At 64.7% G+C, this 97558-nt stretch carries 105 protein-coding genes, 1 tRNA gene, 3 pseudogenes and 1 riboswitch; of the genes and pseudogenes, 91 read left to right on the forward strand and 18 right to left on the reverse strand.

Translation table 11 applies throughout. The features are described from left to right. The 32 genes and pseudogenes from tuf to dsbD all read left to right on the forward strand — a co-directional run. Positions 1-298 (forward strand): annotated as a pseudogene (tuf, locus tag BFD71_RS31505) (elongation factor Tu); the annotation flags it as partial. Positions 299-435: 137 nt separating this feature from the next. Further along, positions 436-747, forward strand: coding sequence for a 30S ribosomal protein S10 (rpsJ, locus tag BFD71_RS31510; RefSeq protein WP_017777154.1), 312 nt, complete (start codon positions 436-438; stop codon positions 745-747). A 200-nt stretch (positions 748-947) separates the two neighbouring features. Continuing rightward, positions 948-1607 carry a 50S ribosomal protein L3 gene (rplC, locus tag BFD71_RS31515; protein ID WP_052406167.1) on the forward strand — a complete coding sequence of 220 codons (660 nt, stop codon included), beginning with the start codon at positions 948-950 and terminating at the stop codon, positions 1605-1607. Continuing rightward, positions 1607-2227 carry a 50S ribosomal protein L4 gene (gene rplD / locus BFD71_RS31520; RefSeq protein ID WP_028206512.1) on the forward strand — a complete coding sequence of 207 codons (621 nt, stop codon included), beginning with the start codon at positions 1607-1609 and terminating at the stop codon, positions 2225-2227. The genes rplC and rplD overlap by 1 nt, the downstream gene beginning before the upstream one ends. Next, positions 2224-2538, forward strand: coding sequence for a 50S ribosomal protein L23 (gene rplW / locus BFD71_RS31525; RefSeq protein ID WP_028206513.1), 315 nt, complete (start codon positions 2224-2226; stop codon positions 2536-2538). Before rplD ends, rplW begins: the two co-directional genes overlap by 4 nt. Before the next feature lie 2 nt (positions 2539-2540). Next, positions 2541-3368, forward strand: a complete 828-nt coding sequence (rplB, locus tag BFD71_RS31530) for a 50S ribosomal protein L2 (protein WP_069268211.1) — start codon at positions 2541-2543, stop codon at positions 3366-3368. 10 nt (positions 3369-3378) lie between these two features. After that, positions 3379-3654 (forward strand): 30S ribosomal protein S19, encoded by a 276-nt coding sequence (gene rpsS, locus BFD71_RS31535; RefSeq protein ID WP_027797286.1) that lies wholly within the window; start codon positions 3379-3381, stop codon positions 3652-3654. Between the two features lie 12 nt (positions 3655-3666). After that, positions 3667-3996 carry a 50S ribosomal protein L22 gene (gene rplV, locus BFD71_RS31540; protein WP_004199272.1) on the forward strand — a complete coding sequence of 110 codons (330 nt, stop codon included), beginning with the start codon at positions 3667-3669 and terminating at the stop codon, positions 3994-3996. Between the two features lie 11 nt (positions 3997-4007). Next, complete coding sequence (gene rpsC, locus BFD71_RS31545) at positions 4008-4799, forward strand: 30S ribosomal protein S3 (RefSeq protein WP_027797287.1); 792 nt, start codon at positions 4008-4010, stop codon at positions 4797-4799. A 2-nt stretch (positions 4800-4801) separates the two neighbouring features. Continuing rightward, positions 4802-5218 (forward strand): 50S ribosomal protein L16, encoded by a 417-nt coding sequence (gene rplP / locus BFD71_RS31550; protein WP_027797288.1) that lies wholly within the window; start codon positions 4802-4804, stop codon positions 5216-5218. A 10-nt stretch (positions 5219-5228) separates the two neighbouring features. Next, positions 5229-5423 carry a 50S ribosomal protein L29 gene (gene rpmC, locus BFD71_RS31555; RefSeq protein ID WP_028206515.1) on the forward strand — a complete coding sequence of 65 codons (195 nt, stop codon included), beginning with the start codon at positions 5229-5231 and terminating at the stop codon, positions 5421-5423. After that, a complete protein-coding gene (gene rpsQ / locus BFD71_RS31560; protein WP_028206516.1) occupies positions 5420-5692 on the forward strand; it encodes a 30S ribosomal protein S17 in 273 nt (90 codons plus the stop codon). The genes rpmC and rpsQ overlap by 4 nt, the downstream gene beginning before the upstream one ends. Before the next feature lie 346 nt (positions 5693-6038). Further along, entirely contained in the window at positions 6039-6407 is a 369-nt protein-coding gene (gene rplN / locus BFD71_RS31565) for a 50S ribosomal protein L14 (protein ID WP_028206517.1), read from the forward strand. Positions 6408-6416: 9 nt separating this feature from the next. Continuing rightward, entirely contained in the window at positions 6417-6725 is a 309-nt protein-coding gene (gene rplX, locus BFD71_RS31570) for a 50S ribosomal protein L24 (protein ID WP_069268212.1), read from the forward strand. Between the two features lie 16 nt (positions 6726-6741). Further along, positions 6742-7281: a 50S ribosomal protein L5 gene (gene rplE, locus BFD71_RS31575; protein WP_069268213.1), complete on the forward strand. Its 540-nt coding sequence runs from the start codon at positions 6742-6744 to the stop codon at positions 7279-7281. Positions 7282-7288: 7 nt separating this feature from the next. Next, positions 7289-7594, forward strand: a complete 306-nt coding sequence (rpsN, locus tag BFD71_RS31580) for a 30S ribosomal protein S14 (protein WP_069268214.1) — start codon at positions 7289-7291, stop codon at positions 7592-7594. 14 nt (positions 7595-7608) lie between these two features. Next, on the forward strand, positions 7609-8004 hold the full coding sequence (gene rpsH, locus BFD71_RS31585) for a 30S ribosomal protein S8 (RefSeq protein WP_069268215.1): 396 nt from the start codon (positions 7609-7611) through the stop codon (positions 8002-8004). Positions 8005-8022: 18 nt separating this feature from the next. Beyond that, positions 8023-8553, forward strand: coding sequence for a 50S ribosomal protein L6 (rplF, locus tag BFD71_RS31590; protein ID WP_069268216.1), 531 nt, complete (start codon positions 8023-8025; stop codon positions 8551-8553). Positions 8554-8565: 12 nt separating this feature from the next. Continuing rightward, entirely contained in the window at positions 8566-8931 is a 366-nt protein-coding gene (gene rplR / locus BFD71_RS31595; protein WP_027819343.1) for a 50S ribosomal protein L18, read from the forward strand. Between the two features lie 14 nt (positions 8932-8945). Continuing rightward, positions 8946-9464 (forward strand): 30S ribosomal protein S5, encoded by a 519-nt coding sequence (rpsE, locus tag BFD71_RS31600; protein ID WP_028206522.1) that lies wholly within the window; start codon positions 8946-8948, stop codon positions 9462-9464. Positions 9465-9475: 11 nt separating this feature from the next. Further along, complete coding sequence (gene rpmD, locus BFD71_RS31605) at positions 9476-9658, forward strand: 50S ribosomal protein L30 (protein ID WP_010106952.1); 183 nt, start codon at positions 9476-9478, stop codon at positions 9656-9658. 30 nt (positions 9659-9688) lie between these two features. Then, a complete protein-coding gene (gene rplO, locus BFD71_RS31610; protein ID WP_028206523.1) occupies positions 9689-10123 on the forward strand; it encodes a 50S ribosomal protein L15 in 435 nt (144 codons plus the stop codon). A 59-nt stretch (positions 10124-10182) separates the two neighbouring features. Further along, positions 10183-11529, forward strand: coding sequence for a preprotein translocase subunit SecY (secY, locus tag BFD71_RS31615; protein ID WP_028206524.1), 1347 nt, complete (start codon positions 10183-10185; stop codon positions 11527-11529). 8 nt (positions 11530-11537) lie between these two features. Then, complete coding sequence (gene infA, locus BFD71_RS31620) at positions 11538-11756, forward strand: translation initiation factor IF-1 (protein ID WP_004521905.1); 219 nt, start codon at positions 11538-11540, stop codon at positions 11754-11756. A gap of 21 nt (positions 11757-11777) precedes the next feature. Further along, positions 11778-11894: a 50S ribosomal protein L36 gene (gene rpmJ, locus BFD71_RS31625; RefSeq protein WP_027819338.1), complete on the forward strand. Its 117-nt coding sequence runs from the start codon at positions 11778-11780 to the stop codon at positions 11892-11894. Between the two features lie 35 nt (positions 11895-11929). After that, the gene (rpsM, locus tag BFD71_RS31630; RefSeq protein ID WP_028213337.1) at positions 11930-12295 is read left to right on the forward strand and encodes a 30S ribosomal protein S13; all 366 of its coding nucleotides are present in this window, start codon (positions 11930-11932) and stop codon (positions 12293-12295) included. A gap of 28 nt (positions 12296-12323) precedes the next feature. Next, complete coding sequence (gene rpsK, locus BFD71_RS31635; protein WP_006052224.1) at positions 12324-12728, forward strand: 30S ribosomal protein S11; 405 nt, start codon at positions 12324-12326, stop codon at positions 12726-12728. A gap of 156 nt (positions 12729-12884) precedes the next feature. Next, on the forward strand, positions 12885-13508 hold the full coding sequence (gene rpsD / locus BFD71_RS31640) for a 30S ribosomal protein S4 (protein WP_069268217.1): 624 nt from the start codon (positions 12885-12887) through the stop codon (positions 13506-13508). Between the two features lie 124 nt (positions 13509-13632). Beyond that, positions 13633-14610 (forward strand): DNA-directed RNA polymerase subunit alpha, encoded by a 978-nt coding sequence (locus BFD71_RS31645; protein ID WP_069268218.1) that lies wholly within the window; start codon positions 13633-13635, stop codon positions 14608-14610. Between the two features lie 128 nt (positions 14611-14738). Then, positions 14739-15131, forward strand: a complete 393-nt coding sequence (gene rplQ, locus BFD71_RS31650; RefSeq protein ID WP_027797304.1) for a 50S ribosomal protein L17 — start codon at positions 14739-14741, stop codon at positions 15129-15131. A 248-nt stretch (positions 15132-15379) separates the two neighbouring features. After that, positions 15380-15691, forward strand: coding sequence for a divalent-cation tolerance protein CutA (gene cutA, locus BFD71_RS31655; protein ID WP_176732981.1), 312 nt, complete (start codon positions 15380-15382; stop codon positions 15689-15691). Then, entirely contained in the window at positions 15684-17651 is a 1968-nt protein-coding gene (dsbD, locus tag BFD71_RS31660) for a protein-disulfide reductase DsbD (RefSeq protein WP_069268219.1), read from the forward strand. The genes cutA and dsbD overlap by 8 nt, the downstream gene beginning before the upstream one ends. Before the next feature lie 95 nt (positions 17652-17746). Here the strand turns inward: dsbD and hemB are convergent, their stop codons facing one another. Next, entirely contained in the window at positions 17747-18745 is a 999-nt protein-coding gene (hemB, locus tag BFD71_RS31665; protein ID WP_069268220.1) for a porphobilinogen synthase, read from the reverse strand. A gap of 397 nt (positions 18746-19142) precedes the next feature. Further along, positions 19143-19802 carry a ribosome biogenesis GTP-binding protein YihA/YsxC gene (gene yihA, locus BFD71_RS31670; RefSeq protein WP_069268221.1) on the reverse strand — a complete coding sequence of 220 codons (660 nt, stop codon included), beginning with the start codon at positions 19800-19802 and terminating at the stop codon, positions 19143-19145. Positions 19803-20040: 238 nt separating this feature from the next. On the opposite strand from yihA, the gene BFD71_RS31675 reads away from it, so the two are divergent. The 5 genes from BFD71_RS31675 to msrQ all read left to right on the forward strand — a co-directional run bounded on the left by BFD71_RS31675 (position 20041) and on the right by msrQ (position 26354). After that, a complete protein-coding gene (locus BFD71_RS31675) occupies positions 20041-20715 on the forward strand; it encodes a c-type cytochrome (protein ID WP_069268222.1) in 675 nt (224 codons plus the stop codon). 164 nt (positions 20716-20879) lie between these two features. Further along, a complete protein-coding gene (locus BFD71_RS31680) occupies positions 20880-23117 on the forward strand; it encodes a cytochrome c biogenesis protein ResB (RefSeq protein WP_069268223.1) in 2238 nt (745 codons plus the stop codon). A 46-nt stretch (positions 23118-23163) separates the two neighbouring features. Continuing rightward, positions 23164-24408: a c-type cytochrome biogenesis protein CcsB gene (gene ccsB / locus BFD71_RS31685; RefSeq protein WP_069268224.1), complete on the forward strand. Its 1245-nt coding sequence runs from the start codon at positions 23164-23166 to the stop codon at positions 24406-24408. Positions 24409-24614: 206 nt separating this feature from the next. Beyond that, the gene (gene msrP / locus BFD71_RS31690; RefSeq protein WP_069268225.1) at positions 24615-25616 is read left to right on the forward strand and encodes a protein-methionine-sulfoxide reductase catalytic subunit MsrP; all 1002 of its coding nucleotides are present in this window, start codon (positions 24615-24617) and stop codon (positions 25614-25616) included. Positions 25617-25628: 12 nt separating this feature from the next. Then, the gene (msrQ, locus tag BFD71_RS31695; RefSeq protein WP_083245570.1) at positions 25629-26354 is read left to right on the forward strand and encodes a protein-methionine-sulfoxide reductase heme-binding subunit MsrQ; all 726 of its coding nucleotides are present in this window, start codon (positions 25629-25631) and stop codon (positions 26352-26354) included. 76 nt (positions 26355-26430) lie between these two features. Here msrQ and lysA read toward each other — a convergent pair whose 3' ends face one another. Together lysA and lptM are read right to left on the reverse strand one after the other, a co-directional pair. Beyond that, positions 26431-27702, reverse strand: coding sequence for a diaminopimelate decarboxylase (gene lysA / locus BFD71_RS31700; RefSeq protein ID WP_069268226.1), 1272 nt, complete (start codon positions 27700-27702; stop codon positions 26431-26433). A gap of 10 nt (positions 27703-27712) precedes the next feature. Continuing rightward, the gene (gene lptM / locus BFD71_RS31705; RefSeq protein ID WP_069268227.1) at positions 27713-28060 is read right to left on the reverse strand and encodes an LPS translocon maturation chaperone LptM; all 348 of its coding nucleotides are present in this window, start codon (positions 28058-28060) and stop codon (positions 27713-27715) included. Positions 28061-28095: 35 nt separating this feature from the next. Here lptM and cyaY point away from each other — a divergent pair, with 35 nt between their 5' ends. Then, positions 28096-28413: an iron donor protein CyaY gene (gene cyaY / locus BFD71_RS31710; RefSeq protein ID WP_069268228.1), complete on the forward strand. Its 318-nt coding sequence runs from the start codon at positions 28096-28098 to the stop codon at positions 28411-28413. 121 nt (positions 28414-28534) lie between these two features. Here cyaY and BFD71_RS31715 read toward each other — a convergent pair whose 3' ends face one another. Continuing rightward, positions 28535-30970, reverse strand: coding sequence for a penicillin-binding protein 1A (locus tag BFD71_RS31715; protein ID WP_069268229.1), 2436 nt, complete (start codon positions 30968-30970; stop codon positions 28535-28537). 288 nt (positions 30971-31258) lie between these two features. Between BFD71_RS31715 and pilM the strand changes: the two genes are divergently transcribed. From pilM to ugpQ, 8 genes are all read left to right on the forward strand, one after another. After that, positions 31259-32239, forward strand: coding sequence for a type IV pilus biogenesis protein PilM (pilM, locus tag BFD71_RS31720; RefSeq protein WP_069268230.1), 981 nt, complete (start codon positions 31259-31261; stop codon positions 32237-32239). Next, positions 32236-32925, forward strand: a complete 690-nt coding sequence (locus BFD71_RS31725) for a hypothetical protein (protein WP_069268231.1) — start codon at positions 32236-32238, stop codon at positions 32923-32925. The genes pilM and BFD71_RS31725 overlap by 4 nt, the downstream gene beginning before the upstream one ends. After that, complete coding sequence (locus BFD71_RS31730) at positions 32922-33794, forward strand: hypothetical protein (protein WP_069268232.1); 873 nt, start codon at positions 32922-32924, stop codon at positions 33792-33794. The genes BFD71_RS31725 and BFD71_RS31730 overlap by 4 nt, the downstream gene beginning before the upstream one ends. After that, complete coding sequence (locus BFD71_RS31735) at positions 33791-35401, forward strand: type IV pilus secretin PilQ (protein ID WP_083245571.1); 1611 nt, start codon at positions 33791-33793, stop codon at positions 35399-35401. The genes BFD71_RS31730 and BFD71_RS31735 overlap by 4 nt, the downstream gene beginning before the upstream one ends. 131 nt (positions 35402-35532) lie before the next feature. Beyond that, positions 35533-36087: a shikimate kinase AroK gene (aroK, locus tag BFD71_RS31740; RefSeq protein WP_069268233.1), complete on the forward strand. Its 555-nt coding sequence runs from the start codon at positions 35533-35535 to the stop codon at positions 36085-36087. A 75-nt stretch (positions 36088-36162) separates the two neighbouring features. After that, the gene (gene aroB / locus BFD71_RS31745; protein ID WP_069268234.1) at positions 36163-37245 is read left to right on the forward strand and encodes a 3-dehydroquinate synthase; all 1083 of its coding nucleotides are present in this window, start codon (positions 36163-36165) and stop codon (positions 37243-37245) included. 34 nt (positions 37246-37279) lie between these two features. Further along, complete coding sequence (locus BFD71_RS31750) at positions 37280-38506, forward strand: deoxyguanosinetriphosphate triphosphohydrolase (RefSeq protein WP_069268235.1); 1227 nt, start codon at positions 37280-37282, stop codon at positions 38504-38506. Positions 38507-38557: 51 nt separating this feature from the next. Continuing rightward, entirely contained in the window at positions 38558-39313 is a 756-nt protein-coding gene (gene ugpQ / locus BFD71_RS31755; RefSeq protein WP_083245575.1) for a glycerophosphodiester phosphodiesterase, read from the forward strand. A gap of 36 nt (positions 39314-39349) precedes the next feature. On the opposite strand, the gene BFD71_RS31760 is transcribed toward ugpQ, so the two are convergent. Then, positions 39350-39724 (reverse strand): DUF883 family protein, encoded by a 375-nt coding sequence (locus BFD71_RS31760; RefSeq protein WP_069268237.1) that lies wholly within the window; start codon positions 39722-39724, stop codon positions 39350-39352. A 374-nt stretch (positions 39725-40098) separates the two neighbouring features. Further along, positions 40099-40818, reverse strand: a complete 720-nt coding sequence (locus BFD71_RS31765; RefSeq protein ID WP_069268238.1) for an OmpW/AlkL family protein — start codon at positions 40816-40818, stop codon at positions 40099-40101. A 189-nt stretch (positions 40819-41007) separates the two neighbouring features. On the opposite strand from BFD71_RS31765, the pseudogene BFD71_RS31770 reads away from it, so the two are divergent. The 4 genes and pseudogenes from BFD71_RS31770 to thpR all read left to right on the forward strand — a co-directional run. After that, positions 41008-41697 (forward strand): annotated as a pseudogene (locus BFD71_RS31770) (transposase); the annotation flags it as partial. 650 nt (positions 41698-42347) lie between these two features. Next, a complete protein-coding gene (locus BFD71_RS31775; RefSeq protein ID WP_069268239.1) occupies positions 42348-47048 on the forward strand; it encodes a glutamate synthase-related protein in 4701 nt (1566 codons plus the stop codon). A 104-nt stretch (positions 47049-47152) separates the two neighbouring features. After that, positions 47153-48619, forward strand: coding sequence for a glutamate synthase subunit beta (locus BFD71_RS31780; protein WP_069268240.1), 1467 nt, complete (start codon positions 47153-47155; stop codon positions 48617-48619). A gap of 157 nt (positions 48620-48776) precedes the next feature. Beyond that, positions 48777-49337, forward strand: coding sequence for an RNA 2',3'-cyclic phosphodiesterase (thpR, locus tag BFD71_RS31785; protein ID WP_069268241.1), 561 nt, complete (start codon positions 48777-48779; stop codon positions 49335-49337). A gap of 33 nt (positions 49338-49370) precedes the next feature. On the opposite strand, the gene BFD71_RS39510 is transcribed toward thpR, so the two are convergent. The 4 genes and pseudogenes from BFD71_RS39510 to BFD71_RS31800 form a co-directional block, all read right to left on the reverse strand. Beyond that, positions 49371-50735 carry a D-amino acid dehydrogenase gene (locus tag BFD71_RS39510; RefSeq protein WP_083245576.1) on the reverse strand — a complete coding sequence of 455 codons (1365 nt, stop codon included), beginning with the start codon at positions 50733-50735 and terminating at the stop codon, positions 49371-49373. 78 nt (positions 50736-50813) lie between these two features. Further along, a pseudogene (locus BFD71_RS31790) lies at positions 50814-52076 on the reverse strand (MFS transporter); the annotation flags it as partial. A 290-nt stretch (positions 52077-52366) separates the two neighbouring features. Next, on the reverse strand, positions 52367-53134 hold the full coding sequence (locus BFD71_RS31795) for an SDR family NAD(P)-dependent oxidoreductase (RefSeq protein WP_069268242.1): 768 nt from the start codon (positions 53132-53134) through the stop codon (positions 52367-52369). Beyond that, the gene (locus BFD71_RS31800; protein WP_069268243.1) at positions 53131-54888 is read right to left on the reverse strand and encodes an ABC transporter ATP-binding protein/permease; all 1758 of its coding nucleotides are present in this window, start codon (positions 54886-54888) and stop codon (positions 53131-53133) included. Before BFD71_RS31800 ends, BFD71_RS31795 begins: the two co-directional genes overlap by 4 nt. Positions 54889-55187: 299 nt before the next feature. Continuing rightward, a riboswitch (TPP riboswitch) is annotated at positions 55188-55302 on the forward strand. A 264-nt stretch (positions 55303-55566) separates the two neighbouring features. Here BFD71_RS31800 and BFD71_RS31805 point away from each other — a divergent pair. The 28 genes from BFD71_RS31805 to tatC all read left to right on the forward strand — a co-directional run bounded on the left by BFD71_RS31805 (position 55567) and on the right by tatC (position 77455). After that, positions 55567-56715, forward strand: a complete 1149-nt coding sequence (locus BFD71_RS31805) for an FAD-dependent oxidoreductase (protein ID WP_069268244.1) — start codon at positions 55567-55569, stop codon at positions 56713-56715. Positions 56716-56757: 42 nt separating this feature from the next. After that, positions 56758-56955 carry a sulfur carrier protein ThiS gene (thiS, locus tag BFD71_RS31810; RefSeq protein ID WP_069268245.1) on the forward strand — a complete coding sequence of 66 codons (198 nt, stop codon included), beginning with the start codon at positions 56758-56760 and terminating at the stop codon, positions 56953-56955. Positions 56956-57035: 80 nt separating this feature from the next. After that, a complete protein-coding gene (locus BFD71_RS31815; RefSeq protein ID WP_069268246.1) occupies positions 57036-57851 on the forward strand; it encodes a thiazole synthase in 816 nt (271 codons plus the stop codon). Further along, a complete protein-coding gene (gene thiE, locus BFD71_RS39515) occupies positions 57848-58960 on the forward strand; it encodes a thiamine phosphate synthase (RefSeq protein ID WP_083245572.1) in 1113 nt (370 codons plus the stop codon). Before BFD71_RS31815 ends, thiE begins: the two co-directional genes overlap by 4 nt. Before the next feature lie 170 nt (positions 58961-59130). Beyond that, positions 59131-59952 (forward strand): ABC transporter ATP-binding protein, encoded by an 822-nt coding sequence (locus BFD71_RS31825; protein ID WP_028206560.1) that lies wholly within the window; start codon positions 59131-59133, stop codon positions 59950-59952. Next, positions 59949-60725, forward strand: coding sequence for a lipid asymmetry maintenance ABC transporter permease subunit MlaE (gene mlaE, locus BFD71_RS31830; protein ID WP_028206561.1), 777 nt, complete (start codon positions 59949-59951; stop codon positions 60723-60725). Before BFD71_RS31825 ends, mlaE begins: the two co-directional genes overlap by 4 nt. Positions 60726-60798: 73 nt before the next feature. Beyond that, a complete protein-coding gene (gene mlaD / locus BFD71_RS31835) occupies positions 60799-61362 on the forward strand; it encodes an outer membrane lipid asymmetry maintenance protein MlaD (protein ID WP_069268281.1) in 564 nt (187 codons plus the stop codon). A 14-nt stretch (positions 61363-61376) separates the two neighbouring features. Further along, on the forward strand, positions 61377-62387 hold the full coding sequence (locus BFD71_RS31840) for an MlaA family lipoprotein (protein WP_069268247.1): 1011 nt from the start codon (positions 61377-61379) through the stop codon (positions 62385-62387). 177 nt (positions 62388-62564) lie between these two features. Next, on the forward strand, positions 62565-63197 hold the full coding sequence (locus tag BFD71_RS31845; RefSeq protein WP_069268248.1) for an MlaC/ttg2D family ABC transporter substrate-binding protein: 633 nt from the start codon (positions 62565-62567) through the stop codon (positions 63195-63197). Beyond that, entirely contained in the window at positions 63194-63466 is a 273-nt protein-coding gene (locus BFD71_RS31850; protein ID WP_069268249.1) for an STAS domain-containing protein, read from the forward strand. Before BFD71_RS31845 ends, BFD71_RS31850 begins: the two co-directional genes overlap by 4 nt. Before the next feature lie 277 nt (positions 63467-63743). Next, a complete protein-coding gene (locus tag BFD71_RS31855) occupies positions 63744-64670 on the forward strand; it encodes an ABC transporter ATP-binding protein (RefSeq protein WP_069268250.1) in 927 nt (308 codons plus the stop codon). Beyond that, on the forward strand, positions 64667-65422 hold the full coding sequence (locus BFD71_RS31860; protein ID WP_069268251.1) for an ABC transporter permease: 756 nt from the start codon (positions 64667-64669) through the stop codon (positions 65420-65422). Before BFD71_RS31855 ends, BFD71_RS31860 begins: the two co-directional genes overlap by 4 nt. Before the next feature lie 15 nt (positions 65423-65437). Further along, positions 65438-65677 carry a BolA family protein gene (locus tag BFD71_RS31865; protein WP_028206568.1) on the forward strand — a complete coding sequence of 80 codons (240 nt, stop codon included), beginning with the start codon at positions 65438-65440 and terminating at the stop codon, positions 65675-65677. 108 nt (positions 65678-65785) lie between these two features. Beyond that, complete coding sequence (gene murA / locus BFD71_RS31870; RefSeq protein ID WP_069268252.1) at positions 65786-67048, forward strand: UDP-N-acetylglucosamine 1-carboxyvinyltransferase; 1263 nt, start codon at positions 65786-65788, stop codon at positions 67046-67048. After that, positions 67045-67743: an ATP phosphoribosyltransferase gene (hisG, locus tag BFD71_RS31875; RefSeq protein WP_069268253.1), complete on the forward strand. Its 699-nt coding sequence runs from the start codon at positions 67045-67047 to the stop codon at positions 67741-67743. Before murA ends, hisG begins: the two co-directional genes overlap by 4 nt. A gap of 98 nt (positions 67744-67841) precedes the next feature. After that, a complete protein-coding gene (hisD, locus tag BFD71_RS31880; RefSeq protein ID WP_069268254.1) occupies positions 67842-69161 on the forward strand; it encodes a histidinol dehydrogenase in 1320 nt (439 codons plus the stop codon). 209 nt (positions 69162-69370) lie between these two features. Then, a complete protein-coding gene (gene hisC / locus BFD71_RS31885) occupies positions 69371-70447 on the forward strand; it encodes a histidinol-phosphate transaminase (RefSeq protein ID WP_069268255.1) in 1077 nt (358 codons plus the stop codon). Positions 70448-70501: 54 nt separating this feature from the next. Continuing rightward, the gene (gene hisB / locus BFD71_RS31890; protein WP_028218451.1) at positions 70502-71089 is read left to right on the forward strand and encodes an imidazoleglycerol-phosphate dehydratase HisB; all 588 of its coding nucleotides are present in this window, start codon (positions 70502-70504) and stop codon (positions 71087-71089) included. 257 nt (positions 71090-71346) lie between these two features. Further along, positions 71347-71988: an imidazole glycerol phosphate synthase subunit HisH gene (gene hisH, locus BFD71_RS31895; RefSeq protein ID WP_069268256.1), complete on the forward strand. Its 642-nt coding sequence runs from the start codon at positions 71347-71349 to the stop codon at positions 71986-71988. Positions 71989-72162: 174 nt separating this feature from the next. Further along, positions 72163-72915: a 1-(5-phosphoribosyl)-5-[(5-phosphoribosylamino)methylideneamino]imidazole-4-carboxamide isomerase gene (gene hisA / locus BFD71_RS31900; RefSeq protein WP_069268257.1), complete on the forward strand. Its 753-nt coding sequence runs from the start codon at positions 72163-72165 to the stop codon at positions 72913-72915. A 222-nt stretch (positions 72916-73137) separates the two neighbouring features. Beyond that, entirely contained in the window at positions 73138-73911 is a 774-nt protein-coding gene (hisF, locus tag BFD71_RS31905; RefSeq protein ID WP_069268282.1) for an imidazole glycerol phosphate synthase subunit HisF, read from the forward strand. A gap of 4 nt (positions 73912-73915) precedes the next feature. Continuing rightward, positions 73916-74353, forward strand: a complete 438-nt coding sequence (gene hisI / locus BFD71_RS31910; protein WP_069268258.1) for a phosphoribosyl-AMP cyclohydrolase — start codon at positions 73916-73918, stop codon at positions 74351-74353. Further along, positions 74350-74718, forward strand: a complete 369-nt coding sequence (locus tag BFD71_RS31915; protein ID WP_069268259.1) for a phosphoribosyl-ATP diphosphatase — start codon at positions 74350-74352, stop codon at positions 74716-74718. Before hisI ends, BFD71_RS31915 begins: the two co-directional genes overlap by 4 nt. 44 nt (positions 74719-74762) lie before the next feature. Further along, positions 74763-75155, forward strand: a complete 393-nt coding sequence (locus BFD71_RS31920) for a DUF4870 family protein (protein ID WP_069268283.1) — start codon at positions 74763-74765, stop codon at positions 75153-75155. Positions 75156-75197: 42 nt separating this feature from the next. Continuing rightward, positions 75198-75566, forward strand: coding sequence for a histidine triad nucleotide-binding protein (locus BFD71_RS31925; protein ID WP_069268260.1), 369 nt, complete (start codon positions 75198-75200; stop codon positions 75564-75566). A gap of 160 nt (positions 75567-75726) precedes the next feature. Further along, a complete protein-coding gene (gene tatA, locus BFD71_RS31930) occupies positions 75727-75969 on the forward strand; it encodes a Sec-independent protein translocase subunit TatA (RefSeq protein WP_069268261.1) in 243 nt (80 codons plus the stop codon). 97 nt (positions 75970-76066) lie between these two features. Next, positions 76067-76627 (forward strand): Sec-independent protein translocase protein TatB, encoded by a 561-nt coding sequence (gene tatB, locus BFD71_RS31935; RefSeq protein ID WP_069268262.1) that lies wholly within the window; start codon positions 76067-76069, stop codon positions 76625-76627. A gap of 45 nt (positions 76628-76672) precedes the next feature. After that, positions 76673-77455, forward strand: a complete 783-nt coding sequence (tatC, locus tag BFD71_RS31940) for a twin-arginine translocase subunit TatC (RefSeq protein ID WP_069268263.1) — start codon at positions 76673-76675, stop codon at positions 77453-77455. Positions 77456-77583: 128 nt separating this feature from the next. Here the strand turns inward: tatC and BFD71_RS31945 are convergent, their stop codons facing one another. Then, on the reverse strand, positions 77584-78798 hold the full coding sequence (locus BFD71_RS31945) for a Do family serine endopeptidase (protein ID WP_069268264.1): 1215 nt from the start codon (positions 78796-78798) through the stop codon (positions 77584-77586). 19 nt (positions 78799-78817) lie between these two features. Here BFD71_RS31945 and BFD71_RS31950 point away from each other — a divergent pair, with 19 nt between their 5' ends. From BFD71_RS31950 to BFD71_RS31980, 7 genes are all read left to right on the forward strand, one after another. Beyond that, a complete protein-coding gene (locus tag BFD71_RS31950) occupies positions 78818-79564 on the forward strand; it encodes a Nif3-like dinuclear metal center hexameric protein (protein WP_069268265.1) in 747 nt (248 codons plus the stop codon). A gap of 237 nt (positions 79565-79801) precedes the next feature. Next, a complete protein-coding gene (gene petA / locus BFD71_RS31955; protein WP_069268266.1) occupies positions 79802-80422 on the forward strand; it encodes a ubiquinol-cytochrome c reductase iron-sulfur subunit in 621 nt (206 codons plus the stop codon). Beyond that, on the forward strand, positions 80422-81822 hold the full coding sequence (locus BFD71_RS31960; protein ID WP_069268267.1) for a cytochrome b: 1401 nt from the start codon (positions 80422-80424) through the stop codon (positions 81820-81822). The genes petA and BFD71_RS31960 overlap by 1 nt, the downstream gene beginning before the upstream one ends. Positions 81823-81840: 18 nt before the next feature. Beyond that, positions 81841-82641 (forward strand): cytochrome c1, encoded by an 801-nt coding sequence (locus BFD71_RS31965; protein WP_083245573.1) that lies wholly within the window; start codon positions 81841-81843, stop codon positions 82639-82641. Positions 82642-82755: 114 nt separating this feature from the next. Then, positions 82756-83367, forward strand: coding sequence for a glutathione S-transferase N-terminal domain-containing protein (locus BFD71_RS31970; RefSeq protein WP_027797364.1), 612 nt, complete (start codon positions 82756-82758; stop codon positions 83365-83367). A 79-nt stretch (positions 83368-83446) separates the two neighbouring features. Next, positions 83447-83953, forward strand: a complete 507-nt coding sequence (locus BFD71_RS31975) for a ClpXP protease specificity-enhancing factor (protein ID WP_069268268.1) — start codon at positions 83447-83449, stop codon at positions 83951-83953. Positions 83954-83971: 18 nt separating this feature from the next. Then, a tRNA-Thr gene (locus BFD71_RS31980) sits at positions 83972-84047 on the forward strand. An 85-nt stretch (positions 84048-84132) separates the two neighbouring features. On the opposite strand, the gene BFD71_RS31985 is transcribed toward BFD71_RS31980, so the two are convergent. Beyond that, the gene (locus BFD71_RS31985) at positions 84133-85083 is read right to left on the reverse strand and encodes a cation diffusion facilitator family transporter (protein WP_069268269.1); all 951 of its coding nucleotides are present in this window, start codon (positions 85081-85083) and stop codon (positions 84133-84135) included. A gap of 69 nt (positions 85084-85152) precedes the next feature. Beyond that, a complete protein-coding gene (locus BFD71_RS31990) occupies positions 85153-87933 on the reverse strand; it encodes a type IIG restriction enzyme/methyltransferase (RefSeq protein WP_069268270.1) in 2781 nt (926 codons plus the stop codon). Between the two features lie 244 nt (positions 87934-88177). Between BFD71_RS31990 and BFD71_RS31995 the strand changes: the two genes are divergently transcribed. After that, positions 88178-89326 (forward strand): methyltransferase, encoded by a 1149-nt coding sequence (locus tag BFD71_RS31995; RefSeq protein ID WP_069268271.1) that lies wholly within the window; start codon positions 88178-88180, stop codon positions 89324-89326. A 123-nt stretch (positions 89327-89449) separates the two neighbouring features. Here the strand turns inward: BFD71_RS31995 and BFD71_RS32000 are convergent, their stop codons facing one another. Next, on the reverse strand, positions 89450-89770 hold the full coding sequence (locus BFD71_RS32000) for a hypothetical protein (protein ID WP_028206633.1): 321 nt from the start codon (positions 89768-89770) through the stop codon (positions 89450-89452). 377 nt (positions 89771-90147) lie between these two features. Between BFD71_RS32000 and BFD71_RS32005 the strand changes: the two genes are divergently transcribed. Then, a complete protein-coding gene (locus tag BFD71_RS32005; RefSeq protein ID WP_069268272.1) occupies positions 90148-90999 on the forward strand; it encodes a class I SAM-dependent methyltransferase in 852 nt (283 codons plus the stop codon). A 19-nt stretch (positions 91000-91018) separates the two neighbouring features. On the opposite strand, the gene BFD71_RS32010 is transcribed toward BFD71_RS32005, so the two are convergent. Next, positions 91019-91588 carry a DUF1415 domain-containing protein gene (locus BFD71_RS32010; protein WP_069268273.1) on the reverse strand — a complete coding sequence of 190 codons (570 nt, stop codon included), beginning with the start codon at positions 91586-91588 and terminating at the stop codon, positions 91019-91021. 19 nt (positions 91589-91607) lie between these two features. Then, positions 91608-92249 carry a TetR/AcrR family transcriptional regulator gene (locus BFD71_RS32015; RefSeq protein WP_069268274.1) on the reverse strand — a complete coding sequence of 214 codons (642 nt, stop codon included), beginning with the start codon at positions 92247-92249 and terminating at the stop codon, positions 91608-91610. 175 nt (positions 92250-92424) lie between these two features. On the opposite strand from BFD71_RS32015, the gene BFD71_RS32020 reads away from it, so the two are divergent. From BFD71_RS32020 to BFD71_RS32030, 3 genes are all read left to right on the forward strand, one after another. Continuing rightward, positions 92425-93708: an MFS transporter gene (locus BFD71_RS32020; RefSeq protein WP_069268275.1), complete on the forward strand. Its 1284-nt coding sequence runs from the start codon at positions 92425-92427 to the stop codon at positions 93706-93708. 157 nt (positions 93709-93865) lie between these two features. After that, positions 93866-94468 (forward strand): nitroreductase family protein, encoded by a 603-nt coding sequence (locus tag BFD71_RS32025; RefSeq protein ID WP_069268276.1) that lies wholly within the window; start codon positions 93866-93868, stop codon positions 94466-94468. Between the two features lie 190 nt (positions 94469-94658). Beyond that, complete coding sequence (locus BFD71_RS32030) at positions 94659-95918, forward strand: Hsp70 family protein (protein WP_069268277.1); 1260 nt, start codon at positions 94659-94661, stop codon at positions 95916-95918. A 157-nt stretch (positions 95919-96075) separates the two neighbouring features. On the opposite strand, the gene BFD71_RS32035 is transcribed toward BFD71_RS32030, so the two are convergent. Beyond that, positions 96076-96279 carry a cold-shock protein gene (locus BFD71_RS32035; RefSeq protein ID WP_027797379.1) on the reverse strand — a complete coding sequence of 68 codons (204 nt, stop codon included), beginning with the start codon at positions 96277-96279 and terminating at the stop codon, positions 96076-96078. Positions 96280-96712: 433 nt separating this feature from the next. On the opposite strand from BFD71_RS32035, the gene BFD71_RS32040 reads away from it, so the two are divergent. Then, a partial coding sequence (locus BFD71_RS32040) for an APC family permease (RefSeq protein ID WP_141710868.1) occupies positions 96713-97558 on the forward strand: 846 nt, incomplete at its 3' end.

Consider the following 97558-nt stretch of genomic DNA (forward strand, 5'->3'; position numbering starts at 1 on the left):
GGGTTCGATCACGCCGCACACGCACTTCACGGCTGAAGTGTACGTGCTGAGCAAGGACGAAGGCGGCCGTCACACGCCGTTCTTCAACAACTACCGTCCGCAGTTCTACTTCCGTACGACGGACGTGACGGGCTCGATCGAGCTGCCGAAGGACAAGGAAATGGTCATGCCGGGCGACAACGTGTCGATCACGGTGAAGCTGATCGCTCCGATCGCGATGGAAGAAGGTCTGCGCTTCGCAATCCGCGAAGGTGGCCGTACCGTCGGCGCCGGCGTGGTTGCAAAGATCATCGAGTAAATCGGGTAGAATACCCGGCTTGCTGTAGAAGTTGATGTACCCAGGGACCACCTCGCGGCGCCTTGCCGCGGGGTGGTCCTGCGCTCTTTATATCGTCTGGCGGCGCAAGTCCGCCTCGCTCTTTTCAAGGAATCATCATGCAGAACCAAAAAATCCGTATCCGCCTGAAGGCTTTCGACTACCGCCTGATCGACCAGTCGGCTGCTGAAATCGTCGACACGGCGAAGCGTACGGGTGCAATCGTTCGTGGCCCGGTGCCGCTGCCCACGCGCATCCAGCGTTTCGACATCCTGCGCTCGCCGCACGTCAACAAGACGTCGCGCGATCAGCTCGAAATCCGCACGCACCTGCGCCTGATGGACATCGTCGACCCGACGGACAAGACCGTTGACGCGCTGATGAAGCTGGACCTCCCGGCTGGCGTGGACGTCGAAATCAAGCTGCAGTAAGAGCCTCCAGCGCCGCCAGAATCTTCGGGTGGCGCTAAGTCTTTGATTGCTTGCGGAAAACGAAAAAGGACGTTATACTTGACGTCTTTTCGCGCGTTTGCGCAAAAAATCGGTGTGTCCCCTTCGAGCCTTTACCTCGAAAACATGCCGGTACTTTGTAAATTAGCCCCGACCAATCGCAGTCGGGAATGGAGAAAACGATGAGCCTTGGACTCGTAGGTCGCAAGGTTGGCATGACCCGTATCTTCACGGCCGAAGGGGATTCGATTCCCGTGACCGTGCTGGACGTGTCCGACAACCGCGTGACGCAGATCAAGACTGTTGAAACCGACGGCTACACGGCCGTGCAGGTTGCTTTCGGTACTCGCCGCGCATCGCGCGTGACGAAGCCGCTCGCAGGTCATCTCGCCAAAGCTGGCGTTCAAGCCGGTGAAATCCTCAAGGAATTCCAGATCGACGCCGCTAAGGCCGCCGAACTGTCCGCTGGCGCCGTGATCGGTGTGGAACTCTTCGAAGAAGGCCAGAAGATCGACGTGCAAGGCACCTCGATCGGTAAGGGCTACGCCGGTACCATCAAGCGTTACAACTTCGCTTCGGGTCGTGCTTCGCACGGTAACTCGCGCTCGCACAATGTGCCGGGCTCGATCGGTATGGCGCAGGATCCGGGTCGCGTGTTCCCGGGTAAGCGCATGACCGGTCACATGGGTGACGAAACCGTGACGGTGCAAAACCTCGAAATCGCCCGTATCGACGCAGAGCGCAAGCTGCTGCTGGTCAAGGGTGCCGTGCCGGGTGCAAAGGGCGGCAAGGTTTTCGTGACGCCCGCCGTCAAGGCGCGCGCCAAGAAAGGAGCGCAATAATGGAACTGAAGCTCCTGAACGCTAATGGTCAGGAAGGCGCAGCTGTTAACGCGTCGGACGTCGTGTTCGGCCGTGACTACAACGAAGCGCTGATCCACCAGATCGTTATCGCCTACCAGGCGAACGCGCGCAGCGGCAACCGCGCGCAGAAGGACCGCGAACAGGTCAAGCACACCACCAAGAAGCCGTGGCGTCAGAAGGGTACGGGCCGCGCTCGTGCCGGTATGTCGTCGAGCCCGCTGTGGCGTGGCGGTGGTCGCATCTTCCCGAATTCGCCGGAAGAAAACTTCTCGCACAAGGTCAACAAGAAGATGCATCGCGCAGGTCTCTGCTCGATCTTCTCGCAGCTGGCCCGCGAAGGCCGCATCTCGGTCGTCGAAGAGCTCTCGCTCGAAGCGCCGAAGACGAAGCTGCTGGCCGAAAAGTTCAAGGCCATGGGTCTCGAATCCGTGCTGGTCATCACCGACACGGTCGACGAGAACCTGTATCTCGCGTCGCGCAACCTGCCCCACGTGGCAGTCGTTGAGCCGCGTTTTGCCGACCCGCTCTCGCTGATCTACTTCAAGAAGATCCTGATCACGAAGGCAGCGGTCGCCCAGATCGAGGAGTTGCTGTCATGAGCGAGATTCGCAAGAACGATCATCGTTTGATGCAGGTCCTGCTCGCACCGGTGATCTCCGAAAAGGCGACGCTGGTTGCGGAGAAGAACGAACAAGTCGTCTTCGAAGTCGCGCCGGACGCGAACAAGCAGGAAGTCAAGGCTGCTGTCGAGCTGCTGTTCAAGGTGGAAGTCGAGTCCGTCAACGTGCTGGTCCAGAAGGGCAAAGCCAAGCGCTTTGGCCGCTTCAACGGCAAGCGCAAGGACGTGAAGAAGGCGTATGTCTGCCTGAAGCCCGGCCAGGAAATCAACTTTGAAGCGGAGGCCAAGTAATCATGGCAATCGTGAAAGTTAAGCCGACCTCGCCGGGTCGCCGCGCGATGGTCAAGATCGTCAACAAGGACCTCCATAAGGGCGCGCCGTTCGCGGCACTGCTCGAAAAGAAGTCCTCGACGGCTGGCCGTAACAACAACGGTCGCATCACGACGCGTCACCAGGGTGGCGGTCACAAGCAGCACTACCGTGTGATCGATTTCCGTCGTACGAAGGATGGCATCCCCGCGAAGGTGGAGCGTCTCGAGTATGACCCGAACCGTAGCGCGAACATTGCGCTGGTTCTTTACGCAGACGGCGAGCGCCGCTACATCATCGCGCCGAAGGGCGTGACGGTTGGCACGCAGCTGATGTCGGGTTCGGAAGCGCCGATCCGTGCAGGCAACACGCTGCCGATCCGCAACATTCCGGTCGGTACGACGATCCACTGCATCGAAATGCTGCCGGGCAAGGGCGCGCAAATGGCGCGTTCGGCTGGCACGTCGGCAATGCTGCTGGCACGTGAAGGCGTCTACGCGCAGGTTCGTCTGCGTTCGGGCGAAATCCGTCGCGTGCACGTTGAATGCCGCGCAACGATCGGTGAAGTCGGCAACGAAGAGCACAGCCTCCGTCAAATCGGTAAGGCTGGCGCGAACCGCTGGCGCGGTATCCGCCCGACGGTCCGTGGCGTTGCAATGAACCCGGTCGACCACCCGCACGGTGGTGGCGAAGGCAAGACTGCGGCTGGTCGCGACCCGGTGAGCCCGTGGGGCACGCCGACGAAGGGCTATCGCACCCGCAGCAACAAGCGCACGACGAGCATGATCGTCCAGCGCCGTCACAAGCGTTAAGGAGTAGGCAATGGCACGTTCTATTAAGAAAGGTCCGTTCTGCGACGCCCATTTGCTGAAGAAGGTTGAGGCGGCTGCAGCTACGCGCGACAAGAAACCGATCAAGACCTGGTCGCGTCGTTCGACGATCCTGCCGGACTTCATCGGTCTGACGATTGCCGTGCACAACGGCCGTCAACACGTTCCGGTGTATGTCACGGAAAACATGGTCGGCCACAAGCTTGGCGAGTTCGCATTGACCCGTACGTTCAAGGGTCACGCGGCCGACAAGAAGGCCAAGAAATAAGGGGCAATCAAGATGGAAGTGAAGGCAATTCATCGCGGTGCCCGCATCTCGGCGCAGAAGACGCGCCTTGTGGCTGACCAGATCCGCGGTCTGCCGGTCGACAAGGCACTGAACGTTCTGACGTTCTCGCCGAAGAAAGCGGCTGGCATCGTGAAAAAGGTTGTGCTCTCGGCGATCGCAAACGCGGAACACAACGAAGGTGCTGACATCGACGAGCTCAAGATCAAGAGCATTTACGTCGACAAGGCAGCTTCGCTGAAGCGTTTCACCGCGCGCGCCAAGGGCCGCGGCAACCGCATCGAGAAGCAATCCTGTCACATCACTGTGACGGTCGGGAATTAAGGAGCCATACGATGGGACAGAAAATTCATCCGACTGGCTTCCGTTTGGCCGTCAGCCGCAATTGGGCTTCGCGTTGGTACGCGAACAACAACAATTTCGCGGCGATGTTGAAGGAAGACATCGGTGTTCGTGAATACCTGAAGAAGAAGCTGAAGAACGCTTCGGTGGGCCGTGTTGTGATCGAGCGTCCGGCAAAGAACGCTCGTATCACGATTTACAGCTCGCGTCCGGGTGTGGTGATCGGCAAGAAGGGCGAGGACATCGAACTCCTCAAGGCCGAACTCCAGAAGCGCATGGGCGTTCCGGTTCACGTGAACATCGAAGAAATCCGCAAGCCGGAAACCGATGCTCAACTGATCGCCGATTCGATCACGCAGCAGCTCGAGCGCCGCATCATGTTCCGTCGCGCAATGAAGCGCGCGATGCAGAACGCGATGCGTCTGGGTGCCCAGGGCATCAAGATCATGAGCGCCGGCCGTCTGAACGGTATCGAAATCGCACGTACCGAGTGGTACCGCGAAGGTCGAGTGCCGCTTCACACGCTGCGTGCTGACATCGACTACGCAACCTCGGAAGCGAAGACGACGTACGGCATCATCGGCGTGAAGGTTTGGGTCTACAAGGGCGACACGCTCGGCCGCAACGACGCACCGGTGGTGGAAGAAGTCGCCGAAGAAAAGCGTCCGCGCCGCAACGCGCGTCCGGGCGATCGTCGTCCGCGCCGTGATGGCGAAGGCGCACCGGGTGCCCGTCGTGGCGCACCGCGCCGTGGCGCCGGCGGTGACGGCAAGAGTGGAGAATAACGATGCTGCAACCGAAACGCAGGAAGTATCGCAAAGAGCAGAAGGGTCGTAACACCGGCGTCGCAACGCGCGGCAACGCAGTTTCGTTCGGTGAATACGGTCTGAAGGCTATCGGTCGTGGTCGCCTGACCGCGCGTCAGATTGAAGCAGCGCGTCGTGCAATGACGCGTCACATCAAGCGTGGCGGCCGCATCTGGATCCGTATCTTCCCGGACAAGCCGATCTCGCAAAAGCCGGCGGAAGTGCGTATGGGTAACGGTAAGGGTAACCCTGAGTACTACGTCGCCGAGATTCAGCCGGGCAAGATGCTGTATGAAATGGATGGTGTGTCCGAAGAACTGGCCCGTGAAGCCTTCCGTCTGGCTGCAGCCAAGCTGCCGCTGAAGACGGTCTTCATGGTTCGCCAGCTCGGCGCCTAAGGAGTGATCGATGAAGGCATCTGAACTTCTTCAGAAAGACAAGGCCGCGCTCGACAAAGAGCTGTCGGACCTCTTGAAGGCGCAATTCGGCCTGCGCATGCAACTCGCGACCCAGCAGCTCACCAACACGAGCCAGCTGAAGAAGGTTCGTCGCGACATCGCACGTGTGCGGACCGTCCTGACTCAGAAGGCGAACCAGAAATGAACGAAAGCGTGAAAACCTCGCTTAAGCGGACGCTGGTCGGCAAAGTCGTCAGCAACAAGATGGACAAGACGGTCACCGTCCTGGTCGAGCGCCGCGTCAAGCACCCGATCTACGGCAAGTACGTTGTGCAGTCGAAGAAGTACCACGCGCACGACGAAGCGAACACGTACAACGAGGGTGACCTCGTTGAAATCCAGGAGACCCGTCCTCTCTCGAAGACGAAGGCCTGGACCGTGTCGAAGCTGATCGAAGCAGCACGCGTCATCTAAAAGTGACGCAACACCCCGGGGAGCCATTTCCCGGGGTGTAGAAGTAATTGAAATCGCTGAAGATTTCGCTTGCTAGACCAAGATTATCGAGTTATAGTCTTGGTCTTCCCTACTTATTGGTTTGCTGTTGGCAAAGCAGCAGGCGGATGTAGGTGGGGAAGCAGATTCGGGCGCCAGTCCGGGTTAGCAAGATTCACCGGAATGCGATGGCCGGTTTCGTTTGCCGTCGCTGCTGTTCTTACCCAAGCAGCTGAGCGGTCGTTCTAGTGGCGGCGCGGCTGACGGGACCAAGACTGACCGGATGTGCCATGGTGGCGCGACCGGATTAAGTTGGGAAAGATAAACCATGATCCAGACCGAAACTCGGCTTGAAGTAGCCGACAACACGGGTGCACGCGAAGTTCTGTGCATCAAGGTGCTCGGCGGCTCGAAGCGTCGTTATGCCAGCATTGGCGACATCATCAAGGTGAGCGTCAAGGAAGCAACGCCGCGCGGGCGCGTGAAAAAGGGCGAAATCTACAACGCTGTTGTGGTTCGCACTGCGAAGGGCGTGCGCCGTCAAGACGGCTCGCTGATCAAGTTCGATGGCAACGCCGCCGTGCTTTTGAATACCAAGCTTGAGCCGATCGGCACCCGTATCTTCGGGCCGGTTACGCGTGAGCTGCGTAGCGAACGATTCATGAAGATCGTTTCGCTGGCGCCGGAAGTGCTGTAAGGAGCCGCGATGAACAAGATTCGCAAGGGTGACGAAGTTATCGTCGTTACCGGCAAAGACAAGGGCAAGCGCGGCGTCGTGCTGGCCATCGGCGAAGAGCGCGTCACTGTCGAAGGCATCAACATCGCGAAGAAGCATGTGAAGCCGAACCCCATGAAGGGTACGACGGGTGGCGTGGAAGCCAAGGCAATGCCGCTGGCTATCTCGAACGTCGCACTGGTCGACGCGAACGGTAAGCCGTCGCGCGTGGGCATCAAGGTCGAAGGGGACAAGAAGGTTCGTTTCCTGAAGACGACCGGTGCTGTTCTGAGCGCCTGACGCTGCGGAGTAAAAAATGGCACGTTTGCAAGAATTTTATAAAGAGAAGGTCGTTCCTGGCCTGATCGAGAAGTTCGGTTACAAGTCGGTCATGGAAGTGCCGCGCCTCACCAAGATCACCCTGAACATGGGTGTTGGTGAAGCCGTCGCTGACAAGAAGGTCCTTGAGCACGCCGTTGGCGACCTCACGAAGATCGCCGGCCAGAAGCCCGTCATCACGAAGTCGCGCAAGGCAATCGCCGGCTTCAAGATTCGCGAAGGCTACCCGATCGGCACGATGGTTACGCTGCGTGGCAATGCCATGTACGAATTCCTGGATCGTTTCGTGACGGTTGCGCTGCCCCGCGTGCGCGACTTCCGTGGCGTGTCGGGCAAGGCATTCGACGGCCGTGGTAACTACAACATCGGTGTGAAAGAGCAGATCATTTTCCCCGAAATCGACTACGACAAGATCGACGCGCTGCGTGGGCTGAACATCAGCATCACGACGACCGCGAAGACCGACGAAGAAGCAAAGGCACTGCTCGCCGGCTTCAAGTTCCCGTTCAGAAACTGAGGTTACCGTGGCTAAACTGGCACTGATCGAACGTGAAAAGAAGCGCGCTCGTCTGGCAGCGAAATTCGCGCCGAAGCGCGCAGCGCTGAAGGCGATCATCGACGACCAAAGCAAGTCGGAAGAAGAGCGCTATTCGGCTCGCCTGGAACTGCAACAACTGCCCCGCAACTCGAACCCGACTCGCAAGCGTAACCGCTGCGCACTCACGGGTCGTCCGCGTGGCACGTTCCGCAAATTCGGTCTCGCACGTAACAAGATTCGTGAAATCGCGTTCCGTGGTGAGATCCCTGGCATCACCAAGGCGAGCTGGTAATAGGAGAAACATAAATGAGCATGAGTGATCCTATCGCCGATATGCTGACTCGCATCCGCAATGCGCAGATGGTCGAGAAGGTTTCGGTTGCTATGCCCTCGTCGAAAGTGAAGATTGCGATTGCGCAGGTTCTGAAGGACGAAGGTTATATCGACGACTTCGCGGTGAAGACCGAAGGTGCGAAGTCGGAATTGAACATCGCGTTGAAGTACTACGCTGGCCGTCCCGTTATTGAGCGCATCGAACGCGTCTCGAAGCCGGGTCTGCGCGTGTACCGCGGCCGCAACGAAATCCCCCAGGTCATGAACGGCCTTGGTGTGGCGATCGTTTCGACGCCGAAGGGTGTGATGACGGACCGCAAGGCGCGCGCTACTGGCGTCGGCGGCGAAGTTATCTGCTACGTCGCTTAAGGCCTAAGGAGAAGAAACATGTCTCGAGTAGGTAAGAGCCCGATCGCGCTGCAAGGCGCAGAAGCGACGCTCAGCGACGAGAAGATTACCGTCAAGGGCCCGCTGGGTACGATTTCGCAAGCTGCGAACCGCCTCGTGAAGGTGGTGAACGACAACGGTACGCTCAAGTTCGAGCCGACCGACGAAAGCCGCGAAGCCAATGCGATGTCGGGCACGATGCGCGCGATTGTCGCGAACATGGTGCAAGGCGTGACGAAGGGTTTCGAGCGCAAGCTGACGCTGGTTGGCGTTGGTTATCGTGCTCAAGCGCAAGGCGACAAGCTGAACCTGTCGCTGGGTTTCTCGCACCCGGTGGTGCACCAGATGCCGCAAGGCGTGAAGGCTGAAACCCCGTCGCAAACGGAAATCGTGATCAAGGGGATCGACAAGCAACAAGTTGGCCAGGTCGCTGCGGAAGTCCGCGGCTACCGCCCGCCGGAGCCCTATAAGGGCAAGGGTGTGCGCTACGCCAACGAGGTTGTGATCCTCAAAGAAACGAAGAAGAAGTAAGGGTGCGCAATCATGGATAAGACTCAATCTCGCCTGCGCCGCGCTCGTCAGACGCGTCTCAAGATCGCTGAGCTGCAGGTCGCGCGTCTGGCCGTGCATCGCACGAACACGCACATCTATGCGCAAGTGTTCTCGCCCTGCGGCACCAAGGTGCTGGCCAGCGCGTCGACGCTTGAAGCTGAAGTGCGTGCGCAACTGGCTGACCAGTCGGGCAAGGGCGGCAACGTCGCTGCAGCCTCGCTGATCGGCAAGCGTATTGCAGAAAAGGCTAAGGCCGCCGGCATCGAATCCGTCGCCTTTGACCGCTCGGGTTTCCGCTATCACGGCCGCGTCAAGGCGCTGGCTGATGCTGCGCGCGAAGCCGGGCTCAAGTTCTAAGGAAGGAATTCGTCATGGCAAAGATGCAAGCGAAAGTTCAGGCTGACGAACGCGACGACGGCCTCCGCGAAAAAATGATTTCGGTCAATCGCGTGACCAAGGTTGTGAAGGGCGGCCGTATTCTCGGCTTCGCCGCTCTGACCGTGGTTGGCGATGGTGATGGCCGCGTCGGTATGGGCAAGGGCAAGTCGAAGGAAGTGCCCGTCGCTGTCCAGAAGGCGATGGAACAAGCTCGCCGCAACATGTTCAAGGTGCCCCTGAAGAACGGCACCCTGCAACACGAAGTGCACGGCAAGCATGGCGCATCGGTCGTCCTCCTCGCTCCGGCGAAGGCAGGTACGGGCGTGATCGCCGGCGGCCCGATGCGCGCAGTGTTCGACGTGATGGGCGTGCAGAACGTCGTGGCCAAGAGCCACGGTTCGACGAACCCGTACAACCTCGTTCGCGCCACGCTGGACGGTCTGCGCAAGCAGTCGACCCCGGCTGACATCGCGGCGAAGCGCGGCAAGTCCGTCGAAGACATTCTGGGCTAAGGGTGGGTACCATGTCTGAAAAAACTGTCAAGGTTCAGCTCGTCAAGAGCCTGATTGGGACCCGCGAAACGCACCGTGCCACTGTGCGCGGTCTCGGCCTGCGCCGCCTGAACTCGGTCTCCGAGCTGCAGGACACGCCGGCTGTGCGCGGCATGATCAACAAGGTCTCGTACCTCGTTAAGGTCATCGGCTAAGCGGTCGACCAAAGACTCCAGGAGTTGAAAATGGAATTGAATAACCTGAAGCCGGCAGAAGGCGCGAAGCACGCAAAGCGTCGCGTCGGCCGCGGCATCGGCTCCGGCCTCGGCAAGACCGCTGGCCGTGGTCACAAGGGTCAGAAATCGCGTTCGGGCGGCTTCCACAAGGTCGGCTTCGAAGGCGGTCAGATGCCTCTGCAGCGTCGTCTGCCCAAGCGTGGCTTCACCTCGCTGACGAAGGAATTCGTTGGTGAAGTGCGCCTCGCCGACATCGAGAAGCTGCCGGTCGACGAAATCGATCTGTTGGCTCTCAAGCAGGCAGGCCTCGTGGGCGAACTGACCAGGAGCGCGAAGATCATCGCTACCGGCGAGATCAAGCGTAAGGTCGTCGTGAAGGGTCTGGGTGCGACGAAGAATGCGCGTGCTGCGATTGAAGCAGCAGGCGGTTCTTTTGCCGAGTGATTGTGAGTGGTGCGTGCGGGCTTGCCCGCCGTCACTAGCATCTGCATCGGAGAAGCTACTTGGCTAACAGCCCGAGTCTCGCAAAAACCGGTCGCAGCGCTCCGAAGTTCGGCGACCTGCGCCGGCGTGCAGTGTTCCTGCTGCTGGCGTTGGTCGTTTATCGTATCGGCGCGCATATTCCGGTTCCGGGTATCGATCCGGACCAACTGGCGAAGCTCTTTCAGAGCCAGTCGGGCGGCATCCTTGGCATGTTCAACATGTTCTCGGGTGGCGCACTGTCTCGGTTCACGATCTTCGCGCTGGGTGTGATGCCGTATATTTCGGCGTCGATCATCCTGCAGCTGATGGCGATCGTCTCGCCGCAGCTGGAAGCGCTGAAGAAGGAAGGGCAGGCTGGACAACGCAAGATCACGCAGTACACGCGGATCTTCACGGTGGTGCTGGCGACGTTTCAGGCGTTCGGCATCGCGGTCGCGCTGGAAAACCAGCCTGGCCTCGTGATCGATCCGGGCATGGTGTTCCGCTTGACGACGGTCGTGACGCTCGTAACGGGCACGATGTTCCTGATGTGGCTTGGTGAGCAGATCACGGAACGCGGGCTTGGCAACGGTATCTCGATCATCATCTTCGGCGGGATCGCGGCAGGCTTCCCGAATGCGCTCGGTGGGCTTTTCGAACTGGTTCGCACCGGCTCGATGAGCATCATCTCGGCGATCATCGTGGTCGTTCTGATCGCAGCCGTGACTTACCTGGTGGTGTTCATCGAACGCGGCCAGCGCAAGATCCTCGTGAACTATGCGAAGCGCCAGGTCGGTAACAAGATTTACGGCGGGCAGTCGTCCCACCTGCCGCTCAAGCTGAACATGTCGGGTGTGATTCCGCCGATCTTCGCGTCGTCGATCATCCTGTTCCCGGCAACCATCCTGAACTGGTTCAGTTCGGGTTCGCGAACCGGCTGGTTTGCGGACACGCTGCACAACGTGGCCGAAGCCCTCAAGCCTGGCCAGCCCGTGTACGTGTTGCTGTACGCGTTGGCGATCGTGTTCTTCTGCTTCTTCTACACCGCACTGGTGTTCAACAGCAGGGAAACGGCCGACAACCTGAAAAAGAGTGGCGCGTTCGTACCTGGCATCCGTCCGGGCGATCAGACGGCACGCTATATCGACCGCATCCTCACGCGTCTGACGCTGGCCGGTGCGATCTATATCGTGTTTGTTTGCCTGCTGCCGGAGTTTCTGGTGCTGCGCTGGAATGTGCCGTTTTATTTTGGTGGAACGTCGCTGCTGATCATTGTCGTCGTCACAATGGACTTCATGGCGCAGGTGCAGTCGTACGTGATGTCGCAACAATATGAATCGCTGCTCAAGAAGGCTAACTTCAAGGGCGGCGGCGTCCCGATGCGTTAAAAGGACCTATGGCCAAAGACGATGTAATCCAGATGCAAGGCGAGGTTATCGAAAACCTCCCCAACGCAACCTTCCGGGTGAAGCTGGAAAACGGCCATGTCGTTCTGGGACATATTTCCGGAAAAATGCGGATGCACTACATCCGCATTCTCCCGGGCGACAAGGTGACGGTTGAGTTGACGCCTTACGATCTGTCGCGTGCGCGGATCGTGTTCCGGGCGAAGTGATTTAGGAAAAAGGGTAATATCATGAAAGTGATGGCATCGGTAAAGCGCATTTGCCGCAACTGCAAAATCATCAAGCGCAACGGCGTCGTTCGCGTGATCTGCAGCTCGGACCCGCGCCACAAGCAGCGCCAAGGCTGATTAGCGCGCTTGCGCTTTTTGTTTGAGGAAAAACAATGGCTCGTATTGCAGGGGTTAACATCCCGAACCACCAGCACACCGAAATCGGCCTGACGGCAATTTTTGGTGTTGGCCGCACGCGTTCGCGCAACATCTGCGTGGCCGCCGGTGTGCCGTTCAACAAGAAGGTCAAGGACCTGAACGACGCGGATCTGGAAAAGCTGCGTGAGGAAGTGGGCAAGTTTGTCGTCGAAGGCGATCTCCGCCGTGAAGTGACGATGAACATCAAGCGCCTGATGGACCTCGGCTGCTACCGCGGCGTGCGCCATCGCAAGGGCCTGCCCCTGCGTGGCCAGCGTACGCGTACCAACGCACGTACGCGTAAGGGTCCGCGCCGCGCAGCACAGTCGCTGAAGAAGTAAGCGGAACTGAAAGTTACAGGAAAACGTAATGGCTAAGGCTTCGAACAACTCCGCGGCGCAACGCGTTCGCAAGAAGGTTAAGAAGAACGTCGCCGAGGGCGTGGTTCACGTTCACGCGTCGTTCAACAACACGATCATCACGATCACCGACCGTCAAGGCAACGCGCTTGCCTGGGCAACGTCGGGCGGTCAGGGCTTCAAGGGTTCGCGTAAGTCGACGCCCTTCGCAGCTCAGGTCGCAGCTGAATCGGCTGGCCGTGTTGCAATGGAATACGGCGTCAAGAACCTCGAAGTGCGTATCAAGGGCCCCGGCCCGGGTCGCGAATCGGCGGTGCGCGCGCTGCATGGTCTTGGCATCAAGATCACCGCGATCTCCGACGTTACGCCGGTCCCGCACAACGGCTGCCGTCCGCCGAAGCGCCGCCGTATCTAAGGCGTCGCTTTAGCCGAACGCCTGAGCCGCCGGAAACGGCGACCCAGGCTCTCGGCGTTATTGAATTGACTAAGCCCACCGTTCGGTTCAAAGAGCCGGACTAGCGCGAAGGCCGGCGTTTAGCCCTCGCGTGATCAATTATCGAAGGAAAGCAACGTGGCACGTTATATCGGCCCGAAGGCCAAGCTGTCCCGCCGTGAAGGCACCGACCTCTTTCTGAAGAGCGCACGCCGCTCGCTCGCCGACAAGTGCAAGCTCGACAGCAAGCCGGGTCAGCACGGCCGCACCTCGGGCGCACGTACGTCCGACTACGGCACGCAGCTTCGCGAAAAGCAGAAAGTGAAGCGTATCTACGGCGTGCTCGAGCGCCAGTTCCGCCGCTACTTCGCGGAAGCTGACCGTATCAAGGGCAACACCGGCGAAAACCTGCTGCAACTGCTCGAATCGCGTCTCGACAACGTCGTGTACCGCATGGGCTTCGCTTCGACCCGCGCTGAAGCGCGTCAGCTCGTGAGCCACAAGGCTCTCACGGTGAACGGCGTCGTTTCGAACATCCCGTCGATGCAAGTGAAGGCAGGCGACGTCGTCGCGATTCGCGAAAAGGCGAAGAAGCAGGCGCGTATCGTCGAAGCCCTCTCGCTCGCAGAGCAAGGCGGCATGGCAGGTTGGGTGTCGGTCGACGCGAAGAAGTTCGAAGGCACGTTCAAGAGCATGCCTGAGCGCAGCGACATCGCTGGCGACATCAACGAAAGCCTGATCGTCGAATTGTATTCGCGGTAATCGGATTGACGGCCGGGGTAACCTCTGTGCTTCGCGCAGGAGGCGGCCTCGGCCGTTTTTTTCAGGTTGTTGCCATCTCAGCCTTATCGGTGTAACGAGCCGAGGGTATTGAAAAGGAAAACCTATGCAAACCAGTTTGTTGAAACCCAAGATCATCGCTGTGGAATCGCTCGGCGACAACCACGCGAAAGTGGTCATGGAGCCGTTCGAACGCGGTTATGGCCACACCTTGGGTAACGCGCTCCGGCGCGTGCTGCTGTCGTCGATGGTGGGCTACGCGCCGACCGAAGTGACGATCGCAGGCGTCGTGCACGAATACTCGACGCTCGATGGTGTGCAAGAGGATGTGGTCAACCTGCTGCTGAACCTGAAGGGTGTCGTTTTCAAGCTGCATAACCGTGACGAAGTGACGGTTACGCTGCGCAAGGAAGGCGAAGGCGTTGTCACCGCTGGCGACATCGAACTCTCGCACGACTGCGAAGTGATCAACCCCGATCACGTGGTTGCGCATCTGACGAAGGGCGGCAAGCTCGACGTGCAGATCAAGATCGAAAAGGGCCGTGGCTACGTGCCGGGCAACGTGCGCCGTTACGGCGAAGAGTCGGCCAAGATCATTGGCCGCATCGTGCTGGACGCGTCGTTCTCGCCGGTTCGCCGCGTGAGCTACGCCGTGGAAAGCGCGCGTGTCGAGCAGCGTACCGACCTCGACAAGCTCGTGATGAACATCGAAACCAACGGCGTGATCTCGCCTGAGGAAGCGATCCGCCAGTCGGCCCGCATCCTCGTGGATCAGCTGTCGGTGTTCGCGGCTCTGGAAGGCACAGAAACGGCCGCGGAAGCGCCTTCGCGCGCCCCGCAGATCGACCCGATCCTGCTGCGTCCGGTGGACGATCTCGAACTCACGGTTCGCTCGGCGAACTGCCTGAAGGCCGAGAACATCTACTACATCGGCGATCTGATCCAGCGCACCGAGAACGAGCTGCTCAAGACCCCGAACCTGGGTCGCAAGTCGCTCAACGAGATCAAGGAAGTGCTCGCTTCGCGCGGTCTCACGCTCGGCATGAAGCTCGAAAACTGGCCGCCGGCTGGTCTCGACAAGTAAGAAGTCTGGCACGGACGCGGATTTTCCTTTAAAATCCGCGTCTTGCCTTTTTCACGTACCGGCCCGTGCCTTGGTAGTTGCAGGGCGATAGAAGAGCTGGACCAAAACTTTGTTTCAAGGAAATTGAAATGCGTCACCGTCATGGTCTGCGGAAACTGAACCGCACGAGCAGCCACCGTCTGGCAATGCTCCGTAACATGTCCAACTCGCTCATCGAGCACGAAGTCATCAAGACGACGCTGCCGAAGGCGAAGGAACTCCGTAAGGTTGTCGAGCCCCTCATCACGCTGGGCAAGAAGCCGTCGCTCGCAAACCGTCGTCTGGCGTTCAACCGCCTGCGCGATCGTGACTCGGTCACGAAGCTGTTCGACGTGCTCGGTCCGCGTTTCGCGAACCGTCCGGGCGGCTACCTGCGTATCCTGAAGTTCGGTTTCCGTGTTGGCGACAACGCACCGATGGCACTGGTCGAACTGCTCGACCGTCCGGAAGTCGCGGAAGAGAACGTCCAGGAAGCGGAATAAGCTTTCCGTCGCTCGATCCCCGGATTGAGCGGCATGCGAAAAAGCCAGGCCTAGCCTGGCTTTTTTGTTTTCCGGCGTGGATGAAAGCGCGCCGTACCGTGTTTGCCGGTTGCAGTCCCCCTTTGCCACACGGTGCACGAGAGAAGCCGATCGGCGCCGATGGTACGATTGCGTTCTGCCCCGAAGCCCGTTTGCCGTCGCAAGCGGGCACCACGCCGGAGTTCGTCGTGACCCTCAATGTGACCCTGATGCTGACTACGGTGCCCGATGAGGGCACCGCCGAAACGCTCGCCGCCGGAGCGCTCGCGCAGCGTCTCGCCGCGTGCGTGACGCGCCTGGGCGCCGTGCACTCACAGTATCACTGGCAGGGCAACATCGAGTCGGGCAACGAGATCCAGCTGCTCTTCAAGACGAGTCTCGCCCGCGCGGCCGAGCTCGAACAGTTCATCCAGACCCAGCATCCCTACGAGACGCCCGAGATTCTCTCGTGGCAAGCCATGGCGTCGAACGCCTACGGGCAATGGGTCAATGCCGAGACTCAGCGCACCCTTCATGTCTAACCGCTTCGATCGGCGCTTGCGCGCCAAGCCGTACGCTACGCTGTCCAGCTTTCTGCTGCTCGTCTGCGCTCTGCTGCCGATGCTGCTCGGTGCGTCGCTCGCGCGTGCGGCCGACGACGACTTCCTGCCGCCCGACCAGGCCTTCACGTTCAGTGCGAGCGAAGCGCCGGGCATGGTCGACGTGCACTTCAAGATCGCCGACGGCTACTACATGTACCGCGAGCGCTTCGCCTTCGCAGTCCGCAACGGCACGGCGCAATTGGGCGAGGCGCAAATCCCGCCCGGCCACGTCAAGTTCGATCCGACCTTCCAGAAGAATGTCGAAACCTATCGCAGCGAGCTGACGATCCGCGTGCCGGTGCAGAAGGCGAGCGGTCCGTTCGATCTTGCGGTGACATCGCAGGGTTGCGCCGATGCTGGCATCTGCTATCCGCCCGCGGAACACGTGTTCCACGTGAGCGGCGCCGCTTTGCAGGCCGCGACGGCTGGCCAGAGCGCCGTGCCGGGCGCAGCGAACCCGACGCCCGCGCCTCAGCCGCAAACCACCGCGGTACCCGCAGCAGGTGACACCGAAGAACCCTGGTACGAGCGCGCCACGAGCGCCGACTACGCGCAATCGCTGTTGCAAGGCGGCGGCTTTTTCGCCGTGGTCGGCCTGTACTTCGTAGCCGGCATGGTGCTGAGCCTCTTGCCCTGCTCGTACCCGATGATCCCGATCCTGTCGGCGATCATCGTCGGTGAGGGCGAGCGCGTCACGCGCTCGCGCGGCTTCGCGCTCTCGTTCGTCTACGTGCTCGGCATGGCGCTCGTCTACACGGTGCTGGGCATTGCCGCTGCGCTGGTCGGGCAGAGCCTTGGCGCTTGGCTGCAGAACCCGTGGGTGCTGGGCTTGTTCGCAGTGCTCCTCACCGCATTCGCCGTCATGCTGATCGCGGGCTACGACATCGCCCTGCCGCAGCGCTGGCAGGACGGCGCCTCGCGCGCCACCCAGGGCCGTTCCGGCGGCAAATTCGCCGCGGTCGCCGTGATGGGCGCGCTTTCCGCGCTCGTGGTGGGCGCCTGCATGACCGCGCCGCTCTTCGCGGTGCTGGCGTTCATCGCGCACACGGGCAACGCCGTGCTCGGCGGCGCGGCGCTCTTTGCGATGGGCCTGGGTCTCGGCGTCCCCCTGATGATCCTCGGCCTCGGCGCGGGCTCGCTGCTGCCGCGTGCGGGCACGTGGATGGATGGCGTGAAGGTGTTCTTCGGCGTCGTGCTGCTCGCGGCCGCGCTCTGGATCGTCTGGCCGGTGCTCGGCGCCACCGCGCAGATGCTGCTCGCTGCCCTCTGGCTGCTGCTCGCGGCCGCCGCGCTTGGCCTCTTCACGCCGAACGCGGGTGCGGCCAATGTGTGGCGGCGCCTCGGGCGTGGCCTCGGCGCTGCGTTCGCGATCTGGGCGGCGACGCTGATCGTCGGTCTTGCGGCGGGTTCGACGGATCCGCTGCGTCCGCTCGCGGTGCTGGCCGCGCGCGTGGGCGGCGCGAGCGATGTTGCCGCTGCAGGCGCGGCGCAGTCCGGCGGCGCCAACGAAGCGAACGCGCTGGTGTTCGCGCCCGTGCGCTCGCCCGCGCAACTCGATGCGGCGCTCAAGACCGCGGGCAAGCCGTCGATGCTCGACTTCTACGCCGACTGGTGCGTGAGCTGCAAGGAAATGGAGAAGTTCACCTTCAGCGACCCGCGCGTGCAGGCGCGCCTCGCGGAGCTGGGCCTGTTGCGCGCCGATGTGACCGCCAACAATTCGGACGACCAGGCACTGCTCAAGCGCTTCGGCCTCTTCGGACCGCCGGGCATCATCTTCTTCGATACGCAAGGGCGCGAAGTGCTGCGCGTGGTCGGCTACGAAAATGCCGACCGCTTCCTCGCGCGTCTCGATCGCGTGACGGCGCCGGCGCCGCAGACGCCGGCAGCGCCATCGGCCTGATCGGCGGCAAGGCGCGCGCGTGAGAACGCGCCTCGGCCCAAAAGCAAAAAGGCACGTCCATGGACGTGCCTTTTTTCATGCGACGCGTGCAGTGCTTACTTCTGTGCGCGCAGCAAACGCGCGGCGTCTAGCGCGAAATACGTGAGGATGCCGTCGGCGCCCGCGCGCTTGAACGCGAGCAGCGATTCCATCATCACCTTGTCGTGATCGAGCCAGCCGTTTTGCGCGGCGGCCTTGAGCATGGCGTACTCGCCGCTCACCTGGTACACGTAGGTCGGAAAGCGGAATTCGTCCTTCACGCGGCGCACGATGTCGAGATACGGCATGCCGGGCTTCACCATCACCATGTCGGCGCCTTCCTCGATGTCGAGGCGCACTTCGCGCAGCGCCTCGTCGGAGTTCGACGGGTCCATCTGGTAGGTCATCTTGTTGCCCTTGCCCAGATTCGACGCCGAGCCCACGGCATCGCGGAACGGACCATAGAACGCCGAGGCGTATTTGGCCGAGTACGCCATGATGCGCGTGTGGATGTGGTTCTCGCTTTCGAGCATCTCGCGGATCGCACCGATGCGCCCGTCCATCATGTCCGAAGGCGCGACGATATCGACACCGGCTTGCGCCTGCGCGCGCGCCTGCGCGACGAGGATTTCGATGGTCTCGTCGTTGATGACGTAGCCGTTCTCGTCGAGCACGCCGTCCTGGCCGTGGCTCGTGTACGGGTCGAGCGCGACGTCGCAAAGCACGCCGAGGTCGGGGAAACGCTTCTTCAGTTCTCGCACGGCGCGCGGAATCACGCCGTCGGGGTTCGTCGCCTCGATGCCATCGGGCGTCTTGAGCGCCGGATCGACAACGGGGAAGAGCGAAAGCACCGGAATGCCGAGTTCGACGCACTGCTCGGCGACGCCCATCAGCAGATCGATCGACACGCGTTCGACGCCGGGCATCGACGGCACGGCTTCGCGCACGTTGTTGCCCGCGATGACGAATACGGGGTAGATCAGGTCGTTCGTGGTGAGGAGGTTTTCGCGCATCAGACGGCGCGAGAAATCGTCACGTCGCATGCGGCGCGGACGATGATGCGGATAGAAGCTCATGTCGGCGGATATCTTGAAACGGGATGGGTCCCGGGGCGCAGGAAACTTTTCGGGACAATGGTATATCATACCGATCGAGCGAGGCGCCTGGCGCCGAGCTCCCCGCTTCTCCTCCCTGAGCGGGTGCCTGTCGTTTTTCGATAAGGCTGTTTAACCCGCCGGAAATCACGGCGGGTTTTTTTATGTGCGCCGAAAGGGCGCGTGGCAAGGCCCCGCGGCGCAAGCCGGAACGGGCGCTTGTGCCAGCGTTTGGCGTGGTCTGTATGCGGTAGCGCACATAGCGCGGAAAATGCTGCGCCGGCCTTGCGAAAAGATATGATGAAAGCGCATGAAAAGCCCGACACTGTCGGCTTTCAGACGACTGAGGGCCTGCCCGAAGCGACTGGCCCGAGGTGCGCTATTCCGCTTGCGTGTCGGTTTCGCCGACAGCTTCCCGCGGCACAATCCAGCTCTCGATTACGGCATGCGCCTCGTCGAGCCCCACGCGCTTGAGCGCCGAAAAAAGCTGGGCGCTCAGCTTCCCTTCGTAGCCTTGCTTGCTGTACTCGTCGAACGCCTTGTTCGTCGTGCGCAGCGCGAGCAGGCTTTCTTGGCGCGTCAATTTGTCGCACTTTGTGAGGAGTGCGTGGATCGGCTTGCCCGTCGGTGCAAACCACTCGATCATGCGGCGGTCGAGGTCGGTGAGCGGGCGGCGGGCATCCATCATCAGGATGAGGCCCGAGAGCTGCGCGCGCGTTTGCAGATACAGCGAGAGAAGTTGCTCCCAGTGCGCCTTCGCGGCGGCCGGCACCTCGGCATAGCCGTAGCCGGGCAGGTCGACGAGATAGCCCGCGGGTTCGTCGGCGGGGCCGACCGAGAAGTAGTTGATGTGCTGGGTGCGGCCCGGCGTCTTCGAGGCGAAGGCGAGCCGCTTCTGGTTGCACAGCAGATTGATGGCGGTGGACTTGCCGGCGTTCGAACGGCCGGCGAACGCGACCTCGGGCCGCGCCGTAGCGGGCAGGTCGCGCAGATGATTCACCGTCGTGAAGAAGCGGGCTTGGTGCAGCAGGAAGGCCATCGGAAAAGGACCACAATGTGAGACAACGCGGCGGGTGGCCCGCCGGGCCCGGACGCGCCCGGGATGGATTCTGGGATATCGGGGGCAGGCCCGACTGGCGCCGTGGCGCCTTGCGCGCTATTGTACAATGCGATGGTTTACTGAATACCAGCAAGGCCAGCGCGGGCCTTTCGAGGTAGATCGGTCGCTGTCGTACATTGCAGAACCTGATTCCCACAAGACGAAACAAGGTGCGCGAATGAATCGACTGGGCAAGTGCTTGAAGGTATTCGAGAGTGCGATAGCGTCAGGTCTTACAGCAGGTTTATTCATGATGGCGGGGCAGGCAAGCGCGGCGGATCAGGGAACGCCGGCCAAGCCCGACGTCGCCCGGGGGCAAGCCATTGCGGCGCAGGTCTGCGCGGCCTGTCACGCGGCCGACGGCAACAGCTCCGGCGGCGCGTATCCCAAGCTCGCCGGGCAGCACGCCGACTATCTCGTCAAGCAACTCAAGGACTTCAAACCGCAGCCTGGCGGCAAGCCGGCGGCGCGCGCAAACCCCATCATGGCCGGCTTCGCTGCCGCGCTGTCAGACCAGGATATGATCAACGTCGCAGCCTGGTTCGCCTCCCAGACACCCAAGCCCGGCTACGCGCACGACGCGAAGACCGTGCCGTTTGGCCAGTCGATCTGGCGCGGCGGCATCGCCGACAAGGGCGTGCCAGCCTGTGCAGCGTGCCACGGACCCACGGGACAGGGGATTCCGATCCAGTTTCCGCGCCTTTCGGGCCAGTGGTCGGAATATGTCGTTGCACAACTCAATGCTTTCCAGCAGGGCACGCGTAACAATAACGATCCGATGCGAACCATCGCGCACCGGCTCTCGGACGACGAGATCAAGGCGGTCGCCGATTACGCCGCCGGCCTGCATTGAGCGCAGCAGGTTCGCCGCGCGTGTGATCAGCAGTCTCACGGCGCGGCTGGCCGGAAAACAAGAAAAGGGTGAGGGCGTCGTCACGCTGACGGCGCGCCTGCACCCTTTTTTGCTGTAGCGCCTCATCGGCAAGAAAGCAGCAAGAGCGAAAAAGCGGAGTTTGAATGAGCGTCACCACGCAGGGTTTGCAGTTGAATGTTCGCCAGAAGGCCGTGAAAAGCGCCGTCGAGCTGATCAGTTCGATGCGCTTCGCGATTGCGCTGCTCGTCGTGCTCGCCATCGCGAGCATCATCGGCACGGTGCTCACGCAGGACGACCCGTACCCGAACTACGTCAACCAGTTCGGCCCCTTCTGGGCCGACATCTTCCGCTCGCTGAGCCTCTACACGGTCTACAGCGCGTGGTGGTTCATGACGATCCTCGGCTTTCTCGTGGTGTCGGTTTCGCTGTGCGTGATCCGCAACGCGCCGAAGATGATCGCCGACATGAAGAGCTGGAAGGACAAGGTCCGCGAAGGCAGCCTGCGCGCGTTCCATCACAAGGGCGAGTTCGCGGTGGAGGGCGGCACGCGCGAGCAAACGGCCGCCACGCTCGGCAAGCTGGCGGGGCGCATGGGCTACCGGTTCGTCACGCGCGAGAGCGATGGCGCCACGCTCATCGCGGCCAAGCGCGGTGCGCTCACGAAGATCGGCTATATCTTCGCCCACCTCGCGATCGTGATCATCTGCCTCGGCGGCCTGCTCGACAGCAATCTGCCGATCAAATTCCAGATGTGGCTGTTCGACAAGACGCCCATCCGCAGCAACGCGGTCATCAACGACATTGCGCCCGAGCACCGGCTCTCGCAGTCGAACCCGACGTTCCGCGGCTACGCCTGGGTGCCCGAGGGCCAGTTCGTTTCCACGGCCATCCTCAACCAGCCCGACGGCTCGCTGATTCAGGACCTGCCGTTCTCCATCCAGCTCAACAAGTTCATCGTCGACTACTACTCGACCGGCATGCCCAAGCTCTTTGCGAGCGACATCGTCGTGATCGACCACAAGACGGGCCAGCGCGTTCCGGCGCGCATCGAGGTGAACGAGCCGTTCGAGTACGACGGCGTGTCGATCTATCAGTCGAGCTTCCAGGACGGCGGCTCGCAGATGTCGATGACGGCGTGGCCGATGTCGGGGGCGAGCGCGAAGCACTTCCCGTTCGGCGGCACGATCGGCAATTCGGCGCCGCTCGCGGTGCCCGCCGGCCAGACGGTGCCGGGCGTGGATGGGCAGACGATCGAATTCGCGGACTTCCGGGCGATCAACGTCGAGAACATCTCGAACGGCAGCGGCGCGAACGACGCGCGCGGTGTGGCCCACCAGTCGCTCAAGGAAGCGTTCGACGAGCGCCTCGGCTCCGGTGCGAAGAGCTCGAAGCCGCTCGATCTGCATAACGTCGGCCCCTCGGTGCAGTATAAGGTGCGCGACAAGAACGGCCAGGCGCGCGAGTACAACAACTACATGCTGCCCGTGGACGTGGGCGGCGGCGACCGCATGTTCCTCGCGGGCATGCGCGAGAATCCCGACGATCCGTTCCGCTACCTGCGTATTCCCGCCGACACCGGCGGCACGCCGAAGGAGTGGATGATGCTGCGCGCGGCTTTCGAGGACCCCGCCTTGCGTGCGCAGGCCGCGAAGCGTTTCGCCGCGCGCTCGGTCCCCGATTCGAACCGCGAGTTGCAACAGCATCTCGAAGACAGCGCCGAGCGCGTCTTGACCCTTTTCGCGGGCTCGGACGCGCCGCAGGCAGGTGCTGCGGTTGCTGCAGGCGCCGCTGGCGGCTTCCAGGCCGTGGCCGCGTTCATCGACAAGTCGGTGCCGAAGGAGCAGCAGGAAAAGGCCGCGAGCCTCCTGCTGCGCATGCTCGAGGGTGCGACATGGGATCTCTGGCAGCTCGCGCGCGAGCAGGCCGGCGAGCCCGATCTGAAGCCCGATGCCGACGCCGCGCGCTTCGTGCAGGACTCGATCAACGCGATATCCGATAGCTTCCTGTATGGATCTCCTGTCTATCTACAGCTCGATTCATTCAAGCAGGTGCAAGCTTCGGTATTTCAGTTGACGCGCGCGCCGGGCAAGAAAGTCGTGTATCTTGGCAGCCTGTTGCTCGTGCTCGGCATCTTCTCGATGTTCTACGTGCGTGAGCGGCGTCTGTGGTTCTGGCTGAAGGACCGGAAGGGGCAGGACGGTCAGGACCACGGCGTCGACGTCATCATGGCGATGTCGACCGCCCGCCGTACCCTCGACTTCGAGAAGGAGTTCGCCCGTACCTGCGATGCGGTCGGCCGTGCGCTAGGCGCGGCGCCGCAAACGGGCGCCGCGGACGATGCGGGCGACACGAACGGCAGCGGCACGGACCGTGCGCCCTGATTCACGCACGTGATTGCAGCCACTCACGATCAACACCGGTAAGCCCATGGACTTGTCTCAGGTTTCCTCCTCCGCGAAGGCTCGCCGCGCCGAACGTGCGCAGGTGGCCAATGCCGCTGTGGCGCACGGCGCCGCGACTGCCCGTGATCCGCTCGCCGGCGTCCTGTTCGACGAACGCCCTTTCCTGCGCCGCCTGACGGTGGTGGACTGGCTGTTCGCACTGGCGCTCGTGGCGGGCGCGGGCTTCGCGCTCTCGCGCTACCACGCGCACATGAACTACTACGACAAGCTGGTGCTGTGCGGCACGACGCCGGCGCTCGTCGTGCTGGGCTGGCGCTGGAAGCCGGCGCGGCTCCTCATGGCCGGTATCGCGGTGCTCGCGCTGTTCGCGATCCAGATCTACCAGGGCGACCTCGCGCGCGCGGATCAGGCGTTCTTTCTCAAGTATTTCCTCTCCAGCCAGTCGGCCATTCTGTGGATGAGCGCGCTGTTCGTGCTCGCCACGCTGTTCTACTGGATCGGCCTGCTCTCGCGCTCGCCCTCGGGCGGCTCGATCGGCTCGAAGCTCACATGGGCGGCGGTGCTCATGGGCTTCGTCGGCCTGATGGTGCGCTGGTACGAGTCTTATCTCATCGGCGCGGACGTCGGGCACATTCCCATCTCGAACCTCTACGAAGTGTTCGTGCTGTTCAGTCTCATCACCGCGCTCTTCTATCTGTATTACGAAAGGCACTACAACACGCGCGCGCTCGGCGCGTTCGTGCTGCTCGTGATCAGCGCGGCCGTGGGCTTCCTGATGTGGTACTCGATCTCGCGCGACGCGCAGCAGATCCAGCCGCTCGTGCCCGCGCTGCAGAGCTGGTGGATGAAGATCCACGTGCCGGCGAACTTCATCGGCTACGGCAGCTTCGCGCTTTCGGCCATGGTGGGCGTGGCGTACATCATGAAGGAGCGCGGCGTGCTGGCGGACCGTCTGCCCGCGCTCGAGGTGCTCGACGACGTCATGTACAAGTCGATCGCCGTGGGTTTCGCGTTCTTCACCATCGCGACCATTCTCGGCGCGCTGTGGGCGGCGCAGGCCTGGGGCGGCTACTGGAGCTGGGACCCGAAGGAAACCTGGGCGCTGATCGTGTGGCTCAACTACGCCGCCTGGCTGCATATGCGCCTCATGAAGGGCCTGCGAGGCGGCGTGGCGGCCTGGTGGGCACTTACCGGGCTGCTCGTCACGACCTTCGCATTCCTCGGCGTGAACATGTTCCTTTCGGGCCTGCACAGCTACGGCAAGCTGTAACCGAATCGGCCTGCAAGACGAACTAACCGTCGGATGCCTCGCGCTCCGACGGTTTTTTTTCGTCCGCCGGGAAGTTTTCTGCGAATTGCGCGTTTGCCCGCTTGAGGTCATCCCGTCGATCCACGTCGTGCACAGCACGGCAGGACGGGTCGAGATACGATCAATGTGCTGGCGGCGCACGCCACGCAAGAAGCAGGAGCAGCGATATGTGGATCAAGCGGAGCAGCAGGATCTTGCTCAACGGTGACGACATCCCCGCGAGCGAAATCACGCCGCAAAAGGTGTACGAACAGCGTCGGCGCATTCTGCGGGCCGCGGGCGCGCTTGCGCTCGGCAGCATTGCGGGGCCGTTCGGTGCAAGAGAGGCGTTTGCGGAATACGCCCCCGGCGACCCGAAGGCGCAGAAGCTCGCCGCGCAGACGAACACGAAGTTCGTCGCGCTCGACAAGGTCACGCCCTACAAGGACATCACGACCTATAACAACTTCTACGAGTTCGGCACCGACAAGGGCGATCCGGCTCAAAACGCGCACACGCTGCGGCCGCGTCCGTGGAAGCTGAGCGTCGAGGGCGAGGTGAAGAATCCGAAGGTCTATGACATCGACGAGATTCTCAAGCTCGCGCCGCTCGAAGAGCGCGTGTACCGGCATCGTTGCGTGGAGGGCTGGTCGATTGTCGTGCCGTGGGTCGGTGTTTCGCTTTCCGAACTGATCCGCCGCGCGCAGCCCACGGGCAACGCGCGCTACGTGCAGTTCATCACGCTCGCCGACCCCTCGCAAATGCCGGGTCTCGCCGAGCCGATTCTCGACTGGCCGTATTCCGAAGGCCTGCGCATGGACGAAGCGATGAATCCGCTCACGCTGCTCACGGTCGGCCTTTACGGCCAGGTGCTGCCGAACCAGAACGGCGCGCCCGTGCGTGTGATGGTGCCGTGGAAGTACGGCTTCAAGAGCGCGAAGTCGCTGGTGAAGATCCGCTTCGTCGAGAACCAGCCGCCCACGAGCTGGAACAAGTACGCGCCGAACGAGTACGGCTTTTATTCGAACGTGAACCCGAACGTCGATCACCCGCGCTGGAGCCAGGCCACGGAGCGGCGTATCGGCGAAGACGGCTTCTTCCAGCCCAAGCGCAAGACGCTCATGTACAACGGCTACGGCGACCTCGTCGCGTCGATGTATCAGGGCATGGATCTGCACAAGAACTTCTGAGCAACGAGCTTGATGGAGCGAGAGATGGAATCGACGACGACACCACAGGCCGCCGCGCGCGTGGGGGCGGGCCAGGCGCGCCCTGCGCGAAAGGCGGGTGTGGCGAGCGTGACGGGCCCGCGCTGGCTGCCGTGGGCGAAGGTGGCGGTGTTCGTCGCGGGGCTGTACCCGCTTGCGCGCCTCGTGCTGTTCGGCTTCACGGACGGGCTCGGTGCGAATCCGATCGAGTTCATCACGCGGTCCACAGGCCTGTGGACGCTGGTGTTCCTCTGCATCACGCTCGCGGTCACGCCGCTGCGACGAATCACGGGCTGGAATACGCTGGTCCGCTTTCGACGCATGCTGGGCCTCTTCGCGTTTTTCTACGCGACGCTGCACTTCACGACCTACATCTGGTTCGACAAGTGGTTCGACGTCGCCGCGATGCTCAAGGACGTGGGCAAGCGGCCATTCATCACGGTGGGTTTTGCCGCGTTCGTGTTGCTGATTCCGCTCGCCGTGACGTCCACGCGCGCGATGGCGCGCCGGCTCGGACGGCGCTGGCAGACGCTGCATCGGCTCATCTACGCGATCGGCGTGCTGGCGATTCTGCACTTCTGGTGGATGAAGGCGGGCAAGCACGACCTCGTGCTGCCCAAGCTCTACGGCGCGATTATGCTGGCGCTGCTCGGCTGGCGCGTGGCCGTGTGGCTGCTTGCGCGCTGGCGTGCCGCGCGCCCGGATGCGGGCGCCGCGTAGGTGCAGAGCACGCAGGCAGGCAAATAAAAAGCGACGCCGAGGCGTCGCTTTTTTCACGGGCGGGCGGACGAAAGACTCAGTCCGGCAGCACGCGCTCACTGGCGAACAACTCCGCCACGTTTTCGCGCTCGCGCGCGAGATGCACGCGCTTGCCGTCGACCATCACTTCGGCGGCGCGCGCACGCGTGTTGTAGTTCGAGCTCATCACGAAGCCGTAGGCGCCCGCAGAGCGGATCGCGAGCACGTCGCCCGGTTCGATCGCGAGCGAGCGTGCGCGGCCCAACCAGTCGCCGCTTTCGCACACCGGGCCGACCACGTCGTAGGTTTGCGGTGCCGACTGGCGCGCAACGACCGGCTCCATCGCGTGATACGCGTCGTACATGGCGGGACGGGCGAGGTCGTTCATCGCGGCGTCGACGATCGCGAAGTTCTTCTCCGAGCCTGGCTTCAGGAACTCGACCGTGGTGAGCAGGATGCCCGCATTGCCCACGAGCGAGCGGCCCGGCTCGAAGTACACCTCGCGCGCCTTGCCCGTTTTCGCGCCATACGCCTCGATGCGGTCGAGCACCGTGCGCACGAACTCGCCGATGTCGGGCGGCGTTTCGTCGTCGTAGGTGATGCCGAGGCCGCCGCCCACGTCGATGTGGCGGATGCTCACGCCGTCGGCTTCGATCTGGTCGACGAGTTCGAGCAGCTTATCGATGGCGTCGAGATACGGCGCGATTTCGGTGATCTGCGAGCCGATGTGGCAGTCGATGCCGACCACGTCCAGGTGCGCCATGGCCGCGGCCGCGCGATAGGTCGCGCGCGCTTCGTCGAATGCCACGCCGAACTTGTTCGCCTTCAGGCCGGTGGAAATGTACGGATGCGTTTTCGGATCGACGTCCGGATTCACGCGCAGCGAAACTGGCGCCTTCTTGCCGAGCTTGCCCGCCACCTCGTTGAGGCGGTCGAGTTCGGGAATCGATTCGACGTTGAAGCACTTCACGCCCGCTTCGAGCGCCTCGCGCATTTCGCCGGCGGTCTTGCCGACGCCCGAGAACACCACGTCCTGCGCTTTGCCGCCTGCCGCGAGCACGCGGGCGAGCTCGCCCGCCGAAACGATGTCGAAGCCCGCGCCTTCGCGCGCGAACACGTTGAGCACGGCGAGGTTGCTGTTCGCCTTGACCGCGACGTGCACCTTGGCGCGGCGGCCGGCGCAGGCGTCGGCGTAGGCGTGCCATGCAGCGGTGAGCGCCGCGCGCGAATACACATAAAGCGGCGTGCCGTACTGTGCGGCGAGATCTGCGGCCGAGACGCCTTCTACGAAGAGCGTGCCGTTATCGCGGTGAAAAGCGGACTGGGTCATGCGAGCGTTTTTACTGGGTTGGCGTGGCGTCGGAAGCCGCCTGCGGGCTGCCGGTGGTCGCGGGTGGGGTGCCGAGTTCGGTGTCCGGGGACAACGACAGCGGCGTGCCGGAGGTGTCCGGAATCGTGCCGATGGGCGCCGATGCAGACTCGGGAGCGCTCGCGGGCGTCGCGCCGGTTTCCGGCTGCGTGGTTTCGAAATTGGGCTTGGGCGGAAGCGGCGGCACGGTGGGCATGTAGAGCGCGCCGCGCTGGCCACAGCCTGCGAGCGCGACGGCGCCGATCGCAAAAGCCGCTAGAATCGCGCGGGGCGTCCATGCGCTGGGGGCCGCTGCGCGCGTCCGGGAAATGACACGCATAATTGTCCCTGAATGAATAACCGGTGGAGTTTAGCATGCCAGACAATGACTACCTGAGCCGCGCGGAGGCCGTGCTGGCGGCCGTAGAGCGGGCCGTGGACGAGGCCGAAGCGGACATCGAACTCGAGCGCAGCGGCAACGTTCTGACGCTCGAATTCGAGAATCGCACGAAGATCATCGTGAACCTGCAGCCGCCGATGCGCGAAATCTGGATCGCGGCGAAGGCGGGCGGTTTCCACTATCGCTTCATCGACGACAAATGGCGCGACACGCGCACGGGCACCGAATTCTTCTCGGCGCTCACGGCCTATGCAACGGAGCAGTCGGGCGAGCCGGTACGGTTCGAGCCATAAGCGCGCAAGCGTGAGCTCATAAAAGAAACGGGCGCGAGTCGCAAGACTGTGAACTGAACCCCAAGAGTTGGACATAGATCCGACCCTTGGGGTTTTTTCATGGCCATTGCTGCGGTGTGCCTCAGTGCCCGCGGAACAGATTCATGATGTCTTCCTTCTCCTTCGCATTCACGTGCTCGGGCGTCGGATCTGCACCGGCATCGTCGGCGCCCGATGCGCCGCCAGCCGACGCCTCGAGCGCCGCCTGACTGATGCCCACTGTCGAGACGAAGCCGTGGCCCGGCGTGGCGTCGGCGTAGTAGAGCTCGTCGCCGAGCGTGACGATGCCGTCCGGCATCGCCATCTTGTACTCGGGCACGCCGCTTAGCGCCTTCTGCATGTAGTCGATCCAGACCGGCAGCGCGAGACCGCCGCCCGTTTCCTTGTCGCCGAGGCTGCGCGGGTTGTCGTAGCCGATCCAGGCGATCGCGGCCAGCGTGTGCTGATAGCCCGCGAACCACGCGTCGCGCGAGTCGTTGGTCGTGCCGGTCTTGCCGCCCAGGTCGGTGCGCTTGAGGACGTTCGACTTCGCGCCCGTGCCGCGCTGCGCGACGCTCTGCAAGAGGCTGTTCATGATGTACGCGTTGCGCGGGTCGATGGCGCGCGGCGCGTTCTGCTCGGCCACGAGCGGCTGCGCCTGGGCGACCACCATGCCGCGCTGGTCGGTGACTTCGGCGATCAGATACGGATTCACGCGATACCCGCCGTTGGCGAACACCGAGTAGCCGGCGGCCATCTGCAGGGGCGTGACGAGACCCGCGCCGAGCGCCATCGGCAGGTAGGCGGGATGCCGGCCGGCGTCGAAGCCGAAGTGCGTGATGTACTGCTGCGCGTACTTCGTGCCGATGTGGTTGAGGATACGGATCGACACGAGGTTCTTCGACTTCATGAGCGCCGTACGCATGCTCATGGGGCCGTCGAAGCCGCCGCCGTAGTTCTTCGGCTCCCACGGCTGGCCGCCCGTTTCGGCGGCGCTGAAGAAGAGCGGCGCGTCGTTGATGACCGTCGCCGGCCCGAGCCCCTTGTCGAGCGACGCCGAGTAGATGAACGGCTTGAAGCTCGAACCCGGCTGACGCCACGCCTGGGTGACGTGGTTGAACTTGTTCTTGTTGAAGTCGAAGCCGCCCACGAGCGCGCGGATCGCGCCGTCCTGCGGCACGATCGAGATGAATGCGCCTTCGATTTGCGGCAGCTGCGTGATCGACCAGTCGCCTGCGTTGTTGCGCGCGAGGCGGATGATCGCGCCCGGCCGGATCTTCTGCGACGGCTGCGCGCGCGTGGAGAGCGCGAACTGCGCGAAGCGCAGCCCGTCGCCAGTGACGCTCGTAGTGTTGCCGTCCATGAACGTGACCCGCACTTCCTTCGGGCTCGCCGCCGTGACGACCGCCGCCACGAGTTCGCCGTTGTCGGGGTGCTCGACGAGCGCGTCGTCGATGGCCTGCTCTCGCTCGTCGCTGTCCGTGGGCAGGTCGATGAACGCCTCGGGCCCGCGATAGCCGTGGCGCCGTTCGTAGTCCATCAGTCCCCTGCGCAGCGCGCGATAGGCGACATCCTGATCGGCGGAGTCGATGGTGGTGACGACGTTCAGTCCGCGGGTGTACGCCTCCTCGTGGTACTGCGCGTACATCATCTGGCGCACCATTTCCGCGACGTACTCGGCGTGGACGCTGAATTCCTTGCCCGCACCCTTGACGACGAGCGGCTGCGCCGCGGCCTCGTCGTACTGCTGCTGGGTGATGTAATGCAGCTCGAGCATGCGCTGGAGAATGTACTCCTGGCGCACCTTCGCCCGCTTCGGATTGACGACCGGGTTGTAGGCCGACGGCGCCTTGGGCAGCCCGGCCAGCATCGCGCACTCGGCGAGTGTGAGATCTTTCAGATCCTTTCCGAAGTACACGCGCGCGGCGCTCGCGAAGCCATATGCGCGCTGGCCCAGATAGATCTGATTCATGTACACCTCGAGAATCTGATCCTTCGAGAGTTTCGACTCGATCTTATAGGCGAGCAGCATCTCGTAAATCTTGCGCGTGTAGGTCTTTTCGCTCGAAAGGAAGAAGTTGCGCGCCACCTGCATGGTGATCGTGCTGGCGCCCTGGGTGGCATGGCCATTGGTGAGCGCGACAAAGCCCGCGCGCGCAATGCCGGCGAGGTCGACGCCGCCGTGATCGTAGAAGCGCGCGTCTTCGATGGCGAGAATGGCCTTCTTGAGGTTGTCCGGCACGTCCTTGAAATGGACGATGTCGCGCCGCTCCTCGCCGAATTCGCCGATCAGCACATGGTCGCGCGTGTAGATGCGCAGCGGCACCTTCGGGCGATAGTCGGTGAGCGCCTCGAGCGACGGCAGGTTCGGTGTCGCCACGACGAGCGCGTAGCCGAGTACGAGCGCCACACACACCACGCCGGCGAAAATGAGGCCGAAAAAGGCGATCAGCAGCGTGGCCCACCACGGGCGCTTGCGCCGCCGGGGCGGCTCGGGCGGCGTGGAAGGCGGTACGGACGAAGGAAGCTGATCTTGCATACGAACACCAGAAAAACAGTCCCGCGATTATAGCCGCCGCTCGCCCGCTGGCTTTCGATACGCTTACATGGACGGCGCGGGCGAGCACGCGATCCGCTGTTTCTGTCGATGCGTCCGCTGACGCCTCTGCTGATATTCGCACTGTAGACGCGCCCCTGGCGCGTGGATAGCGCTGGCGGCGACCGTTGGCCGTTCGGCCGAGTATTCGTGCGCCACCGCGATTCGCACAATTTCTCCATCGACGCGCTGCGAACGGTTTGCGGCGCGCGGACGTACGGGAGGGATGCGATGGGTTTCGGGAATCCGCTGTTGTTGGGCGCTCGCCGGTTTGCCGCGGGTGTGGATTTAAGCGCGCGCGGGGTCACGCTGGTGGTGTTGAGCCAGCGCATTGTCGGGGCGGGGCCGGTCCGCCTCGAATGGCTGGCGAGCGCGCCGCTCGCGCGCGAGGCGCTCGCCGGCGCGGAGATCGTCGACCGGGCGGCCATCGTCGCGGCGCTTCGCTGCGTGTTTGGCGAGTTGCCGCGCGCCAGCGCGGCGGCGTCGCTGCGTTGCGCCATGGCGCTGCCCACGAGCGCGACGCTCGTCGCGACCGTGCCGCTTGCGCGTCTGGCGCCGGCGGGCGCGACGGACGAATCGGGTATTCACGCAGCGCTGGAGCCGCTCGTGCTGGCGGAGGCGGAGCGCACGGCGGGCGTGGAGCGCGGCGAGCTGGCGGTCGACTGGAGCGTGCTGCCGGCCACCCCGCGCAGCCGCGAAGCACAGGTGACGATCGCGGCGACGCCGCGGCAGCATCTCGAATCGCGCATCGAATGCGCGGCTATGGCGGGCATCACGCTGTGCGCCGTGGACGGCGAGGCGCACGCCGCGTTGCGCGCCATGCGGCACGCGGCGGTGTACGAGTTGCCGCCGCACGAACCCTGGGTGGCGATCTGGGTCGGCCCGGAAGGCGTGCACGGCTGGTTGCTCGTCGACGACTCGGTCATCCGGCACATGCGCTTTCCCGCGCTCGAACATGCCGATCTCGTGGAGGCGCTGCACGACCTCGTCGACGGCGAGCAGGCCGGCTGCGTGCAGGTCTCGGGCGAGCTTGCCATGCTTCGCGGCGCAAACTTCACGATGGCCGACATCGGCGACGCGCTGGGTGCGCCAGTGCTGCCGTTCGAATGCGCACCGCTGGCCGACGTCGAGTGGCCGCTCGCGGCGACGCTGTTGCACGATCCGGCGTGCGCGGTGGCCTTCGGGCTCGCGCTGCGCGGGGTGGCGGAATGACGCTCGCGCGCGCTGTGCGCGGCTTTCCGGGCCGGGCCGTCGGCGGTTTCAACTTGCTGCCGTGGCGGCGCCGCGCCATCCGCAGGAGGCTCCGCTGGCGCCTGCTCGAATGGGGCGCCGCGGCGCTTGGCGGATGCGCGTGTGCGCTGGGTGTCGTGCTTTGGCAGCGCATCGAATGCAGCACGCTCGAGGTTCGGCGCGAGGCGCTGGAGCGGCCACTGGCGCAGTGGCGCGCACCGCTCGCCGAGGCGCAGCGCCTCACGCGGGAGATCGAAGCGCGCCGCATCGGCGATCGACTCGCCCGACAGCACGCGCAGGCGACGGCGCGCTTTTTCGCCCTTGCGGACGCGTTGGCGAGTGAGCCTGCTCCAGGCGTCGGCTTGCAGCAGCTTGCGCAGTCCGCCGATGAAACCGATCTGCAGGCGAGCGCGGCGGACGAATCGGCGGCTGCGGCCTGGCTCGGACGCCTGCGCTCGCTGCCCGACGTCGAGGCCTTGAGCGTGCGCGAACTCAAGCGCGGCGTGCCGGCTGGCGCTGCACGTGAGCGTGTGCCCGATGGCGAACCGATTCGCGTGGCAGCTCATCTCGTCTGGCAAGGCGCGAGCACTGTGCCGCAGGGCGGCGCACCGCGAGTGCGCGAGGCGTCCCGAGCGTCGAGCGGCGCCGCCGCGAAGGAGGCGACATGAGCACGATGCCTGCGCACGCTGGACAGGAGCGGGGGCTTGTTTCGCCGCAGTCAGGCAGGGGCAGCGCATTGCGCGGATGGCCGCCGCTTCACGTGTGGAGCACGCGCCGCCGCCGGGCTGTCGCGTCGATGATTGCCGTGCTGGCTCTCGCCGCCGCGAGCGTCGCCTGCATCGTCGGAGATCCACTCGGTGTGAATGCAGCTCGCGCCGAGCTGCGAACCGCTCAAAAGCGCTACGGCGATGCCCAGCAAGTCCTGGCGCGCCTGCCCGCGCTGCGCGACGCTGCGGCGCGAACGGCTTCGCGTGCGCCGCGCGCTGGCAATTCCGCCGACGATATTCGCCGCATCTCGCAGCTCGCCGCGCAATCGGGCCTCGTGCTGCATGCGCTGGAGCCTGGCGTTGCGGGCGGCGCACAAGCCGAGGCGTTCCGGTCGATCAAGCTGGTCGCGCAAGGCAGCTTCGCGCAACTGCGTGGACTGCTCGAAGGGTTGGCGCGCGAGCCGGCGCTCACGGTGCCATCCGGGCTTGCAGTCCGGCGCACGGGAACCGGTTTGTCGGTCTCGGCAACGTTGCGTGTGTACGATGCGCTTCCCGCCGTGCCGCTGGCGGTGGCTCCGGGAGCGGCGGCTCGCGATCCCTTCACGCATGCGGCTGCGGCCGGTACGGCGGAAGACGGGTGGCGCCTTGCCGGCATCCTCCAGGATCGGCAGCGCATCGTCGCGCTGGTGGAAACGCCTGATGGCGTCGTGACCGCGCAGGCGGGAGAGGCGATCGGCGACGCTCGCGTGCTGGAAATCAGGCCGGCGAGGGTTGTCGTCGCGGCGGGTGGGACGACGCGCGCGCTCGGCTGGGCGGAGCCGGTGAAATGAGCGCGCTGAAGCGGACCGTTGCCGTCCTCGCCCCGTTGATGGTGAGTGTTGCCGCGGGCGCTGCATGGGCCGCGGTGCCTCAGCCTCGGCCTGGGTGGGCACATTCGCCGGCGGCGCTCGCGCACTACGAAGTGCCGCCGTTGCCCGATGGTGCGGCGGAGCCCGCAGCGAAACAGTGGACCGCCAATCCGTTCGTAGGAGGCAGCGATGCCCCGATGCCCGAAGACGTTTCGCAGGCACTCGCAGACGGCGGCGCTCACGTATCCCAACCCGCAGCCGAACCTTCGCGCGAACCCGGCGACGCGTCGGCAGCCGGGCCGCTCGAAGGGCCGCCCGTACCGCTGCGCGCGCCGATGCGGCTTGGCGACGCGGCGGCAGACAACGACGGTTTGCCGCCAAACCGGCCGATCACGCTCAACTTCCAGCGCGCTGAAATCATCGCCGTTCTGCAAGCGTTCGCCCAGTTCACGAAGCTCAATATCGTCGCAAGCGAACGAGCGCGCGGCCAGGTGACGTTGCGCCTCGACCGCGTGCCGTGGCGTACCGCGTTCGACCTGCTGCTCGAGGCGAACGGCCTGGCGATGTCGCGCATCGGCGATGTGATCTGGGTCGCGCCCGCCGCGGAGCTGGCGGCGCGCGAGCGGCAGCGTTACGAGGCGCACGCCCGGGCCGCGGAGCTGGAGCCGCTCGCCAGCCGCTCGTTCGAGCTGCATTACGCGCGCGCCGAGGAATTGCGGCGTTTCCTGACAGGCACGGGGTCACAGCGCGCACTCTCGAAGCGCGGCACGGCGGTGGCGGACGCGCGCACGAACCTCCTTTTCGTCACCGACCTGCCGGCGCGACTCGACCAGATCAGCGAGCTCGTGTGGCGGCTCGACGCGCCCGCGCGTCAGGTGCTGATCGAGGCGCGCATCGTCGAAGGAGACGAGGGGCTGTCGCGCGAGCTGGGCGTGCGTCTTGGCGTAACGCCGGTGAGTGTGGACGGCTCGACGGCCCGCGGCTTGACCGCCCGAGCCGACGGCACGGTGTACGACCTCGCGGCGGGCCCGATTTCCGGCTTCGAGCCTGCAGGCCTTGGGCTCACGCTGCTGGCCGCGCGCGCCACGCGCCTGCTCGACATCCAGTTGAGCGCGCTCGAGGCCGAAGGGCGCGGGCGCGTGGTGTCGAGTCCGCGCGTCGTCACCGCCGACCGCACGAAGGCCGTCGTCGAGCAGGGCACCGAGCTGCCTTATCAGGCCAAGGTCGGGCAGGGCGTTTCGGGCGTGCAGTTCCGGCGCGCAAGCCTGAAACTCGAAGTCGAGCCGCAGATCACACCCGATGGCCGCGTGATACTCGACCTCGATGTGGCGAAGGACAGTGTCGGCGAGCAAACGGCCGCCGGGCCTGCAATTAACACCAAACACGTGCAGACGCGCGTGGAAATCGAGGACGGCGGGACGGTCTCAATTGGCGGCATCGACGCGACGGATGACCGCGATGATGTGACGCGCGTGCCACTCCTGGGCAAAATACCGGTTCTGGGCGCGCTTTTTTCGCATCGCGCGCACCGGAATCAACGCAGCGAGCTGGTGGTATTCATCACGCCGCGCGTCGTGGAGCCGAATTGACCCTGATTGATCGGGCGACCCGGCCGCAAGCGCGAAGCCGCATGCTTGCGGGGCCGGAACACCGAGGCCGCAGGCTCGACAATGCCGCCGCTTTGCCAGTAAGCTGCGGCACCAACCTTTCGTAGGAAACGCTGCAAGTGCGGGACGCAAACGCCAATGTATTTTTCGTAGGGCTCATGGGCGCCGGCAAGACGACCGTGGGCCGGGCGGTCGCGCGCCGGTTGGAGCGCCCGTTCTTCGACTCCGATCACGAGATCGAGGCGCGCACGGGCGCGCGCATCCCGGTGATCTTCGAACTCGAAGGCGAAGCGGGCTTTCGCGACCGCGAGGCCCAGATGATCGAAGAGCTCACGGGGCGTGAAGGCATCGTCCTCGCGACCGGCGGCGGCGCGGTGCTGCGGCCCGAGAATCGCGCGGCGCTCAAGGCGCGCGGCTTCGTCGTGTATCTGCGCGCGCATCCGCACGACCTGTGGCTGCGCACGCGGCGCGACAAGAATCGTCCGCTCCTGCAAACCGAAGACCCCAAGGCGCGGCTCGAAGCGCTCTACGAAGTGCGCGACCCGCTGTATCGCGAAGTCGCGGACTTCGTGATCGAAACCGGCCGGCCTTCCGTCAACGGACTCGTCAACATGGTGCTGATGCAGCTCGACATGGCCGGCGTCGTGCGGGCCACTGCGCGCGAGTAGGGCGCAGGTGGCGCAGTGAGTCGCGCAGTGAGTCGTGAAGCAGGCAGTGCATCGGAAACCCAAAAGATTCAGAGCATGATTACCGTCAACGTCGAACTGGGCGAGCGCGCCTACCCCATCCATATCGGCTCCGGCCTGATCGGTCAGACGGCGCTCTTCGCGCCTCATATCGCCGGCAAGTCGGTCACGATCGTGACGAACACCGTCGTCGATCCGCTCTACGGCGAGACGCTGCGCACCGCGCTCGCGCCGCTCGGCAAGGACGTCAATACGGTGGTGCTGCCCGATGGCGAGGCGCACAAGAACTGGGAAACGCTCAACGAGATCTTCGACGCGCTGCTCACCTCGCGCGCCGACCGCAAGACCACGCTCATCGCGCTGGGCGGCGGCGTGACGGGCGACATGACGGGTTTCGCGGCCGCCTGCTACATGCGCGGCGTGCCGTTCATCCAGGTGCCGACCACGCTGCTTTCGCAGGTCGATTCGTCGGTGGGCGGCAAGACGGGCATCAATCATCCGCTCGGCAAGAACATGATCGGCGCGTTCTACCAGCCGCAGGCCGTGATCGCCGACATCGGCGCGCTCGCCACGCTGCCGGAGCGCGAGCTGGCGGCGGGCATCGCCGAGGTCATCAAGACCGGCGCAATCGCCGATGCCGAATTCTTCGACTGGATCGAAGCCAACGTCGAATCGCTCAACCGTTGCGAGCCCGAAGCGCTCGCGCACGCCGTCAAGCGCTCGTGCGAGATCAAGGCATCGGTCGTGGCCGCCGACGAGCGCGAGGGCGGCCTGCGCGCCATCCTCAACTTCGGCCATACGTTCGGCCACGCGATCGAGGCCGGGCTCGGCTACGGCGAGTGGCTGCACGGCGAGGCGGTGGGCTGCGGCATGGTGATGGCGGCGGACCTTTCGGTGCGCATGGGCATGCTCGACGAAGCCTCGCGCACGCGCCTCGTGCGCGTGGTCGAGGCCGCGAAGCTGCCGGTGCGTGCGCCCGCGCTCGGCGCGGACCGCTATGTCGAGCTGATGCAGGTCGACAAGAAGGCCGAGGGCGGGGCGATCAAGTTCATCCTGCTCAAGCGCTTCGGCGAGACGCACATCGGCCGCGCGCCCGACGAAGCCGTGCAGGCCACGCTCGCCGCCGCGACGCAGAGCTGAGGCGGCGCCGGCGACAACCCCTTGCGGAGGAACGGTGAGCGACACCCGCAGCGACAACCGTAGTGATCCCCGTAGTGTTCAGGAAGGTAACGACGCGCATGGCGGCGACGCCAGCGCCGCGCTGATCGCGTCATTCGAGGCGGGCCTCGCGCCTTACGCGGCGCACGCCTCGCGCACGCGCGGGCGGCGCTATCCCGAGCCGCCGCCCGCCGCGCGCAGCGAGTTCCAGCGCGATCGCGACCGCATCGTCCATTCCACGGCGTTTCGCCGCCTCGAGTACAAGACCCAGGTGTTCGTGAATCACGAGGGCGATCTCTTTCGCACGCGGCTCACGCACAGCCTGGAAGTCGCGCAGATCGCCCGCTCGGTCGCCCGTAACCTGCGCGTGAACGAGGATCTGGTCGAGGCGATCTCGCTCGCCCACGACCTCGGCCATACGCCGTTCGGCCATGCGGGCCAGGACGCGCTCAACGAGTGCATGCGCGAGCACGGTGGCTTCGAGCACAATCTCCAGAGTCTCGCGGTCGTGGACGAGCTCGAAGAGCACTACGGCGCGTTCGACGGCCTGAACCTGTGCTTCGAGACGCGCGAAGGCATTCTCAAGCACTGCTCGCGTGAGCATGCGAGGCATCTGGGCGATCTGGGTGAGCGTTTTCTGCTCGGCCGGCAACCGTCCATCGAAGCGCAGATCGCCAACATCGCCGACGAAATCGCCTATAACAACCACGACGTCGACGACGGCTTGCGCTCGGGCCTGCTCACCATCGAGCAACTCGCCGAGGTCGAGCTCTGGCAAACGCACTACGACGCCGCGCGCGCCGAATATCCGCAGATCGAGGGCCGTCGGCTGATTCACGAGACGGTGCGGCGCATCATCAACACGCTGATCGTCGATCTGATCGGGCAGACGCGGCGCAATCTCGCCGAGTGCGCGCCGCAGTCGCTCGACGACGTGCGCGCGGCGCCTGCGCTCGTCGCGCACAGCGAGCGCGTGGCCGCGCAGGCGGCGGCGCTCAAGCGCTTCCTGTACCGCAACCTGTACCGCCACTATCGCGTGATGCGCATGGCCAACAAGGCGCGGCGCGTGGTGAAGGGGCTGTTCGAGGCGTTCAGCGAAGACTCGCGCCTGTTGCCGCCGCCGTACCAGACGCAGGACGCCGCCCTGCAGCCGCGGCTGATCGCGCATTACATCGCGGGCATGACCGACCGCTATGCCCTGAAGGAGTACCGCCGCCTCTTCGTCGTCGCCGATGACGTTTGAGGGCGCGGCTCGCCCCTCTCACCGCCCCTGCCGATTCCGGGAGCCGATTTGATCAAGTCCTGGCCGTATCCGCGCGTTGCCGCGCACCGAGGGGGCGGCACGCTCGCGCCCGAGAACACCCTGGCGGGTCTGCACACCGGCGCGAGCCTCGGCCATAAGATGGTCGAGTTCGACGCCAGGCTCTCCGTCGACAACGTCGCGTTCCTGCTCCATGACGACTCGGTGAATCGCACGTCGAGCGGGCACGGCGCGGCCGCGTCCATGCGCTATGCGGAACTTGCCGCGTTGGACGCGGGCAGCTGGCGGGACGCGCGTTTTGCGGGCGAGCCAATGCCGACGCTCGCTCAAGTCGCAGCGTGTTGTCGCGAGCTGGGGCTTGCGGCGAATGTCGAGATCAAGCCCTGCGCGGGTCGCGACGTGGAGACAGGGCGCATTGTCGGCGCCGAAACGGCGCGCCTATGGGAGAGCGAAGCGCGGGCAGGCACGCCGCCTTTGCTGTCGTCGTTCTCTTATGCGGCGCTCGAGGCGGCGCGCGAAAGCGCGCCGGAACTGCCGCGCGGGCTGCTATTCGAGCGGGTGCCCGCCGACTGGCGCGAGCAGACGGCGGCGCTCGAGTGTGTGTCGCTTCATGCGAGCCATCGCCATCTGGACGAGGCGCTCGTCGAGCGCATCAAGTCGGCGGGGCTTTTCATCCTCGCCTATACGGTGAACGAACTCGACCGCGCTCGCCAACTCGTGAGCTGGGGCGTCGATACGGTCTGCACCGACCGTATCGACCTGATCGGGCCGCACGCGCTCGACGCCTGAGGGCCCGGGCCGGGCGGCCGGTGCCCGGCTCCTCCTTCAGCGGCGCGAGAGCAGCGCGCCCAGTACCAGCGCGACGCCGCCGGCAATCGCTACGGCCTGCCAGGGATTGCGGTGTACGTAGTCGTCGGCGCCGGCGATGGCCGCGTCAGTGTGGTCGCGCGCGGCTGCACGCGCGACTTCGAGCCGCTCGCGGGCGGCGTCCAGACGCTTGCGGATGTCGGCGCGCAGCGCAGCTGCATCGGCCTGGGTTCCTTCGCCCAGCGTGTTTTCCAGCTCGGCGAGCAGATCACGCAACTCGTCGGTGATATCGGCGGCGGCGCTGCGGCCGCGGCGTGCAATGCGCCGCGCGTGTCGGCTCGTGCGCGTCCAGGAATCTCCGAGGGCTTCTCGCGTGTTCGGAAAGGCGCTCATGTATGGCTCCGTCGTTGAAAAGTCACAGGTAAAAGGCTCGCCGCGGCGCGCACGAAAAAGGGCGCGGCAGGGCGAGGACCGGAGTGCAAGTATTGCGCAATTCCAGTGCCCGAGCCTTGAACGCGCGCAGCGAGCCGGGCGCAAACGCCCGCCAGGCGGGGCTTCCTTCTCTGGTGACAAAACAGGTGATTACGGGGACAGCACGCTTTTTCCCAGAGGCATAGAATCAGGATAAGCCCATGCGAAGGCGGGGAAAATCGATGGAGACGCGAAGACGGGAAGGGCACGGCCGGGCGGGAAACGCCGCCCTCCGCCAGACGCCGCAAGGGCGAGGCGAAGGGCCGGCGCGAGGTGGTGCGGGGCGCCGAAGGGCGTCAGAAGTTGTAGCCGACCTTCAGGTACGTCACGAGCGGGTTCAGGTGAATCTTCGATTCCGCGACTCGCTGCGTGCCGAACTGGTTGTTCAGCGTCGTGTGGTACGTGGCCGTCACGTTGATCGGGATGTACGAGAGCGAGAAACCGGCGAACCAGTGCTTCGTGAAGTTGTAGTTGAAGCCCAGGTTAAACACGGGGGCCCAGGAACGATCCGTCGAAACACTGGTCGGACCCCCAAGCCTCTCTTGTTCAAAGGCGCCGTTGGTGATCTTCGCGTCGGTGAACCAGGCGTAGGTCACGCCGACGCCGAGGTAAGGACGGAATTTGGCTTCCGGGCTGTTGAAGTAGTACTTGAACAGCAGCGCGGGGCTCCACAGTTTTGCCGAGCCGACCTTGCCGTAGCTGCTGAACATGCCGCCGCCGGAAATATCGAACTTCGGCGGAATGCCGAGTTCGGCTTCGGTCGCGAAGTGGTCGGTGATGTAGTAGCCGAGGGAGAAGCCCACGGTGTCGGCCGAGCCGACGCTGGCGCCGGTGTTCGGAATGGCCATGTTGACGGGCGTGCCGCCGACACTGTCGATCTTGAGCGGATCGCTGGTGTCCTGCGGCATGAAGCGGAACCAGCCGGTGGTGACGTAGAACGTGTTTGCGGATTGTGCGTGTGCCGCCGTGAAACTGGCGAGCGCGGCGACCCCTGCCAGCGCCTGTTTTAATTTCATATTAATTGCTCCTCCATGAAAGGCCCGCTCATTATGAACACAACGTTTGCAACAAACCAGACGCGACCGTTAGAGCTTTTTTACTAAGCGCCGCGAGCTTTCCGCCGAAGCCGCATGCCAGCGAGAACTAGCGCTGGTGGGGCCTGGCGGGTCTGCGGGTATTCACCAACGGAACCAGGAAAATCGAGCATGGCACGGCTTGCACGTCTTTATGTTCCCGATCAGCCACAGCATGTGATCCTGCGCGGACTCGATCAGCAGCCCGCGTTCGTCGATGACCAGGACTACGAACTGTTCATCGACTGCCTGAAGGCCGCGGCGCGCGATCATCATCTGGCGGTGCATGCGTGGGTTTTGATGCCCGGCGCGGTGCAACTGCTCGTCACGCCTTCCGACGAATCCAGCCTGCCCAAGGCAATGCAGGCGGTCGGCCGGCGCTACGTGGCGCATTTCAACCGGCGCTATGCGCGTCGCGGCACGCTCTGGGAGGGGCGCTACCGCGCGACGGTCATCGAGGGCGAGCGCTTCTTCCTGCTGGCGAGCCGCGTCGTCGAGCTCGCACCGGTGCGCAGCCACCTCGTGACGGCGCCCGAAGACTATCGATGGTCGAGCTACCGGCATCACATCGGCCTCACCGTCGACAGCCTCATCACCGACCATCCGCTGTACTGGGCGCTCGGCAATACGCCTTTCGAGCGTCAGCGCGCGTATCGCGAACTCTGCGAGCAGGTGCTCGACGAACGCGAAACGACACAGCTCATGCAGGCCACGCTCAAGGGCTGGGTGCTCGGCAGCGACACGTACCGCGATTGGGCGTCGCGCACGGCGAACCGGCGCGTCTCGCCGCTGCCGCGTGGGCGCCCGCGCAAGGTGCGCGAGGCGCCAGGCACGCCTGCGGCGACGCCGGGCGCCGTTGGCGCCGCGGCCACCGCGAGCCCGGCTTCGACGCCTGCGGCCGGATCGGGCGGGGCCGGTGGTCAGCCGGCGAGCCATGGCGCGACTCAATCTGGCCCCCATTCTACCTCGCACGCCGGCGCCAACCCGGCCGGCTCGACCTCGACGCAGGGAGGAGGTCACCCTGGGAGTGGTTCCGCTACAACATCGGGTGGAAATCCGGGTGGCGCGGGCGGCCATTCCGGTGGTTCACAGGGTTCCGGCAACGGGGGCTCCTCCGGTTCGAGTTCGGAACACGACGAACGCAAGCCGGGCACCGGCACTCACTGATTGCTTTTCGGATCAAGTGTTTACGAAATAAACGGCATCCCCGGATGCCGTTTTCTTTTGCCCGAATTTAATATGACCCCAATAAAAAAATGTGCGAATGCACCAACTCGATAATTGGGGTTCGAACATCACGTTTTATTTGCATCCCCTTGATTCGTCGCGTATATTCGCCTTTCGGCTCTCCTGGGCGCATAACGCGGGAAGCACGTAGTACCCGCGCAACGCCGTACAGCGGTCACGTAAGCGGCGTAAATCAAGAAAACGGATTCAACGGCTGGCAACGGCCCCACTCTGACGGTGTCCCCATGAACGATCACCAGCAGCGCGCCGCGGTGCCCGCCGCGCAAGGTCTCTATGACCCGCAAAACGAACACGACGCATGTGGCGTCGGTTTCGTCGCCCATATCAAGGGCAAGAAGAGCCACGAAATCATTCAGCAAGGCCTGAAGATTCTCGAGAACCTCGACCACCGGGGCGCCGTGGGCGCCGATCCGCTGATGGGCGACGGCGCGGGCATCCTGATCCAGATTCCGGACGCGTTCTACCGCGAAGAGATGGCCAAGCAGGGCGTGACGCTGCCGCCGTTCGGCGAGTACGGCGTCGGCATGATCTTCCTGCCGAAGGAACACGCCTCGCGTCTCGCCTGCGAGCAGGAACTCGAGCGCACGGTGCGTGCAGAAGGCCAGGTCGTGCTGGGCTGGCGCGACGTACCGGTCGATCACGCCATGCCGATCTCGCCCACGGTCAAGGCTAGCGAGCCGCTGATCCGCCAGATCTTCATCGGCCGCGGCAAGGACGTGATGGTTACGGACGCGCTCGAGCGCAAGCTGTACATCATCCGCAAGACCGCGAGCCACCGCATTCAGGCGCTCAAGCTCAAGCACGGCAAGGAATACTTCGTGCCGTCGTGCTCGGCGCGCACGGTCGTCTACAAGGGTCTGCTGCTCGCCGGCCAGGTTGGCGTGTATTACCGCGACCTGCAGGACGAGCGCGTGGTGTCGGCACTGGCGCTCGTGCACCAGCGCTTCTCGACCAACACGTTCCCGGCGTGGGAACTGGCTCACCCGTACCGCATGATCGCCCACAACGGTGAAATCAACACCGTGAAGGGCAACGTGAACTGGCTGAACGCCCGTACCGGCGCGATCGCCTCGCACGTGCTCGGCGACGACCTGCCGAAGCTCTGGCCGCTGATCTATCCGGGCCAGTCCGACACCGCATCGTTCGACAACTGTCTCGAACTGCTGGTGATGGCGGGCTACCCGCTCGTCCACGCGATGATGATGATGATCCCGGAAGCCTGGGAACAGCACACGCTGATGGACGAGAACCGCAAGGCGTTCTACGAATACCACGCTGCGATGATGGAGCCGTGGGACGGCCCCGCCGCGATCGCGTTCACCGACGGCCGCCAGATCGGCGCGACGCTCGACCGTAACGGTCTGCGTCCGGCGCGCTACATCGTCACGGACGACGACCTGGTCATCATGGCGTCGGAAGCCGGCACGCTGCCGATCCCCGAGTCGAAGATCGTCAAGAAGTGGCGTCTGCAGCCGGGCAAGATGTTCCTGATCGACATGGAACACGGCCGCATCATCGACGACAAGGAACTCAAGGACAACCTCGCCAACGCCAAGCCGTACAAGAGCTGGATCGACGCCGTGCGCATCAAGCTCGACGAGATCGAGCCGAAGGCGGAAGACGTCGCGACCGCGCGCGCCGAAGCCGCCGCCCTGCTCGACCGTCAGCAGGCGTTCGGCTACACGCAGGAAGACCTCAAATTCCTGATGGCGCCGATGGCGATGTCGGGCGAAGAGGCGGTCGGTTCGATGGGCAACGACTCGCCGCTGGCGGTCATGTCCAACAAGAACAAGACGCTCTACAACTACTTCAAGCAGCTCTTCGCGCAGGTCACGAACCCGCCGATCGACCCGATCCGTGAAAACATGGTGATGTCGCTCGTGTCGTTCATCGGCCCGAAGCCGAACCTGCTCGACACCAACAACATCAACCCGCCGATGCGTCTCGAAGTGTCGCAGCCGGTGCTCGACTTCAAGGACATCGCGAAGATCCGCGCGATCGAGCAGTACACGGGCGGCAAGTTCAGCAGCTATGAGCTGAACATCTGCTATCCGGTGGCCTGGGGCAAGGAAGGCATCGAAGCGCGTCTCGCGTCGCTGTGCGCGGAAGCCGTCGATGCGGTCAAGTCGGGCTACAACATCCTGATCGTGTCGGACCGCCGCGCGGACCGCGACAACGTCGCGATTCCCGCGCTGCTCGCCACCTCGGCGATCCACTCGCACCTCGTGCAGCACGGCCTGCGCACGAGCACGGGTCTCGTCGTGGAAACGGGTTCGGCGCGTGAAACGCACCACTTCGCGCTGCTCGCCGGTTTCGGCGCGGAAGCCGTGCACCCGTACCTCGCGATGGAAACGCTCGCGCAAATGGCGCAGGGCCTCAAGGGCGACCTGTCGGGCGAGAAGGCCGTCTACAACTTCACCAAGGCAGTGGGCAAGGGCCTGCTCAAGGTGATGTCGAAGATGGGCATCTCCACGTACATGTCGTACACGGGCGCGCAGATTTTCGAAGCCGTCGGTCTGGCTGACGATCTGATCGCCAAGTACTTCAAGGGTACGGCCTCGAAGGTGGGCGGCATCGGCCTGTTCGAAGTGGCTGAAGAAGCGATCCGTCTGCACCGCGACGCATTCGGCGACAACCCGGTTCTCGCCAACATGCTCGACGCGGGCGGCGAGTACGCCTACCGCGTGCGCGGCGAAGACCACATGTGGACGCCGGACGCGATCGCCAAGCTGCAGCACTCGGCGCGCAGCAACTCGTACCAGACGTACAAGGAATACGCGCACCTGATCAACGATCAGACGAAGCGCCACATGACCTTCCGCGGTCTGTTCGAATTCCGCCTCGACCCGGCGCGCGCGATCTCGATCGACGACGTCGAGCCGGCCAAGGAAATCGTCAAGCGTTTCGCCACGGGCGCGATGTCGCTCGGCTCGATCTCGACGGAAGCGCACGCCACGCTGGCCGTTGCGATGAACCGCATCGGCGGCAAGTCGAACACGGGTGAAGGCGGCGAAGACGAGAAGCGCTACCGCAACGAACTGCGCGGCATTCCGATCAAGAACGGCGACACGATGCAGTCGATCATTGGGCCGGAAGTCGTCAAGGACATCCCGCTCAAGGATGGCGACTCGCTGCGTTCGAAGATCAAGCAGGTGGCGTCGGGCCGCTTTGGCGTGTCGGCGGAGTACCTGTCGTCGGCGGACCAGATCCAGATCAAGATGGCGCAGGGCGCGAAGCCGGGCGAAGGCGGTCAGCTGCCGGGCCACAAGGTTTCGGAGTACATCGGCAAGCTGCGTTACTCGGTGCCGGGCGTGGGCCTCATTTCGCCGCCGCCGCACCACGACATCTACTCGATCGAAGACCTGGCGCAGCTGATTCACGACCTGAAGAACGTGAACCCGGTTTCGTCGATCTCGGTGAAGCTGGTGTCGGAAGTGGGCGTGGGCACGGTGGCAGCCGGCGTGGCGAAGGCCAAGGCCGACCACGTCGTCATCGCGGGTCACGACGGCGGCACGGGCGCCTCGCCGCTCTCGTCGCTCAAGCACGCCGGCACGCCGTGGGAGCTCGGTCTGGCGGAAACGCAGCAGACGCTGGTGCTGAACCAGCTGCGCGGCCGTATCCGCGTGCAAGCCGACGGTCAGATGAAGACGGGCCGCGACGTGGTGATCGGCGCGCTGCTCGGCGCGGATGAATTCGGCTTTGCGACGGCGCCGCTCGTCGTCCAGGGCTGCATCATGATGCGCAAGTGCCACCTGAACACCTGCCCGGTCGGCGTGGCGACGCAAGATCCGGTGCTGCGCGCCAAGTTCTCGGGCCAGCCCGAGCACGTCGTCAACTTCTTCTTCTTCATCGCTGAAGAAGTCCGCGAAATCATGGCGCAACTGGGTATCCGCAAGTTCGACGATCTGGTCGGCCGCGCGGATCTGCTCGACACGCGCCGTGGCGTGGAGCACTGGAAGGCGAAGGGTCTCGACTTCTCGCGCGTGTTCTACCAGCCGTCGGTCGGCGCTGAAGTCGCGAAGAAGCACGTCGACACGCAAGACCACGGTCTGGACCGCGCGCTCGATCACACGCTGATCGAGAAGGCGAAGGCGGCGATCGAAACGGGCGAGCACGTCTCGTTCATCCAGCCGGTGCGCAACGTGAACCGCACGGTTGGCGCGATGCTCTCGGGCGTCGTCGCGAAGAAGTACGGCCACGACGGTCTGCCGGAAGACACGATCCACATCCAGTTGAAGGGCACGGCGGGTCAGAGCTTCGGCGCGTTCCTCGCACGCGGCATCACGCTGGACCTCGTGGGCGACGGCAACGACTACGTCGGCAAGGGCCTCTCGGGCGGCCGCATCATCATCCGTCCGACCAACGACTTCCGCGGCAAGTCCGAAGAAAACATCATCTGCGGCAACACGGTGATGTACGGCGCACTCGAAGGCGAAGCCTTCCTGCGCGGCGTCGCGGGCGAGCGTTTCGCGGTGCGTAATTCGGGCGCGACGGCGATCGTCGAGGGCACGGGCGACCACGGCTGTGAATACATGACGGGCGGCACGGTGGTCGTGCTCGGCGAAACGGGCCGTAACTTCGCGGCGGGCATGTCGGGCGGTATCGCCTACGTGTACGACCCGGACGGCACCTTCGCCGGCAAGTGCAACAAGTCGATGGTCGCGCTCGACCCGGTCCTGCAGCAGGCCGAACAGGAGCGCACTGTGGACCGCGCACTGTGGCACACGGGCCAGACCGACGAAGCGCTGCTCAAGGGACTCGTCGAGCGTCACTTCCAGTTCACGGGCTCGACGCGCGCCAAGGCGCTGCTCGAGAACTGGGATGCGGCGCGCCGCCAGTTCGTGAAGGTGTTCCCGACGGAATACAAGCGCGCACTGGGCGAACTCGGCGCGAAGAAGGCGAACCAGGAAGAACTGGCCGCCTGATCCGCAAGACGACGACTGAACGAAGACGAAGCGCCCGCCGCGCTCACTGAAGCGGCGGCGGGCGCGGTCCCCTCACCGAATAGATAGAGATAGACGAGAACCCTATGGGTAAGGCAACCGGTTTTCTCGAGTTCGAGCGCCAGCATGAGGCGTACGAAGCACCGCTCACGCGCGTGAAGCATTACAAGGAATTCGTGGCGGCGCTCTCCGACGCCGACGCGAAGATCCAGGGCGCACGCTGCATGGACTGCGGCATCCCGTTCTGCAACAACGGCTGCCCGGTCAACAACATCATTCCGGACTTCAACGACCTCGTGTTCCGCCAGGACTGGAAGAGCGCGATCGACGTCCTGCATTCCACGAACAATTTCCCCGAGTTCACGGGCCGCATCTGCCCGGCGCCCTGCGAAGCGGCGTGCACGCTCGGCATCAACGACGACCCGGTCGGCATCAAGTCGATCGAGCACGCGATCATCGACAAGGCCTGGGCCGAAGGCTGGGTCGCGCCGCAAGTCGCGAAGCACAAGACGGGCAAGAAGGTTGCCGTGGTCGGTTCGGGCCCCGCGGGCCTCGCCGCCGCACAGCAGCTCGCGCGCGCCGGTCACGACGTGACGGTGTTCGAGAAGAACGACCGTATCGGCGGCCTGCTGCGCTACGGCATCCCCGACTTCAAGCTGGAGAAGTGGCTGATCGACCGCCGCATGCGGCAGATGGAGGCCGAAGGCGTGACGTTCCGCACCAACGTGTTCATCGGCCGTGGCGAGTTGCCTGCGTACATCGGCAACACGGCGAAGGAAACGATCTCGCCGGACGAACTGAAGGACCAGTTCGACGCCGTGGTGATCGCAGGCGGTTCGGAAACGCCGCGTGACCTGCCGGTGCCGGGCCGTGAACTCGAAGGCATCTACTACGCCATGGAGTTCCTGCCGCAGCAGAACAAGGTCAACGCCGGCGACAAGCTGCCGAACCAGCTGCTCGCCAAGGGCAAGCATGTGGTCGTGATCGGCGGCGGCGATACGGGTTCCGACTGCGTGGGCACCTCGAACCGTCACGGCGCGAAGAGCGTCACGCAGTTCGAACTGCTGCCGCAGCCGCCCGAGGAAGAGAACAAGCCGCTCGTGTGGCCGTACTGGCCGATCAAGCTGCGCACGTCGTCGTCGCATGACGAAGGCTGCTCGCGCGACTGGTCGGTCGCCACCAAGCGCCTCGAAGGCAAGAACGGCAAGATCGAGAAGCTGATCGCCGCACGTGTGGAGTGGAAGGACGGCAAGATGGTCGAAGTGCCAGGCTCGGAATTCGAAATGAAGGCCGATCTCGTGCTGCTCGCCATGGGCTTCACGCAGCCGGTTTCGCCGGTGCTCGAAGCATTCGGCGTCGAGAAGGATGCGCGCGGCAACGTGCGTGCCTCGACCGAGGGCGAGAAGGCGTACTACACGTCGGTCGACAAGGTCTTCACCGCCGGCGACATGCGCCGCGGCCAGTCGCTCGTGGTGTGGGCGATCCGTGAGGGCCGTCAATGCGCTCGCTCGGTCGATGCGTACCTGATGGGCAGCTCGGAGTTGCCGCGTTAAATCCGGTGTGTCCCGCTATTCGCTGGGACGCACGGGAGACGGCAGGAGACACGAAGCCAGAAAGCCGGGCATCCGCAAGGATGACCCGGCTTTTTTACGTCTGCGCGCGAGAGGATTACCATGACGCGATTGCCCGACCGAACGAGGCCCGCCGATCATGTCCGAAGCCCGCGAGACCGATCGTGACACGCAGCAATGGCGGCGCTGCTTCATCGCGCTTTCGCCCACTGCGGCGTCGCGCGATGCGCTCGCCGCGCTGGACGTGCCGCCCAATGCGCGGCGCGTGCCCTATGCGCAACTCCATCTGACAGTGACGTTCATCGGCGCAATGTCGTTCGACCAGGGACACGTGCTCTCGCGGCGCCTCGCCGAGCACGCGCCGCTCCTCCCGCCCGCTGAAGTCACGCATATCGAATGCTGGCCGGGACGCGCCCATCCGCGCCTCATGGTGGCCGTGCTCGCGATGTCGGATGCGTTCACGGCGCTCGACTGGCACGTGCGCTCACTCATGGGAGACGTGGGATTGCCGCTCGACGCACGAGCGTTCCGTCCGCACGTGACGCTCGCGCGCTTCGCGCGCGACGCCGTGGGCGCGCCGGCGCCAAGCGGCGGCGAAGCGCTGCCGCCGTTGTGCTTCGAGTCGCTGGTGCTGTATTCGAGCACGCTGGCGAGGCAGGGCGCGCGCTACGAGGCGTTGGCGAGCGTCGCGCTCGATTGAGGTGTCGCCCTGCGTTGGAGTCTCGACCGACGCTTAGTGGCGATACCGCGCCAGCGTCAATCCATCGAGATCGATTTCCGGCGCGCGCTGCGTGACGAGGTCCGCGAGCACGCGGCCCGAACCCATCGACATCGCCCAGCCCGTCGAGCCGTGCCCGACGTTCAGCCACAGGCCATCCACGCCCGACGTGCCGAGCAGCGGCGCGCCGTCCGGCACCATCGGCCGGCGCCCCACCCAGAATTGCGCCGACGAAGGCGTCGCGGCGTGCGGGAACCAGTCGTCGAGCACCTTCATGAGCGTTTGCAGCGCCTGCTCGCGCAGCGTCGCGCGGTGGTCGCCCAGTTCCGCCGTCCCCGCCACACGCAGATACGGGCCGAAGCGCGTGATCGCCGTCTTGAGCGACTCGTCCATGAGCGCGGCGCGCGGGGCCTTCTGCTCGTCGACCACGGGCAGCGTGGCCGAATAGCCTTTCACCGGATACAACGGCACGCGCACGCCAAGCGGCGCGACGAGCGCCGCGCTCTCCACGCCCAGGGCGACCACCACGGCGTCGGCGGCGAGCGTGTGGGGCGTGTCGTCGGTGGGCTCGCTGCGCTCGGCCGGGCGCAGCACCTCGGCCGGCGCGCGGCGCTGCTCGCGCCGGTCCTTGCGGTTGTTGGCCGTGCGCCGCCCGGGCACGGCGCGCACGCGCACGCCGTTCACCCTGCCGCCCGCGGCTTCGAGCGCGAGCACTTCGGTATCGAACAAAAACGTGACGCCGCGTGATTCGCAGACGGAGCGCAGCTCGCGCGTGAAGCGTGCGCAGTCGCCGGCTTCATCTTCCGGCAGATAGACGCCCGCCACCGGTTTCACACGTGACCACGCAAGCCCCGGCTCGACCTGCGCGCACGTGGCGGCATCGAGTTCGCGATAGACGATGCCCGCATCGCGCAGCACGCCGAGCGCCGGTTGCGCGAGCTCGAGGTCGTAGTCGCTGCGAAAGAGCTGCAGATAGCCCTGGCTGCGCCCGTACTCGAACGCGTGCGTGGCGCGAAACGCGTGCAGGCATTCACGGCTGTAATAGGCGATCCGCTGCATGCGCTGCTTGTTCACGCGAAAGCGCGCGAGATCGCATTCGCGCAGCCAGCGCGCGATCCAGCGCCACTGCGCGGCGTCGAGCGTGGGACGGAAGATGAGCGGCGAGGTCGGCTTGAGCAGATACTTGATGAGCTTCGCGGGCATGCCGGGCGCGGCCCACGGCGTGACATAGCCGGGCGCGATGACGCCGGCGTTGCCGAAGCTCGTGCCGAGCGCGACGCCCGGTTCCCGTTCGACGACCGTGACGTCGCAGCCTCGTTCGCTCAGATAGTACGCAGTAGCGACGCCGATCACACCGGCGCCGAGGACGATCGTTTTCATGCCGGTCGCACAACAGGGAGGGACGGTCGGTATTGCAGCATGTTCGCGCTCATCGTGCAGTGGACTCCGCAGACGCTCGCTCCCGGCAGCAGGCACTTCCTCGGTCAGCGTCTTGCCCTTCGTCTCCGGCAGGCACAGCGCCGCGACGATCACGAGCAGATAGCCCGCGCCGGCCACCACGCCGATCGCCTTCACGAGCGAGGTGGTTTGCGCGAATGCGCCTACGAGAATGGGGAAAAACGAGCCGAGCCCGCGTCCGAGGTTGTAGCAGAAGCCCTGGCCCGAGCCGCGGATCGCGTTCGGGTAAAGCTCCGAGAGGTACGCACCCACGCCCGCGAAAATGCCTTGCACGACGATGCCGAGCGGAAAGCCGAGCAGGAGCATGGCGGTGTCGGTGATGGGCAGCATGGTGTAGGCCATGCCGAGCGCAAACGAGCCGATGGCGAACAGGATGAACGACGCGCGCCGGCCGATCCTGTCGCACAGGATCGCGCCGACGATGTAGCCCGTGAACGAGCCCACGATCAGCACGATCAGATAGCCGCTCGTGTTGAACACCGAGAGATGGCGCACCGTCTTGAGGTAGGTGGGCAGCCAGGTGGTGATCGCGTAGTAACCGCCGAGCATGCCGGTGCACAGCGCGCTGCCGAGCAGGGTGGTGACCAGATGCGCGGGCGCGAAGATCTGCATGAAGTGGCTTTGCACCGCGCCGCTTTCGCGCGCCCGGCGCGTGGCGACGAACACGTCGGGATCGCTCACGTTGCGGCGCACATAGAGAATCCAGAGCGCAGGCACGATGCCGATCCAGAAGCACGCGCGCCACGCGTATTCCTCGGGTAGCAGGGCGAAGAAGGCCCAGTACAGTATGGCAGCCGCGCCCCAGCCGAACGACCAGCTGCTCTGCACCGTGCCCACGGCTTTCGCGCGATGCTGCGGCGAGCGGATCGTTTCGGCCATCATCATCGTGACGACCGTCCATTCGCCGCCAAAGCCGATGCCCTGCAGCGTGCGCGTGGCGAGCAGTTGCCAGAATGAATGCGTGAAGCCGGAGAGGCAGGTGAAGAGCGCGAAGGTGGCGATGGTCCACTGCAGCACGCGCACGCGGCCGTAACGGTCGGCGAGGATGCCGGCGAGCCAGCCGCCGATCGCCGAGGAGATCAGCGAGCTGGTCGCGATCATGCCGGCCTCGCTCCTGGTCATGCCCCAGGTCGCGATGAGCGTCGGGATCAGGAACGAGTAGATCATGAAGTCGAACGCGTCGACGGCGTAGCCGCCGAATCCCGCATAAAGCGTGCGCCGCTCGCGCGCGTTCAACTCGGTGAACCAGTGAAAGTAGCCCATCGCGTGTCTTCCCCCATATTTGTTGTGCGCGCAACGAACCGGGCTGAGCGGCGCGTGCTGCGCAAGCGACCCGGCTGGCGCAGACGCGTTGGGTGGCGTGTGCGCTTGACGCTGGCGGGCTGTGCGGTGCGACGCCGCCCGTCTCCGGTGTGCTGGAGGGGTATTTTACGGTGCGAAACCGCGCTGAGGCGAGGGGCAATTTGGGGGCGCCGGCTATCGTTGTATTCCGATATTTAGTTCGGGTTTAGTTCGATAGCGAGCGAACGATGGCGCGCGGGAACCGCAAGGCGCTAGAGCGTGAGCCCGCCATCGACATGAATCACCTGGCCGGTGATGTGGCGCGCGGCATCCGAGAGCAGGAAGGCGATGAGTTCGGCGACATCGGCGGGATCGGCCACGTGGCCGAGCGGTGTTTCCTGTGCCGCACGCTCCCACACCGCCGCGTTTTCCGGCGCGGGGCCCTTGTCCTTGCGCGTATAGCCGGGCGCGACGCAGTTCACGGTCACGCCGTGCGGCGCCAGTTCTGCCGCGGCGGTTTTCGCCAGCGATTCGAGCGCGGCCTTCGCGGCGGCGGTGGCCGCGAAGGGCGCGCCGGCGCGGTAGCGGTGCGCGACGAACGAGCTCAGCGCGACCACGCGGGCGCGCGCCGAGCGTTCCAGCGCCGGCTGCGCGCGTTGCACGAGCCCGGCGAACGCGGCAGGCATGGCCGCGAAAGCGCCTTCGAGCGACGCGGCGTCGAGCGCGGCGAGCGTCTGGCGCTGCGCGTGCCCGGCGTTGGCGACGAGCTGGTCGAGCGAGCCGAAGCGCGCGAGCGTGGCGTCCACGAGCGCGCTCGCCTGGCCGGCCAGCGCGAGATCGCCGTACGCGGTGGCGCAGGTCGAGCCGCGCTGCTCGCACCCGGCGGCAACGGCGGCGAGCCGGGCGCGCGATGCCTCATCCGCGCCGCGCGTGTGCAGCATCAACGCTACACCCGGCGCCGCGAGGCGACGCGCGAGCGCCGCGCCGATGCCCGAGCCCGCGCCCGTGATCAGCACGACGCGCAGCGCGCTTGCGCTCACGCGGCAACCCGCTCTTCGGGCATGCGCTCGATCTCGAGCGTTTCGTGGTGGTACGCCGCGAGCGACTCACGGTGCGCGACGCTCACGATCGCTGCCTTGGGCAGACGTTCCATGAACAGCTTGTAGAGACGGCTTTCGTTGTCGGGGTCGAGCGCGCTCGTCGCTTCGTCGAGGAACAGATAGTCGGGCTTGTGCAGCAGCACGCGCGCGCCCGCAAGGCGTTGCTGCTCGCCCGGCGAGAGCACGCGCGTCCAGTGCGCCGATTCGCCGAGACGATCCACGTACTCTTCGAGGCGGCAGGCGCGCAGCGCTTCGCGGCAGTCTTCGTCGCTGTAGTCGTCGGCAGGCGACGGGTAGGTGAGCGCTGCCTTGAGCGTGCCGATGGGCAGATAGCTCTGCTGCGGGATGAACATCATGCGCGCATCGACAGGCGCGTCGATCGAGCCTTCGCCGAAGGGCCAGAGGCCCGCGAGCGCGCGCATCAGCGTGCTCTTGCCTGCGCCCGAGGGGCCGCGCACGAGCCAGCGCGAGCCCGGCTTGATGGCGATGTCGCGCACTTCCGAGAGCGGCGTGCCGTTGGGCAGCGAGAGCTTGAGATGCTCGGTGGCGAGCTCGTTGTTGTCGATGAAGTGCAGGTTGATGCCGCCGTGCTCGGTGGCGGGCGAGACCGATTCCTTCAGACGCGGCGAGTGCACCACACGCACGAATTCGCGCAGACGATTCACGGTAGCGCGCCATTCGACCAGCGTGGAGTAACTGTTGATGAACCACGAGAACGAGTCGCTCACGGTGCCGAACGCCTGCGAGATCTGCATCAGCACGCCGAACGTGAAGGCGCCCGCGAAGTAGCGCGGCGCGGCCACCACGAGCGGGAAGATGATGGCTATCTGGCCGTAGAAGCTCAGCACGAAGGTGAGGCGCTTCGTGTATTTCATCACGCGCCACCAGTTGTCCTTGATGTGCGCGAAGAGGCCCTGCGCGTTGCTGCGCTCGGTGTCCATGCCGTCGTAGAGGGCGATCTGCTCGGCGTTTTCGCGCAGGCGGATCAGGCCGAAGCGGAAGTCCGCTTCCACCTTTTGTTGCTGGTAGTTGATCGACACGAGCGGGTGGCCGACCTTCTGGATCACGAGCGAGCCGAACACGGCATAGAGCGCCGCGGCCCACACCATGTAGCCCGGAATCGCGAGCGGCTGCCCGCCCAGCGTGACGGTGAGCGCGCCCGCGAGCGTCCACAGGATCGTGATGAACGAGATGAGCGTGACGACCGTCGAGAGCAGGTCGAGCGTGAGCGAGAGCGTGGTCGTGGCGAACGACTGGAGGTCGTCGCTGATCCGCTGGTCGGGGTTGTCGGCGAGGCGGTCGCGCTCGATGCGGTAGAACGCGCCCTTGCCGAGCCACTCGTTCAGGAACCGCGTGGTGAGCCACTGACGCCAGCGAAAGCCGAGCATCTGGCGCAGATAGCGGCCATACACCGCGAGGATGATGAAGCCGAACGCCAGTTCGGTGAAGGTCATCAACAGCGGCGGGAAGCGCTTGACGTCCTTGGCCTGCAACGCGTTGTAGAACTCCGCGCTCCAGCCGTTCAGGCGCACGTTGATCCACACGACGAGCAGGTTCATCACGATGATCGCGACGAGCAGGCCCCAGGCGATCCAGCGTTCCTCGGAGACCCAGTAGGGCTTGATCAGGCTCCACGCGGTGATCTTCTGATGCTCGTTCTGATCGGGCGTGGCGCGGGCAGGTTGGTTGGTCATGTGCGTCCTGAAGGTGTGGCGGCCCGCTGGGGGCATGCGCCGCGCGCCGCACGGCGGCAGCGTTGCAGCGATTCTGTCGTCGGGCGCTTAAGTGAGTCTTAACGGGCCACAGGCGGAGCCAAAACCGGCGCGAGGCGTGGAGACAAAAGCGCACGCTGGCGCCGCCGTAGCGTGGCGCTCATTGTCTCACCGCGCGGGCTCGCGAGGCGAAAGAGGCGGGTTCAGGGCATTGTGCCAGACCACGCCCCCCGGTTCCGCCGAGGTTTGCGGGCCGCGCGCGTTTTGTGGTCTAATCGTCGTTGACGAAACAGGGGTGCTTCACCGGTATGCCGGGCATGCCGCCAGTGAGGCTGAGAGAAACCCTTTGCACCCGATCCGGGTAATACCGGCGCGGGAAGTTTCCAGAAAGTCTTACCGGAGCGCCCAGCCTGGGTTTTGAAAAGGCGGGGGCGCCAGGATTCCCGCCGGGCTGCGCTTTGGGCGCCTGGGTTCGTATACGCATTCCGTATCGGGCCGTTTGCGCCGCATAGCCTCCACGGTCGGCCTTGCCAGCCGGTTTCGTCCTTGGGTACGTCTGCTGCTGCCGTACGGAAAGGATACGATGACCGCCTATTCTCTTTGTTCCCCGATTCTTATCGCGTTCGCCTTGCCGTTCGCCTTGCGTGACGGAGCATCGTCATGAGCCGCGCCCGCAACCCTGACGTGGGCAGCGTGCCCGACTTCGCCGTGCTCGGCGGCGGCCTGAGCGGCCGGCTCGTCGCATGGCGTCTGGCCGGCGAGGGCCATCGTGTCGCGCTTTACGAGCGCGGCGGCCCCGAAGGCGGCGAAGCCGCCGCCTGGGTCGCGGCGGCCATGCTCGCGCCGCTCGCGGAGGCTGCCGTCGCCGAAATGCTCATTACCGAGCTGGGCGTCGCATCGCTCGAAACCTGGCCGCGCATTCTGGCCGAGTTGCCGGAGCCCGTGTTCTTCCAGCGCAACGGCACGCTCGTGGTCTGGCATAGCGCCGATCGCACCGAAGCGCCGCTCTTCGAGCGCCGCGTGCGCGCCAACGCGCCGCGTTCTCTCGCCGATGCCAACTTCGTCGCGCTCGCCGGTGCGCAGCTCGACGCCGCCGAACCGGCGCTCGCGGGGCGCTTCGCGCGCGGCTGGCTGCTCGAAGGCGAGGGCCAGCTCGACAATCGCCAGGCCCTGGCCGCTCTGGCGGCGGGGCTCGCTGCGCGCGGCGTGGAAACCCACTGGCACACCACGGTCGACGAGGCCAATCCGCCGCCCGCGCGCGTGACGATCGATTGCCGCGGGCTGGGCGCCAAACCTGCGCTGCCGGGGTTGCGCGGCATTCGCGGCGAAGTCGCGCGCGTGCACGCGCCGGGCATCACGCTCACGCGCCCGGTGCGGCTCCTGCATCCGCGCTATCCGCTCTATATCGCGCCCAAGGAACACGATGTTTTCGTGATCGGCGCGACCGAGATCGAAGGCGAGGATCGTTCGCCCGTGAGCGTGCGCTCGGCGCTCGAACTGCTGAGCGCGGCGTTCGCGGTGCATCCGGCGTTCGGCGAAGCGCGCATCCTCGAGTTGAACACGCAGTGCCGCCCGACGCTGCCCGACCACCGCCCGGCGCTCATCTGGGACGGCAAGACCACGTTGCGTGTGAACGGTCTCTATCGGCACGGCTTCATGATCGCGCCGGAAGTCGCCGACGAAGCCGCGCGCTTCGCCCAGGCGCTGCTCGATGCCCGTGTGAGCGATGCCGAATCCTTCGAGTCGCTGCGCCGCGCGTCGCGATGGGGCGACATGCTGCACGCGCAGGGCGCGCACGAGCCGGCCTGACGCCTCACCAGAAATAATCCGCAGTTTGAGAACGTATTTGCCATGGACATTCAAATCAACCAGAAGCCGATCACGCTGCCCGAGGGCGCGACTGTCGCCGATGCGCTCACCGCATTCGGCGCGCGTCCGCCGTTCGCCGTCGCGTTGAACGGCGATTTCGTGGCGCGTACCCAGCATGGCGCGCGCTCGCTCCAGGCGGGCGACCGCCTCGACGTCGTGAGCCCCGTGGCCGGCGGCTGAGCCTCGCTCGCCCAGGCCACCGGTCGCGCGCATCGCATACACGGCGAGCGCGTTCACGACACCGCCAAGGATTCCGACCCATGACCACCACAACCACTGCCGACGCGCTCACGCTCTACGGCGAAACCTTCGCGAGCCGCGTGCTGCTCGGCACGTCACGCTATCCGTCGCTGCAATCGCTCGCCGACTCCATGGCTGCCGCGCGCCCCGGCATGATCACCGTCGCGCTGCGCCGCCAGATGAACGAGGGCACCGCCGAGGCCGGCTTCTTCGATCTGCTCAAGCGCCACGGCGTGCCGCTCCTGCCGAACACGGCGGGCTGCCTCACCGTCAACGAGGCGGTGACGACGGCGCACATGGCGCGCGAAGTCTTCGAAACCGACTGGATCAAGCTCGAACTGATCGGCGACGACTACACGCTGCAGCCCGACCCGGTCGGCCTGATCGAGGCCGCGTCGCGCCTCGTGAAGGACGGCTTCAAGGTGCTGCCGTATTGCACCGAGGACCTCGTGATCGGCCGGCGTCTGCTCGACGCCGGCTGCGAGGCGCTCATGCCGTGGGGCGCGCCGATCGGCACCGGCAAGGGCGTGATCAACCCCTACGGCTTGCGCGTGCTGCGCGAGCGCTTGCCCGATGTGCCGCTCATCGTCGATGCGGGCCTGGGCGTGCCTTCGCACGCGTGCCAGGTAATGGAGTGGGGCTTCGACGGCGTGCTGCTCAACACGGCCGTTTCGCAGGCCACGCACCCCGAGGCGATGGCGCGCGCGTTCGCGCTGGGTGTCGAGGCGGGGCGCGCCGCGTTTCTCGCCGGACCGATGGCCGAGCGCGAAGCAGCGGTCGCGAGCACACCCGTGGTCGGCATGCCTTTCTGGCACCAGGATGGAGACAAGCGATGACTGAAACGCTGCGCCTGCAGGACCGCGAACTGTTCTGGCCGCCCGCCGACGAACTCACCGAAACGGCGGAGCGCATCCGCGCGCGCCTGGGCGACTGGCAGCCCACGCATGCGCCGTGGCGCATCTGTCTCACGCCGCCCGACGCGCCCAACGGCGGCGATCTGATCATCGTGACCGACGCGGCGCCGCATCTGGCCAACATCGCGCGCTGGATGACCGACGGCGCGGGCGTGATCGAAGCCGCGGGCGAAAACCCGAAGGCGGCGCGCGCCACGCTGCATCTGGGCGGCGAGCGCTACGCGCTCGAAGGCGAGCTGGCGGAAGACTGGATCCCGGCGCTGGCGGCGTTCCTCGACTGCGGTTTCGATCCGCACGACGCGCTCGTGCTCGCGCTCGCCTGGCGCGACGGCGACGAGCAGCAGGCTGACGCCTGGCCCGTCGACATCGAGCGTTTTCCGCGGGTGTTGGGCCTGCCCGACGCGCCCGCACAGCCGTTTGCGCCGTGTCCCGCGAAGCTTGGCTTGTATCCCGTACTGCCCACGGCCGACTGGGTTGAGCGCGTGCTCGACTATGGCGTGAAGACGGTGCAGTTGCGCAGCAAGCAGCCGAAGTCGCCGGCGCTCACGAACGAAATCGAGCGCTGTGTTGCGGCGGGCCGCAAGCACGACGCGCAGCTCTTCATCAACGATCACTGGCAGGAGGCCGTCGCGGCCGGGGCTTATGGCGTGCACCTCGGCCAGGAAGACCTGCGCGAAGCCGACCTCGGCGCGATCGCGGCGGCGGGCGTACGTCTTGGCCTCTCGACGCATGGCTACTTCGAGATGCTCACGGCGCTTCACTTCCGTCCGAGCTATCTCGCGTGCGGCGCCGTGTTCGCCACCACGACCAAGGCCATGCCCACGGCGCCCCAGGGCCTCGCGCGTCTTGCCCGCTACGTGAAGCTGCTGGACGGCGTCGTGCCGATGGTGGCGATCGGCGGCATCGACGACAATGTGCTGCCCGAGGTGCTCGCCACGGGCGCCGGCAGCGCGGCGGTGGTGCGTGCTGTGACCGAGGCGGCCGACCCGGCTGCCGCGGTTGCTGCATTGCGCAACGCGTTTACGCAATAATGGTCCGCCCTGGCATCGGGCTGCGCCGCGTGCGCGACCCGGGGCCAAGGGGGCCGCAACCCGCAGCAGCGGGCGCTTGCGGCTTACATCGGCGGGTCCGGGGGCGTCACGGCAGGTTTTCCACGATGGCCCTATAATCCCGCCTTCGTGTAAATGGACTGTCAGACCACGTGCCCTCAACCTCTGAGACCCTACTGGAGCTGCGCGACGTCGACTTCGGCTACGGCGACCGGCTCGTCCTGTCCGGCCTGAACATGCGCTTCCCGCGCGGTCGGGTCGTGGCAGTCATGGGCGGTTCTGGTGGCGGAAAAACGACAGTGCTGCGCTTAATCGGCGGCCTCGTTCGCGCCCAGCGCGGCCAGGTGCTGTTCGGCGGCCAGGACGTCGGCGCGCAATCGCGCGACGGCCTCTACGCCCTGCGCCGCAAGATGGGCATGCTCTTCCAGTTCGGCGCGCTCTTCACCGACATGTCGGTGTTCGAGAACGTCGCCTTCGCCTTGCGCGAGCACACCGACCTGCCCGAAGAGCTGATCCGCGACCTCGTGCTCATGAAGCTCAACGCCGTCGGCCTGCGTGGCGCGCGCGACCTCGCGCCTTCGGAAATTTCCGGCGGCATGGCGCGGCGCGTGGCGCTCGCGCGCGCCATCGCGCTCGACCCCGAGCTGATGATGTACGACGAGCCATTCGCGGGTCTCGACCCGATTTCGCTCGGCATCACCGCGAACCTCATCCGCACGCTCAACGACGCGCTCGGCGCAACCTCGATCCTCGTCACGCACGACGTGCCCGAGTCGTTCGCGATCGCCGACTACGTGTACTTCATGGCGAACGGCCGGGTGCAGGCGCAGGGCACGCCCGCCGAGCTGCGCGCCTCGACCGACCCGATCGTGCGCCAGTTCATCGACGGCGCGCCGGACGGCCCGTTCCGGTTCCATTACCCGTCGAACCTGCCGCTCGAAGCGGACTTCGGCATTGGCGGAGGCCGCTCATGATCGGCGCCATCAGCTCGATCGGGCGCACCGTGCTCGAAACGATCGCGCGCGCGGGGCATGCCACGCGCTTTTTCGTGCGCCTCGTCCTCGAATTCTTCCCGTTGCTGCGCCGGCCGCGTCTTGTCACGAAGCAGATCCACTTCGTCGGTAATTATTCGCTCTTGATCATTGCCGTGTCGGGCCTGTTCGTGGGCTTCGTGCTCGGGCTGCAGGGCTATTACACGCTCAACCGCTACGGCTCCGAGCAGGCGCTCGGGCTGCTGGTCGCGCTCTCGCTCGTGCGCGAGCTCGGGCCCGTCGTCACCGCGCTGCTGTTTGCGGGCCGCGCGGGCACCTCGCTCACGGCCGAGATCGGCCTCATGAAGGCGGGCGAGCAACTCACGGCCATGGAGATGATGGCGGTGGACCCCGTGCGCGTAGTGGTTGCGCCGCGCATGTGGGCAGGCGTGATCGCCATGCCGATCCTCGCGGCTATTTTCAGCGCAGTCGGCATTCTGGGCGGCTACGTGGTGGGCGTGCTGCTGATCGGCGTGGACGCCGGCGCGTTCTGGTCGCAAATGCAGGGCGGCGTGGACGTCTGGACCGATGTGGGCAACGGCGTGATGAAGAGCATCGTGTTCGGCTTCGCCGTGACGTTCACCGCGCTCTATCAGGGCTATGAGGCGAAGCCCACGCCCGAGGGCGTGTCGCGCGCGACCACCAAAACGGTCGTGTACGCGTCGCTCGCGGTACTCGGCCTCGACTTCCTGCTCACCGCGCTGATGTTCAGCTAAAGACGCCGGGCAGCGACCCGGCCGCGCGGCGCGCACAGGAGCGACGCCGCAATGGATTCTCATTGGGATGACGATGAAAAAGAATGCTCTCGACTTCTGGGTCGGTCTGTTTGTGGTGCTGGGCTTTATCGCGCTACTGTTTCTTGCGCTGAAGGCCGGCAACATGAGTTCGCTGTCGTTCCAGTCCACCTACCCGGTGAAGCTCAAGTTCGACAATATCGGCGGCCTCAAGCCGCGCGCGCCGGTGAAGAGCGCGGGCGTGACCGTGGGCCGGGTGGCCTCGATCGGCTTCGACTCCAACGCCTATCAGGCGCTGGTGACGATCAACCTCGACCAGCAGTACCAGTTTCCGAAGGACACGTCGGCGAAGATCCTGACGTCGGGTTTGCTCGGCGAGCAGTACATCGGCCTCGAACCGGGCGGCGATTCGGAAATGCTCAAGGCCGGCGACACCATTTCGATGACGCAGTCGGCCATCGTGCTCGAGAACCTGATCGGCCAGTTCCTCTATAGCAAGGCGGCCGATTCGGGCGCCGCGAAGCCGTCCAGCGGCGCGAGCACGGATGCGGCGCCTGCTGCAGCACCCGCGCCCGCACCGGCTCAGGCGCCTGCACCGGCGGCTTCGGCGGCCCAATAAGAAGGAGAAAAAGAATGACGACCATACGCATGCGCGCCATTACGCTTGGCGTCGCAGCGCTTGCACTCGGGGGTTGTTCGACGGTGCAGACGCCATCGAAGGAAGATCCATGGGAAGGGTTCAACCGCACGGTGTACACGTTCAACGACAAGGTTGACACGTACGCGCTCAAGCCGGTGGCGCAGGGCTACGTGAAGGTGACGCCGCAGCCCGTGCGCGACAGCGTGACGAACTTTTTCGCGAACATCGGCGACGTGTACAACGCCGCGAACAACTTCCTGCAGCTGAAGATCACCGATGGCGTCGAGGACATCATGCGGATCGTGATCAACACGGTCTTCGGCCTCGGCGGTCTGTTCGACGTCGCGACGCTCGCAAAGCTGCCCAAGCACAACCAGGACTTCGGTCTCACGCTCGGTCACTATGGCGTGCCGCCCGGCCCATACCTCGTGCTGCCGCTGTTCGGTCCGAGCACGGTGCGTGATGGCGTGGGCCTCGTGCCGAACTACTTCATCAACCCGCTCACCTATGTGGATCCGGCCGCGCTGTCTTGGGGCCTTTACGGGCTGAACGTGGTGAGCACGCGCGCCAACCTGCTTGGCGCGAGCGACCTGCTCGAAGGCGCGGCGATCGACAGGTACTCGTTCATCCGCAACGCCTATCTGCAGCGCCGCCGCTATCTGCTGTCGGACGGCCGCGCGTCGTCGGGCAACAGCAATCTGCCGGATTACGGCGATGGCGCGCCGCTGCCGAAGTACGACGACACCGACGAGGGCGCGGCGGCCCCCGCTTCGGGTGCGGCTGCCGGTGCGGCAGTGCCCGCTTCGGGCACTGCGCCTGCGGCCACCCCGAATGCGGCCAGCATGGCACCCGCCAACCCCAACGGCGCAACGACCGCCCCGGCCACGCTGGAAGGCCCGGCCGGCGCCGCGGCGCCCACGGGCGCGTCGGAAACCACGGTGCCGGGCGACCAGATGATTCCGCCCGCGCGCATCGGCTTCCCGAGCATGCTGCGGCTGCACTGAGCGCTGCGCTCCAGCGTGCTGGAACGCCTCGCCGGAGCGTTCGTCTGACGTATACGTCTGACGTAACAAGCAGAAACGCTTGTCGCACTTTGCTGGCGGTTTTGACACAGCGCGATAGATCTCGCGTGATATCGTTGGTTCCAACGGGGCGATGTCCCCCAACTAGCAGGGCTCGAGATGAAAAAATTCTTTCTGTACCCGTTTTTCGCCATGTTTCTTTCGTTTGCCGGCGGCGCATTTGCCCAGACGGTAGACACCAGCAATCCCGACGCGATGGTCCAGACGGTCACGCAGCAGGTCATGAGCCAGATCAAGGGTGACAAGTCCATCCAGTCCGGCGACATCAGCAAGATCACGCAGCTCGTGAACGAAAAGATCCTGCCGTACACCGATTTCCGCCGCACCACGCAACTCGCGATGGGCCGCAACTGGCGCACGGCCACGCCGGAGCAGCAGCAACAGGTCATCGAACAGTTCAAGACACTGCTGATCCGCACGTATTCGGGCGCGCTCGCCCAGGTGCGCGACCAGCAGATCCAGTACAAGCCGTTCCGCGCGAACCCGGACGACACCGACGTCGTGGTCCGTTCGACGGTCATGAACGGCGGCCAGCCGATCGAGCTCGACTATCGCCTCTACAAGACGCAGCAAGGCTGGCGCGTGTATGACATCAACGTGCTCGGCGCGTGGCTCATCCAGGCGTACCAGCAGCAGTTCCAGGAAAAGATCCAGCAAGGCGGCGTGGACGGCCTGATCCAGTTCCTCACGCAGCGTAACCAGCAACTCGCATCGGGCAAGGCGACCTCGTGAGCGAGCGTTTCGCCACCGGCGCCAACCTGACCCACGAGAGCGCGAAGGCCGCGCTCTCGGCCGGGTTCGCGCAGATCTCGGCGGGCGCAACCGCCGTGGACTGCGCGGCGCTCACCCAGTTCGATTCATCGGCGCTCGCTGTGCTGATCGCGTGGCAGCGTGCCGCGCGTGAGCGCGGCGCTTCCCTTGCCGTGCTCAACATGCCCCCCGCGCTCGCCTCTCTCGCGCGCGCCTACGGCGTCGATTCGCTTCTCAACGAGCGACATTGACCCGCGTCGCCTGGCCGGACGCTAGCGTTCAAGCGGGATCACACCGCATTGCCGGGCCGACGCCGTTCCCCTCCAGGGCCAGGCCGCGCTTCCCGACTTGGCCTATAATCAACCGTTTTTTGGGCGCTGCCTCGGCGCAAAAAGTGCCGCCTGGTACGTAATAAGCGTGCAGTGAGACAGCAAAGCCGGCCTGATAAGCCGTCCCCAATTCCGGTCTTCCCCGCAGCATTGATGCACTCTTGAGCCGCGCCGTTCGCAAACGGGCGGCGTATTAGTCATGCCAGCCATAGAAATCCGTAACGTCAAGAAGCGCTACAGGTCGCTTCAGGCGCTCAAGGGCGTCAGCTTCACGGTCGAAGACGGCGAGTTCTTCGGGCTGCTCGGCCCGAACGGCGCGGGCAAGACGACGCTCATCAGCATTCTTGCCGGCCTCGCGCGCGCGGACGAGGGCTCGATCGCCGTCCGCGGCCACGATGTCGTCGCCGACTACCGCAACGCCCGCCGCAACCTGGGCGTCGTGCCGCAGGAACTGGTGTTCGATCCGTTCTTTACCGTGCGCGAGACACTGCGCATCCAGTCCGGCTACTTCGGTCTGCGCAACAACGACGCGTGGATCGACGAAGTCATGGCCAATCTCGATCTCACAGAGAAAGCCGACGTGAACATGCGCGCGCTGTCCGGCGGAATGAAGCGCCGCGTGCTCGTGGCGCAGGCGCTCGTGCACCGGCCGCCCGTGATCGTGCTCGACGAACCTACCGCCGGCGTGGACGTGGAACTGCGCCAGACGCTCTGGAAGTTCATCGCGCGCCTGAACCGCGAAGGGCACACCATCGTGCTCACCACGCACTATCTCGAAGAAGCCGAGCAGTTATGCGACCGCATCGCCATGCTCCGGCGCGGCGAGATGGTCGCGCTCGAGCGCACGAGTGCGCTGCTGCAGCGCTTCGCCGGCACGCAGCTGTTCCTGCGCTTCTCGGAAGGCGTGCTGCCGAGCGATCTGCGCGCGCTCGAAGTCGATCCGGCGGGCGCCAGCGCACACCAGCATCTGCTGCGCCTCGCGAGCTACGACGACGTGGAGCGTATTCTGGCCAAGTGCCGCGGGAACGGCTGCAAGCTCGAAGAAGTGGAAGTGCGCAAGGCCGATCTGGAGGATGTCTTCGTGCAGGTGATGAACGGTCCTGAAGTGGTCGAGGGTCTCGCATGAGCGGTTTCCGTACGCTGTTCTACAAGGAAGTGCTGCGGTTCTGGAAGGTCGCTTTCCAGACCGTGCTCGCGCCCGTCATTACCGCGCTGCTCTATCTCACGATCTTCGGCCATGCGCTGCGCGGCCACGTCGAGGTGTATCCGGGCGTGGAGTACACGAGCTTCCTGATTCCCGGCCTCGTGATGATGAGCGTGCTGCAGAACGCCTTTGCGAACAGCTCGTCGTCGTTGATCCAGTCGAAGATCACGGGCAATCTTGTATTCGTGCTGTTGCCGCCGCTCGCTGCATGGGAGATGTTCGGCGCCTACGTGCTCGCCTCGATCGTGCGCGGCCTCGCCGTTGGCGCGGGCGTGTTCGTCGTGACGATCTGGTTCGTTCCGATGAGCTTCGCCGCGCCGTTCTACATCCTCGCGTTCGCGGTGCTCGGCTCGGCGATCCTCGGCACGCTCGGCCTGATCGCCGGGATCTGGGCGGAGAAGTTCGACCAGCTCGCGGCGTTTCAGAACTTTCTCATCATGCCGCTCACGTTTCTTTCGGGCGTGTTTTATTCGACGCATACGCTGCCGCCCCTGTGGCGCGAAGTGTCGCGGCTCAATCCGTTCTTTTACATGATCGATGGCTTCCGCTTCGGGTTCTTCGGCCTGTCCGACATCAACCCGCTCGTGAGCCTGTCGATCGTTTTCGTGTTTTTCGTGGCGCTGGCCACGCTCGCCATGCGTTTGCTCGCGAGCGGGTACAAGCTGCGTCACTAAGCAGGAGCCATACTCATGTTGCCGACTCCGGAACAGATCAAGCAGTACATCTCGGCAGGGCTCGCGTGCGAGCACCTCGAAGTCGAAGGCGATGGCCAGCACTTCTTCGCGACGATCGTCTCCTCAGCATTCGACGGCAAGCGCTTGATCCAGCGCCATCAGCTCGTCTACGCGGCGCTCGGCGACCGCATGCGCGAGGAAATCCACGCGCTCAGCATGAAGACGCTCACGCCCGCCGAATGGCAGAACGCATAATCTGGAATCTCAGTGCGAATTACCCAGGACAAAGACGCCGCCGCGAGCGGCGCAGCTCAACACCAAGCGACCCTGCAAACCGGCCGCACCGATCAGGAAACCTCAGGCATGGATAAACTCGTCATCGTCGGCGGGCAGAAGCTCGCAGGGGAAGTGGCTGTTTCCGGTGCAAAGAATGCGGCGCTGCCCATTCTCTGCGCGGGCCTTCTGAGCGCGGAACCCGTTCATCTGGACAACGTGCCCGACCTTCAGGACGTGCGCACCACGCTCAAGCTGCTCGGCCAGATGGGCGTGCGTACCGAGCAGAACGGCGCGCGCGTGCAGCTCGACGCCTCGAAGGTCAACAATCTCGTCGCGCCGTACGAGCTCGTGAAGACCATGCGCGCGTCGATCCTCGTGCTCGGGCCGCTCGTCGCGCGCTTCGGCGAGGCGAAGGTGTCGCTGCCGGGCGGCTGCGCGATCGGCGCGCGCCCCGTGGATCAGCACATCAAGGGCCTGCAGGCGATGGGCGCCGAGATCAACATCGAGCACGGCTTCATCGAGGCGCGCGCGAAGCGCCTGAAGGGCGCGCGCATCGTCACCGACATGATCACGGTCACCGGCACGGAAAACCTGCTGATGGCCGCCGTACTCGCCGATGGCGAAACGGTGATCGAGAACGCCGCGCGCGAGCCCGAAGTGGGCGACCTCGCGCACCTGCTCGTGGCGATGGGCGCGAAGATCGAAGGCATCGGCACCGACCGCCTCGTCATTCAAGGTGTGGACAAGCTCCACGGCGCGCACCACACCGTCATTCCGGACCGTATCGAAGCGGGCACGTTCCTGTGCGCGGTCGCGGCCGCGGGCGGCGACGTCACGCTGCGCCACGTGCGTCCGCACATCCTCGACGCCGTCACCGACAAGCTGCGCGAAGCGGGCGTGACGATCGAAGAGGGCGACGACTGGATGCGCGTGCGCATGCACGAGCGCGCGCGTGCCGTAAACGTGCGCACCTCCGAATATCCGGCGTTCCCGACCGACATGCAGGCGCAGTTCATGGCGCTCAACACGATCGCGGACGGCACCTCGCAAGTGGTCGAAAACATCTTCGAAAACCGCTTCATGCACGTGCAGGAACTCAATCGCCTGGGCGCCCACATCACGATCGACGGCAAGACGGCGCTCGTCGCCGGTGTCGAGAAGCTCTCGGGCGCGAAGGTGATGGCAACCGACCTGCGCGCCTCGGCGAGCCTCGTGATCGCGGGCCTGTGCGCGGACGGCGAAACGCTGATCGACCGCATCTATCACCTCGACCGCGGCTACGACCGCATGGAAGAGAAGCTCACGAAGATCGGCGCGAACGTGAAGCGGATCAAGGGGAGCGCGCAATGAGCACGGTCGAGTCGAGGCCCACGCCGGCGGCCGCGGCCAGCGCGCCGCTCACGCTTGCGCTCTCGAAGGGCCGCATCTTCGAAGAGACGATGCCGCTGCTCGCGGCGGCCGGCGTGCATGTGACGGAAGACCCGGAAACCTCGCGCAAGCTCATTCTGCCGACGACCGACCCGAACCTGCGCGTGATCATCGTGCGCGCGACCGACGTGCCCACCTACGTGGAGTACGGCGCCGCGGACTTCGGCGTGGCGGGCAAGGACGTGCTCAACGAGCACGGCGGCGGCGGCCTGTATCAGCCGATCGATCTCGACATCGCGCGCTGCCGTCTTTCGGTGGCCGTGAAGGGCGGCTTCGACTACGCGAACGCGGTGCGCCAGGGCGCGCGCCTGCGCGTGGCGACCAAGTACACGGAAGCCGCGCGCCAGCACTTCGCGGCCAAGGGCGTGCACGTCGACCTCATCAAGCTGTACGGCTCGATGGAACTCGCGCCGCTCGTGGGCCTCGCCGACGCGATCGTCGACCTCGTCAGCACGGGCGGCACGCTGCGCGCGAACAATCTGGTCGAGGTCGAGGAGATCATGGAGATCTCGTCGCGCCTCGTCGTGAATCAGGCGGCGCTCAAGCTCAAGCGCGCCGCGCTGCGGCCGATCATCGACGCGTTCGAACGCGCGTCGCGCGGCACGCAGGCGAGCTGACCGGGTAGAAGCAAAGGGCAGGCGCAATGACGCGCCGCCTCGCGCGCAGTGCGCCTCAAACGGTGCGGCGCGCACAAACGTAACGGATGGATACCAGCATGGCTATCACGATGCGCAAACTCGATTCCGGCGCCGAAGGCTTCAAAAAGGCGCTGCACGCGGTGCTCGCCTTCGAGGCGAGCGAGGACGAGGCCATCGAGCGCTCCGTCGCGCAGATTCTCGCCGACGTCAAGGCGCGCGGCGACGCCGCCGTGCTCGACTACACGAACCGCTTCGACCGCCTTGCCGCCCCGAGCGTCGCGGCGCTCGAACTGCCGTTCAGCGAACTCGAAGCGGCGCTGGAAAGCCTCGAGCCCAAGCAGCGCGCGGCGCTCGAAGCCGCGGCGGCGCGCGTGCGCGGCTACCACGAGAAGCAGCGCATCGAGTGCGGCTCGCATAGCTGGCAGTACACCGAATCCGACGGCACGGTGCTCGGCCAGAAGGTCACGCCGCTCGACCGCGTGGGCCTTTATGTGCCCGGCGGCAAGGCCGCGTATCCGTCGTCCGTGCTGATGAACGCCATTCCCGCGCGGGTCGCGGGCGTACGCGAAATCATCATGGTCGTGCCCACGCCGGACGGCGTGAAGAACCCGCTCGTGCTGGCGGCAGCGCTGCTCGGCGGCGTCGATCGCGTGTTCACGATCGGCGGTGCGCAGGCCGTGGCGGCGCTCGCCTACGGCACGGACACGATCCCCGCCGTCGACAAGATCTGCGGCCCGGGCAACGCCTATGTCGCGTCGGCCAAGCGCCGCGTGTTCGGCACGGTCGGCATCGACATGATCGCGGGCCCCTCGGAAATCCTCGTAATTTGCGACGGCACGACCGATCCGCGCTGGGTGGCGATGGACCTGTTCTCGCAGGCCGAGCACGACGAGCTCGCGCAGTCCATCCTGCTGTGCCCGGACGAGAGCTTCATCAAGCGCGTGGAAGACGCCATCGACGAGCTGCTGCCCGCCATGCCGCGCGCCGAAGTCATCGCCACGTCGCTCACGAATCGCGGCGCGCTCGTGAAGGTGCGCGACATGGCCGAGGCCTGCGCCATCGCCAACGAGATCGCGCCGGAGCACCTCGAGATCTCGGCGCTGGAGCCGCAGAAGTGGGGCGCCGAAATCCGCCACGCGGGCGCGATTTTCCTTGGCCGCTACACGAGCGAGAGCCTCGGCGACTACTGCGCGGGGCCGAATCACGTGCTGCCTACGTCTCGTACCGCACGTTTCTCGTCGCCGCTTGGCGTCTATGATTTCATCAAGCGTTCGAGCCTCATCGAGGTGAGCGCGGAAGGCGCGCAAACGCTCGGCGAGATCGCGGCCGAGCTGGCCTACGGCGAAGGCCTGCAAGCCCACGCGCGCAGTGCCGAATTCCGCATGAAGCAGGTGTAAGGCACGCCTCGCAACTGGCAGAAGCCGGTTGAATGCGCCGCCGCGCAGCATGGAGACGTTGCGCGGCAGCAAGTCCCGCGAGTGCGCGGGGCGCAGCAGTTGGCCTTCAGTTTGACCCGCACGCAGCAGAGACCACGACGATAACCAGGGCAGCCGGCTTGCCGAGCTGCCCGTGCCGGCGGCCCCGCTTTCGCGAGCCGCCTTTCGACATGACGACACCACAAGACATCATCCGTCGCGACGTGCTCGCGATGACGAGTTACCCCGTGCCCGACGCTTCCGGTTTCGTGAAGCTCGACGCCATGGAGAACCCGTTTGCCCTGCCCGCCGACCTCGCAGCGCTTCTGGGCGAACGCCTCGCGGCGGTCGCGCTCAACCGCTATCCCGCGCCGCGCCCCGAGGCGCTGATCGCGAAGCTCAAAGAGACGATGCGCGTGCCCGCGGACTGCGACGTGCTGCTCGGCAACGGCTCGGACGAGATCATCAGCATGATCACCATGGCGTGCGCGAAGCCGGGCGCGAAGGTGCTCGCGCCGGTGCCGGGCTTCGTCATGTACGCGATGTCGGCGAAGCTCGCGCAGCTGGAATTCGTCGGCGTGCCGCTCAAGAGCGACTTCACGCTCGACCTCGAAGCGACGCTCGCGGCCATTGCTGAGCACACGCCTGCGGTGATCTGGCTGGCCTACCCGAACAACCCCACGGGCACGCTGTTCGACGACGCCGACATCGAGCGCGTGATCGCGGCGGCGAAAGAAGCGAAGAGCCTCGTGGTGATCGACGAGGCCTACCAGCCGTTCGCGATGCAAAGCTGGATGCCGCGCGCGGGCGAGTTCGACAACGTGGTCGTGATGCGCACGATGTCGAAGCTCGGGCTCGCGGGCATCCGCCTCGGCTATCTGGCCGGGCGGCCGTCATGGCTCAACGAGTTCGACAAGGTGCGTCCGCCCTACAACGTGAACGTGCTCACGCAGGCGGCGGCGGATCTGCTGCTCGATCATGTGGACGTGCTCGATGCGCAGGCCGCCGAATTGCGCGCGCAACGTGCGACGCTGGCCGCCGAAGTGGCGAAGCTGCCGGGCGCCGAGGTGTTCGAAAGCGCGGGCAATTTCCTGCTCGTGCGCGTGCCCGACGCGGCGGCAGTTTTCGACACGCTGCTGTCTGCCCGGATTCTGATCAAAAACGTGGGTAAAATGCACCCATTGCTTGCGAACTGCGTGCGCCTGACCGTTGGCACCCCCGACGAAAACGCGCAATTGCTCGCCGCCCTGAAGCTCGTGCTCCGTTAGGCCGATGCTTCGTTCTCCCACTCTCCTGTTACGGGCTGTTTGAAGGATATTGCCATGCGCGTCGCGCAAGTCGTTCGCAACACCAGCGAAACGCAAATCCGCGTGAAACTCAATCTGGACGGCACCGGCGAGCAAAAGCTCGCAACCGGTGTGCCGTTTCTCGACCACATGCTCGACCAGATCGCACGACACGGTCTGATCGATCTCGAGGTCGAGGCGCATGGCGACACGCACATCGACGACCACCATACGGTGGAAGACGTCGGCATCACGCTCGGCCAGGCGGTGGCGCAGGCCATCGGCGACAAGAAGGGCATTCGCCGCTACGGCCACGCCTATGTGCCGCTCGACGAAGCGCTCTCGCGCGTCGTGATCGACTTCTCGGGCCGACCGGGCCTCGAATTCCACGTGCCGTTCACGCGCGCGCGCATCGGCACGTTCGACGTCGACCTGTCGATCGAATTTTTTCGCGGCTTCGTGAACCATGCAGGCGTGACGCTGCACATCGACAATCTGCGCGGCCTCAACGCGCACCATCAGATGGAAACCGTGTTCAAGGCATTCGGCCGCGCGCTGCGCCAGGCGGCCGAACTGGACGAACGTCAGGCGGGCAAGATTCCGTCGACGAAGGGCAGCCTCTAGGCGACGCCTTTCACCGACCAGAAGGCCGGCCGCGCTACGCGCACTGTGCCGGGCGCATGCCTGGGCAGGACTTCGAGCGCGCCGCGCCGGGGCCGTCGCCCACATGCTGCGTGCGCGCCACATTAGCCATTCGGCTTATGGGCTCGCACGCGCCGACTGGCGTACATTGACGGCTTCGAAGGCAGATCAGGGCACATCGCGGCGCACATGCGTCCACACAGCCAAGGGCAAGGCCTTTTGAACAGGCCGGATTCGAGATGAAAACTTCAATTGCGATTGTTGATTATGGAATGGGCAACCTGCGTTCGGTGGCCCAGGCGCTGAGGCAGGCCGCGCCGGAAGCCGACGTGGCCATCGTCGAGCGTCCCGAGGCGATCCGTGCTGCCGACCGCGTGGTGCTGCCGGGGCAGGGTGCGATGCCCGACTGCATGCGCAGCCTCGCCGAGTCGGGCCTGCAGGACGCGGTGCTCGAAGCCTCGCGCACGAAGCCGCTCATGGGCGTGTGCGTGGGCGAGCAGATGCTGTTCGACTGGAGCGCGGAAGGCGGCACGAAGGGCCTGGGCCTGCTGCCCGGCAAGGTCGTGCGCTTCGATCTGGAAGGCCAGCTGCAGGACGACGGCTCGCGCTTCAAGGTCCCGCAAATGGGCTGGAACCGCGTGCGTCAGGCACGCGCGCACGCCCTGTGGGACGGTGTGCCCGACGAAAGCTTCTTCTACTTCGTGCACAGCTACTATGTGGTTCCGGCGGATGCGTCGCACACCGTAGGCGAAACGCCGTACGGCGCGGCCTTTACCTCGGCAGTGGCGCGGGATAACATCTTCGCCACCCAATTCCACCCGGAAAAGAGCGCCGCTGCGGGTTTGCGCGTCTACCGCAACTTCGTCCACTGGAACCCCTGATTTCCTGCGGCGCTGACGCTCACAGCCGCCTTCGCGCACGCGCGCCGCGGCATTAGATTTGCGTTAGCAAGGCTGCCGAAAGAGTTGTACTAAACTAGCGAAACGGCGTCGGATCGGGCCTTTTTTCCGCCGGCGCTGCAGACTTCAACCCCATTCCCAGACACACCCGAAGCTATGCTGCTGATTCCGGCCATCGATCTCAAAGACGGTCACTGCGTGCGCCTCAAACAAGGCGATATGGACCAGGCGACGATTTTCTCCGAGGAACCGGCGGCTATGGCCCGACACTGGGTCGAGCGCGGCGCGCGGCGCCTGCACCTCGTCGACCTCAACGGCGCGTTCGCCGGCAAGCCGAAGAACGAAGACGCGATTCGCGAGATCATCCGCGAAGTCGGCGACGAGATTCCCGTGCAGCTCGGCGGCGGCATCCGCGACCTCGACACCATCGAGCGTTACCTCGACGACGGCCTGTCCTATGTGATCATCGGCACCGCCGCCGTCAAGAATCCGGGCTTCCTCCAGGAAGCATGCACCGCATTCGGGGGCCATATCATCGTGGGCCTCGACGCGAAAGACGGCAAGGTCGCGACCGACGGCTGGAGCAAGCTCACCGGTCACGAAGTCGTCGATCTCGCGCGCAAGTTCGAGGACTACGGCGTCGAGTCGATCATCTACACCGACATCGGCCGGGACGGCATGCTCCAGGGCATCAACATCGAAGCGACGGTGCGCCTCGCGCGCGCGGTGAAGATTCCGATCATCGCGAGTGGCGGGCTTTCCAACCTCGGCGATATCGACGCACTGTGCGAAGTCGAGGACGAAGGCGTGGAAGGCGTGATCTGCGGCCGCGCGATCTACTCGGGCGACCTCGATTTCGCTGCCGCGCAAACGCGCGCAGACAGCCTGCGCGAATCGGACGACGCGTAAAGCGTCGAATGCCGGCCTCCGTCACTGGAGGCCTTTTGTTTTGGCGCTGCGCCGCCATCTCCAAGGGGACTGGCGCTCGCGCGGGATAATTTCGCCTCAGGGCGCAAGGCACGGTGCAAAGCGCGCGACAATGGGCTGCGCGCCACGCCCGAACCGGGGCCGGCAGCCTTCTCGCGAAAGGTGCTCGCCGCACACACACCGACTGGCAACTTCGGCAAGATCATGGCTCTACCCAAACGCATCATCCCCTGCCTCGACGTGACCGCCGGGCGCGTCGTCAAGGGCGTCAATTTCGTCGAACTGCGCGACGCGGGCGACCCCGTCGAAATCGCGCGCCGCTACGACGACCAGGGCGCCGACGAACTCACGTTCCTCGACATCACCGCGACCTCCGACCAGCGCGACCTGATCCTGCCGATCATCGAGGCGGTGGCTTCGCAGGTCTTCATTCCGCTCACCGTGGGCGGCGGCGTGCGCGCCGTGGCGGACGTGCGGCGCCTGCTCAACGCCGGTGCCGACAAGGTCAGCATGAACTCGTCGGCGGTCGCCAATCCGCAACTCGTGCGCGATTCCTCCGACAAATACGGCTCGCAGTGCATCGTCGTCGCCATCGACGCGAAGCGAACGTCGGCGCCGGGCGAACCCGCGCGCTGGGAAGTGTTCACGCACGGCGGGCGCAAGGCCACGGGCATCGATGCCGTGGAATGGGCGCGCAAGATGGCGGAACTGGGCGCGGGCGAAATCCTGCTCACGAGCATGGACCGCGACGGCACGAAGAGCGGCTTCGACCTCGACCTCACGTGTGCGGTGTCCGACGCGGTGCCGATTCCCGTGATCGCCTCGGGCGGCGTGGGCGGCCTGCAGGATCTCGCGGACGGTATCGTCAAGGGCCGTGCCGACGCCGTGCTGGCCGCGAGCATTTTCCACTATGGCGAGCACACGGTGGGCGAGGCAAAGCGCTTCATGGCCGACCAGGGCATTTCGGTGAGGATGTAACGCGATGAGCCACACTCAAACCGGCAAACCCGACAACGACCTTGCCAACGCCAACTGGCTCGACAAGGTCAACTGGGACGCCAACGGCCTCGTGCCCGTGATCGCGCAGGAAGCGACCACCGGCGACGTGCTGATGTTCGCATGGATGAACCGCGAAGCGCTCGCCAGGACGGTCGAGCTGCGCCGCGCCGTGTACTTCTCCCGCTCGCGCCAGCGCCTTTGGTTCAAGGGTGAGGAGTCCGGCCATGTGCAGCACGTGAGCGACATCCGCCTCGACTGCGACGAAGACGTCGTGCTGCTCAAGATCGAGCAGGTCTCGGGTATTGCGTGCCACACGGGCCGCCACTCGTGCTTTTTCCAGCAATTCGAAGGCACCGTCGACGAAGGCCGCTGGGTCGCCGTCGACCCGGTGCTGAAAGACCCCGAACACATCTACAAATGACGCAACTGAATACCAACGACACCTTGCTGCGCCTCGCGGCGGTGATCGACAGCCGCAAGGGCGGCGACCCGGACGCCTCCTACGTCGCACGCCTCTTTCACAAGGGCGACGACGCGGTGCTCAAGAAGGTCGGCGAAGAGGCTACCGAGGTCGTGCTTGCCGCGAAGGACGTGCGCCAGGGCGGTGCACGCAAGGCGCTGGTCGGCGAGATGGCCGACCTGTGGTTCCATTGCCTCGTCACGCTCTCGCACTTCGATCTGAGTCCTGCCGACGTGCTCGCGGAACTCGAACGCCGCGAAGGCCTTTCGGGTCTCGAGGAAAAAGCGCTGCGCAAAAGCCGCGAGCGCGAAGAGAACGGCGACTGAGGCTCAACGCTGCGCACAGCGCTCCACAGAGGGAGATGAACGACATGTCCACGTCCGGCGATTACCCGCCCCCTTCGTACCGCAACGGCGTCGACGCGGACCGTTTGCGCAGCCTGCGGACTTTCACGCACGTGCTGTACGCGCTCTATGCGGTCTACTGGCTGACCGGCGGCATTTCGGTGCTGGTGGCCATCATCCTGAATTACCTCAAACGCGACGAATCGCTCGGCACGCCTTATGAGCAGCACTTCACGTGGCAAATCCGCACGTTCTGGCTCGGGCTGGCCGGCCATCTGATCGGCGGTGTGCTCATCTTCGTGCTGGTCGGCATTCCAATTTTGTGGGCTGTCGCAATCTGGACGTTGTACCGTATCATCAAAGGCTGGCTTTACTTGTACGACAACAAGCCGCTGCACAACCCGCGCGCCTGGTTCTGAGGGCTTTCGGGCGCGCGTGCGGTTTTGCTCACCAGGAGCGCCATGAGTCACGACCGCAGCACCTGTCTCTTCTGCAAGATCGCCGACGGCCACATTCCCAGCACGCGCGTGTACGAGGACGAAGAGTTCGTCGCCTTCCGCGACATCCGGCCCGCAGCCGAAACTCACGTCCTCGTGATTCCGCGCCAGCATATTTCCACCCTTGCCGATTGCGGTGAAAACGACGCACCGCTGCTTGGTAGAATGTTTGTATTGGTCGCACGGCTGGCCAAAGAGCTGGGCGTCTCGTACACGGGTGGCGAAACCGGGTTTCGCACGGTGGTGAATACGGGGCCGGGCGGCGGGCAGGAGGTCTACCATCTGCACGCGCATTTGCTGGCTGGGCCGCGTCCGTGGCACCGCATGGGCTGAGTGCCGGCGGCGGGGAAAGTCGGTATAAATGACGGATGGCGTGGTTCTCACTAAAGCGTCGCGCTAAAGGGTCGCACGCCACGACCATGCAACATCGAACAGGCACAATTTATCGCGTCGCGCACCTCGCGCGGCGGCGGGGTTAAGGAGAGAGTCAATCATGGGTTCGTTGAGCATCTGGCACTGGCTGATCGTCTTGTTGATCGTTGCGCTCGTCTTCGGCACCAAGAAGCTGCGCAATATCGGTAGCGATCTGGGCGGTGCGGTGAAGGGTTTCAAGGAAGGCATGCGCGAGAACGAAGGCGCCGGCGCCGACACGCAAAAGCGCGAACTCCCGGCCGACGGCGGTGCAGTCGACGTCGAAGCCAAGGACAAGACGCAGCGCTCGAACGACTTCCGCTAAAACGCGTGGCGGCCGCCTTTTTCGCCGCCACAAGTTTTTCCGCATGTTTCCCGTTCGTTTCCATTAAGGCAGCCAAGGCTGACGGAAAACTCCATTCATGCTCGATCTCGGTTTAACCAAGATGGCGCTGATCGGCGTCGTCGCGCTGGTCGTTCTCGGGCCGGAGCGGCTGCCGCGGGTCGCACGCACGGCCGGCGCGCTGTTCGGTCGCGCGCAGCGCTATATCAACGACGTCAAGGCGGAAGTCACGCGCGAGATCGAACTCGACGAGTTGCGCCGCATGAAGACCGAGTTCGAAACGGCGGCGCAGAACGTCGAGAAGAACGTTCAGGACAATCTGCGCAAGCATGAAACCGAGTTGAACGACGCGTGGAACGCGGGCACCTCGGTGTCGCCGAGCATCGCAGGCGGCGCGGATCCTGCCAGCCTGGAAGGCGCTGCCGCCAATGCCGCGGATGCCGTCGCCACGCAATCGGGATGGCGCTCCGGCAACGCGGGCGCAAGCGGCGCGAAACGCAAGAACTGGCGCATGAAGCAGAGCGCCGCGCCGGTCTGGTACAAACGCGCCACGCTGCGCCGCACGCGGGTGCAATCGGGTGCTGCACGCGTGGCGCAGCACACGCCGGCGAGCCTGCGCCGGCCCACGCGGTTCTTCTGACGCGGATCCGCCTTTGCGCACGACCATTTCCAACAGAGGGCCGGTGTGAGCGACCCCCAGCAAAAACTGGAAGAAGGCTCCGAAGAGACCTTCATTTCCCATCTCGTCGAACTGCGCGACCGCATCATTCGCGCAGGCGTTGCCGTGATCGTCGTGTTCGTCGGGCTCGTCTACTGGGCGCCCGACATATTCCGGCTGCTCGCGCGTCCGCTCATGCAGAACCTGCCGCGTGACGGCAAGATGATCGTCACCGACGTGACCGGCTCGTTCTTCGTGCCCATGAAGGTCACGATGCTCGTGGCGTTCGTGATCGCGCTGCCGGTCGTGCTCTACCAGATCTGGGCGTTCGTCGCCCCAGGCCTCTACCAGCACGAAAAGAAGCTCGTCGCGCCGCTCGTGGCAAGCAGCTACACGCTCTTCCTGTGCGGCATGGCGTTCGCATATTTCGTGGTGTTCCCGACCATCTTCCGCGTGATGGCGCACTACAACGCGCCGCTCGGCGCGGAGATGACGACCGACATCGACAATTACCTGAGCTTCGTGCTCACCATGTTCATTGCGTTCGGCGTGACCTTCGAGGTGCCGATCATCGTCGTGCTGCTCGTGCGCATGGGCGTGGTCACCGTGAAGAAGCTCAAGCAGATCCGGCCCTACGTGATCGTCGGCGCGTTCATCGTCGCAGCCGTGGTGACGCCGCCGGACGTGTTCTCGCAGCTCATCCTCGCGCTGCCGCTCATCCTCCTCTACGAGGCGGGCATCATCGCGGCGCGCATCTTCATCGGCACGGGCGAGAAGAAGCCCGCGGACGAGAGTCAGGCGGCGGGCTAGCCCCGCGGGCCTGGCGGAGGAAAGCCGCAGGAAAGCAAAAGGCCGCGAACCCACGTTCGCGGCCTTTTCGTTTTCCGGTTGCGAGTCCGGACGCGGGCCGGGCGCGATGCCCCGCCTGCGGTGGGATATCAACCGCCGTCGTCGCCTTCGCCGTCTTCCTGAGCCGGCTGCTTCGGCGGCGGCGGGCGCTTGCCGATCAGTACGTCGAGATCCATGTCCTTGTTCTTGCGCACGAGGTGGACCTTCGCGTCGCTGCCCGGTTTGATTTGCGCGATGACGTTCAAAAGGCGCGTGGTGTCGGTGATGGCCTCACCGTTCACCGAGGTCAGGACGTCGCCCGGCTTGATGCCGGCCTTGTCGGCGGGGCCGCCCTGCAGCACGCCCGCGACGATCGCGCCCGACTTCTCCTTCAGCCCGAACGAGTCGGCGATCTCCGGCGTCACGTCCTGTGGCTCCACGCCGATCCAGCCGCGCGTGACCGAGCCCGAGGTGATGATGCTCTCCAGTACGCTGCGCGCCGTGGAAACGGGAATCGCGAAGCCGATGCCGAGCGAGCCGCCCGAGCGCGAGTAGATGGCGGTGTTGATGCCGAGCAGGTTGCCGTTCACGTCGACGAGCGCGCCGCCCGAGTTGCCCGGATTGATCGGCGCATCGGTCTGAATGAAATTCTCGAACGTGTTGATGCCGAGATGATTGCGGCCCAGCGCGCTGATGATGCCCATCGTGACCGTCTGGCCCACGCCGAACGGATTGCCGATGGCGAGCACGACGTCGCCCACGCGCGTCTGATCCATGCGGCCGAGCGTGATGGTGGGCAGGTTCGGCAGATTGATCTTGAGCACCGCGAGATCCGTTTCCGGGTCGATGCCGATCACCTTGGCGTTGGTGGTGCGGCCGTCGGAAAGCGCGATTTCGATCTGGTCCGCGCCGTCGATTACGTGCTGGTTCGTTAGAATGTAACCGTCCGGACTGACAATGACGCCCGAACCGAGGTTGGCGGCAGGCTGCTCCTGCTGCTTCTGGTTTTTGTTGCGATCGCCGAAGAAATAGCGAAATAGCGGATCGTTCTGGCGAGGGTCGGGCGGCAGCGACCCATCCTTGCTCGAGAACACGTTGACAACCGCGGGCATGGCCTTCTGGGCGGCGTCCGCATAGGAGCCCTGGGCGGCGCCTCCACCGATGCCTGGCGCCACTTCCCGCAGTGCGACGATCGGTTCGGCAAGCTGCTTGCCGAACTGCCCCTGGTGCTGCAGCCACTGCGGTTTGAGCGTGGCGATGATGAACATCAACGCCAGCAGGACCGTCACCGCCTGGGCGAAGAACAGCCAAAAGCGTCTAAGCATCTGAAGATTAGAGGATTATATGGATCGGATCGAACTGGAATTGTATCTGAACAATCTTCTGGAATCCGCGCGGTTCAAGGACTACTGCCCCAATGGCCTGCAGGTCGAAGGGCGGCGGCGCGTGGAGAAGATCGCCACGGGCGTGACCGCCTCGCTCGCGTTTCTCGAAGCCGCGCTCGAGTGGGGCGCCGACGCGGTGCTCGTGCATCACGGTTACTTCTGGAAGAACGAAGCCCCGCAAATTACGGGCCGCAAGTACCGTCGCCTGAAGACGCTGCTCGCGAACGACATCAACCTGTTCGCCTACCATCTGCCGCTCGACAGCCATCCCGAACTCGGCAACAACGCGCAGTTGGGCGCCCGGTTCGGCTGGATCGGCGAACAACGCTTCGGCGACCAGGATCTTGGCTGGATGGCCACGCTGCCCATGCCGATCACGCTCGCGCACTTTACCGCCGAGGTCGAGCAGACGCTCGGCCGCACGCCGCTCGTGCTCGGCGACCCCGACTGGCAACTGCGCCGCGTGGCCTGGTGCACGGGCGCGGCGCAAAGTCTCTTCGACGCGGCGATCGACGCTGGCGCCGACGTCTTCCTCACCGGCGAGATCTCCGAGCCGACCACGCACACCTCCGCGGAAAGCGGTGTGGCGTTCCTCGCCGCAGGCCACCACGCGACCGAGCGCTTCGGCGTGCAGGCGGTGGGCGCGCACCTCTCGGAAGCCTTCAACATCGAGCATCTTTTCATCGATATCGACAATCCCGTTTGATTGCGTATTCGGCGCAAATTGTCGTGGCGCAGCATCGTTTTATTCATGAGGCATTTACAAACTGAAAAGAAAGTGGCCCTCTTTTCTGCGGGAAAACCCCGAGATATCAAGGACTTCCGAGGCTTTTTCGAGAGCGCCCCTTGTAAATGCCAACTCCATTCGAGCAAACTAGCGTTCGGCAGCACCGCGGGTAAGCTGGCGTGACGGAAAAATCCAACTCAGAAGTGGGGCGATGTGATGCGAGACAACGAGAATGACCGCGTCGATGGCAGCCGCCGAACCTGGCTGATTGCGACGTCCGTAGCAGGTGGCATTGGAGGCGTGGCCACTGTCGTACCTTTCGTAGGTTCCTTTGCACCATCCGAAAAAGCCCGCGCCGCCGGCGCGCCCGTCGAAGCCGATATCACGAATCTGCAGCCCGGCTCGATGATGACCGTCGCCTGGCGCGGCAAGCCCGTGTGGATCCTGAATCGCACGGATCGCATGATGGCCGACGTGAAGAAGGCCGATCCCGATCTGGCCGACCCGAACTCCGAGCACCCGTTCTCGATGCCGATGCCGGAGTACTGCATGAACGAATTCCGTTCGCGCGCCGAGCATCAGAACATTCTCGTGGCGGTGGCCGTCTGCACCCATCTGGGCTGCACGCCGACGGCGCGCTTCCAGGAAGGCCCGCAGCCGAACCTGCCCGACAGCTGGCCGGGCGGCTTCCTGTGCCCGTGCCACGGCTCCACCTACGATCTCTCCGGTCGCGTGTTCAAGAACAAGCCGGCGCCGCAAAACCTCGACATTCCCCGCTACATGTTCGCGTCCCCGACGCAGATCGTGATCGGCAAGGACGAAAAAGGAGAAGCGTGATGGCGACGGGAACCGAAAAGGACGTGGTGGAAACGATCGGCGCATCTTCCGGCCTGCAGGGCTGGATCGATAAGCGTTTTCCGATGACGGCGAGCTGGCGCGCTCACGCTTCTGAGTACTACGCGCCCAAGAACTTCAACTTCTGGTACTTCTTCGGCTCGCTCGCGCTGCTCGTGCTGGTGAACCAGATCATCACCGGTATTTTCCTCACCATGAATTACAAGCCCGATGCGACGCTCGCGTTCGCATCGGTCGAGTACATCATGCGCGAGGTGCCGTGGGGCTGGCTCATCCGCTACATGCACTCCACGGGCGCTTCGATGTTCTTCGTGGTCGTGTACCTGCACATGTTCCGCGGGCTGCTGTACGGCTCGTACCGCAAGCCGCGCGAACTCGTGTGGATCTTCGGCTGCGCGATCTTCCTGTGCCTGATGGCCGAGGCGTTCTTCGGCTACCTGCTGCCCTGGGGCCAGATGTCGTTCTGGGGCGCGCAGGTGATCGTGAACCTGTTCTCGGCGATTCCCTTCATCGGCCCCGACCTCTCGCTGTGGATTCGCGGCGACTACGTGGTGTCGGACGTCACGCTCAACCGCTTCTTCGCGTTCCACGTGATCGCCATTCCACTGGTGCTGGTCGGGCTCGTGATCTGTCACATCATCGCGTTGCACGAAGTGGGCTCGAACAACCCCGACGGCATCGAGATCAAGGCGAAGAAGGACGCGAACGGCGTGCCGCTCGACGGCATCCCGTTCCATCCGTACTACTCGGTGCACGACTTCATGGGCGCGTGCATCTTCCTGATGATTTTCGCGGCGATCGTGTTCTTCGCGCCGGAGATGGGCGGCTACTTCCTCGAGTCCAACAACTTCGTGCCGGCCAACCCGCTGCAAACGCCGCCCGAAATCGCGCCGGTCTGGTACTTCACGGCGTTCTACGCGATGCTGCGCGCCACGACCGACCCATTCAAGATCGTGCTGATGGTCGTGATCGCGCTGCTCGGGCTGCTCGCGCTCGTGCGCGCCCGCGGCAAATGGCGCGCCGGGCTGCCGGTGCTGGCGGTGCTCGTGATCCTCGCCATGTACTTCACCGAGTCGAAGTTCTGGGGCGTGGTGGTGATGGGCACGGCGGTGATCTCGCTCTTCTTCCTGCCGTGGCTCGACCGCTCGCCGGTGAAGTCGATCCGTTACCGGCCGTTCTTCCACAAGGTATTTCTCGGCATCTTCGTGCTGGCGTTCCTGACGCTCGCGTTCCTCGGCACGAAGCCGCCATCGCCGGCGGCCACGCTGATCGCCCAGATCTGCGCGCTCGTCTACTTCGCTTTCTTCCTCGGCATGCCGTTCTGGACGCCGCTTGGCACTTTCAAGCAGCCGCCCGAGCGCGTGCGGTTCAAGCCCCATTAACTGACGAGCGAGGAAGATATGACGAAACGTTCTCTTTTTTCGACGCTCGCGAAGGTGAGCATACGGGCTGCCGGCGTCCGGGCCGGCTTGGCCGCGCTGGCGTTCTCATGCGTCTTTGGGGTCGGATCTGTCGCGGCGCAGGAAAACATTCCGCTCGACCGCGCTCCCGATAACGGCGAAAATCTTGCTTCGCTGCAACACGGCGCCAAATTGTTTGTAAACTATTGTCTGAATTGCCATAGTGCGAACTTGATGCGCTATAGCCGGTTGCAGGTTCTCGGCATTCCGCAGAAGCAAATCGAAGATAATCTGTTGTTTACGACCGACAAGGTCGGCAACACGATGTCCATCGCGATGCGCCCGGACGACGCGAAGGCGTGGTTCGGCGTAGCGCCGCCGGACCTCTCCGTGGAAGCGCGGGCGAAAGGGCGAGACTGGCTGTACACGTACCTGCGCAGCTTCTACCGCGACGACACGCGGCCGACTGGCTGGAACAATCTGGTGTTCGAAAACGTGAGCATGCCGCACGTGCTGTGGCAGTTGCAGGGCATCCGCACGGCGAAGTTCGAGGACACGACGGACGAGGAAACCGGGGAAAAAGTCCGTCGCTTTGCCGGGTTCCAGCAGGTCACGCCGGGAACGCTCTCGCCGGTGGATTATGATGCCGACGTGGCCGACCTGGTGGCCTACCTCGGCTGGATGGCCGAACCCGAGCAGAAAACCCGCAGGCAGCTTGGCGTGTGGGTGCTCTTGTTCCTCGGCGTCTTGAGCTTTTTCGCGTGGCGATTGAACGCCGCGTACTGGAAAGATATCAAATAGGCACGTCCTGACCGACGTGGGGCCGGTGCGACGAGATGCCGTCTGACGGTTCAGGGACCGTCAGACGGTTTTTTCGCCCGCTGGCCTTTTGGGTTTATTGAGGAAATGTAAATCATGATGGTTCTGTACTCCGGCACTACCTGCCCGTTCTCCCAGCGTTGCCGGCTGGTGTTGTTCGAAAAGGGCATGGACTTCGAAATCCGCGACGTCGACCTGTTCAACAAACCGGAAGACATCGCCGTGATGAATCCGTACGGTCAGGTGCCGATTCTGGTCGAGCGCGACCTGATTCTGTACGAGTCGAACATCATCAACGAGTATATCGACGAGCGCTTCCCGCATCCGCAGCTGATGCCGGCCGACCCGGTCCAGCGCGCCCGCGCGCGTTTGTTCCTGCTCAACTTCGAGAAGGAGCTGTTCGTGCACGTGAGCACGCTCGAAAACGAGAAGGGCAAGGCCGCCGAGAAGAACCACGAGAAGGCGCGCCTCGCGATCCGCGACCGCCTCACGCAGCTCGCGCCGATCTTCCTGAAGAACAAGTACATGCTGGGCGAAGAGTTCTCGATGCTCGACGTCGCCATCGCGCCGCTGCTGTGGCGCCTCGACCACTACGGCATCGAGCTGTCGAAGAATGCCGCGCCGCTCATGAAGTATGCCGAGCGCATTTTCAGCCGTCCGGCGTATATCGAAGCGCTGACGCCGTCTGAAAAGGTCATGCGCCGTTAAGCAGTATCCTGGCAGTTGCAGGTAACAGAGGCGGCGTACACAGCGTGGGTGTGGACGCCGCCTCGTGAAAGGATTGTTGATGCAAGAGATTTCCACCAAGCCGTATTTGCTGCGCGCGCTGTACGAGTGGTGCACGGACAACGGCTTCACGCCGCACATCGCGGTGCGGGTCGATAACCGCACACGCGTGCCGCGCCAGTTCGTGCGTGACGGCGAGATCGTGCTGAACATCAGCTTCGAGGCGACGAGCCAGTTGCAGATGGGCAACGAGATGATCGAGTTCCACGCGCGCTTCTCGGGCAAGTCGCACAAGATCGAGGTGCCGGTGTCGAACGTGCTCGCGATCTACGCCCGCGAGAACGGTCAGGGCATGGCGTTCCCGGTCGAGTCGCCGCCCGGCGACGCCGACGACGTGCTGTCCTCCGAGGACCACGAAGAAGCCGAAGCACATGAGGCGCCTGCAGTGCGCGACGAACCTGCCGAGGAACCCGCCGCGCCGCTCGCGCCGGTCGCGACGCGCGCCGCCGACAAAGATGACGATGGCGGCAACAAGGGCGGCAAGGGCCACCTCAAGATCGTTAAATGAAGTAGAATAGCGGGCTACGCCGGCTTAGCTCATCTGGTAGAGCAGTTGATTTGTAATCATCAGGTGGCGGGTTCGAGTCCTGCAGCCGGCACCATATTCGAAGCAATGCGTCAAGACAAAGGGTTACGTGAAATTCACGTGACCCTTTGTGCTTTCTGCACCCGCCCGCACCAGATTCCTCACTCCGCCCATTGCGGATCGCTCGTGAACATGATCGTGAGCCAGCGGTGCGACTCGTCGCCGCCGATGGCCCGGCCGATTTCGTCTCGGATCGCGTCCCATTCGGCGATGCGCTTCGCCGGCATGTCGGGCGGCACGACGAAATACAGCTCGATCTCGCGGGAGCGGCCCACTTTCGCGACATAAGCCCGGTAATACTCGAAGGCGTAGCGCTCGACGAAGCGTTTCGCGACGGCATCGACATGCTGCTTGAGATCCGGGGGCGCCACGAGCAGCACATCCAGCAGCGCCTGGCGGATCTCCGCGAGCGGAATCGGGATGATCACCACGCACACCACCACGAGCGCCGCCGGGTCGACATAGGGGGTGAAGCGCTCCCATGTCGTTCCCTGAATTGCATAGCCGACGCTGAAGGCGACCAGCAGCGCCGCTGTAATGCCCGCGGACATGATCCATGACTTGATATCGAGGCGCACGAAATCCGAGTGGATCCGGCGGTTCGCGCGCGATTCGAATACCGCCATCGCCGCGCAGGCACTCACGGTGAGGACGGCGTAGACGAGTGCGGGACCGAAGTGCAGTTCGTGGCCGCCGGAGAGCAGGTTGGTGATGCCGTTGATCAGCGCGTAGACGGCCACGCCCACGAGCAGCGTGCTGTTGAGCCCGAGCACCATGGGTTCGAGATGCCAGAAGCCCATGGTGAATCGCTCGCGCCATTTGCGCGGCAGGTCGACGTTGACCGCGTACGAGGTGATCAGTCGCACGACGGCGAGTGCGAGCGCGCTCATGCTCGCGTCGACGAGCGAATAGACTCCGTCGAACACAATCGAAAACGAGCCGGAGATCAGGCCGAACAGAATGCCGATGAGGGCGATCACCAACGTCGTGGCGATCGATAGCGTCAGCACGCTGCTCTCGTCGGAAGCACTGAAGAAGCGAAGCCGTTCCATGATGTCTGCCCTGCGCGAGGATGAGCAAGACTAGCCGACTCGCCGGGACGCCGTCTCGGCGTTGCGCGGTCAGCTTGCTTCGCGCGCCATCGAGTCGGCGCGGCCTTCCACGAGGTCGATCTCCTGTGGCGACAGGCCGAATGCCGCATAGAGGCGTCGATCGATCTCGCGCGCGATGCCGTCCGCTTCAGCGGCGTCGCATGCGGACTGCCCGGCGCGCAGCAAGCGGGTCACGCAGTCGGCGACTTCGCTGCGCACCGAAGCGCCGCCCGGCACGGGCAAGGCGTCGATCATCGATGTCGTGAACGCCACGCCGCCGTTGTAGCTCGACGCGCCGTACTTCGCGCGGATCAGGAACACCGAGAGCGGGCAGTTGAGCAACGCCGCCGCGAACTTCAGCAGGTCCTCGTCGTCCGAGCGCAGGATCAGTGTGGTCTTGCCTGGGATCGTGTCGCCTGCGAGATCGAGCGTCGCATCGAGCCGTGTGAGGCCTTTCACGATCACCTTTTTCGCGTTGGCTTTCGCGCCGTAGCCGTTCCCGAACGTCGACGCGAAGCGCTCGCGCTCGACCACGGGTGCCTCGTAGCGTCGCCCGAGATAGGTCATCGGCTTGCTGCCCCAGCGCGAGACGTAGCGCCCGAGCGTGCCGGTGTTCACCACGCGGTAGTGTTGGTCCGGCTGGAATCGGCCGTCGGCCGCTTCGACGAGGGGCGCGAGCCGGTAGGCGTCCGACGTCGCACAGGCGTTCTCGCAGGGCAGCAGCGAACCGAGTGTGGGGTGCGCACCGGCGAACCGCTGCACGAACGCGGCGTGCGGCGAGAGCAATGCGTCGAGCGGCCATGGCGCCTCGAGCGAGCGTTTGTCGGTTTGCGCAAGCTCGGTGAGCGTCTCGCGGTCGATGCGCGCGGTCGCGATGGCAGGCGTGCCCGACTCGCGAAAGAGCGTGATGATCGAATCCACACGCGCCTGCTCGAATACGTCGCGGCCGAGCCTGACGATGCGTTCGATCTTGTCCAGATGCCGTGCGCGCAACGCATTGCCGAAGGGCTTCGAGAGCCACTTGTCGGGCGTGAGATACGCCATCGCGCCGCCTGGCCTCAGGAGCGCGAGGCCGAGCTCGATGAACACGATGTAGAGGTCCCAGTTGCCCCGCGCGCTCGGCCAGCGCTGCGCCAGCCGCTCGCGCAACGCGCGCTGGCCCTGGTTGATCATGCGCTCGGAGTCGATATAGGGCGGATTCGCTATGACGGCGTCGAAGCGCTCGAAGTCGCCTTCGTCGGTGAGGAGGTCGGCGAATTCGATGCGCCATTCGAACGCCGCGGCGTTTTCGGGGGGCGTGTCGGCCTGGTGGTTCGCGAGGGCGTTGCGCAACGCTTCGCGCAATTGCGCGCATCGGGCGATTTCGGCGTGCCTCGCCGCGGCTGTAGCCGTCGCCCGCAGTCTAGCCGCGCTGGCACGATAGTTCGCCACTGGCTCAGCGTAGCCGCGCAGCGGCGTATCGAAGTCGAAACGGCTGAGCGTCGCATTGCCTGCTTTGAGGTTGGTCTCGAGGTTCGGCAGAGAAGCGGTGAAATCGGCGTGTTCGAGCAGTTCGATCCACAGCCGCAGGCGCGCCATGCCGACCGAATCCGGGTTGATATCCACACCGAAAAGCGAGTGCTCGACGATGTCCCGCTTGACACTGAAGAGCGCGGCTTCGATCTTGCGGATGGTCGTGCCATCGCGCTCGCGGGTGAGCGGTTCGCCGTTCGCATGCGTCACGCAAAGCCGGTCCGCGGTGACGTCGATGCGGCAAGCGCTGAGTGCTTCGCGGTCCTGCGCGTTCAGCAAGCCGAGGCGCACTTTCAGCGCCAGCAACTCGTTGAGCGCTGAAACGAGCAGATGCCCCGAGCCCACTGCGGGATCGCAGATGCGCAGCGAGTCCAGAATCGCGCGCGCCTCGTCGCGGCTTCCGATCGATGCGCCGATCAGTTCGGATAGCTGATCGATGTTCGTGCAGTGCCAGCCTTTGGCGCGATTCAGCCGATTGAGCGCCGCCTGCGTGATGGCGGGACGGGCGAGTTGCATCGCGACGCTGCCGGGCGTGTACCAGGCGCCGTCGCGGTATCCGTTGAGCTTTTCGAAGACGAGCCCGAGCGAAGAGGCATCGAGGCAACGCCTGTTCGCCACGGTTGGCTCTCGCGCCACCAGACCGGCGGAGAAGTCGAAGGTGGCGAGAAAATCGAGCAGATAGGCAAGCGTGTGCCGCTCGCCGCTCGCATCGGGGAGCACGGTCGCCTCGTACGGCGGCAGCGTGGCGCGATCGTCGAGCATGCTCATGCCGAGCAGGCTACGGTCCAGGTCTTGCGGCGCGAACCGCGAACCGTCGAAGCGGGGAAGGTGAGCGAAGCGGGCTGGCGGCGTGTCGTCACCGGCGCCGAGGACGGTGTCGCACAGCGCGTCGAGATCGCTGAACGAGCGGATGCGTTGGGCGTTCAGGAACGCGTAGGCCGCATCGTCGCCGTGGAGCGTCAGCAGACGCGTTTCGAGCACCTTGAGAAATACGAGGCGGCTGATCCAGGCGATGCAAAGCCGGAGCGCGAGTTCGAAATGGTCGGTCTTCGGCCCCTCGCCTGGGCTCTCTCCGTCGCAGGCGGCGAGGCGCGACAGCGCGAGTTCGATCAGCGCGCCGGGCAAACGCTCGTGCGGCGCGGGTCGCGCGACGGTGCGCCTCATGCCGGAAACGCTCTCCCGCAACCCGACGATATGCAGCAGTTCGGCGTAAAAGCCTTCGTCGAGCCCAGCACCGGCGCTGGCGCGGCGCGTGCGCGGTTTGCGCGCGCGGCGTGTCTGCTGGGTGGTTGCTGGCATGGTCTCGTGCGGGTGGGCCTGGCCTGACGGGGCGCGGTCGGCGCCCATTTTACTGCCGGGCGGGCGCGTTTCGTCCTACGTCGTCTGGCCTGGTCGACGCGCCCGCCCGTCTGAGCGATCATCGTTGCGAAGGCGACGTGGCGGAACGCGCCGCGTCGCTCTGCTATATGATGGCGCCCCGCGGCGGCAACCCGCGGGCCAGGTACGAATCGACGAACTGGCCCGCCGCACCGAATATCCGACTATGACCGAACATCCCACTCTTACCTGGCCCGACACCGAAGGCCCGCGCACGGTGCGCTGGCGCTCCGAGGCTGGCGTGCCGGCGCCCAAACGCGTGGTCATCGCCGACGATCGCACGACTGCGGACGCTGCGTACCGCCTTGCCTGCGAAGGCACCGCCCTCCTGTGGCGCGGCGACTATCAGAACGCACGTCAGCTGCTGCAGGCCATGGCGCGCCGCGGGGAGCGCAAACCCCGCAAGGCTGCGCCGCCCAAGGCGCCGGCTTCACCGCTCGAAGCGTTTCATCTGCATCGCCAGGTGCAGGCGCAGCGTGCCCGCACGCTCGGCATGGTGCTGATTCCGCTCGAAGGCGACTACAGCATCAACCTGCGCCGCGCACCCGACGTCCGGCTCGCGTGCGAAGAGGCGTGGGGCGCGGCCGATGGCGAAGCTTCCGCGGCGTCGCTGCGCGAAATTCTGGGTCTGGTCGGCGCCCACGAATGGCGCAAGAAGGGTGTCGAGATCGCGGCGCTGAACGGCGCGCGCATTCATCCGTACTACGGTGTGTTCTCGCCGGTGCGCGGCGAATACGTCGATCTCGTCGCGCGCACGGCGCTGCCGTCGCTCGAAAAGGCCTTCGACATCGGCACGGGCACGGGCGTGCTCGCCGCCGTGCTCGCCTCGCGCGGCGTGAAGAACGTGGTCGCGACTGATCAGGATGCCCGCGCGCTGGCTTGCGCGAACGAGAACCTTGACCGCCTCGGCTACGCCGCGCAGGTCGAGGTCGTCGAGGCGGATCTGTTCCCGCCGGGGCGCGCGCCGCTCATCGTCTGCAATCCGCCATGGGTGCCGGCGCGGCCCGCGTCGCCCATCGAGTACGCCGTGTTCGATCCCGAGAGCCGCATGCTGCGCGGCTTTCTCGGCAGCCTCAAGGATCATCTCGAGACGGGTGGCGAGGGGTGGTTGATTTTGTCCGACTTCGCGGAGCATCTCGGGTTGCGCACGCGCGAATCGCTCATCGAGATGATCGTGGAGGCGGGGCTCGAAGTGGTGGGCCGGGAGGACATTCGCCCGCGGCACCCGAAAGCGTCGGATCCGACCGATCCGCTCTATCGTGCGCGCGCGGCCGAACTGACGTCGCTGTGGCGCCTCAAGGTGCGCGCAGAGTGAGCCGGAGGGAAAAAGCGTTGGCAAAAAAGAAGAGGCCGGGCCGCTAACGGCCCGTGCGGGTATCGAGTATCGGCGTCGGCGGCCTGGCTGCCACGCCGGGTGTGCGTCAGATTTACATCGGCTTCAGCCCGGATAGGCCTCGTCGACCTTGAGGCCTGCCAGCTTGAAAATCACGCGCAGCGTTTGTGGCTTGATATCGCGGCGCGACGCCAGTGCCGACATCACGAAATCGAGCACCTTCGCGTACTTCAGCAGAATCAGGCAGGTCTCGAGATCCGAAGGGCCGTCGCGCATGCTTTCCGCGACCCGCAACATCTCCACCGAGATGTCGCGCGCCATTTCCAGCTCCAGTTGCTGCTTTTCCGTCCAGTCGGGAACCGTGACGAGTTTCGTAAGCAGTTCCTGGAATTTTTGCTCTGCGTTTCCGTCAGGTATCGTATTCATTGCATGCCCCATGCAAGGCCGCACAGCGTCGCGCGCTCTTTGCGCAGCGAGGACTGCGCCAGCCTGATTCATCGCAACCGGCACTCCCGGTGCGACCTCCCAATGCGCGCCTGTCGATTCGTTGCCGGCCGGTCGCGCTGCGTTTTGGTCCTTTTTTTGGGCATCGGGGACGAAAAAATCCTCGTGTCTCTTCTATTCAACCCCTCCCTGCTGTTCGCACGTGGGTCAGCGTGCCGGGACGCTATTACGACACTGGCCGCTCTTATGGGTTCGGCAGCCTCGACTCGCTTTTTTCGTAAAATGACAGAATTACTGCAACCCTTCTGTCGCCTGTCGCACGTTTCGCGACATACCACGCCTTTCATCCGATCACGCCGATGTCCAGCAAGACCTACGAAGTCCGTCCGAACCAGTCTGTCGAACTCCTCAAGGAGCTCCACATCCTGACGCGCGACGGCAAGATGAACCAGGACAGCCGCCGCAAGCTGAAGCAGGTCTATCACCTGTTCCAGTTCATCGAGCCGCTGCTCAAGGACCTCAAGCAGGATGGCCGCGACGTGACCCTCGTCGATCACGGGGCGGGCAAGTCCTATCTGGGCTTTATTCTCTACGACCTGTTCTTCAAGGATCAGCGCGACAGGTCACACATTTATGGCATCGAGACGCGCGACGAGCTCGTGCAGCACTCGCAGGAACTGGCCAAACGGCTGGGCTTTGGCGGGATGTCGTTCCTGAACCTGTCGGTCGCCGATTCGATCACCTCGCCGCAGCTGCCGCCAACGGTCGATATCGTGACGGCGCTGCATGCCTGCGACACCGCCACCGACGACGCCCTGCGCTTCGCACTCAAGAAGCACGCGCGCTACATCGTGGTCGTGCCGTGCTGCCAGGCCGAGGTGGCGGGAGTACTGCGCCGCAACAAGGGCAAGTCGCTCGGCCAGGCACTCACGGAGATCTGGCGCCATCCGCTGCATACGCGCGAATTCGGCAGCCAGATCACCAACGTGCTGCGCTGTCTGCAACTCGAGGCGCACGGCTATCAGGTGAGCGTGACGGAACTGGTGGGCTGGGAGCACTCGATGAAGAACGAACTCATCATCGCCCAGTACAAGGATTTGCCGAGGCGCCGTCCGGCGGAGCGGCTCAACGAGATTCTCGAGACGTTCGGGCTGGCGGACCTGCGCGAGCGCTTTTTCGCCGACGAGGGCGAGGCGGCAACCGAAGGCTGAACTCGTGAGCAGCGCGGCGTCAGTCGCGCTTGCTCATCCACTCTTGCCAACCTTCGAAGCCGAGCTTGCGCAGCGTTTCCTGGTTGCGTTCGTAGATGTCGGCGGCGTCGGGGAATGCCTCGACTGCGCGTTCGATGCTCGCTTCCCGCAGCAGATGCAGGATGGGGTAAGGCGCGCGGTTCGTGTAGTTCTCGATGTCGTCGGGCTCGGCGCCCTCGAACTGGAATTGCGGGTGAAAGCTCGCGACCTGAAGCGTACCTTCCAGCCGCAGCTGCTGCACGAGGCGCTCGGCAAACCAGGTCGCGTCATTGAAATCGGCGAAGTCGGCAAGCGTGTGGGGCAGGATCAGGAGCGTCGTGTCGATCTCGGTGGCATCGGCTTGTGCCAGCGTTTGCAACTCGCGTTCGAGATCGGTGAGGACACCTTCCAGATCGGTCGCCTCGCTGATCACGTAGCGAATCTGGTTCTTCACGTGCACGCTTTTCGCAAATGGGCAGAGGTTCAGCCCGATCACGGCGCGCGTGAGCCAGTGGCGGGTCGCTTCGAGAATGGCGGCGTGGTCGGGGGACAGAGCAGCGGTTTCGTTCATCGTGACATTTTACGGGCGGCTAGCGCCCGGGACATGCCGCCTCGATCAACAGCTTTGCCATGCGCGGCGCAGCGAGAATCGCGCCGCACCCGGGGCCGTAAGTCTGGCTTGCGGCATAGATGCCTTCGACGAGCAGCGCGAGTTCCTCGGCGAGCGCGACCGGGTCTTTGGCTCCGGCTTCCTGTGCGAGCGCGGTGAGCCGCGCCATGAGCCGCGTCTTGTTGTTGTCGACGCTGCGCCGCGCGGGGTGGGTGGCGTCGGGAAATTCGGTCGCGACATTGACGAACGGGCAGCCGCGATAATCCGGCACCGAGGCGCGGCGCGCGAGGTCCTCGAAATACTGCACCAACTGCTTTGCCGGTTCACCCGGATGCTTCGCGAGACTTTCGTCGAAGCGCTCGAAAAAGCGCACGTCGCAGCGCTGCAGGTAGGCGACGACAAGATCGTCCTTCGACGAAAACTGCCGGTACAGGCTCATCTTGTTGACGCCGGCGCGCTCGACTACGGCCTCGATGCCGACCGCGCGCACGCCTTCGCGATAGAACAGCTCATCGGCGGCGCGCAACAGGTGCTCGTGCGCGCGTGCACCAGCCGTCTGCGCGCGGGGGCGGGGCGTGCGGGAAGCGGTGCTAGCGGTTTCCTCGTGGCCTTCGTGTTTCATGAGGGCTTCTCGCGATCAGGGTGATTGCTTGACATGTTACCGAGCGGTAACTACTATCGCAACACACTTGTGACCGATCGGTAACAATCAAAGCGATGGCGAATCGTCGCGGCGAGCGGTCATGCCAACGAAAACATCGGCATGTCGAACCCGGCGCGCCGCGACAGGAGCACCAATGGACTGGGCAGCGAGGCGAATAGGCGGACGTTTCCACTACGGATGGCTCGTCGTGGCGGTGGTGTTTCTAGTGTTGCTGGCGGCGGCCGGCACGCGTGCGACGCCCAGCGTGATGATGGTGCCGCTCGAGCATCAGTTCGGCTGGAGCCGGGCGACGATCTCGCTCGCCATCTCGGTGAATATCGCGCTCTACGGCCTCATGGGCCCGTTTGCGGCGGCGGCCATGCAGCGCTTCGGCGTGCGTCCCACGCTGCTCGCGGCGCTCGGCACCATGGCAGCGGGCGTGGCGCTTTCCGCGCTAATGACGCATCCGTGGCAGATGATCCTGATTTGGGGCGTGATGGTGGGCGGCGCCACCGGCGTCGCGGCGCTCTCGCTCTCGGCGACCGTCGTGACGCGCTGGTTCCACTCGCACCGCGGGCTTGCCATGGGCATCCTCACCGCGAGTTCGGCCACGGGCCAGCTCGTGTTCCTGCCGCTCCTCGCGGCGATCGTGGAGAAGCACGGCTGGCAGTCGGTGGTGCTCGTGGTCGCGGTGGCCGCCGCTGCGGTGCTGCCGCTCGTGCTGTTCCTGCTGCCCGAGCGGCCCGCGAGCGTGAATCTGCGCCCGTTCGGCGAGGACGAGAGCACGCCCGTCGCGCCGCCCGCGCCGCATCAGAATCCGCTGAAGATCGCGTTCGACGCGCTCTTCTCGGCGAGCCGCACGCGCGACTTCTGGCTGCTGTTCTTCAGCTTCTTCATCTGCGGCGCCAGCACGAACGGCTACGTGGGCACGCACCTCATCGCCATGTGCGGCGACTACGGCATGACCGAAGTGCAGGGTGCATCGCTGCTCGCGACGATGGGTATTTTCGACCTGTTCGGCACGACGCTCTCGGGCTGGCTCTCGGACCGTTTCAATAGCCGCTTGCTGCTGTTCTGGTACTACGGGCTGCGCGGACTTTCGCTGATCTATTTGCCGCACGCGTTCGGCATCGACTTCTTCGGGCTGCCGATTTTCGCGGTGTTCTACGGCCTCGACTGGATCGCGACGGTGCCGCCGACCGTGCGGCTCGCCACCGATGTGTTCGGCAAGGAGCGCGCGCCGATCGTGTTCGGCTGGGTCGTGGCGGGCCATCAGCTCGGCGCGGCATTCGCGGCGTTCGGCGCAGGCCTGCTGCGCTCGAGCCTCGGCACCTATACGGTGGCGTCGATGATTTCGGGCGGCCTGTGCCTCGTGGCGTCGTTCCTCGTGCTGCGCATCAACCGCGGGCCGCGCGCCGTGGGCGTGCAAACGGCCTGACGCGGCCGTAGCGACTTTACAGCGCCGGTTCGCACTTCGGCGCACGCCGACAGGCGACGCATCAGCGTCGCCTGTTGCGTTTGAGCGGATTTCACGCGCTGCGGTTATTCTAATGACCCCCGGGCAAGCCGCCCGTCACCCCAAGGACACACAAGGCATGACGAAGCACAAACCCGCACCGACAGCCGTGCCCATTCACGAACTCATCGCCGGCCGCTGGAGCCCGCGCGCCTATTCGAGCGAGCCGGTGAGCCGCGAGGCGCTGCACGCGGTGATCGAGGCGGCGCGCTGGGCGCCCTCCGGCTACAACCTGCAGCCGTGGCGCTTTATCGTGTTCGACCGCAGCGCCGACGAAGTCGCGTTCAAGCGCGCATTCGCGACGCTCGTGCCGTTCAACCAGCAGTGGAACGCGCCGGCGTCGGTGCTGATTGCGGTGACGGCACACACGCTCAACGCGAAGGGCGAAGTCAACCGCACGGCGCAATACGATGCGGGCGCCGCAGCCATGTCGCTCGTGCTCCAGGCGCATGCGCTGGGTCTCGCGGCGCACCAGATGAGCGGTTTCGACGTCCAGGCGTTCCGCACGGAATTCGCGCTGCCCAACGACGTGGAGCCGCTCTCGATCATCTCGATCGGCCACTACGGCGAAGCCGAGAAGCTGGAGCCTGTCCTGCGCGACCGTGAAAAGGCGGAACGTACGCGCTCGGCGATGGGCGACATCGCCTACGCGAACGCCTGGAAGCAGCCGTTCAAGGGCTGAGCCGGGAGAAACCCCGCGCTTATGAGGGGTTGCGAGCTTTAGCGAAAACGCGCGGCATGGCCCGCGCGTTTTTTCTTGCGGGGTCGCATCGTGGGCCCGCGGTTGCCCCGCGCGGCGCTTTCGTGCTACAAAGCCGATCCCCCCGACCTTTCCTCTCTTGCGCGCGCATTCGCTGCGGCGCGCTCTTGCCATGACCAGCTTCTGCGCGATTGACTTCGGAACCTCCAATTCGGCGGTGGCGCTCCCGGCAGCGGCCGACGGCGCAATGCGCCTCGCGCCCGTGGAAGGCGCACACACCACGTTGCCCACGGCGGTGTTCTTCAACGTCGACGAACACACGCGCGAATTCGGCCGTGCGGCGCTCGCGTCCTATATCGACGGCTTCGACGGCCGGCTGATGCGCTCGATGAAAAGCATCCTCGGCTCGCCGCTCGCCGAGAGCACGACCGACCTCGGCGACGGCAGCGCGATGCCCTATACCGAGATCATCACGATCTTTCTGGAGCACCTGAAACGCAGCGCCGAACGTTGCTCGGGCACGCCGATCTCGCGCGCGGTGCTCGGCCGTCCGGTGTTCTTCGTCGATGAAGACCCGCGCGCCGATCAACTCGCCCAGGACCAGCTCGAAGCCGCGGCGCGCCGGGTGGGCTTTCGCGAGATCGAGTTCCAGTACGAGCCGATCGCGGCGGCGTTCGACTACGAGTCGCGTCTCGCGGAGGAAGGGCTCGTGCTCGTCGCCGACATTGGCGGCGGCACGTCGGACTTCTCGCTCGTGCGCGTGGGGCCCGATCGCATGACGCGGCTCGAACGCAAGGACGACGTACTCGCGCACCACGGCGTGCACGTGGCGGGCACCGACTTCGACCGCCGCGTCGAACTCGCGACCATCCTGCGCGAACTGGGCTACCAGTCGCTCGACCCCGAAGGCCGCGAGGTGCCGAACCGCATTTATTTCGATCTGGCGACGTGGCATCTCATCAACACGATCTACACACCGAGGCGCGCGACCGAGCTGAAGCTCATGCGCCACCTGTACACCGATACGCGCCATCACGACCGGCTGATGCGGGTGGTCGACGAACGTCTGGGTCACGCGCTCACGGCGCGCGCGGAGGAGGCGAAGATCGGCGTTTCGGCCGGCGGGGAGACGATGATCGACCTCGAGGCTGTAGAGGCAGACTTGCGTCTGGCGTTCGGCGACACGCAACTCGTCGAGGCGGGGCGCGAGGAGACGCGGCGTATCGTGCAGGCCGCGCGCGAAACGGTGCAGGCAGCGGGGGTCGCGCCGGCTCAGGTGAGTGCGCTTTACTTCACGGGCGGCTCGACCGGCCTCGCGTTCCTGACGCAGGCGCTGGCCGAGGCGTTTCCGCAGTCACAGGCCGTGTTCGGCGATCGTCTCGCCAGCGTGGCGACGGGTCTCGGCATTCACGCGCAGCGCCTTTTCGGCTAAACGCACCAGGCGCCTAAACCTCGCGCTAGAGCGCCAGGCAAGAAAAAACCCCACCTTCCGGAAGAAGCATGGGGTTTTTCGGTAAGCTTGCTAGCGAGGAACTGCGCAGAAGTTGCGTTCAGATCCTAAAGCCGTAGCAGACCGATGAGCGCAGTACTTAGACCGGCTTGATGTTGGCAGCTTGCTTGCCCTTCGGGCCCGTGCGCACTTCGAATTGAACCTTTTGGTTCTCTTGCAGCGTCTTGAAGCCGTCAACCTTGATTTCCGAGAAGTGCGCGAACAGGTCTTCGCCGCCGCCGTCCGGAGTGATAAAGCCAAAGCCCTTAGCGTCATTGAACCACTTGACGGTACCGGTTTCCATATTACTTTCCTAAAAATGAATGAAGGCCGAAGCCCGAGAGGTGCACGAAAATCAAGGAAGGGGTATGGGACCAGCCGGAGTACCGTTGATGGGCGAACTACGAAAGACCAATTCACACTCGCCGCTTGAAATCCTGCCCGAACTTTATACGGCTAAATGGCAGGAAGGTCAACTAGGTCCCCGGGAAAGTTCGTATTTTTTTGCCACAGGGTCGAAACGAACCCTTACAAAGCTTGATAAGCAAATGACTTTTTTGTATTAGGCCGTCGTTTTCGACGCCCTTCCATGGTGCAACCGGTTAAACTACGCGCCGCGCAGAAGTTGCGCCTACAGGCGCAATCTTTTGTGCGGAGGTACGACAACCGCAGCAAACCCGCCCGCACAACAGACGGGATAAACGCGGTGTCGAGCTGCTCTCGAAACAGGAGAAGACGTGAAAAGTTCTATTCAACGGAACATCGGCCCGTTCGCGCTGATGTTCACCGGCCTCGGGTCGATCATCGGTTCGGGCTGGCTGTTCGGCGCGTGGAAGGCGGCGAAAATTGCAGGTCCGGCGGCGGTTTGCGCCTGGATCATCGGCGCCGTGGTCATTCTGGCCATCGCGCTCACCTATGCCGAACTCGGTGCGATGTTCCCGGAGTCGGGCGGTATGGTCCGCTACGCCCGCTACTCGCACGGCGCACTGGTGGGCTTCATCAGCGCGTGGGCGAACTGGATCGCCATTGTCTCGGTGATCCCGATCGAAGCCGAAGCCTCGATCCAGTACATGAGCACCTGGCCCTATGCCTGGGCGCACGCGCTCTTCGTCGACGGGTCGTTGACGCATTCAGGGCTCGGGCTCTCCGCGATTCTCGTGATCATCTACTTCATGCTCAACTATTGGGGCGTGAAACTGTTCGCGCGTGCCAACAGCGCGATCACGATCTTCAAGTTCATCATCCCGGGTCTGACGATCATCGGCCTGATGGCGGGTAGCTTCCACCAGGAAAACTTCGGCCAGACGACCTCGTTCGCCCCGTACGGCTGGTCGGCGGTGTTCACGGCGGTTGCCACGAGCGGCATCGTGTTCGCGTTCAACGGCTTCCAGAGCCCGATCAACCTCGCGGGTGAAGCGCGCAATCCGGCGAAGAGCGTGCCGTTCGCAGTGATCGGCTCGATTCTCTGCGCGCTCGTGATCTACGTGCTGCTGCAGGTCGCCTATATCGGCGCGGTCAATCCGGCCGACGTCGCGAAGGGCTGGAACACGTTCAACTTCAAGTCGCCGTTCGCGGAACTCGCG

It is taken from the genome of Paraburkholderia nodosa (assembly GCF_001718195.1).
GTDB lineage: Bacteria > Pseudomonadota > Gammaproteobacteria > Burkholderiales > Burkholderiaceae > Paraburkholderia > Paraburkholderia nodosa_A.

Bases quoted from the DNA above. Each gene is read 5' to 3' on its own strand.
- BFD71_RS32015 (WP_069268274.1), bottom strand. From the start codon at position 92,249: ATGAAACACGAAGGCCACGAGGAAACCGCTAGCACCGCTTCCCGCACG.
- BFD71_RS31965 (WP_083245573.1), top strand. From the start codon at position 81,841: ATGACGAAACGTTCTCTTTTTTCGACGCTCGCGAAGGTGAGCATACGG.
- BFD71_RS31805 (WP_069268244.1), top strand. From the start codon at position 55,567: ATGAGCCGCGCCCGCAACCCTGACGTGGGCAGCGTGCCCGACTTCGCC.
- rplN (WP_028206517.1), top strand. From the start codon at position 6,039: ATGATCCAGACCGAAACTCGGCTTGAAGTAGCCGACAACACGGGTGCA.
- BFD71_RS31780 (WP_069268240.1), top strand. From the start codon at position 47,153: ATGGGTAAGGCAACCGGTTTTCTCGAGTTCGAGCGCCAGCATGAGGCG.
- BFD71_RS31775 (WP_069268239.1), top strand. From the start codon at position 42,348: ATGAACGATCACCAGCAGCGCGCCGCGGTGCCCGCCGCGCAAGGTCTC.
- rplO (WP_028206523.1), top strand. From the start codon at position 9,689: ATGGAATTGAATAACCTGAAGCCGGCAGAAGGCGCGAAGCACGCAAAG.
- BFD71_RS31990 (WP_069268270.1), bottom strand. From the start codon at position 87,933: ATGCCAGCAACCACCCAGCAGACACGCCGCGCGCGCAAACCGCGCACG.
- thiS (WP_069268245.1), top strand. From the start codon at position 56,758: ATGGACATTCAAATCAACCAGAAGCCGATCACGCTGCCCGAGGGCGCG.
- yihA (WP_069268221.1), bottom strand. From the start codon at position 19,802: ATGGCCTTCCTGCTGCACCAAGCCCGCTTCTTCACGACGGTGAATCAT.
- rplQ (WP_027797304.1), top strand. From the start codon at position 14,739: ATGCGTCACCGTCATGGTCTGCGGAAACTGAACCGCACGAGCAGCCAC.
- rplB (WP_069268211.1), top strand. From the start codon at position 2,541: ATGGCAATCGTGAAAGTTAAGCCGACCTCGCCGGGTCGCCGCGCGATG.
- rplF (WP_069268216.1), top strand. From the start codon at position 8,023: ATGTCTCGAGTAGGTAAGAGCCCGATCGCGCTGCAAGGCGCAGAAGCG.
- infA (WP_004521905.1), top strand. From the start codon at position 11,538: ATGGCCAAAGACGATGTAATCCAGATGCAAGGCGAGGTTATCGAAAAC.
- BFD71_RS31715 (WP_069268229.1), bottom strand. From the start codon at position 30,970: ATGCAAGATCAGCTTCCTTCGTCCGTACCGCCTTCCACGCCGCCCGAG.
- BFD71_RS31995 (WP_069268271.1), top strand. From the start codon at position 88,178: ATGACCGAACATCCCACTCTTACCTGGCCCGACACCGAAGGCCCGCGC.
- rplP (WP_027797288.1), top strand. From the start codon at position 4,802: ATGCTGCAACCGAAACGCAGGAAGTATCGCAAAGAGCAGAAGGGTCGT.
- lptM (WP_069268227.1), bottom strand. From the start codon at position 28,060: ATGCGTGTCATTTCCCGGACGCGCGCAGCGGCCCCCAGCGCATGGACG.
- BFD71_RS31725 (WP_069268231.1), top strand. From the start codon at position 32,236: ATGACGCTCGCGCGCGCTGTGCGCGGCTTTCCGGGCCGGGCCGTCGGC.
- mlaE (WP_028206561.1), top strand. From the start codon at position 59,949: ATGATCGGCGCCATCAGCTCGATCGGGCGCACCGTGCTCGAAACGATC.
- rplC (WP_052406167.1), top strand. From the start codon at position 948: ATGAGCCTTGGACTCGTAGGTCGCAAGGTTGGCATGACCCGTATCTTC.
- lysA (WP_069268226.1), bottom strand. From the start codon at position 27,702: ATGACCCAGTCCGCTTTTCACCGCGATAACGGCACGCTCTTCGTAGAA.
- BFD71_RS31645 (WP_069268218.1), top strand. From the start codon at position 13,633: ATGCAAACCAGTTTGTTGAAACCCAAGATCATCGCTGTGGAATCGCTC.
- BFD71_RS31860 (WP_069268251.1), top strand. From the start codon at position 64,667: ATGAGCGGTTTCCGTACGCTGTTCTACAAGGAAGTGCTGCGGTTCTGG.
- rpsJ (WP_017777154.1), top strand. From the start codon at position 436: ATGCAGAACCAAAAAATCCGTATCCGCCTGAAGGCTTTCGACTACCGC.
- BFD71_RS31765 (WP_069268238.1), bottom strand. From the start codon at position 40,818: ATGAAATTAAAACAGGCGCTGGCAGGGGTCGCCGCGCTCGCCAGTTTC.
- hisA (WP_069268257.1), top strand. From the start codon at position 72,163: ATGCTGCTGATTCCGGCCATCGATCTCAAAGACGGTCACTGCGTGCGC.
- BFD71_RS32020 (WP_069268275.1), top strand. From the start codon at position 92,425: ATGGACTGGGCAGCGAGGCGAATAGGCGGACGTTTCCACTACGGATGG.
- rpmC (WP_028206515.1), top strand. From the start codon at position 5,229: ATGAAGGCATCTGAACTTCTTCAGAAAGACAAGGCCGCGCTCGACAAA.
- rpmD (WP_010106952.1), top strand. From the start codon at position 9,476: ATGTCTGAAAAAACTGTCAAGGTTCAGCTCGTCAAGAGCCTGATTGGG.
- BFD71_RS32030 (WP_069268277.1), top strand. From the start codon at position 94,659: ATGACCAGCTTCTGCGCGATTGACTTCGGAACCTCCAATTCGGCGGTG.
- rplX (WP_069268212.1), top strand. From the start codon at position 6,417: ATGAACAAGATTCGCAAGGGTGACGAAGTTATCGTCGTTACCGGCAAA.
- BFD71_RS31675 (WP_069268222.1), top strand. From the start codon at position 20,041: ATGAATCGACTGGGCAAGTGCTTGAAGGTATTCGAGAGTGCGATAGCG.
- rplR (WP_027819343.1), top strand. From the start codon at position 8,566: ATGGATAAGACTCAATCTCGCCTGCGCCGCGCTCGTCAGACGCGTCTC.
- BFD71_RS31985 (WP_069268269.1), bottom strand. From the start codon at position 85,083: ATGGAACGGCTTCGCTTCTTCAGTGCTTCCGACGAGAGCAGCGTGCTG.
- hemB (WP_069268220.1), bottom strand. From the start codon at position 18,745: ATGAGCTTCTATCCGCATCATCGTCCGCGCCGCATGCGACGTGACGAT.
- BFD71_RS31735 (WP_083245571.1), top strand. From the start codon at position 33,791: ATGAGCGCGCTGAAGCGGACCGTTGCCGTCCTCGCCCCGTTGATGGTG.
- msrP (WP_069268225.1), top strand. From the start codon at position 24,615: ATGTGGATCAAGCGGAGCAGCAGGATCTTGCTCAACGGTGACGACATC.
- rpsH (WP_069268215.1), top strand. From the start codon at position 7,609: ATGAGCATGAGTGATCCTATCGCCGATATGCTGACTCGCATCCGCAAT.
- cutA (WP_176732981.1), top strand. From the start codon at position 15,380: ATGCTGACTACGGTGCCCGATGAGGGCACCGCCGAAACGCTCGCCGCC.
- hisD (WP_069268254.1), top strand. From the start codon at position 67,842: ATGGCTATCACGATGCGCAAACTCGATTCCGGCGCCGAAGGCTTCAAA.
- hisB (WP_028218451.1), top strand. From the start codon at position 70,502: ATGCGCGTCGCGCAAGTCGTTCGCAACACCAGCGAAACGCAAATCCGC.
- BFD71_RS31800 (WP_069268243.1), bottom strand. From the start codon at position 54,888: ATGACCAACCAACCTGCCCGCGCCACGCCCGATCAGAACGAGCATCAG.
- BFD71_RS32035 (WP_027797379.1), bottom strand. From the start codon at position 96,279: ATGGAAACCGGTACCGTCAAGTGGTTCAATGACGCTAAGGGCTTTGGC.
- rpmJ (WP_027819338.1), top strand. From the start codon at position 11,778: ATGAAAGTGATGGCATCGGTAAAGCGCATTTGCCGCAACTGCAAAATC.
- hisC (WP_069268255.1), top strand. From the start codon at position 69,371: ATGACGACACCACAAGACATCATCCGTCGCGACGTGCTCGCGATGACG.
- hisG (WP_069268253.1), top strand. From the start codon at position 67,045: ATGAGCACGGTCGAGTCGAGGCCCACGCCGGCGGCCGCGGCCAGCGCG.
- msrQ (WP_083245570.1), top strand. From the start codon at position 25,629: ATGGAGCGAGAGATGGAATCGACGACGACACCACAGGCCGCCGCGCGC.
- BFD71_RS32010 (WP_069268273.1), bottom strand. From the start codon at position 91,588: ATGAACGAAACCGCTGCTCTGTCCCCCGACCACGCCGCCATTCTCGAA.
- rpsM (WP_028213337.1), top strand. From the start codon at position 11,930: ATGGCTCGTATTGCAGGGGTTAACATCCCGAACCACCAGCACACCGAA.
- ccsB (WP_069268224.1), top strand. From the start codon at position 23,164: ATGGACTTGTCTCAGGTTTCCTCCTCCGCGAAGGCTCGCCGCGCCGAA.
- BFD71_RS32005 (WP_069268272.1), top strand. From the start codon at position 90,148: ATGTCCAGCAAGACCTACGAAGTCCGTCCGAACCAGTCTGTCGAACTC.
- mlaD (WP_069268281.1), top strand. From the start codon at position 60,799: ATGAAAAAGAATGCTCTCGACTTCTGGGTCGGTCTGTTTGTGGTGCTG.
- BFD71_RS31730 (WP_069268232.1), top strand. From the start codon at position 32,922: ATGAGCACGATGCCTGCGCACGCTGGACAGGAGCGGGGGCTTGTTTCG.
- tatA (WP_069268261.1), top strand. From the start codon at position 75,727: ATGGGTTCGTTGAGCATCTGGCACTGGCTGATCGTCTTGTTGATCGTT.
- rpsK (WP_006052224.1), top strand. From the start codon at position 12,324: ATGGCTAAGGCTTCGAACAACTCCGCGGCGCAACGCGTTCGCAAGAAG.
- BFD71_RS31975 (WP_069268268.1), top strand. From the start codon at position 83,447: ATGCAAGAGATTTCCACCAAGCCGTATTTGCTGCGCGCGCTGTACGAG.
- BFD71_RS32025 (WP_069268276.1), top strand. From the start codon at position 93,866: ATGACGAAGCACAAACCCGCACCGACAGCCGTGCCCATTCACGAACTC.
- BFD71_RS31970 (WP_027797364.1), top strand. From the start codon at position 82,756: ATGATGGTTCTGTACTCCGGCACTACCTGCCCGTTCTCCCAGCGTTGC.
- pilM (WP_069268230.1), top strand. From the start codon at position 31,259: ATGGGTTTCGGGAATCCGCTGTTGTTGGGCGCTCGCCGGTTTGCCGCG.
- hisI (WP_069268258.1), top strand. From the start codon at position 73,916: ATGAGCCACACTCAAACCGGCAAACCCGACAACGACCTTGCCAACGCC.
- dsbD (WP_069268219.1), top strand. From the start codon at position 15,684: ATGTCTAACCGCTTCGATCGGCGCTTGCGCGCCAAGCCGTACGCTACG.
- rpsS (WP_027797286.1), top strand. From the start codon at position 3,379: ATGGCACGTTCTATTAAGAAAGGTCCGTTCTGCGACGCCCATTTGCTG.
- BFD71_RS31845 (WP_069268248.1), top strand. From the start codon at position 62,565: ATGAAAAAATTCTTTCTGTACCCGTTTTTCGCCATGTTTCTTTCGTTT.
- BFD71_RS31950 (WP_069268265.1), top strand. From the start codon at position 78,818: ATGGATCGGATCGAACTGGAATTGTATCTGAACAATCTTCTGGAATCC.
- rplE (WP_069268213.1), top strand. From the start codon at position 6,742: ATGGCACGTTTGCAAGAATTTTATAAAGAGAAGGTCGTTCCTGGCCTG.
- BFD71_RS39510 (WP_083245576.1), bottom strand. From the start codon at position 50,735: ATGAAAACGATCGTCCTCGGCGCCGGTGTGATCGGCGTCGCTACTGCG.
- aroB (WP_069268234.1), top strand. From the start codon at position 36,163: ATGATTACCGTCAACGTCGAACTGGGCGAGCGCGCCTACCCCATCCAT.
- rplW (WP_028206513.1), top strand. From the start codon at position 2,224: ATGAGCGAGATTCGCAAGAACGATCATCGTTTGATGCAGGTCCTGCTC.
- BFD71_RS31960 (WP_069268267.1), top strand. From the start codon at position 80,422: ATGGCGACGGGAACCGAAAAGGACGTGGTGGAAACGATCGGCGCATCT.
- rplD (WP_028206512.1), top strand. From the start codon at position 1,607: ATGGAACTGAAGCTCCTGAACGCTAATGGTCAGGAAGGCGCAGCTGTT.
- cyaY (WP_069268228.1), top strand. From the start codon at position 28,096: ATGCCAGACAATGACTACCTGAGCCGCGCGGAGGCCGTGCTGGCGGCC.
- murA (WP_069268252.1), top strand. From the start codon at position 65,786: ATGGATAAACTCGTCATCGTCGGCGGGCAGAAGCTCGCAGGGGAAGTG.
- BFD71_RS31925 (WP_069268260.1), top strand. From the start codon at position 75,198: ATGAGTCACGACCGCAGCACCTGTCTCTTCTGCAAGATCGCCGACGGC.
- hisH (WP_069268256.1), top strand. From the start codon at position 71,347: ATGAAAACTTCAATTGCGATTGTTGATTATGGAATGGGCAACCTGCGT.
- thpR (WP_069268241.1), top strand. From the start codon at position 48,777: ATGTCCGAAGCCCGCGAGACCGATCGTGACACGCAGCAATGGCGGCGC.
- BFD71_RS31855 (WP_069268250.1), top strand. From the start codon at position 63,744: ATGCCAGCCATAGAAATCCGTAACGTCAAGAAGCGCTACAGGTCGCTT.
- BFD71_RS31815 (WP_069268246.1), top strand. From the start codon at position 57,036: ATGACCACCACAACCACTGCCGACGCGCTCACGCTCTACGGCGAAACC.
- tatB (WP_069268262.1), top strand. From the start codon at position 76,067: ATGCTCGATCTCGGTTTAACCAAGATGGCGCTGATCGGCGTCGTCGCG.
- BFD71_RS31840 (WP_069268247.1), top strand. From the start codon at position 61,377: ATGACGACCATACGCATGCGCGCCATTACGCTTGGCGTCGCAGCGCTT.
- rpsC (WP_027797287.1), top strand. From the start codon at position 4,008: ATGGGACAGAAAATTCATCCGACTGGCTTCCGTTTGGCCGTCAGCCGC.
- hisF (WP_069268282.1), top strand. From the start codon at position 73,138: ATGGCTCTACCCAAACGCATCATCCCCTGCCTCGACGTGACCGCCGGG.
- BFD71_RS31920 (WP_069268283.1), top strand. From the start codon at position 74,763: ATGTCCACGTCCGGCGATTACCCGCCCCCTTCGTACCGCAACGGCGTC.
- BFD71_RS31680 (WP_069268223.1), top strand. From the start codon at position 20,880: ATGAGCGTCACCACGCAGGGTTTGCAGTTGAATGTTCGCCAGAAGGCC.
- BFD71_RS31865 (WP_028206568.1), top strand. From the start codon at position 65,438: ATGTTGCCGACTCCGGAACAGATCAAGCAGTACATCTCGGCAGGGCTC.
- BFD71_RS31915 (WP_069268259.1), top strand. From the start codon at position 74,350: ATGACGCAACTGAATACCAACGACACCTTGCTGCGCCTCGCGGCGGTG.
- BFD71_RS32000 (WP_028206633.1), bottom strand. From the start codon at position 89,770: ATGAATACGATACCTGACGGAAACGCAGAGCAAAAATTCCAGGAACTG.
- rpsE (WP_028206522.1), top strand. From the start codon at position 8,946: ATGGCAAAGATGCAAGCGAAAGTTCAGGCTGACGAACGCGACGACGGC.
- rplV (WP_004199272.1), top strand. From the start codon at position 3,667: ATGGAAGTGAAGGCAATTCATCGCGGTGCCCGCATCTCGGCGCAGAAG.
- BFD71_RS31760 (WP_069268237.1), bottom strand. From the start codon at position 39,724: ATGAGCGCCTTTCCGAACACGCGAGAAGCCCTCGGAGATTCCTGGACG.
- rpsQ (WP_028206516.1), top strand. From the start codon at position 5,420: ATGAACGAAAGCGTGAAAACCTCGCTTAAGCGGACGCTGGTCGGCAAA.
- thiE (WP_083245572.1), top strand. From the start codon at position 57,848: ATGACTGAAACGCTGCGCCTGCAGGACCGCGAACTGTTCTGGCCGCCC.
- petA (WP_069268266.1), top strand. From the start codon at position 79,802: ATGCGAGACAACGAGAATGACCGCGTCGATGGCAGCCGCCGAACCTGG.
- BFD71_RS31945 (WP_069268264.1), bottom strand. From the start codon at position 78,798: ATGCTTAGACGCTTTTGGCTGTTCTTCGCCCAGGCGGTGACGGTCCTG.